General features: G+C 63.9%; 112 protein-coding genes, 1 other RNA gene and 2 riboswitches (1 of these 115 cut by a window edge). Of the genes, 66 read left to right on the top strand and 47 right to left on the bottom strand.

Annotated features, from left to right (window positions below; all coding sequences use genetic code 11):
* The 5 genes from CDE01S_RS02650 to gstA all read left to right on the top strand — a co-directional run.
* On the top strand, window positions 1–1,222 hold the 3' portion of the coding sequence (locus CDE01S_RS02650; RefSeq protein ID WP_066703337.1) for a formate dehydrogenase beta subunit. The gene continues 344 nt to the left of window position 1, outside the view; the window shows 1,222 of its 1,566 coding nt (coding positions 345–1,566); its start codon lies beyond the left edge, outside the window; its stop codon occupies window positions 1,220–1,222.
* Between the two features lie 26 nt (window positions 1,223–1,248).
* On the top strand, window positions 1,249–4,134 hold the full coding sequence (gene fdhF, locus CDE01S_RS02645) for a formate dehydrogenase subunit alpha (RefSeq protein ID WP_066703332.1): 2,886 nt from the start codon (window positions 1,249–1,251) through the stop codon (window positions 4,132–4,134).
* Window positions 4,135–4,144: 10 nt separating this feature from the next.
* On the top strand, window positions 4,145–4,990 hold the full coding sequence (fdhD, locus tag CDE01S_RS02640) for a formate dehydrogenase accessory sulfurtransferase FdhD (RefSeq protein WP_066703329.1): 846 nt from the start codon (window positions 4,145–4,147) through the stop codon (window positions 4,988–4,990).
* Between the two features lie 5 nt (window positions 4,991–4,995).
* On the top strand, window positions 4,996–5,217 hold the full coding sequence (locus tag CDE01S_RS02635) for a formate dehydrogenase subunit delta (RefSeq protein ID WP_066703325.1): 222 nt from the start codon (window positions 4,996–4,998) through the stop codon (window positions 5,215–5,217).
* A 120-nt stretch (window positions 5,218–5,337) separates the two neighbouring features.
* A complete protein-coding gene (gene gstA, locus CDE01S_RS02630) occupies window positions 5,338–5,943 on the top strand; it encodes a glutathione transferase GstA (protein WP_066703322.1) in 606 nt (201 codons plus the stop codon).
* 28 nt (window positions 5,944–5,971) lie between these two features.
* On the opposite strand, the gene CDE01S_RS02625 is transcribed toward gstA, so the two are convergent.
* Window positions 5,972–7,111: a helix-turn-helix domain-containing protein gene (locus CDE01S_RS02625; RefSeq protein WP_066703320.1), complete on the bottom strand. Its 1,140-nt coding sequence runs from the start codon at window positions 7,109–7,111 to the stop codon at window positions 5,972–5,974.
* A 202-nt stretch (window positions 7,112–7,313) separates the two neighbouring features.
* Here CDE01S_RS02625 and CDE01S_RS02620 point away from each other — a divergent pair, with 202 nt between their 5' ends.
* The 7 genes from CDE01S_RS02620 to CDE01S_RS02590 all read left to right on the top strand — a co-directional run bounded on the left by CDE01S_RS02620 (window position 7,314) and on the right by CDE01S_RS02590 (window position 13,768).
* The gene (locus CDE01S_RS02620; RefSeq protein ID WP_066703318.1) at window positions 7,314–7,790 is read left to right on the top strand and encodes a 4Fe-4S dicluster domain-containing protein; all 477 of its coding nucleotides are present in this window, start codon (window positions 7,314–7,316) and stop codon (window positions 7,788–7,790) included.
* Window positions 7,791–7,801: 11 nt separating this feature from the next.
* Complete coding sequence (locus tag CDE01S_RS02615) at window positions 7,802–9,649, top strand: aldehyde ferredoxin oxidoreductase family protein (RefSeq protein WP_066703312.1); 1,848 nt, start codon at window positions 7,802–7,804, stop codon at window positions 9,647–9,649.
* 3 nt (window positions 9,650–9,652) lie between these two features.
* Window positions 9,653–10,936, top strand: a complete 1,284-nt coding sequence (locus tag CDE01S_RS02610) for an NAD(P)/FAD-dependent oxidoreductase (protein ID WP_066703311.1) — start codon at window positions 9,653–9,655, stop codon at window positions 10,934–10,936.
* Window positions 10,937–10,975: 39 nt separating this feature from the next.
* Window positions 10,976–11,230 (top strand): sulfur carrier protein ThiS, encoded by a 255-nt coding sequence (gene thiS / locus CDE01S_RS02605; RefSeq protein WP_066703308.1) that lies wholly within the window; start codon window positions 10,976–10,978, stop codon window positions 11,228–11,230.
* Between the two features lie 75 nt (window positions 11,231–11,305).
* Window positions 11,306–11,605, top strand: coding sequence for a hypothetical protein (locus tag CDE01S_RS02600; RefSeq protein ID WP_066703305.1), 300 nt, complete (start codon window positions 11,306–11,308; stop codon window positions 11,603–11,605).
* 134 nt (window positions 11,606–11,739) lie between these two features.
* Entirely contained in the window at window positions 11,740–13,329 is a 1,590-nt protein-coding gene (locus CDE01S_RS19130; protein ID WP_066703302.1) for a methyl-accepting chemotaxis protein, read from the top strand.
* A gap of 16 nt (window positions 13,330–13,345) precedes the next feature.
* The gene (locus CDE01S_RS02590) at window positions 13,346–13,768 is read left to right on the top strand and encodes a bacteriohemerythrin (RefSeq protein ID WP_066703300.1); all 423 of its coding nucleotides are present in this window, start codon (window positions 13,346–13,348) and stop codon (window positions 13,766–13,768) included.
* Here the strand turns inward: CDE01S_RS02590 and crcB are convergent, their stop codons facing one another.
* Together crcB and CDE01S_RS02580 are read right to left on the bottom strand one after the other, a co-directional pair.
* Entirely contained in the window at window positions 13,769–14,158 is a 390-nt protein-coding gene (gene crcB, locus CDE01S_RS02585) for a fluoride efflux transporter CrcB (RefSeq protein WP_066703298.1), read from the bottom strand.
* Window positions 14,159–14,182: 24 nt separating this feature from the next.
* Window positions 14,183–14,473 carry a ComEA family DNA-binding protein gene (locus tag CDE01S_RS02580; protein ID WP_066703295.1) on the bottom strand — a complete coding sequence of 97 codons (291 nt, stop codon included), beginning with the start codon at window positions 14,471–14,473 and terminating at the stop codon, window positions 14,183–14,185.
* Window positions 14,474–14,687: 214 nt separating this feature from the next.
* Between CDE01S_RS02580 and CDE01S_RS02575 the strand changes: the two genes are divergently transcribed.
* Window positions 14,688–15,293, top strand: coding sequence for a hypothetical protein (locus tag CDE01S_RS02575; protein WP_066703291.1), 606 nt, complete (start codon window positions 14,688–14,690; stop codon window positions 15,291–15,293).
* A 160-nt stretch (window positions 15,294–15,453) separates the two neighbouring features.
* Window positions 15,454–15,756 (top strand): DUF4156 domain-containing protein, encoded by a 303-nt coding sequence (locus CDE01S_RS02570; RefSeq protein ID WP_169802229.1) that lies wholly within the window; start codon window positions 15,454–15,456, stop codon window positions 15,754–15,756.
* A 104-nt stretch (window positions 15,757–15,860) separates the two neighbouring features.
* On the opposite strand, the gene rfaD is transcribed toward CDE01S_RS02570, so the two are convergent.
* From rfaD to gyrA, 11 genes are all read right to left on the bottom strand, one after another.
* Window positions 15,861–16,868: an ADP-glyceromanno-heptose 6-epimerase gene (rfaD, locus tag CDE01S_RS02565; RefSeq protein WP_066703485.1), complete on the bottom strand. Its 1,008-nt coding sequence runs from the start codon at window positions 16,866–16,868 to the stop codon at window positions 15,861–15,863.
* A gap of 17 nt (window positions 16,869–16,885) precedes the next feature.
* Entirely contained in the window at window positions 16,886–17,821 is a 936-nt protein-coding gene (rfaE1, locus tag CDE01S_RS02560; RefSeq protein ID WP_084382650.1) for a D-glycero-beta-D-manno-heptose-7-phosphate kinase, read from the bottom strand.
* A gap of 153 nt (window positions 17,822–17,974) precedes the next feature.
* On the bottom strand, window positions 17,975–19,132 hold the full coding sequence (gene lapB, locus CDE01S_RS02555; protein ID WP_066703282.1) for a lipopolysaccharide assembly protein LapB: 1,158 nt from the start codon (window positions 19,130–19,132) through the stop codon (window positions 17,975–17,977).
* Window positions 19,122–19,409: a LapA family protein gene (locus tag CDE01S_RS02550; protein WP_439648662.1), complete on the bottom strand. Its 288-nt coding sequence runs from the start codon at window positions 19,407–19,409 to the stop codon at window positions 19,122–19,124. The genes lapB and CDE01S_RS02550 overlap by 11 nt, the downstream gene beginning before the upstream one ends.
* Window positions 19,410–19,466: 57 nt before the next feature.
* Window positions 19,467–19,778 carry an integration host factor subunit beta gene (locus tag CDE01S_RS02545; protein ID WP_066703278.1) on the bottom strand — a complete coding sequence of 104 codons (312 nt, stop codon included), beginning with the start codon at window positions 19,776–19,778 and terminating at the stop codon, window positions 19,467–19,469.
* Window positions 19,779–19,857: 79 nt separating this feature from the next.
* Window positions 19,858–21,540, bottom strand: a complete 1,683-nt coding sequence (gene rpsA, locus CDE01S_RS02540) for a 30S ribosomal protein S1 (protein ID WP_066703275.1) — start codon at window positions 21,538–21,540, stop codon at window positions 19,858–19,860.
* A 180-nt stretch (window positions 21,541–21,720) separates the two neighbouring features.
* Window positions 21,721–23,721, bottom strand: a complete 2,001-nt coding sequence (locus CDE01S_RS02535) for a bifunctional 3-phosphoshikimate 1-carboxyvinyltransferase/cytidylate kinase (RefSeq protein ID WP_066703271.1) — start codon at window positions 23,719–23,721, stop codon at window positions 21,721–21,723.
* Complete coding sequence (locus tag CDE01S_RS02530; RefSeq protein WP_066703263.1) at window positions 23,721–24,593, bottom strand: prephenate dehydrogenase; 873 nt, start codon at window positions 24,591–24,593, stop codon at window positions 23,721–23,723. The genes CDE01S_RS02535 and CDE01S_RS02530 overlap by 1 nt, the downstream gene beginning before the upstream one ends.
* Before the next feature lie 237 nt (window positions 24,594–24,830).
* On the bottom strand, window positions 24,831–25,913 hold the full coding sequence (pheA, locus tag CDE01S_RS02525; protein WP_066703253.1) for a prephenate dehydratase: 1,083 nt from the start codon (window positions 25,911–25,913) through the stop codon (window positions 24,831–24,833).
* Window positions 25,914–25,916: 3 nt separating this feature from the next.
* Window positions 25,917–27,008 (bottom strand): 3-phosphoserine/phosphohydroxythreonine transaminase, encoded by a 1,092-nt coding sequence (gene serC, locus CDE01S_RS02520; protein ID WP_066703250.1) that lies wholly within the window; start codon window positions 27,006–27,008, stop codon window positions 25,917–25,919.
* Entirely contained in the window at window positions 27,008–29,644 is a 2,637-nt protein-coding gene (gyrA, locus tag CDE01S_RS02515) for a DNA gyrase subunit A (protein WP_066703248.1), read from the bottom strand. The genes serC and gyrA overlap by 1 nt, the downstream gene beginning before the upstream one ends.
* Window positions 29,645–29,883: 239 nt before the next feature.
* On the opposite strand from gyrA, the gene ompA reads away from it, so the two are divergent.
* The 18 genes from ompA to CDE01S_RS02425 all read left to right on the top strand — a co-directional run bounded on the left by ompA (window position 29,884) and on the right by CDE01S_RS02425 (window position 50,178).
* A complete protein-coding gene (gene ompA, locus CDE01S_RS02510) occupies window positions 29,884–30,507 on the top strand; it encodes an outer membrane protein OmpA (protein WP_066703245.1) in 624 nt (207 codons plus the stop codon).
* A gap of 146 nt (window positions 30,508–30,653) precedes the next feature.
* Window positions 30,654–31,373, top strand: coding sequence for a bifunctional 2-polyprenyl-6-hydroxyphenol methylase/3-demethylubiquinol 3-O-methyltransferase UbiG (gene ubiG, locus CDE01S_RS02505; RefSeq protein WP_066703242.1), 720 nt, complete (start codon window positions 30,654–30,656; stop codon window positions 31,371–31,373).
* Window positions 31,373–32,044 carry an HAD-IA family hydrolase gene (locus CDE01S_RS02500; RefSeq protein ID WP_066703239.1) on the top strand — a complete coding sequence of 224 codons (672 nt, stop codon included), beginning with the start codon at window positions 31,373–31,375 and terminating at the stop codon, window positions 32,042–32,044. Before ubiG ends, CDE01S_RS02500 begins: the two co-directional genes overlap by 1 nt.
* A 13-nt stretch (window positions 32,045–32,057) precedes the next feature.
* Window positions 32,058–32,430, top strand: a transfer-messenger RNA (tmRNA) gene (gene ssrA, locus CDE01S_RS02495).
* A 110-nt stretch (window positions 32,431–32,540) separates the two neighbouring features.
* A complete protein-coding gene (locus CDE01S_RS02490; RefSeq protein ID WP_066703237.1) occupies window positions 32,541–36,833 on the top strand; it encodes a PAS domain S-box protein in 4,293 nt (1,430 codons plus the stop codon).
* Window positions 36,830–38,038 carry a DUF3369 domain-containing protein gene (locus tag CDE01S_RS02485; protein WP_084382649.1) on the top strand — a complete coding sequence of 403 codons (1,209 nt, stop codon included), beginning with the start codon at window positions 36,830–36,832 and terminating at the stop codon, window positions 38,036–38,038. The genes CDE01S_RS02490 and CDE01S_RS02485 overlap by 4 nt, the downstream gene beginning before the upstream one ends.
* Window positions 37,993–38,394 (top strand): HD-GYP domain-containing protein, encoded by a 402-nt coding sequence (locus tag CDE01S_RS02480; RefSeq protein WP_066703231.1) that lies wholly within the window; start codon window positions 37,993–37,995, stop codon window positions 38,392–38,394. The genes CDE01S_RS02485 and CDE01S_RS02480 overlap by 46 nt, the downstream gene beginning before the upstream one ends.
* 39 nt (window positions 38,395–38,433) lie before the next feature.
* On the top strand, window positions 38,434–39,177 hold the full coding sequence (locus CDE01S_RS02475; protein ID WP_066703228.1) for a 16S rRNA pseudouridine(516) synthase: 744 nt from the start codon (window positions 38,434–38,436) through the stop codon (window positions 39,175–39,177).
* A 63-nt stretch (window positions 39,178–39,240) separates the two neighbouring features.
* Complete coding sequence (locus CDE01S_RS02470; protein WP_084382647.1) at window positions 39,241–40,311, top strand: YVTN family beta-propeller repeat protein; 1,071 nt, start codon at window positions 39,241–39,243, stop codon at window positions 40,309–40,311.
* Complete coding sequence (locus CDE01S_RS02465) at window positions 40,295–41,125, top strand: polysaccharide deacetylase family protein (protein ID WP_084382646.1); 831 nt, start codon at window positions 40,295–40,297, stop codon at window positions 41,123–41,125. The genes CDE01S_RS02470 and CDE01S_RS02465 overlap by 17 nt, the downstream gene beginning before the upstream one ends.
* Before the next feature lie 2 nt (window positions 41,126–41,127).
* Window positions 41,128–42,081, top strand: a complete 954-nt coding sequence (locus CDE01S_RS02460; RefSeq protein WP_066703218.1) for a sterol desaturase family protein — start codon at window positions 41,128–41,130, stop codon at window positions 42,079–42,081.
* Window positions 42,082–42,119: 38 nt separating this feature from the next.
* Window positions 42,120–43,025, top strand: coding sequence for an EI24 domain-containing protein (locus CDE01S_RS02455; RefSeq protein ID WP_066703482.1), 906 nt, complete (start codon window positions 42,120–42,122; stop codon window positions 43,023–43,025).
* Window positions 43,000–43,836: a competence/damage-inducible protein A gene (locus CDE01S_RS02450; RefSeq protein WP_066703215.1), complete on the top strand. Its 837-nt coding sequence runs from the start codon at window positions 43,000–43,002 to the stop codon at window positions 43,834–43,836. The genes CDE01S_RS02455 and CDE01S_RS02450 overlap by 26 nt, the downstream gene beginning before the upstream one ends.
* 209 nt (window positions 43,837–44,045) lie before the next feature.
* Window positions 44,046–45,461: a type I glutamate--ammonia ligase gene (glnA, locus tag CDE01S_RS02445; RefSeq protein ID WP_066703212.1), complete on the top strand. Its 1,416-nt coding sequence runs from the start codon at window positions 44,046–44,048 to the stop codon at window positions 45,459–45,461.
* A gap of 160 nt (window positions 45,462–45,621) precedes the next feature.
* Window positions 45,622–46,107: a hypothetical protein gene (locus CDE01S_RS02440; RefSeq protein ID WP_066703210.1), complete on the top strand. Its 486-nt coding sequence runs from the start codon at window positions 45,622–45,624 to the stop codon at window positions 46,105–46,107.
* A gap of 5 nt (window positions 46,108–46,112) precedes the next feature.
* Complete coding sequence (gene glnL, locus CDE01S_RS02435; RefSeq protein WP_439648661.1) at window positions 46,113–47,180, top strand: nitrogen regulation protein NR(II); 1,068 nt, start codon at window positions 46,113–46,115, stop codon at window positions 47,178–47,180.
* Between the two features lie 37 nt (window positions 47,181–47,217).
* Window positions 47,218–48,708 (top strand): nitrogen regulation protein NR(I), encoded by a 1,491-nt coding sequence (ntrC, locus tag CDE01S_RS02430; protein WP_066703204.1) that lies wholly within the window; start codon window positions 47,218–47,220, stop codon window positions 48,706–48,708.
* 72 nt (window positions 48,709–48,780) lie between these two features.
* Complete coding sequence (locus tag CDE01S_RS02425; RefSeq protein WP_066703201.1) at window positions 48,781–50,178, top strand: sensor histidine kinase; 1,398 nt, start codon at window positions 48,781–48,783, stop codon at window positions 50,176–50,178.
* A gap of 20 nt (window positions 50,179–50,198) precedes the next feature.
* Here the strand turns inward: CDE01S_RS02425 and CDE01S_RS02420 are convergent, their stop codons facing one another.
* The 5 genes from CDE01S_RS02420 to CDE01S_RS02400 are packed head-to-tail and all read right to left on the bottom strand — an operon-like array spanning window position 50,199 to window position 53,220.
* The gene (locus tag CDE01S_RS02420) at window positions 50,199–50,969 is read right to left on the bottom strand and encodes an exodeoxyribonuclease III (RefSeq protein ID WP_066703199.1); all 771 of its coding nucleotides are present in this window, start codon (window positions 50,967–50,969) and stop codon (window positions 50,199–50,201) included.
* A 53-nt stretch (window positions 50,970–51,022) separates the two neighbouring features.
* Window positions 51,023–51,613: a DUF4337 domain-containing protein gene (locus CDE01S_RS02415; RefSeq protein ID WP_066703196.1), complete on the bottom strand. Its 591-nt coding sequence runs from the start codon at window positions 51,611–51,613 to the stop codon at window positions 51,023–51,025.
* Between the two features lies 1 nt (window position 51,614).
* A complete protein-coding gene (locus CDE01S_RS02410; protein ID WP_066703193.1) occupies window positions 51,615–52,109 on the bottom strand; it encodes a dihydrofolate reductase in 495 nt (164 codons plus the stop codon).
* A complete protein-coding gene (locus CDE01S_RS18940; RefSeq protein ID WP_066703190.1) occupies window positions 52,106–52,390 on the bottom strand; it encodes a hypothetical protein in 285 nt (94 codons plus the stop codon). Before CDE01S_RS18940 ends, CDE01S_RS02410 begins: the two co-directional genes overlap by 4 nt.
* A complete protein-coding gene (locus CDE01S_RS02400; RefSeq protein ID WP_066703188.1) occupies window positions 52,387–53,220 on the bottom strand; it encodes a thymidylate synthase in 834 nt (277 codons plus the stop codon). The genes CDE01S_RS18940 and CDE01S_RS02400 overlap by 4 nt, the downstream gene beginning before the upstream one ends.
* Here CDE01S_RS02400 and CDE01S_RS18055 point away from each other — a divergent pair.
* Window positions 53,180–53,710 carry a PilZ domain-containing protein gene (locus tag CDE01S_RS18055; protein ID WP_084382657.1) on the top strand — a complete coding sequence of 177 codons (531 nt, stop codon included), beginning with the start codon at window positions 53,180–53,182 and terminating at the stop codon, window positions 53,708–53,710. The genes CDE01S_RS02400 and CDE01S_RS18055 overlap by 41 nt on opposite strands.
* A gap of 16 nt (window positions 53,711–53,726) precedes the next feature.
* Here the strand turns inward: CDE01S_RS18055 and CDE01S_RS02390 are convergent, their stop codons facing one another.
* Together CDE01S_RS02390 and CDE01S_RS02385 are read right to left on the bottom strand one after the other, a co-directional pair.
* A complete protein-coding gene (locus CDE01S_RS02390; RefSeq protein WP_066703184.1) occupies window positions 53,727–55,148 on the bottom strand; it encodes an FAD-binding oxidoreductase in 1,422 nt (473 codons plus the stop codon).
* Window positions 55,145–55,549, bottom strand: a complete 405-nt coding sequence (locus CDE01S_RS02385; protein WP_066703181.1) for a DUF2069 domain-containing protein — start codon at window positions 55,547–55,549, stop codon at window positions 55,145–55,147. Before CDE01S_RS02385 ends, CDE01S_RS02390 begins: the two co-directional genes overlap by 4 nt.
* 20 nt (window positions 55,550–55,569) lie before the next feature.
* Between CDE01S_RS02385 and CDE01S_RS02380 the strand changes: the two genes are divergently transcribed.
* Window positions 55,570–56,772 carry a YihY family inner membrane protein gene (locus CDE01S_RS02380; RefSeq protein WP_066703178.1) on the top strand — a complete coding sequence of 401 codons (1,203 nt, stop codon included), beginning with the start codon at window positions 55,570–55,572 and terminating at the stop codon, window positions 56,770–56,772.
* Between the two features lie 45 nt (window positions 56,773–56,817).
* Here CDE01S_RS02380 and CDE01S_RS02375 read toward each other — a convergent pair whose 3' ends face one another.
* A complete protein-coding gene (locus CDE01S_RS02375; protein ID WP_066703176.1) occupies window positions 56,818–57,147 on the bottom strand; it encodes an Mpo1-like protein in 330 nt (109 codons plus the stop codon).
* Window positions 57,148–57,367: 220 nt separating this feature from the next.
* Here CDE01S_RS02375 and CDE01S_RS02370 point away from each other — a divergent pair, with 220 nt between their 5' ends.
* Window positions 57,368–57,751 (top strand): surface-adhesin E family protein, encoded by a 384-nt coding sequence (locus CDE01S_RS02370; RefSeq protein WP_157077017.1) that lies wholly within the window; start codon window positions 57,368–57,370, stop codon window positions 57,749–57,751.
* A gap of 66 nt (window positions 57,752–57,817) precedes the next feature.
* Complete coding sequence (locus tag CDE01S_RS02365) at window positions 57,818–58,477, top strand: hypothetical protein (RefSeq protein WP_066703171.1); 660 nt, start codon at window positions 57,818–57,820, stop codon at window positions 58,475–58,477.
* A gap of 3 nt (window positions 58,478–58,480) precedes the next feature.
* On the opposite strand, the gene CDE01S_RS02360 is transcribed toward CDE01S_RS02365, so the two are convergent.
* Window positions 58,481–59,299: an alpha/beta fold hydrolase gene (locus CDE01S_RS02360; RefSeq protein WP_066703169.1), complete on the bottom strand. Its 819-nt coding sequence runs from the start codon at window positions 59,297–59,299 to the stop codon at window positions 58,481–58,483.
* Window positions 59,299–60,600, bottom strand: coding sequence for an O-acetylhomoserine aminocarboxypropyltransferase (locus CDE01S_RS02355; protein WP_066703167.1), 1,302 nt, complete (start codon window positions 60,598–60,600; stop codon window positions 59,299–59,301). Before CDE01S_RS02355 ends, CDE01S_RS02360 begins: the two co-directional genes overlap by 1 nt.
* 128 nt (window positions 60,601–60,728) lie before the next feature.
* Between CDE01S_RS02355 and CDE01S_RS02350 the strand changes: the two genes are divergently transcribed.
* The 4 genes from CDE01S_RS02350 (at window position 60,729) to CDE01S_RS02335 (ending at window position 63,820) form a co-directional block, all read left to right on the top strand.
* Window positions 60,729–61,193, top strand: a complete 465-nt coding sequence (locus CDE01S_RS02350; protein WP_066703159.1) for a CBS domain-containing protein — start codon at window positions 60,729–60,731, stop codon at window positions 61,191–61,193.
* Between the two features lie 119 nt (window positions 61,194–61,312).
* Window positions 61,313–62,407: a chorismate synthase gene (gene aroC, locus CDE01S_RS02345; protein ID WP_066703157.1), complete on the top strand. Its 1,095-nt coding sequence runs from the start codon at window positions 61,313–61,315 to the stop codon at window positions 62,405–62,407.
* Between the two features lie 40 nt (window positions 62,408–62,447).
* Window positions 62,448–62,636, top strand: a complete 189-nt coding sequence (locus CDE01S_RS02340; RefSeq protein WP_066703154.1) for a 4-oxalocrotonate tautomerase — start codon at window positions 62,448–62,450, stop codon at window positions 62,634–62,636.
* Window positions 62,637–62,647: 11 nt separating this feature from the next.
* On the top strand, window positions 62,648–63,820 hold the full coding sequence (locus CDE01S_RS02335) for an MFS transporter (protein ID WP_066703151.1): 1,173 nt from the start codon (window positions 62,648–62,650) through the stop codon (window positions 63,818–63,820).
* Here CDE01S_RS02335 and CDE01S_RS02330 read toward each other — a convergent pair.
* Together CDE01S_RS02330 and CDE01S_RS02325 are read right to left on the bottom strand one after the other, a co-directional pair.
* Entirely contained in the window at window positions 63,817–64,416 is a 600-nt protein-coding gene (locus CDE01S_RS02330) for a nitroreductase family protein (RefSeq protein WP_066703148.1), read from the bottom strand. The genes CDE01S_RS02335 and CDE01S_RS02330 overlap by 4 nt on opposite strands.
* A 9-nt stretch (window positions 64,417–64,425) precedes the next feature.
* The gene (locus CDE01S_RS02325) at window positions 64,426–65,712 is read right to left on the bottom strand and encodes an amidase (protein WP_066703145.1); all 1,287 of its coding nucleotides are present in this window, start codon (window positions 65,710–65,712) and stop codon (window positions 64,426–64,428) included.
* A gap of 95 nt (window positions 65,713–65,807) precedes the next feature.
* Here CDE01S_RS02325 and aroQ point away from each other — a divergent pair, with 95 nt between their 5' ends.
* The 9 genes from aroQ to CDE01S_RS02280 all read left to right on the top strand — a co-directional run bounded on the left by aroQ (window position 65,808) and on the right by CDE01S_RS02280 (window position 73,919).
* Window positions 65,808–66,263 carry a type II 3-dehydroquinate dehydratase gene (gene aroQ, locus CDE01S_RS02320; RefSeq protein ID WP_066703143.1) on the top strand — a complete coding sequence of 152 codons (456 nt, stop codon included), beginning with the start codon at window positions 65,808–65,810 and terminating at the stop codon, window positions 66,261–66,263.
* Entirely contained in the window at window positions 66,260–67,636 is a 1,377-nt protein-coding gene (trhP, locus tag CDE01S_RS02315) for a prephenate-dependent tRNA uridine(34) hydroxylase TrhP (protein ID WP_066703140.1), read from the top strand. The genes aroQ and trhP overlap by 4 nt, the downstream gene beginning before the upstream one ends.
* Before the next feature lie 18 nt (window positions 67,637–67,654).
* Window positions 67,655–68,080 (top strand): alternative ribosome rescue aminoacyl-tRNA hydrolase ArfB, encoded by a 426-nt coding sequence (gene arfB, locus CDE01S_RS02310; RefSeq protein ID WP_066703138.1) that lies wholly within the window; start codon window positions 67,655–67,657, stop codon window positions 68,078–68,080.
* Between the two features lie 46 nt (window positions 68,081–68,126).
* Complete coding sequence (locus tag CDE01S_RS02305) at window positions 68,127–68,792, top strand: DsbA family oxidoreductase (protein ID WP_066703135.1); 666 nt, start codon at window positions 68,127–68,129, stop codon at window positions 68,790–68,792.
* A 35-nt stretch (window positions 68,793–68,827) separates the two neighbouring features.
* The gene (locus CDE01S_RS02300) at window positions 68,828–69,784 is read left to right on the top strand and encodes a hypothetical protein (RefSeq protein ID WP_157077016.1); all 957 of its coding nucleotides are present in this window, start codon (window positions 68,828–68,830) and stop codon (window positions 69,782–69,784) included.
* A gap of 98 nt (window positions 69,785–69,882) precedes the next feature.
* Window positions 69,883–71,307, top strand: a complete 1,425-nt coding sequence (locus CDE01S_RS02295; RefSeq protein WP_066703129.1) for a circularly permuted type 2 ATP-grasp protein — start codon at window positions 69,883–69,885, stop codon at window positions 71,305–71,307.
* 2 nt (window positions 71,308–71,309) lie between these two features.
* Window positions 71,310–72,251, top strand: a complete 942-nt coding sequence (locus tag CDE01S_RS02290; RefSeq protein ID WP_066703126.1) for an alpha-E domain-containing protein — start codon at window positions 71,310–71,312, stop codon at window positions 72,249–72,251.
* Window positions 72,252–72,265: 14 nt separating this feature from the next.
* Window positions 72,266–73,090, top strand: coding sequence for a transglutaminase family protein (locus tag CDE01S_RS02285; protein WP_066703124.1), 825 nt, complete (start codon window positions 72,266–72,268; stop codon window positions 73,088–73,090).
* A 94-nt stretch (window positions 73,091–73,184) separates the two neighbouring features.
* On the top strand, window positions 73,185–73,919 hold the full coding sequence (locus tag CDE01S_RS02280; RefSeq protein ID WP_066703120.1) for a proteasome-type protease: 735 nt from the start codon (window positions 73,185–73,187) through the stop codon (window positions 73,917–73,919).
* A 142-nt stretch (window positions 73,920–74,061) separates the two neighbouring features.
* On the opposite strand, the gene map is transcribed toward CDE01S_RS02280, so the two are convergent.
* Both map and CDE01S_RS02270 read right to left on the bottom strand, forming a co-directional pair.
* Window positions 74,062–74,853, bottom strand: coding sequence for a type I methionyl aminopeptidase (gene map, locus CDE01S_RS02275; protein WP_066703118.1), 792 nt, complete (start codon window positions 74,851–74,853; stop codon window positions 74,062–74,064).
* The gene (locus CDE01S_RS02270; RefSeq protein WP_066703115.1) at window positions 74,853–75,107 is read right to left on the bottom strand and encodes a ParD-like family protein; all 255 of its coding nucleotides are present in this window, start codon (window positions 75,105–75,107) and stop codon (window positions 74,853–74,855) included. The genes map and CDE01S_RS02270 overlap by 1 nt, the downstream gene beginning before the upstream one ends.
* A 237-nt stretch (window positions 75,108–75,344) precedes the next feature.
* On the opposite strand from CDE01S_RS02270, the gene CDE01S_RS02265 reads away from it, so the two are divergent.
* Window positions 75,345–76,367: a hypothetical protein gene (locus CDE01S_RS02265; RefSeq protein WP_066703112.1), complete on the top strand. Its 1,023-nt coding sequence runs from the start codon at window positions 75,345–75,347 to the stop codon at window positions 76,365–76,367.
* 49 nt (window positions 76,368–76,416) lie between these two features.
* On the opposite strand, the gene gcvP is transcribed toward CDE01S_RS02265, so the two are convergent.
* The 6 genes from gcvP to CDE01S_RS02235 form a co-directional block, all read right to left on the bottom strand.
* Window positions 76,417–79,305 carry an aminomethyl-transferring glycine dehydrogenase gene (gene gcvP, locus CDE01S_RS02260; protein ID WP_066703110.1) on the bottom strand — a complete coding sequence of 963 codons (2,889 nt, stop codon included), beginning with the start codon at window positions 79,303–79,305 and terminating at the stop codon, window positions 76,417–76,419.
* A 99-nt stretch (window positions 79,306–79,404) separates the two neighbouring features.
* Window positions 79,405–79,773 (bottom strand): glycine cleavage system protein GcvH, encoded by a 369-nt coding sequence (gene gcvH / locus CDE01S_RS02255; RefSeq protein ID WP_066703107.1) that lies wholly within the window; start codon window positions 79,771–79,773, stop codon window positions 79,405–79,407.
* A gap of 43 nt (window positions 79,774–79,816) precedes the next feature.
* On the bottom strand, window positions 79,817–80,959 hold the full coding sequence (gene gcvT, locus CDE01S_RS02250) for a glycine cleavage system aminomethyltransferase GcvT (protein ID WP_066703104.1): 1,143 nt from the start codon (window positions 80,957–80,959) through the stop codon (window positions 79,817–79,819).
* 55 nt (window positions 80,960–81,014) lie between these two features.
* Window positions 81,015–81,134: riboswitch (glycine riboswitch) on the bottom strand.
* A 21-nt stretch (window positions 81,135–81,155) separates the two neighbouring features.
* A riboswitch (glycine riboswitch) is annotated at window positions 81,156–81,258 on the bottom strand.
* 114 nt (window positions 81,259–81,372) lie between these two features.
* Entirely contained in the window at window positions 81,373–81,696 is a 324-nt protein-coding gene (gene rbp / locus CDE01S_RS02245) for an RNA-binding regulator (protein WP_066703101.1), read from the bottom strand.
* Window positions 81,697–81,793: 97 nt separating this feature from the next.
* Window positions 81,794–82,060 (bottom strand): translation initiation factor IF-1, encoded by a 267-nt coding sequence (gene infA, locus CDE01S_RS02240; RefSeq protein WP_066703099.1) that lies wholly within the window; start codon window positions 82,058–82,060, stop codon window positions 81,794–81,796.
* Window positions 82,061–82,096: 36 nt separating this feature from the next.
* On the bottom strand, window positions 82,097–82,342 hold the full coding sequence (locus CDE01S_RS02235) for a DUF6566 family protein (protein WP_439648660.1): 246 nt from the start codon (window positions 82,340–82,342) through the stop codon (window positions 82,097–82,099).
* A gap of 422 nt (window positions 82,343–82,764) precedes the next feature.
* Between CDE01S_RS02235 and CDE01S_RS02230 the strand changes: the two genes are divergently transcribed.
* Window positions 82,765–84,237: an RNB domain-containing ribonuclease gene (locus tag CDE01S_RS02230; RefSeq protein WP_066703086.1), complete on the top strand. Its 1,473-nt coding sequence runs from the start codon at window positions 82,765–82,767 to the stop codon at window positions 84,235–84,237.
* Window positions 84,238–84,279: 42 nt separating this feature from the next.
* Here CDE01S_RS02230 and CDE01S_RS02225 read toward each other — a convergent pair whose 3' ends face one another.
* Both CDE01S_RS02225 and CDE01S_RS19125 read right to left on the bottom strand, forming a co-directional pair.
* Window positions 84,280–85,950 carry a diguanylate cyclase gene (locus tag CDE01S_RS02225; RefSeq protein ID WP_084382644.1) on the bottom strand — a complete coding sequence of 557 codons (1,671 nt, stop codon included), beginning with the start codon at window positions 85,948–85,950 and terminating at the stop codon, window positions 84,280–84,282.
* Between the two features lie 372 nt (window positions 85,951–86,322).
* Window positions 86,323–88,299, bottom strand: a complete 1,977-nt coding sequence (locus tag CDE01S_RS19125) for a methyl-accepting chemotaxis protein (protein ID WP_066703080.1) — start codon at window positions 88,297–88,299, stop codon at window positions 86,323–86,325.
* A 327-nt stretch (window positions 88,300–88,626) separates the two neighbouring features.
* On the opposite strand from CDE01S_RS19125, the gene CDE01S_RS18050 reads away from it, so the two are divergent.
* The 8 genes from CDE01S_RS18050 (at window position 88,627) to CDE01S_RS02180 (ending at window position 91,934) form a co-directional block, all read left to right on the top strand.
* Window positions 88,627–89,034 (top strand): NHLP leader peptide family RiPP precursor, encoded by a 408-nt coding sequence (locus CDE01S_RS18050; protein ID WP_084382643.1) that lies wholly within the window; start codon window positions 88,627–88,629, stop codon window positions 89,032–89,034.
* A complete protein-coding gene (locus CDE01S_RS02210) occupies window positions 89,031–89,438 on the top strand; it encodes an NHLP leader peptide family RiPP precursor (RefSeq protein ID WP_281179331.1) in 408 nt (135 codons plus the stop codon). Before CDE01S_RS18050 ends, CDE01S_RS02210 begins: the two co-directional genes overlap by 4 nt.
* Before the next feature lie 46 nt (window positions 89,439–89,484).
* Complete coding sequence (locus CDE01S_RS02205) at window positions 89,485–89,778, top strand: NHLP leader peptide family RiPP precursor (RefSeq protein WP_066703070.1); 294 nt, start codon at window positions 89,485–89,487, stop codon at window positions 89,776–89,778.
* Window positions 89,779–89,833: 55 nt separating this feature from the next.
* Window positions 89,834–90,187, top strand: coding sequence for an NHLP leader peptide family RiPP precursor (locus tag CDE01S_RS02200; protein ID WP_084382642.1), 354 nt, complete (start codon window positions 89,834–89,836; stop codon window positions 90,185–90,187).
* 26 nt (window positions 90,188–90,213) lie between these two features.
* Window positions 90,214–90,606, top strand: a complete 393-nt coding sequence (locus tag CDE01S_RS02195) for an NHLP leader peptide family RiPP precursor (protein WP_066703058.1) — start codon at window positions 90,214–90,216, stop codon at window positions 90,604–90,606.
* A gap of 56 nt (window positions 90,607–90,662) precedes the next feature.
* Window positions 90,663–91,001 (top strand): NHLP leader peptide family RiPP precursor, encoded by a 339-nt coding sequence (locus tag CDE01S_RS18045; RefSeq protein WP_157077014.1) that lies wholly within the window; start codon window positions 90,663–90,665, stop codon window positions 90,999–91,001.
* A 158-nt stretch (window positions 91,002–91,159) separates the two neighbouring features.
* Window positions 91,160–91,501 carry an NHLP leader peptide family RiPP precursor gene (locus tag CDE01S_RS19230; protein WP_218016490.1) on the top strand — a complete coding sequence of 114 codons (342 nt, stop codon included), beginning with the start codon at window positions 91,160–91,162 and terminating at the stop codon, window positions 91,499–91,501.
* A 127-nt stretch (window positions 91,502–91,628) separates the two neighbouring features.
* The gene (locus CDE01S_RS02180; protein ID WP_245636088.1) at window positions 91,629–91,934 is read left to right on the top strand and encodes an NHLP leader peptide family RiPP precursor; all 306 of its coding nucleotides are present in this window, start codon (window positions 91,629–91,631) and stop codon (window positions 91,932–91,934) included.
* A gap of 165 nt (window positions 91,935–92,099) precedes the next feature.
* On the opposite strand, the gene CDE01S_RS02175 is transcribed toward CDE01S_RS02180, so the two are convergent.
* Window positions 92,100–93,791 carry an electron transfer flavoprotein-ubiquinone oxidoreductase gene (locus CDE01S_RS02175; protein WP_066703056.1) on the bottom strand — a complete coding sequence of 564 codons (1,692 nt, stop codon included), beginning with the start codon at window positions 93,789–93,791 and terminating at the stop codon, window positions 92,100–92,102.
* Between the two features lie 152 nt (window positions 93,792–93,943).
* On the opposite strand from CDE01S_RS02175, the gene CDE01S_RS02170 reads away from it, so the two are divergent.
* From CDE01S_RS02170 to CDE01S_RS02160, 3 genes are read left to right on the top strand one after another with little or no spacing between them, the layout of a single operon-like run.
* The gene (locus CDE01S_RS02170) at window positions 93,944–94,726 is read left to right on the top strand and encodes an SDR family oxidoreductase (RefSeq protein WP_066703054.1); all 783 of its coding nucleotides are present in this window, start codon (window positions 93,944–93,946) and stop codon (window positions 94,724–94,726) included.
* Entirely contained in the window at window positions 94,723–95,142 is a 420-nt protein-coding gene (locus CDE01S_RS02165; RefSeq protein ID WP_066703052.1) for an acyl-CoA thioesterase, read from the top strand. The genes CDE01S_RS02170 and CDE01S_RS02165 overlap by 4 nt, the downstream gene beginning before the upstream one ends.
* A 48-nt stretch (window positions 95,143–95,190) precedes the next feature.
* Window positions 95,191–97,617, top strand: a complete 2,427-nt coding sequence (locus CDE01S_RS02160; RefSeq protein ID WP_066703048.1) for a Lon protease family protein — start codon at window positions 95,191–95,193, stop codon at window positions 97,615–97,617.
* A gap of 15 nt (window positions 97,618–97,632) precedes the next feature.
* Here CDE01S_RS02160 and CDE01S_RS02155 read toward each other — a convergent pair whose 3' ends face one another.
* The 3 genes from CDE01S_RS02155 to CDE01S_RS02145 all read right to left on the bottom strand — a co-directional run bounded on the left by CDE01S_RS02155 (window position 97,633) and on the right by CDE01S_RS02145 (window position 99,647).
* The gene (locus tag CDE01S_RS02155) at window positions 97,633–98,091 is read right to left on the bottom strand and encodes a tetratricopeptide repeat protein (RefSeq protein ID WP_066703045.1); all 459 of its coding nucleotides are present in this window, start codon (window positions 98,089–98,091) and stop codon (window positions 97,633–97,635) included.
* Between the two features lie 125 nt (window positions 98,092–98,216).
* A complete protein-coding gene (locus CDE01S_RS02150; protein WP_066703042.1) occupies window positions 98,217–99,044 on the bottom strand; it encodes an alpha/beta fold hydrolase in 828 nt (275 codons plus the stop codon).
* 30 nt (window positions 99,045–99,074) lie between these two features.
* Window positions 99,075–99,647 carry a peroxidase-related enzyme gene (locus tag CDE01S_RS02145; protein WP_066703039.1) on the bottom strand — a complete coding sequence of 191 codons (573 nt, stop codon included), beginning with the start codon at window positions 99,645–99,647 and terminating at the stop codon, window positions 99,075–99,077.
* 80 nt (window positions 99,648–99,727) lie between these two features.
* On the opposite strand from CDE01S_RS02145, the gene CDE01S_RS02140 reads away from it, so the two are divergent.
* Window positions 99,728–100,099 (top strand): carboxymuconolactone decarboxylase family protein, encoded by a 372-nt coding sequence (locus CDE01S_RS02140; protein ID WP_066703036.1) that lies wholly within the window; start codon window positions 99,728–99,730, stop codon window positions 100,097–100,099.
* A gap of 73 nt (window positions 100,100–100,172) precedes the next feature.
* Here CDE01S_RS02140 and CDE01S_RS02135 read toward each other — a convergent pair whose 3' ends face one another.
* The 3 genes from CDE01S_RS02135 to CDE01S_RS02125 form a co-directional block, all read right to left on the bottom strand.
* Window positions 100,173–101,753: a methyl-accepting chemotaxis protein gene (locus CDE01S_RS02135; protein ID WP_066703029.1), complete on the bottom strand. Its 1,581-nt coding sequence runs from the start codon at window positions 101,751–101,753 to the stop codon at window positions 100,173–100,175.
* A 280-nt stretch (window positions 101,754–102,033) separates the two neighbouring features.
* Complete coding sequence (locus tag CDE01S_RS02130; RefSeq protein WP_066703026.1) at window positions 102,034–103,296, bottom strand: HD-GYP domain-containing protein; 1,263 nt, start codon at window positions 103,294–103,296, stop codon at window positions 102,034–102,036.
* Window positions 103,297–103,444: 148 nt separating this feature from the next.
* Complete coding sequence (locus CDE01S_RS02125) at window positions 103,445–103,999, bottom strand: PAS and helix-turn-helix domain-containing protein (protein ID WP_066703023.1); 555 nt, start codon at window positions 103,997–103,999, stop codon at window positions 103,445–103,447.
* A 112-nt stretch (window positions 104,000–104,111) separates the two neighbouring features.
* On the opposite strand from CDE01S_RS02125, the gene CDE01S_RS02120 reads away from it, so the two are divergent.
* From CDE01S_RS02120 to CDE01S_RS02110, 3 genes are all read left to right on the top strand, one after another.
* Window positions 104,112–104,816 carry a CoA transferase subunit A gene (locus tag CDE01S_RS02120; RefSeq protein WP_066703022.1) on the top strand — a complete coding sequence of 235 codons (705 nt, stop codon included), beginning with the start codon at window positions 104,112–104,114 and terminating at the stop codon, window positions 104,814–104,816.
* A gap of 11 nt (window positions 104,817–104,827) precedes the next feature.
* Window positions 104,828–105,466, top strand: a complete 639-nt coding sequence (locus tag CDE01S_RS02115; protein WP_066703021.1) for a CoA transferase subunit B — start codon at window positions 104,828–104,830, stop codon at window positions 105,464–105,466.
* 66 nt (window positions 105,467–105,532) lie between these two features.
* Window positions 105,533–107,317 carry a sensor histidine kinase gene (locus CDE01S_RS02110; RefSeq protein WP_066703019.1) on the top strand — a complete coding sequence of 595 codons (1,785 nt, stop codon included), beginning with the start codon at window positions 105,533–105,535 and terminating at the stop codon, window positions 107,315–107,317.
* Between the two features lie 249 nt (window positions 107,318–107,566).
* Here CDE01S_RS02110 and CDE01S_RS02105 read toward each other — a convergent pair whose 3' ends face one another.
* The 4 genes from CDE01S_RS02105 to psiE-GI form a co-directional block, all read right to left on the bottom strand.
* The gene (locus CDE01S_RS02105) at window positions 107,567–108,475 is read right to left on the bottom strand and encodes a LysR family transcriptional regulator (protein ID WP_059889550.1); all 909 of its coding nucleotides are present in this window, start codon (window positions 108,473–108,475) and stop codon (window positions 107,567–107,569) included.
* Between the two features lie 232 nt (window positions 108,476–108,707).
* Window positions 108,708–109,859: a S1C family serine protease gene (locus CDE01S_RS02100; RefSeq protein ID WP_004265443.1), complete on the bottom strand. Its 1,152-nt coding sequence runs from the start codon at window positions 109,857–109,859 to the stop codon at window positions 108,708–108,710.
* A 24-nt stretch (window positions 109,860–109,883) separates the two neighbouring features.
* Entirely contained in the window at window positions 109,884–110,849 is a 966-nt protein-coding gene (locus CDE01S_RS02095; RefSeq protein WP_016451627.1) for a zinc metalloprotease HtpX, read from the bottom strand.
* On the bottom strand, window positions 110,827–111,304 hold a 478-nt coding region (gene psiE-GI, locus CDE01S_RS02090; protein WP_245636087.1), incomplete at its 5' end, for a heat resistance protein PsiE-GI. The genes CDE01S_RS02095 and psiE-GI, both read right to left, overlap by 23 nt.

Raw genomic sequence — 111,304 nt, 5'->3', positions numbered from 1 at the left:
CCCCGTGTCGCTGGCCGACTACCAGGCGCATGAGGGCTACGCCGGCCTGCGCCGCGCGCTGGCGCTGCAGCCGGGTGAAGTGGTGCAGCAGGTGCTGGACGCGGGCCTGCGCGGCCGTGGCGGCGCAGCCTTTCCGGCCGGCATTAAGTGGAAGACGGTGGCTGCAGCGCAGGCCCAGCAGAAGTACGTGGTGTGCAATGCCGACGAGGGCGACTCCGGCACCTTCTCCGACCGCATGACCATGGAGGGCGACCCCTACATGCTGATCGAAGGCATGACGATTGCCGCCCTGGCCACCGGTGCCACGCAGGGGTACATCTATGTGCGCAGCGAATACCCGCGCGCGATTCAAACGCTGAACGAAGCGATAAGCAAGGCCACGGCCGCCGGTTTCCTGGGCAACAGTGTTCTGGGCTCGGGCCGCGCCTTCTATCTGGAGGTGCGCAAGGGCGCGGGCAGTTATGTGTGCGGCGAAGAGACCGCCATGCTGGAGAGCATCGAGGGCAAACGCGGCGTGGTGCGTGCCAAGCCGCCCATTCCAGCGCTCAAGGGCCTGTTCGGCCAGCCCACGGTGATCAACAACGTCATCACCTTCGCTTCGGTGCCCATCATCCTGGCGCGCGGCGCCGTCTTCTACGCCAACTACGGCGTGGGTCGATCCAAGGGCACGTTGCCCATTCAACTGGCCGGCAACATCAAGCACGGCGGCCTGGTGGAAAAAGCTTTTGGCGTCACGCTACGCGAGCTGATGTATGGCTACGGCGGCGGCACGGCCAGCGGCCGGCCGATCAAGGCGGTGCAGGTGGGCGGCCCGCTGGGCGCCTATGTGCCCGAAGCGCAGTGGGATCTGCCGATGGACTACGAGGGCTGGGCTTCGGTGGGCGCCACCGTGGGCCACGGCGGCATTGTGGTGCATGACGATACGGCCGATATGTCGAAATTGGCACGCTACGCCATGGACTTCTGCGCGGTGGAGAGCTGCGGCAAGTGCACACCCTGCCGCATCGGCTCCACCCGCGGCGTGGAGGTGATCGACCGCATCACCACGGGTGATGCGCAGCAGAGGCCGCAGCAGGTCAAGCTGCTGCGCGACCTGTGCGACACCATGGTCAACGGCTCGCTCTGCGCCATGGGCGGCATGACGCCGTTCCCGGTGCTGTCGGCCCTCAACCATTACCCGCAGGACTTCGGCCTGTCCAACCCGGACCGCAAAGCAGCCTGACGCTGCCGTTTAAGGGAGACAACACCATGCTCGAACATTTGAAAACGACCGACTACGGCACACCCAAACGCGAATCCACCAAGGAGGTGACGCTGGAGATTGATGGCCAGAGCGTCACCGTGCCGGAAGGCACCTCGCTCATGCGCGCGGCGGTGGACGCCGGCGTGAAGGTGCCCAAGCTCTGCGCCACCGACAGCCTGGAGCCTTTCGGCTCCTGCCGCCTGTGCTTGGTGGAAGTGGAGGGGCGCAAAGGTTTCCCGGCCAGTTGCACCACGCCGGCCGAAGCCGGCATGAAGGTGCGCACACAGACCAACAAGCTGCAGGCGCTGCGCAAGAACGTGATGGAGCTCTACATCTCCGACCACCCGCTGGACTGCCTGACCTGCTCCGCCAACGGCAACTGCGAGCTGCAGGACATGGCAGGTGTGACCGGCCTGCGCGAGGTTCGCTATGGTATTGATAGCGCCTCCCACTTCAGGGACGGCGCCAAAGCCCCGATTGATGCCTCCAACCCCTATTTCAGCTACGACGCCTCCAAGTGCATCGTCTGCAACCGCTGCGTGCGCGCCTGCGAGGAAACGCAGGGCACGTTTGCGCTCACCATCTCGGGCCGCGGCTTCGACAGCCGCGTGTCGCCGGGGCAGAGCCAGCCTTTCATGGAAAGCGAATGCGTGAGCTGCGGCGCCTGTGTGGAAGCCTGCCCCACGGCCACGCTGCAGGAAAAGAGCGTGATCTGGCTCGGCCAGCCCGAGCACAGTGCTATCACCACCTGCGCCTACTGCGGCGTGGGCTGCGGCTTCAAGGCCGAGATGAAGGGCAACGAGGTGGTGCGCATGGTGCCGTGGAAAGACGGCAAGGCCAACGAAGGCCACGCCTGCGTCAAGGGCCGTTTTGCCTGGGGTTACGCCACACACAAGGACCGCATCACCACGCCCATGATCCGCAAGAGCATTCACGACCCGTGGCAGGAAGTGAGCTGGGACGAGGCCATCAACTACGCCGCCAGCGAATTCAAGCGCATCCAGGCCAAGCACGGGCGCGACGCGGTGGGCGGCATCACCTCCAGTCGCTGCACCAATGAAGAAACCTACCTGGTGCAGAAGCTGGTGCGTGCCGCTTTCGGTAACAACAACGTGGACACTTGCGCCCGCGTCTGCCATTCGCCCACCGGTTACGGCCTGGGCCAGACCTACGGCACCTCGGCCGGCACGCAGACCTTCAAGTCGGTGGAGCAGGCGGACGTGATCATGGTGATCGGTGCCAACCCGACCGATGGCCACCCGGTGTTCGGCTCGCGCATGAAAAAGCGCCTGCGCGCCGGGGCCAAGCTGATCGTGGTGGACCCGCGCCGCATCGACCTGGTGAAGAGCCCGCACGTGAAGGCCGACTACCACCTGCAGCTCAAGCCCGGTACCAACGTGGCGCTGATCACCGCACTCGCCCACGTGGTGGTGACCGAAGGCCTGCTGGCGGCGGACTACATTGCCGAGCGTTGCGACGACAAGTCCTTCAATGAATGGCGCGAGTTCGTGGCGCGGCCGGCCAATTCGCCCGAGGCCATGGCCACCGTCACCGGTGTGCCGGCGGCGGACATCCGCGCGGCGGCACGACTCTATGCCACCGGTGGCAATGCGGCGATCTACTACGGCCTGGGTGTCACCGAGCACGCGCAGGGCTCCACCATGGTGATGGGCATTGCCAACCTGGCCATGGCCACCGGCAACGTGGGGCGCGAAGGCGTGGGCGTGAACCCGCTGCGCGGCCAGAACAATGTGCAGGGCGCCTGCGACATGGGCTCCTTCCCGCACGAGCTGCCGGGCTACCGCCATATTTCCGACAGCACGGTGCGCAGCGAGTTCGAAAGCGCCTGGGGCGTGTCGCTCAACCCCGAGCCGGGCCTGCGCATTCCCAACATGCTGGACGCGGCGCACGCCGGCAGCTTCATGGGTCTTTACTGCGAGGGCGAGGACATCGTGCAGTCCGACCCCGACACGCAGCACGTGGCTGCTGCGCTGGAGGCGATGGAGTGCATCGTGGTGCAGGACCTGTTCCTGAACGAGACCGCCAAGTACGCCCATGTGTTCCTGCCCGGTTCGTCCTTCCTGGAAAAGGACGGCACCTTCACCAACGCCGAGCGACGCATCTCGCGCGTGCGCAAGGTCATGCCGCCCCAGGCCGGTTATGCCGACTGGGAAATCACGCAGAAGCTGGCCAATGCCCTAGGCTACCCCATGGCCTACAGCCACCCGCGCGAGATCATGGCCGAGATCGCGGCGCTCACGCCCACCTTCCGCGGCGTGAGCTACGAGAAGATCGAGCAGCATGGCAGCGTGCAGTGGCCCTGCAACGAGACCACTGCCGAGTTGGGCACCGAGACCATGCACATCGACCAGTTTGTGCGCGGCAAGGGGCGCTTCATCATCACGCAGTATGTAGCGACCGACGAGAAGGTGACGCGCAAGTTCCCGCTCATCCTGACCACCGGGCGCATCCTGTCGCAGTACAACGTGGGCGCGCAGACCCGGCGCACCGACAACGTGGCCTGGCACAGCGAAGACCGGCTGGAGATTCACCCACATGATGCTGAGGAGCGCGGCGTGAAGGACGGCGACTGGGTCGGCATCCAGAGCCGGGCCGGCGAGACGGTGCTGCGCGCCACGGTGACCGAGCGCGTGCAGCCGGGCGTGGTCTACACCACCTTCCACTTCCCCGAGTCGGGTGCCAATGTCATCACCACCGACAACTCCGACTGGGCCACCAACTGCCCCGAGTACAAGGTGACGGCGGTGCAGGTGATGCCGGTGGCGCAGCCGAGCGAGTGGCAGAAGGGCTACCAGCGCTTCAACGACGAACAGCAGCACCTGCTGCAGGCGGCGCATCCTGCCGAATCCACGGCGGTGGTGGGCAAATAAGGAGCACACCATGCAGATGTATGAGTTGCCTTACCCGCCGGTGGCCGGTGCCCGCGCCACCGCGGTCAGCGGCCTGCGCGGCGGTGCTGTGTTCGAGACCACCGACTGGGTGGCCGAAGAGGTGCCGGTGGCGTTGGTTTACAACGGCGTCTCGCACGCGGTGATGCTGGCCTCGCCCTCCGACCTGGAAGACTTCGCGGTAGGTTTCAGTTGCAGCGAAGGCATTGTGGACAGTCCGGCACAGATCTACGACATCGAGTTGAGCGAAACGGCGCAGGGCATCACGCTGGCGCTGGATGTGGCATCGTCCTGCTTCGCGCGCCTGAAGGACCGGCGCCGCAGCCTGGCCGGGCGCACCGGCTGCGGCCTGTGCGGTACCGATAGCCTGGAACAGGCGGTACGTAGCCCGACACCGCTGACGACCATGCAGTGCTTCGAGGCGGCCGCCGTGTCGCGGGCACTGGCCCGTATGCGCGAGCGCCAGTTGCTGCTGGGCGTGACCGGTGCGTCGCACGCGGCGGCCTGGTGCACGGCGGACGGCGAGATAACGCTGCTACGCGAAGACGTGGGACGCCACAACGCACTCGACAAGCTGCTGGGCGCCGCGGCGCGTGCCCACCTGCCTGTGTGCGACGGCTTCATCGCCGTCACCAGCCGCGCCAGCTACGAGATGGTGCAGAAGGCGGCCAGCGCCGGCGTCAGCCTGCTGGCGGCGGTGTCGGGCGTGACGGGCCTGGCCATTGACATGGCGCAGGGCTGCGGCGTCACGTTGCTGGGTTTTGCGCGCGGGCAGGACCTGTCGGTCTACAGCCATGCCGACCGCATCCATCTTGAAGTCCGCAACCTCGAACACTGAATACCATGAACCGCGAACACCTGATCCGCATGGCCAACCAGATTGGCACCTTCTTCGAATCCATGCCCGACCGCACCGAGGCGCTGGAGGGCATTGCCACCCACCTCAAGAAGTTCTGGGACCCGCGCATGCGGCATGAGTTGCTGCAGTTGCTGGAGGAAGACGGTGAGGGTGTGCACCCCATCGTGCGCGAGGCATTGGACAAACACCGCGCGCTGATGGCCTGAGCGGGCGGGGGCATTGCCCGGCGCTCAGCAAGGCGGGCGCGGATTGCCTACACTGATGGGGCTCTGGAGCCGCGCGTTGGAATGCGCGCGCGAGCATCAACCCTCATCGATTGACACACCATGAAACTCTTCATCAAGCCCGGCGCCTGTTCCTTGTCTCCCCACATCGTGCTCGAAGAACTGGGCCTGCCCTACGAGACCGAGACCGTGGACTTCAAGAGCAAGAAGACCGCTTCGGGTGCCGACTACCTGGCCATCAATTCCAAGGGTTATGTGCCCGCGCTGCTGCTGGAAGACGGCACACTGCTGACCGAAGGCCCGGCCATCGTGCAGTACCTGGCCGACCTCAAGCCCGAGAAGAAACTGGCCCCGGCCAATGGCACGCCGGCGCGCTACCAGTTGCAAAGCTGGCTGACTTTCGTGGGCATGGAGCTGCACCGCAACTTCACCCCGCAGTTCAACCCCGCGGCTTCGCAGGACTGGAAAGACGCCGCGCGCGCCAACATCGAGCGCCGCCTGGCCTGGGTGAACGAGCAACTGGCCGGCCGCGACTACCTGATGGGTGCGGACTTCACCGTGGCCGATGCCTACCTGTTCACGGTGGTGGGCTGGACCAAGGTGGTGAAGATCGACATCAGCGCGCTGAGCAACCTCACGGCCTACCTCGGCCGCGTGGCCGCGCGCCCGGCGGTGCAGGCGGCACTCAAGGCCGAAGGTCTGGCGTAAAGAACGCTGAGGGGAAGAGCGGGGCGTTTCAGCCCCGCTTGCCGTTACCGAGCTTGCGGTAGACGGTGGCGCGGCTGATGCCCAAGGCGCGTGCAGCCTCTGCCACGTTGCCGCGAGCTTCTTCCACCGCCTTGCGGATCAGGTCGGACTCGACTTCCTTGAGCGGGCGCATGGTTGCGGTGGATGCGACCTGCATTGACATCCTGGGGGCGCGGGGCAGTGGCATGCCGCGTGCATTGAGGCTGGCCCGCACCTGCAGGCGCAGGCCGGACCACAGCGGCACCTCGATGGCACTGTTGCCGTGGCGGGCGGCGTCGAACAGCATTTCAAACGGCAGGGCAAACAGGTCGCGGCTGTGCAGGTCATCGTGGCCGGCCTGGCCGAGCTGGGGCAGCAACTGGCGTGCGGTACGGTTGGCCGCTGTCACACAGCCGTCGGCGTCGAGGGTGAGCAGGCCGTCGGCGTCGTCACCCAGCGGCAGGCCGGACCAGTTCAGCCGCAGCAGCAACTGGTGCGGACGTTGCAACACCAGCGCGTTTTCAATGGCATGCGCCGAGCGCAGCGCTAGGTGGCTGAGTTCCGGGCGCTCCGGCGCCTCGACGCCGGTGAGGTCCAGCATGCCGACGCAGCGGCCGTCCGGGCCGAACAGCGGTGTGCCGGCACAGCTGTAGACCGAGGTGTCGTTGTAGAAGTGTTCACCGCGATGCAGCCACACCGGCTGCAGTTCACGCAGGGCGGCACCAATGGCGGTGGTGCCCACGCTGCGCTCTGACAGGTCGACCCCGACACGTGTGATGACGGCGGCGCGCGGGTCGCTGCGGTCGATCGGGCCATCCACGTCCACCACCACGCCGTCCTGGTTGGTAAGGATGGCGAAGTAACGCGTGTCGGCCAGTGTGCGGCCCAGCTGCTTGAGGATGGGGCGAGCCGCCTGCACCAGTGTGTGGTTCGCTTCCGAGATCTGGCGCATGGTCTGGGCCGACACGGACTCGAAGGCCACGTGCGCAGCAGGGCGCTGGCCCTGTGCCAGGCAACGCTGCCACGAGCGCACGATCCATGGCTCCACCAGTCCGCTGGGTAAGGGGGCAGCGTCGTGCAGGGCCAGTTGCCGTGCCTGGGCAATGCGGCTCAGGCGCGAGGCGGGCAGTGTGGACGAAGACACGGACATGGAATGGAGCTGTGTGGTGTTCAGGCTGGCAATGATGCGGGCTGCCGCCTGGGCAGGTGTTGCATTTTGAGAATTTTGCCGGATTCGACCTATCCCGACTAGGGTTCTCCCTAGGGATTTGCCCGCAGTCTGCTTCAACAATTCCTATGCATTTCATTTCATAGGCAACGTGCTGCCGCACGACGACCCAGAGGAGACCTCCATGCAAAAGGTGTTGCACATCAACGCAGACAAGTGCACCGGCTGTCTGCAGTGCGAAATGGCCTGTTCCTTCGAGAACTACGGCACTTTCGCCACCGCCAAGTCGCGCATCAAGGTGTTCGACTTCCATCACACTGGCAAAAAAGTGCCGTACACCTGCACCCAGTGCGACGAAGCCTGGTGCCTGCACGCCTGCCCGGTGGAGGCCATCACCGTGGACAAGGCCACCGGTGCGAAGGTGGTGAACGACAGCACCTGCGTGGGTTGCAAGGTCTGCACCATCGCTTGCCCGTTCGGCACCATCAACTACGTGCAGGAGACCGGCAAGGTGCAGAAGTGCGATCTGTGCGGCGGCGATCCGGCCTGCGCCAGCGCTTGCCCGACCGGCGCCATCACTTTCATCGATGCCAACTGGACCGGCCTGGGCAAGATGGAGCAGTGGGCCAACAAGCTCGGCAACCAACCTTCCGCCGCTTAAGGAGAACGAACATGTCTTGGGCAGGAAAAATCCTCCGCGTCGATCTGAGCAAAGGCACCGTGAAGTCGGAGCCGCTGAACATGGATTGGGCGCACGCTTACCTGGGCTCGCGCGGCCTGGGCTCCAAATACCTGGTGGAAGAGGTTGACGCCAAGGTCGATCCGCTCTCACCAGACAACAAGATCATCTGGGCCACCGGCCCGCTGACCGGCACCATGGCCTCCACCGGCGGGCGTTACACCGTCATCACCAAAAGCCCGCTGACGGGCGCCATCGCCTGCTCCAACTCGGGCGGCTACTGGGGCGCCGAGTTCAAGATGGCCGGCTGGGACATGGTGATCTTTGAAGGCAAGAGCCCAAAGCCGGTGTACCTGTACGTGAATGACGACGTGGCAGAACTGCGCGACGCCAGCCACCTGTGGGGCCAGAGCGTGTGGCAGACCGAGGAGCTGCTGAAGAAGGGCCTGCAGGACCCGCTGCTGCGTGTGTCGAGTATCGGCAAGGCGGGTGAGAACGGTGTGCTGTTTGCGGCCGTGGTGAACGACCTGCACCGCGCTGCCGGCCGCTCGGGCGTGGGCACGGTGATGGGCAGCAAGAACCTGAAGGCGATTGCGGTGCGCGGCACCAAGGGCGTGGGCAACATCCGCGACCCGAAAGCATTCATGAAGGCCGTGGCCGAGAAGAAACAGATCCTGAAAGACAACGCGGTCACCGGCCAGGGCCTGCCGGCCTATGGCACCCAGGTGCTGATGAACGTCATCAACGAGGTGGGCGCGCTGCCCACGCGCAACCATCAGGACGTGCAGTTCGAAGGTGCCAAGGACATTTCGGCCGAGGCCATGGCCACGCCGCGCAAGACCGACGGCAAGAAGCAACTGGTGACCAACCAAGCCTGCTTCGGCTGTACCATCGCCTGCGGGCGCATCAGCAAGATGGACGAGGGCCACTTCACCGTGGCCAACAAGCCGCAGTACTGGGGCGCTTCCGGCGGCCTGGAGTACGAGGCGGCCTGGGCACTGGGTGCCGCCAATGGCGTGAACGACCTCGAATGCCTGCAGTACGCCACCATGATCTGCAACGAGGAAGGCATCGACCCGATCAGCTTCGGCGCCACCGTGGGCGCGGTGATGGAACTGTATGAAAAAGGTGTACTGACCAAGGAGCAGATCGGCATCGAGGCGCCGTTCGGTTCCGCCAAGGCGCTGGCCTTTCTGGTGGACGAAACGGTGCATGGCCGGGGCTTTGGCAAGGAGATCGGCCAGGGCTCCAAGCGCCTGACGGCCAAGTACGGCCACCCCGAGCTGTCCATGACCTCCAAGGGCCAGGAGTTCCCGGCCTACGACGGGCGGGGCATCCAGGGCATCGGCCTGGCCTATGCCACCAGCAACCGCGGCGGCTGCCACCTGCGCGGTTACACCATTGCCTCCGAGGTGCTGGGCATTCCGGTCAAGACCGACCCGCTGGAGAGTGAAGGCAAGCCGGAACTGGTGAAGGCCTTCCAGGACGCTACCGCTGCTTTTGATTCGTCCGGTCTGTGCATCTTCACCACCTTCGCCTGGGGCCTGGCCGATCTGGCGCCGCAGCTGCAGGGGGCCATTGGCGAGCAGTACACCACCGAGGAGCTGGAGAAGATCGGCGAGCGCATCTGGAACATGGAGCGTGAGTTCAACAACCGCGCCGGCCTGACGTCCAAGGACGACTCGTTGCCGAAGCGCTTGCTGACCGAAGCCGCCAAGACCGGTCCGGCCAAGGGCAAGGTCAACGAGCTGGCCAAAATGCTGCCCAAGTACTACGCGGTGCGCGGCTGGGACACCGAAGGCCGGCCCACCGCCGAGACCAAGAAGCGCCTGGGACTCTGAACCATGGCGCACCATGTGATCCTGGGCGCCGGCCCGGCCGGCGTGATCGCGGCTGAAACCTTGCGCAAGCATGCGCCGGGCGACCGCGTCACGCTGGTGGGCGAGGAGCGCGAGGCGCCGTATTCGCGCATGGCGATTCCCTACCTGCTGATGGGCAATATCGACGAGCGCGGCACCTGGCTGCGCAAGGGAGAGGCGCACTACCCGTCGCTGGGGATCAACTTGCGCCAGGCACGCGCCACCCAGGTGGACACGGCGGCACGCCGGGTGCAACTCGACAGCGGTGAGACGCTGACCTTCGACACGCTGCTGATTGCCACCGGCTCCAACCCCGCGCGCGCGCCGATCCCCGGCATCGACCTGCCGGGCGTGCACAGCTGCTGGACGCTGGCCGATGCACGCGCCATCCAGGCGCGCGCCACCCAGGGGGCGCGTGTGCTGCAGATGGGCGCCGGCTTCATCGGCTGCATCATCATGGAAGCACTGGCCATGCGTGGCGTGCACTTGAGTGTGGTGGAGATGGGCGACCGCATGGTGCCGCGCATGATGGGCCCGGTGGCTGGCGGCATGATCCGCCAGTGGTGCGAGGGCAAGGGCGTGCAGGTCTTCACCGGCACGCGCGTGGAGGCAATCACGCAGGGCAAGGACAACACGCTGGACGTCAGGCTGTCGAACGGCCAGACGCTCAACGTGGACCTGGTCATCAGCGCCACCGGCGTCAAGCCGTCGATCGGCTTTCTGGAAAACTCGGGCGTGCGCTGCCTGCAGGGTGTGCTGACCGATGAGCACATGCAGACCAATGTGCCCGGTATCTATGCCGCGGGCGATTGCGCCGAAGCGTTCGACAAGGTCAGCGGGACCACCGTGGTCAGCGCCATCCAGCCCAATGCGGCCGAGCAGGCCCGCGTGGCAGCGCTCAACATGGCGGGCCAGCGCACCGAACTGAAAGGTGTCACTCAGATCAATGTGCTCGACACGCTGGGCCTGATTTCGGCCAGTTTCGGCAACTGGCAGGGTGTGCCCGGCGGCGAGCATGCGGAACTGACCGATCTGGCCGAGGGTCGACACCTGAGCCTGCAGTTCAAGGGCGACGTGATGGTGGGCTGCAACAGCGTGGGCTGGACCGAGCACGTGGGGGTGATGCGTGGCCTGGTGGAAGGGCAGATCAGCCTGGGCGCCTGGAAAGATGTGCTGCTGAAGGACCCGACGCAGCTGGTGCCAGCCTACCTGGCCAGCGCACAGGCGCAAGGGCAGTGGAGCGGCGCGCTGGACGCGCGGCGGCGATGATGCGTGTGGCGTGGTGTGTGCCGGAGTGAGTGGGCGTTGATGAAGATTACTTTCAAGCTGTTTGCGTCGTTGACCGATTACCTGCCGCCTGCTGCGCGCGGCGACAACCGGATCGAACTGGAGGTGGCGCCGGACGCCAGCATCAGCCAGATCATTGAACCCTTTGGCCTGCCGCCCAAGCTGGTGCATCTGGTGCTGGTGAACGGTCACTACATCACGCCCGAGCAGCGCCTGAGCCGCACGCTGGCCGAAGGCGACGTGCTGGCGATCTGGCCGCCGATTGCCGGGGGATGAACGGGCGCTGCAGTTCGTCCCTGCCTTGCTGGCCCGTGCAGCCGGCGTCTGTTGAAGTCTTGGAACAACGCGGCGATGCAATCCTTCTACCCCGAGCGCTTCGAGCGTGACATGGCCTGCACCGAAGCGGAGTGGCTGCAGTGGCTGCCGCGTGCGGTGGGGCCGCATGCCTGCCAGGTCAGCGGCACGTCGGCCCAGGTGGCGATCGGCGAGGGTGAACTCCGCTTGACGTGGCAAGTGGTGCCGCCGCGTGTCATCGCGCTTCTGCGTCTGCCGCGCCTGCGGCTGGACTTTGCTTTCAGCCGCCTGGACGACGCGCAGCGCCATGCGTTCATGAAACGTTTTGACCTCTATACCCAACGCGGCGGTGGTTGATGGCGTGAGTTGCTGAGAGCTTGACGCATATCAGATTGGCCTCGTTTATGGGAGGGCCTCGCTTGGCGCCGGTCGGGGAAACCCCGAGAATGGCCACCACGTGTTCAGTGACCTGCCGCGGCAAGAGGAATCAAATGAAAATCGGCGATCTCAAAATCGGCACCCGCTTGGGTGCGGGCTTCGGCCTGCTCATCGTGACATTGCTGTGTGTCGTCACGGTGGGTGTTCAGCGCTTCACGGAAGTGGGCGAAGTCAACAACCGCATCATCGAGAAAGACTGGGTCAAGGCGGATGCGGCGCACACCATCAATGCCACCACCCGGGCCAATGCGCGCCGCACCATGGAGCTGCTGATTGCCAGCGATCCGGAGCAGGTCAAGCGCGTGAAGGCAGCGATCGAGACCAACAAGAAAACCATCGATGAGGCGCTGAAGACACTGGACCAGCTGATCTACCTGCCTGAGGGGCGGGCCTTGCTGGCGCGCCTGGGGGAAGCGCGGATCAAATATGTGAAGTCTTTCAGCCAGGTGGCCAGGCTGGTGGATGAAGGACAGAAGGAAGAGGCCACCCGCATCCTCAACAGCGAGACGCTGCCGGCGCTCGACGCGTTGCAGGAGCCGATCAATGCCCTGACCGAATTGCAGAAGAAGCTGGTGGAGCACAGCAGCGCCGAGATGCGCAACGACATCAACGCCGCGCGCAGCCTGATGCTGTTGCTGGGTGCGGTTGGCGTGGTGGCCGGCATTCTGTGTTCTGTCTTGATCACCCGTTCCATCACACGGCCCATGGGCGAGGCGGTGCAGATTGCCCGGACCGTGGCCGCCGGCGATCTCGGCAGCCATATCCAGGTGCGCACGCAAGATGAATGCGGCCAGTTGCTGCAGGCGTTGCAGGACATGAACGACAGCCTGGTCCGGATCGTGCAGCAGGTGCGGGGCGGTTCCGAGGCCATGGCCACGGCCACCAGCCAGATTGCTGCCGGCAACATCGACCTGTCGTCCCGCACCGAGGAGCAGGCCAGCGCGCTGGAGCAGACAGCAGCCTCCATGCAGGAGCTGGCTTCCACCGTCAAGCAGAACTACGAGAGCGGCAAGCATGCCAGCCAGCTGGCGGAGTCCGCCGCCAGCGTGGCCGTCAAAGGCGGCGATGTGGTGTCGCAGGTGGTGCACACCATGGATGCCATCAACACCTCGTCCGGCCGGATCGCCGACATCATTGGCGTGATTGACGGCATCGCCTTCCAGACCAACTTGCTGGCGCTCAATGCGGCGGTGGAAGCGGCACGCGCCGGTGAACAGGGACGTGGTTTTGCCGTGGTGGCGGCCGAGGTGCGCAACCTGGCCGGGCGCAGCGCCGAAGCGGCCAAGGAGATCAAGAACCTGATCGGGGCCTCGGTCAGCAATGTCAATGACGGGTGCAAGCTGGTGGAGCAGGCCGGCAGCACGATGGACGAGATCGTGGTCCATGTGCGACGCGTGGCCGACCTGATGCGCGAGATCACGACGGCCAGCCAGGACCAGGCGTCCGGCATCGACCAGATCAACCTGGCCGTTGGCCAGATGGACCAGGTGACGCAGCAGAACGCCGCGCTGGTGGAAGAGGCCGCTGCGGCGGCGCAATCGCTGGAGCACCAGGCCCAGGGGCTGGTGCATGCGGTAAGCGTGTTCCGGCTTGGCCGGCATGACGCACCCGGTGCCATGATGGCCCTGCCATCGCCCGCCTGACCCACCGGAGTTCCGCATGGCCTACTTTGAATGGGCAGAAGATCTGGCGATCGACCACGGTCCGATCGATGCGGACCACCGGCATCTGGTCGACCTGGTCAACGAGTTGCATACCGCCACCAGCGAGGGACGCGGCAGGGAAGTGGTCAACAAGGTCCTGAACGAGCTGATCGGCTACACCGCAGCGCATCTGCAGCGTGAGGAAGCGCGCATGGCGTCCGTGCATTTTCCGAATCTGGCGCGGCACAAGATCGGCCACCAGCATTTTGTGGCGAGCCTGAACGACCTGCGCCAGAAATACGAGGCGGGCAGCATCACGGTGGCGGCCCAGTTGTCGACTGTGCTGCGCGACTGGCTTTCGCTGCACATCCGCCGTTCTGACAAGGAGTTGCTTGAGTTTCTTCAGAAAACGCAAGCCAAATTGGCCTCCAAGCCTTGATCAGAATGCGCGGGCAGCTATCAAAACAGTAGCGAATTTGATGCCGGCCACGGTCAGCAACAAGGAGCCGAACAGGTGCACCGAGGCAGTGCCCAAGGCCAGCATGTAACGTTGCTGCTGCAGCATGGTCACCACCTCGGCCGAGAAGCTGGAGAAGGTGGTCAAGGCCCCCAGGAAACCCGTGACCAGCGCCAGACGCCAGATTGGATCAAGCTGCGGCAGCTGCTGGAACACGGCAACGCAAACGCCGACCAGGTAGCCACCAATCAGGTTGGCCGTCAGCGTGCCCCAGGGCAGCAGCGCACCCGGGGTGCTCAACCAGAGGCCGAGCCGCCAGCGCAACAGGGCACCGACGCTGGCACCGAGGCAAATTGCAAGGACGGAAATCATGCCCCGATGATAGCGGGCAAGGGCTTATTTTGGCGCAGTGGGCTGCTCGGCGCTGTAGCCGGCACCGTTAACGCTCAGCCCCGCGTCTGACAGCCGGGCGGCGCTGTGGCTGCGAATGCCTTTGACGCGCCGCATCAGGTCCTGCCAGTCGCGAAACGGCGCCTTCTGACGCTCGGCCAGGATCTTGCCCGAGAGCGCCGGCCCGATGCCACGGATGCTGTCAAGGTCGGCTTCGCTGGCCTGGTTGACCTCTACGGTGGCAAAGCAACTGGCCGAGACCAGCAGGGCTGAAAAGCTTGCAAGCAGTTTGCGCATGGTGTGTCAGCCTCCATGAAATCAGGAACCAGCTTGGGTATAACGTCAGGCCGGCGTTTTCGGCGCTCGGGATTTCCCGGAGCGTTCCCATGTGTTTCGCTTCTCTTGTTCAGCGCATGCGGCAGGGGATACGGCTTTGTACCGCAGAAAATGGCCAGGTTGGGAGGGGCACTGCCACTACACTTGCCCTTTTAACGCTGCGTCTGTTTCTTGCATGGAGTTCCTTCTTCCCCTGTTGCTGCTTGTGATCGCGCTGCAGTTCCTCAAAACCCGCGACCAGCGCCAGCGCATCGCCCTTTTGGGGGCGTATCTCAGCCGCTTCCAGATCGAGAAACTGATGGAGAACTTGACCGAGGGTTATTTGCGCGCCCTGGACGAGAAGGATCCGGAGCGCCGTGCGCAAATCTGGAGCATGTTGGGCACGGCGGAGCTTGAGTTGAGCGAGCAGTTCAAGCGGTTCTGCGCTGACTTTTCGACGGTCTGGGGTGACAAGACACTGGTCAGCACCCTGCCTGTGGCGATTCCCTATGCCAGCAAGCTGTTCCCGCAGGCCAGCTTCGACCTGCGCCAGGCATTGGCCATTCATGCGCAGGGGATCGCTGAAGTGGCCGAGAACCGGCGCAACCTGTCGCTGCGCGACAAGGCCTACATGTTGTCTGCCGAGCTGTTCCTGATGCAGCACAGCTGCCACTGGTTTTGCCGTTCCAAATCCGTGGCCTCGGCGCGCATGCTGGCGCGCCACCAGACGAGTCATGCACAGCTGCTTGAGTCTGTTTCGCAGCAAACGCGTGAAGCCTACCTCCGGCTGATCGGCGGCTAGCCAGGCGCCGGCTCACGCCGCGGCCAGGTCACCACGACGACGTCTCTGATCGGTGTGGGCGTGGGAGAGGATGGGGGGCACAGGTGTGTGCTGCCGGTTCGTGTCACCTGTGCTGGAACTCATGTTTAATATCCAGGCTTCAATCACTCGGGAGGTGGCGATGCGTCGCATTCTTTTCATCATGTCCGTGGCACTGGCTGGGTGCGCTACGTCGTTGACGGATGGGGCGGCCCGCATCCGTGTCATCCAGAATGACAGCCCTGCAGCGAAGGCTTGTACTCAGCTCGGCTCTGTTGCCGGCAGGTCCAAGGGCTTGCTGTTCGAGTCTGCTGCGAAGTCCAAAGCCATGGCAGATTTGCTTGATGCCGCAGCCAACATGGGAGCGGACACTGTGGCCATCGTGAAAACGACGGAGGCAGAAGAGGTGATCACCTTGTATGGGGTGGCCTTGAAGTGCCTCTGAGACAGGGGCCAAAACAAAGGCCGGTGAGCGACTGCTCAACCGGCCTTTGTTTTGTGGCATGAGAAACAACGCGTGTGTTGTCAGTTGGCTCCTGATGAGCGCATTCAGGCCTGGCTGGCCAGCCACTGCACGTACTTCGCCACACCGGTTTGCACATCGGCAAAGGCATGGTTGCAGCCCGTGGCGCGCAGCTTGGCCAGGTCGGCCTGGGTGTAACACTGGTACTTGCCGCGCAACGCATCGGGGAAGGGGATGTACTCGATCAGGCCTTGGGCCACGATGTCGGCGAGCGACAGGGCCGACTCACCCTGCAGGCTGCGCAGCGTGTTGACCACGCCCACGGCCACGTCGTTGAAGGGCTGGGCGCGGCCGGAGCCGAGGTTGAACACGCCGTTTTGGCCCGGGTTGTCGTAGAACCAGAGATTCACGGCCACCACGTCGTCCACAAACACGAAGTCGCGCATCTGCTCACCTTGGGCGTAACCGCCGTACGCGCCGAACAGTTTGACCTTGCCCTCGGCCCGGAACTGGTTGAACTGGTGGAAGGCCACACTGGCCATGCGGCCCTTGTGCTGCTCACGTGGGCCGTAGACGTTGAAGTAGCGGAAGCCCACCACCTGGGTCTTGGCTTTTTCGAACTGGGGGCCGAGTTCGCGGCGCATGCGCTGGTCGAACAGCAGCTTGGAGTAGCCGTAGACATTGAGCGGGCGCTCGAACTCCGGCACTTCGCGGAAGGTGTCGGAGCCGCCGTAGGTGGCCGCCGAGGAGGCATAGAGCAGGCGCGTGCCCTGCTGCTGGCAGGCCTGGAACAGCTCGGTGGACAGCGTGTAGTTGTTGTCCATCATGTACTTGCCGTCCTGCTCCATGGTGTCGCTGCAGGCGCCCTCATGGAACACGGCCTCGACCTGGCCATAGTGCCGCTCGTCGAACAGTGGGTAGAAATCGTCAAGGTCGACGTAGTCGGCAATCTTCAGGTCGGCCAAGTTGCGGAACTTGTCGCCCTGACTCAGGTCGTCAACGGCGATGATGTCGTCGATGCCGCGGGCATTGAGCCCCTTGATGATGTTGCTGCCGATAAAACCCGCAGCCCCCGTAACTACAACGCGTGTCATGGTGTGGTCCTTCAAATTCAGTTTGTGGCAAACAGCTCGTCATAGCTGACGGTGGCGGTGCCGAACTTGCCGACCACGATGCCGCCGGCACGGTTGGCCAGCGGCATGGCCTGGCGCAGGCTCAGGCCCGCGGCCACCAGTGCGGCCATGGTGGCAATCACGGTGTCGCCGGCACCGGTGACGTCGAACACCTCACGTGCCTGCGCGGCGACACTGAGTTCGCCTTCATCGTCATAAAGCGTCATGCCTTCTTCGCTGCGCGTGAGCAGCAGGGCCTGCAGGCCAAGTTGCCGGCGCAGGTTCTGGGCCTTGCCGCGCAGCTCGTCTTCGTCGCGCCAGCCGCCCACCACCTGCTGCAGTTCAGCGCGGTTGGGTGTGATGACAGTGGCGCCGCTGTAACGCGAGTAGTCGGAGCCCTTGGGATCGATCAGGACCGGCTTGCCGGCCGCCTTGGCATGCTCGATCATGTCGTGCACATGGTCCAGGCCACCCTTGCCGTAGTCGGAAAACAGCACGGCGTCATGGCTGGACAGCAGGTTGCGGAAGGTGGCCGTCTGCGACGCCAGCACTTCGCTCTTGGGGGTGTTCTCGAAGTCGAGCCGGATCAGCTGCTGCTGGCGGCCAATGATGCGCAGCTTGACGGTGGTCTGCAGCTGGGCGTCACGGTCGAAGTAGGGGGTGATGCCGGTCTTGGCCACCAGCTGTTCCAGCTTGTGGCTGGCATCATCCTCGCCCACGACCGTCAACAACGAAGCCCGGGCACCCAGCGCCACCACGTTGCTGGCCACATTGGCGGCACCGCCAATGCGTTCTTCCTCGCGCGTGATGCGCACCACCGGCACCGGCGCCTCCGGGCTGATGCGGTCCACCGCACCGTACCAGTAGCGGTCGATCATGGCGTCGCCGACCACGAGCACGCGCGCCTTGGACAGTTGTTCTTGAGTTATTTTCATTGGCATGTCAGAGATGCTGGTTGCCGAATTACAGCAGGCACAAAGAAGCATAGTCGGGGACACCCGCAGAACCGGCTTTGCCGGGCTGCTGGGTGTGCCCCCTTGAGGGGGGATGCGAACTACACGCAGTGAGCGAGAGTCGGGGGTGCCTCATTACAGCTCTTCTACCCGCCGCGCCGGATAGCTGTCCCAGGTCTGGCAACCCGGGCATTGCCAGAAATGCTGTTTGGCCTCGAAGCCGCAGGCGGCGCAGCGGTAGCGCGTCAAGGGTTTGACGGCGTGGTCCAGCGCGCGTTGCACCTGCGGATGGAATTGTTCATGCTCCAGCTTTTCGCCCGCAATCCATTTGGCAGCGGCTACCAATGACGGCTCGTTTTCGAGATGGCGCACGTACCAGTCGCGTGCTGTGTGGCCATTGCTGCCCTGGGTTGCTTCCAGGGCAACGATGGCTTCCAGCACATCCAGCGAGGGGGCCTGTTCATAGCTGGCCTTGAGTTGTGGCAGCACGGTCGGGACACGGCCGCTGGCGATGGCTACATTGGCGAGCGGCGCTGCGACCAAGGGCGTGGCCGCCGGGGCCGCCTGAAGTGTCGTTTCCAGCGTGGTGCAGGCTGCGGCGTGGTCCCCCTGGCTGCTGAGCAGGCTGGCCAGCTCAATGCGTGGGCGCGGCGCAGCGGGGGCTGTTGTCATGGCCTGTTCCAGCAGGCTGCGGGCCTGAGCGGTTTCTCCGGCGGTCAGATGGGCCGCCGCCTGCTCGCACAAATAGTGGGCGAGACGGCTGCTGAAGCTGCCGCTGTCCGAATTGTCCAGCTTGCTGGCAATGCTGGCCGCTTGCGGCCAGTCGCGTGAGCGTTCGTAGTTGGCCAGCAGGGCCAGACGGGCCTGCGCTTCAAACGGCGTACCTTCGAGCTTGAGCAGGGCGTCTTCTGCCCGGTCGAGCAAGCCGGCTTTCAGGAAGTCGAGGGCCAGCGCATGCTGGGCGCGCTGGCGGTCCGCCTCGGAGAGGTCACCGCGTGACAACAGGTGTTCATGCACGCGCACGGCGCGTTCGTACTCGCCACGGCGACGGAACAGGTTGCCCAGGGCAAAGTGCAGTTCCGAGGTGTCGGGGTCGTGCTGCACGGCTTCGATGAAGGCATCGATGGCCTGGTCCTGCTGCTCGTTGAGCAGGAAGTTCAGGCCGCGGAAATAGGCCTTGGGCGTCTGCCGGTTCTCGATGCGCAGCTGGCGCAAGTCGAATCGCGAAGCCAGCCAGCCCAGGCCGAAGGCCAGGGGCAGGCCCAGCAGGATCCAGCTCAGATCAAAGTCCATGGGGTGGTACGGGCGGTTGAGGTGGCGCGCTGGGGGTGACGGCGGCTGCGGTGTGCACACGGCTGGCGGCACTGCGGTGCTTCCACCAGCGCGGCACCATGGCCAGAACGCCGGCGACCAGTCCGGCGGCAAATGCGGCCAGTACCACCAGCACCAGCGGGGTTCGCCACGCGGTGCCAAAGAAGAAATGCACCGTCGCATCCTGCTGGTTGTTCAGGGCGAAGGCAAAAAGGGTGAAAAAAATGGCTGCTTTCAGTATCCACCTGAGCAGCCACATGAGGTGTTTCATTGATCTCCTCTGTGACGAGGGGATTCTAACGTTGCGTTGGGTCCGTCAGCTTTTGCTCTGGACCTGCATTTCGCTGGTGCGCTGGTCCACGGCTTCACGCAAGGCCTTGCCTGGCTTGAAGTGGGGAACGCGCTTTTCGGGGATGGCCACACTCTCGCCACTGCGCGGGTTGCGTCCCATGCGGGGCGGTCGGCGGTTGATGGAGAAACTGCCAAAGCCGCGGATTTCGATCCGGTGACCACGTACCAGGGCGTCGTTCATGGCATCCAGAATGGCCTTGACCGCGAATTCGGCATCGCGGTGGGTCAGTTGGCTGAAACGGTTGGCCAGTTCTTCAACGAGGTCGGAGCGGGTCATGGCAATTCAGGGTATGGCGAAGAAAAAACGACCGGCGCCTGCAGGCAACCGGCCGTTTGTTCAGGTCAGCAACAGCAGATCAGTTGTTGTTGTCCAGTTTGGCACGCAGCAGGGCGCCCAGGCTGGTCGTGCCAGCGTTTTCGCGGGCAGACTGCTGGCTCAGGGACTGCATGGCTTCATTCTGGTCTGCCATGTCCTTGGCCTTGATGGACAGCTGGATGTTGCGGGTCTTACGATCCACGTTCACCACCACAGCGGTCACTTCATCGCCTTCCTTCAGCACATTGCGGGCATCTTCCACGCGGTCGCGGGAGATTTCGCTGGCGCGCAGGTAACCGATGATGTCGTCGCCGAGGTCGATTTCAGCGCCCTTGGCATCCACGGTCTTGACCTTGCCGGTCACGGTCTGGCCCTTGTCGTTGATCGACACGAAGGTCGTGAACGGGTCGGAGTCCAGCTGCTTGATGCCCAGGGAGATGCGCTCGCGGTCCACATCCACGGCCAGCACGATGGCTTCGACTTCCTGACCCTTCTTGTAGTTGCGCACGGCGGCTTCGCCGGGCTCGTTCCAGGACAGGTCGGACAGGTGCACCAGGCCGTCGATGCCGGCAGCCAGGCCAACGAACACGCCGAAGTCGGTGATCGACTTGATCGGGCCCTTGACGCGGTCGCCGCGCTTGGTGTTCTGCGCGAATTCCTGCCACGGGTTGGCCTTGCACTGCTTCATGCCCAAGCTGATGCGGCGCTTGTCTTCGTCGATCTCGAGGACCATGACTTCGACTTCGTCACCCAGGGAGACGATCTTGGAAGGGGCCACATTCTTGTTGGTCCAGTCCATTTCGGACACGTGCACCAGACCTTCGATGCCGGGCTCGAGTTCCACAAACGCGCCGTAGTCGGCGATGTTGGTGATCTTGCCGAACATGCGGGTGCCTTGCGGGTAGCGGCGGTTCACGCCCATCCACGGGTCGTCGCCCATCTGCTTGAGACCCAGGGACACACGGTTCTTCTCGGTGTCGAACTTGAGGATCTTGGCGGAGATTTCCTGGCCAGCCTGAACGACTTCGCTCGGGTGGCGGACGCGGCGCCATGCCATGTCGGTGATGTGCAGCAGACCGTCAATGCCGCCCAGGTCCACGAAGGCACCGTATTCGGTGATGTTCTTGACCACGCCTTGCACCACAGAGCCTTCTTTCAGGGTCTGCATCAGCTTGGCGCGCTCTTCGCCCATGGAGGCTTCCACCACGGCGCGGCGGCTCAGCACCACGTTGTTGCGCTTGCGGTCGAGCTTGATGACCTTGAACTCCATGGTCTTGTTCTCGTACGGAGACAGATCCTTGGTCGGACGGGTGTCAACCAGCGAGCCGGGCAGGAAGGCGCGGATGCCGTTGACCAGCACGGTCAGGCCACCCTTGACCTTGCCGCTGGTGGTACCGGTGACGAATTCGCCGGATTCCAGGGCCTTTTCCAGGCTCATCCAGGAAGCCAGGCGCTTGGCGGTGTCGCGCGACAGGATAGTGTCGCCGTAGCCGTTTTCGATGGAGCCAATGGCCACGGAAACGAAGTCGCCCACTTGGACTTCGAGCACGCCCTGGTCGTTCTTGAATTCCTCGATCGGCACGTAGGCTTCGGACTTCAGGCCGGCGTTCACGACGACGAAGCCGTGCTCGATGCGCACGACTTCGGCGGTGATCACTTCGCCCGGACGCATTTCGGTGCGTTGCAGGGATTCTTCAAACAGGGCGGCAAAAGATTCAGACATTTAATTTCCTAGACCGTCTGGGCGTCCATGGCATGGAACCATGGCGTTACAGCAGCACCATTGCTGCTGGGGGATAGCTTTCGACGGCGGTTTGTGCGGATGACCCGCGGGTTACGTTGTTGAGCCACACGGCCGTGCGCAATGCATGCGCGAGGGGAGCCGTGTGGGCCGTTCAGCCGCTCAGACTTTGCTGAAAGGCTGTTTGTCCTGCCACCAGTCCAGCACCAGATCAAGCGACTTTTCAATCGAGAGATCCGAGTTGTCCAGCAACCGGGCATCTTGTGCCGGCTTGAGTGGCGCGACCGCGCGGGAGGTGTCCCGGGCATCGCGCGCCTCCAGATCGGCGCGAAGATCTGACAATATAGCCGAAATTCCCTTTGAAATCAACTGCTTATGACGTCGCTCAGCGCGTTTTTCGGCGCTCGCGGTCAAAAACACCTTGAGCGGGGCGTCGGGGAAGATCACGGTGCCCATGTCGCGGCCGTCGGCCACCAGGCCCGGCAGCCGACGGAAACTGTGCTGCAGGGCGACCAGCGCGGTACGCACGGCGGGCAGGGCCGAGACCTTGGAGGCATTCATGCCACCTTGCTCACTGCGGATGGCGTTGCTGACGTCCTCGCCGGCCAACAGGACCTGCTCGCCCACGAAACGCACCGGCAAATGCTTGGCCAGGGCCGCAATGGCCGCTTCGTTGGCAGGTTCCAGCGTCAGGCCGGCGCGCAGGGCGGCCAGCGCGGTCACGCGGTAGAGCGCGCCGGAGTCCAGGTAGTGGTAGCCCAGTGCCTGCGCCAGACGGGCGGCCAGCGTACCCTTGCCGGAAGCGGTGGGACCGTCGACGCAAAGCACCGGCACGCTACTGGGCACGGGGGTCGTGACCGAGAACAGTGCTTCAAAGTAGTCGGGAAAGGTCTTGCCGACGCACTTGGGGTCGAGGATGCGTACCGGGAGCTGGGCCTGGTTGAAGGCAGCCAGCGAGAAGCACATGGCGATCCGATGGTCGTCGTAGGTGTGAATGCTGGCGGCTTTCCAGCCGGTGGCCTGCGGCAGGGGCTGGATGCGGATGAAGTCCGGGCCTTCCTCCACCGTGGCGCCGAGCTTGCGCAACTCGGTGGCCATGGCGGCAATGCGGTCGGTTTCCTTGACACGCCAGCTGGCAATGTTGCGCAGTGTCGTGGGGCCGTCGGCATACAGCGCCATCACGGCCAGGGTCATGGCAGCGTCGGGAATGTGGTTGCAGTCAAGGTCCAGCGCCTTGAGCGGCCAACTGCCTTTCGAAATTTCCAGCCAGTTCGGGCCGCTGGTGACGTGGGCCCCCATCAGACGCGCCGCATCGATGAATCTGATGTCGCCCTGGATCGAGCTTTCGCCGACGCCCTCGATGCGCACAGGGGCAGACTGATTGGCGGCGATGGCGCCCAGGGCGATGAAGTAGCTGGCCGAGGAGGCGTCGGCCTCCACATGCAGCACACCGGGCGTCTGGTAGCGGCTGCCAGCGGGAATGGTGAAACGCTGCCAACCTTCGCGCCGCACGGCAATGCCGAAGCGTGCCAGCAGATTGAGGGTGATCTCGATGTAAGGCTTGGAGATCAGTTCGCCAACAACCTCGATGGTGATGTCCTTGCTCGCGACCAGAGGCAGTGCCATCAGCAGGGCCGTGAGGAACTGGCTGGAGACGTCGCCGCGCACCCGGATGGGCGCGTCGAGCTTCAGGGTCGGGCGACCGATGCGCAGCGGCGGGTAGCCGTCGTTGCCGAGATAGTCAATCTGGCAGCCGAGTTGGCGCAGCGCATCAACGAGGTCGCCGATCGGACGCTCGTGCATGCGCGGGATGCCGGACAGCTCGAAGTCGCCTCCCAACACGGCCAGGGCCGCGGTCAGTGGCCGCATGGCCGTGCCGGCATTGCCCATGAAGAACTTCAGGGCGGTGGCGGGGAGTTTGCCGTCGAGGCCATCGATGACGACGGTGGTGCCATCCTGCTGCACGCCACAGCCCAGTTGGCGCAGCGCCGCCAGCATGACGCGCGTGTCGTCGGAGTCCAGCAGGTCGTGCAGGGTGGTGCGGCCGCAGCACAAGGCGGCCAGCAGCAGCACGCGGTTGGAAATGCTCTTGGAGCCGGGCAGCACGACGCAGCCTTGGGCGCCGGCCAGCGGCGGCAGATCTAGAAACTCGGTGGCAAACATTATTTTTGGAACTTGTTCATGCTCCAGCCGGCGCGCGCGCGGCTGGCCTGGTCGATCAGACCTTCAAGCGCCTCGCCGTTGCCGTTGGAGATCATGAGCTCCAAGGCCTGCAGCTGTCGCTGGAAGATCTGGGACTGGGCCAGCAATTCTTCCCGGTTGGAGATCAGGATGTCGCGCCAGACATGGGGATCGCTGGCGGCGATGCGGGTGAAGTCGCGGAAACCAGGCCCGGCCAGCGACAGGAAGTCCTTGCCTTGCGGTTGACTGGTGATCGAATTCATCAGGGCAAAGGCCAGCAGGTGCGGCAGGTGGCTGACCGAGGCAAAGGCCGCATCGTGCGCTTCGGGGGACATCTGCTGCACACGGCAGCCCAGCGCAGTCCAGACATCGACGGCTTGCTGCAGCTGGGTAGGCTGGGTGCGCTCAATCGGCGTCAGGATGACCTGTTTGCCGGCGTAGAGATCGGGGTCGGCATGGTCAACCCCGGAGACTTCCTTGCCGGCAATCGGGTGGGCTGGCACGAAGGAGCCGATGTGATCGCGCAGGGCACGACGGCCGGCGTCGATGACATCGCGTTTGGTCGAGCCGACGTCCATGATCAGCATCTGCGGCGAGACGAGATGACGGATGGCCTTGAAGGTGGCCTCGGTGGCGGCCACCGGCACCGCGATCAGCACGATGTCGGCACCTGAGACGGCCAGCAGTGCGGAGGGGGCCTCGACGTCGATCACACCCAGTTGCCGGGCCCGTTCCGTGGTGGAGGGGGACTTGCTGTAGCCGACGACACGCTTGACCAGGCCGGCGCGCTTGAGGGCCAGCGCAAAGGAGCCGCCCATCAGACCGCAGCCAATAAGTCCGAGTTGTTCAAACATCTTGAGCCGCCGGACCGCTCCAAGGCGAGAAGCGCCCCCTCAGGGGGCAGCGAGTGACACGAAGTGCGCGAGTGTGGGGGAACTCGATTTTTGCCGCCGGGCCACCCCAAGGTGCTCTGAACCGCTTGGCGGTCAGCCCCGCCGGGGAAATGCGACCCCGAGACCAAGCAGAGCGCAGGGCAGGCCTGCGCTTGGGGGCAGCGAATGACACGAAGTGCATGAGCGTGGGGGCCTTCATTACTCAGACACCGGGTAAGTGCCCAGCACCTTGTAAAAGGCGCACAGGCCCTGCAGTTCCTGCAGGGCCGCGGCAACATGGGGTTGCGAGAGGTGGCCCTGGATGTCGATGTAGAAGTAGTACTCCCACTGGCCGGAACGTGCCGGACGCGACTCGAAGCGTGTCATGGAGACACCATGCCTCTTCAGTGGCACCAGCAGGTCGTGCACGGCGCCGGGACGGTTGGGGACCGAGACGATCAGGCTCACGCAGTCCTTGCCCGACGCCTCGGGGGCCGGCATGGTCTGCGGCAGGCAGACCACGGCGAAGCGGGTGCGGTTGTAGGCGTCGTCCTGGATGGCATGCGCCACCACATGCAGGCCGAATTCGCTGCCGGCGCGCTCGCTGGCGATGCCGGCCCAGGCCGGATTGCTGGCGGCCAGGCGTGCGCCTTCGGCATTGCTGGCGGCCGCATGGCGCTCGGCGTGCGGCAGATGGGTGTTGAGCCAGTTCTGGCACTGGGCCAAGGCCTGCGGATGAGCGTAGACTGCCTCGATGCCTTCGAGCGAGTCGGACCGGCGCAGCAGGTTGTGGCGTACCAGCAGGCTGGTCTCGCCGATGACGTGCAGCGGCGAGGTCAGGAACAGGTCGAGCGAACGCGACACCATGCCCTCGGTGGAGTTCTCCATCGGGACCACGCCGTACTGGGCGCTGCCGGCAGCGGTGGCGCGGAACACCTCGTCGATGCTGCCGCAGGGCATGCGTTCAATGCTGGAGCCGAAGAACTGTTCTGCCGCCTGTTCGCTGAAGGTACCGGCGGGACCGAGGTAGGCCACGCGTTGCGGCGCTTCCAGGGCGCGGCAGGCAGACATGATCTCGCGCCAGATGGTGGCTACGCTGTCGCGCTTGAGCGGTCCGGGATTGGCGGTCTGCAGGCTGGCAATGACCTGGGCCTCGCGTTCGGGGCGGAACACCGGTGAACCATCAATTTTCTTGATCTCGCCCACATCATGGGCCAAGGCGGCACGGCGGTTGAGCAGGGCCAGCAGCTCCTGGTCCAGGGCGTCAATCTGTACGCGCAGTTCTGAAAGGGTCTTGGCCATGACTCAGCTTTGCGTACGTTCGAATTCTTGCATGTAGGACACGAGCGTCTGCACGCCCTCGATCGGCATGGCGTTGTAGAGGCTGGCACGCATGCCGCCGACCGACTTGTGGCCCTTGAGTTGCAACAGGCCCGCCGTCTTGGCTCCTGCCAGGAAAGCTTCGTTGCGGGATTCGTCGCGCAGGAAAAAAGGCACATTCATGCGCGAGCGACAGACTGGATCAACCTTGTTGAGGTAGAGCTGTGAGCTGTCGATGTAGCTGTAGAGCAGCTCGGCTTTGGCGATGTTGCGCGCCTCGATGGCCGGCACGCCGCCCAGTTTCTTGAGCCACTGGAAGATCAGGCCGGCCATGTAGATGGCGAAGGTCGGCGGCGTGTTGAACATGGACTGGTTGTCGGCCACGGTTTTGTAGTCGAAGGCGCTGGGGCAGGCTGGCAGGGCATGGCCCAGCAGATCTTCGCGCACGATCACCAGGGTCAGGCCGGCCGGGCCGATGTTCTTCTGCGCGCCGCCGAAGGCCAGGCCGACGCGCGACCAGTCCACCGGGCGCGACGCCACCTGGGATGAGAAGTCGACCACCAGCGGAGCACTGGAGCCGAGTGCCTTCAGGTCGGGCAACTCGTGGAATTCGACGCCATGAATGGTTTCATTCGAGCAGATGTGCACGTAGCTCGCATCTGCGCTGAGCTGCCAGTCGGCCGATGCAGGCAGTTGGGTGAATCCATGGGCTTCGTCCGTGGCTGCAACATGCGCTTGGCAGTACTTGCGCGCTTCCTTGAGTGACTTCTGGCTCCAGCTGCCGGTGAGCACGAAGTCCGCCTTGCCGCCACGCGACAGATTGAGCGGAACGATGGCGTTCTCCGCCAAGCCACCGCCCTGCATGAACAGGATCTGGAAGTTCTTCGGTACCGCCAGCAGTTCGCGCAGATCGGCCTGGGCCTGTTCGTAGATGCTGATGAACTCCTTGCCGCGATGGCTCATCTCCATGACACCCATGCCGCTGCCATGCCAGTCCAGCATCTCGCTGGCGGCCTGCTGCAGCACTTCGGGGGCGATGGTGGCCGGGCCGGCCGAGAAGTTGAAAGGGCGCGACATCAGGCCTCGTCTCCCTCGGCGGCATCAGCCTCGCCCTCACCTTCGCCGGTGTTGGCGTCGTTTTCGACAATGCGTTGCAGGCCGCTCAGTTTGGAGCCTTCGTCCAAGCCGATCAGGGTGACGCCCTGGGTGGCGCGGCCAAGTTCACGGATTTCACTGACCCGGGTGCGTACCAGCACACCGCGGTCGGTGATCAACATGATCTCGTCGTCGGTATGGACCAGTGTCGCGGCGACGACCTTGCCGTTGCGCTCGGATTGCTGGATGGCAATCATGCCCTTGGTACCACGGCCATGGCGCGTGTACTCGGTGATGGATGTTCGTTTGCCATAGCCGTTTTCCGTGGCCGTCAGCACGCTTTGCTGCTCGTCTTCGGCCACCAGCATGGCAATCACGCTTTGTCCTTCTTCGAGCATCATGCCGCGCACGCCGCGCGCATTGCGGCCCATGGGGCGCACGTCGTTCTCGTCGAAGCGCACGGCTTTGCCGCCGTCGGAGAACAGCATGACATCATGCTTGCCGTCCGTCAGCGCGGCGCCAATCAGGAAGTCGCCGGCGTCGAGGTCCACAGCAATGATGCCGGCTTTGCGCGGGTTGCTGAACTCATCGAGCGTGGTTTTCTTGACCGTGCCCATGGAGGTCGCCATGAACACGTAGTGGTCGGCCGGAAAGCTGCGGGATTCACCAGTCAGCGGCAGCACCACGGTGATCTTCTCGCCCTCTTGCAGCGGGAACATGTTGACGATCGGGCGGCCACGCGAACCACGCGAACCGGCGGGAACCTCCCAGACCTTGAGCCAATACAGGCGGCCGCGGTTGGAGAAGCACAGGATGTAGTCGTGCGTGTTGGCAATGAAGAGCTGGTCGATCCAGTCATCTTCCTTGGTGGCGGTGGCCTGCTTGCCACGGCCGCCGCGCTTTTGCGCGCGGTACTCGCCCAAGGGTTGGCTCTTGATGTAGCCGCTGTGGCTCAGTGTCACCACCATGTCGGTCGGCGTGATCAGATCTTCGGTCGCCAGATCCTGGGCGTTGTGCTCGACCTCGCTGCGACGCATGCCAACCTTGGCCTGGCCGAACTCCTGCTTGATGGCGCCGAGCTCCTCGCTGATGATGACCGAGACGCGCTCCGGCTTGGCCAGGATGTCGAGCAGATCTTCAATCTCGGCCATGACGTCCTTGTACTCGGCCACGATCTTGTCCTGTTCCAGGCCGGTCAGGCGCTGCAGGCGCATCTGCAGGATTTCCTGGGCCTGGGTGTCGGACAGGCGGTACAGGCCATCGCTGCCCATGCCATAGTTCTTTTCCAGGCTTTCCGGGCGGTAGTCGTCTGCATTGACCACGCCGCCATCGGCGCGGGTGCGGGTGAGCATCTCGCGCACCAGTTTGCTGTCCCAGGGTTTGCTCATCAACTCGGCCTTGGCCACCGGCGGGGTGGGGGCGTTGCGGATGATGGCGATGAAATCGTCGATGTTGGCCAGGGCCACTGCCAGGCCTTCGAGCACATGACCGCGCTCGCGGGCCTTGCGCAGGTTGAACACCGTGCGGCGTGTTACCACTTCGCGGCGGTGGTCGAGGAAGACCTCGATCAGGTCCTTCAGGTTACACAGCTTGGGTTGGCCGTTGATCAGGGCCACCATGTTCATGCCGAAGGTGTCCTGCAGCTGGGTCTGTTTGTACAGGTTGTTGAGCACCACCTCGGGTACTTCGCCGCGTTTGAGTTCGATCACCACGCGCATGCCCGACTTGTCGGACTCGTCTTGGATGTGACTGATGCCTTCGATCTTCTTCTCGTGCACCAGTTCGGCGATGCGCTCCAGCAAGGTCTTCTTGTTGACTTGGTAGGGCAACTCGTCCACGATGATGGACTGGCGCTGACCCTTGTCGATGTCCTCAAAGTGGCAACGGGCGCGCATCACGATGCGGCCGCGGCCCGTGCGGTAGCCTTCCTTGACGCCGCTGATGCCGTAGATGATGCCGGCGGTAGGAAAGTCAGGCGCTGGGATGATCTCCATCAGCTCGTCGATGGAGGCCTCGGGGTTGCGCAACAGGTGCAGGCAGGCGTCCACCACCTCGTTCAGATTGTGTGGTGGGATGTTGGTGGCCATGCCCACCGCAATGCCGCCAGAGCCGTTGACCAGCAGGTTGGGCAGACGGCTGGGCAGCACCAGCGGCTCTTTCTCCGAACCGTCATAGTTGGGGCCGAAATCCACCGTTTCCTTGTCGATGTCCGCCAACATCTCATGGGCGATCTTGGCCAAGCGGATTTCGGTGTAACGCATGGCGGCGGCGCTGTCGCCGTCGACCGAGCCGAAGTTGCCCTGGCCGTCCACCAGCATGTGGCGCATGGAGAAATCCTGTGCCATGCGCACGATGGTGTCGTAAACCGACTGATCTCCGTGCGGGTGGTATTTACCAATGACGTCACCGACGATACGGGCCGACTTCTTGTAGGCCCGGTTCCAATCGTTGTTGAGCTCATGCATTGCATACAGCACGCGCCGGTGAACAGGCTTCAAGCCATCCCGTGCATCGGGCAGGGCGCGGCCCACGATCACGCTCATGGCGTAATCAAGGTAGCTGCGCCGCATTTCCTCTTCAAGGCTGATGGGCAGGGTTTCTTTGGCGAACTGGGTCATGGAGCGCTCTGGTCAAGGACGTGGGCAATCTGCCATTTTAAGGTGCCGCCCTTGTTGCTTCATGGCAACAGAGAGGCGGCTTGTTGGTTTGTAACGGGCTGTGTCGCTGTTTTGACAATTGAAGCCCCTGCCATATGTGGCACAATGGCAAAGACCGTTCGGGTGGTAGTCACATGTGCATGCCATCTTTTCTTCATTAATCGCAGCCTTGCTGCAGCTTTTTCCGCTAAAGGAGAACCATGAAAAAACTGAATAAAGTGGCAATGTTGATTGCAACCGCAGCCCTCGCTACCGCTGCAGGTGCCCAGTCTGTCGACAACTGGGTTAGCGGTTCTGGCATCGCTGTGAAGAATGGCACCAACGAACTGTGCTGGCGCGATGCCAACTGGACCCCGGCTACTGCTGCCAAGGGTTGCGATGGCGCTATCGTCGAGGCTCCCAAGGCTGCTCCTGCCGCTCCGGCTGCTGCTGCCGCTCCGGCTGCTGCCGCTCCGGCTGTTGCTGCCAGCAAGGTGACCTATGCTGCTGACGCTTTCTTCGACTTCGACAAGGCTGTGCTCAAGCCCGAAGGCAAGGCCAAGCTGGATGACCTGGCCCAGAAGGTCAAGGGCATCAACCTCGAAGTGATCATCGCTGTCGGCCACACCGACTCTGTTGGTACTGACGCTTACAACCAGAAGCTGTCGATCCGCCGTTCTGAAGCTGTCAAGGCTTATCTGGTGTCCAAGGGCATCGAAAAGAACCGTATCTACACCGAAGGCAAGGGCGAGAAGCAGCCTGTGGCTGACAACAAGACCAAGGAAGGCCGCGCCAAGAACCGTCGCGTAGAAATCGAAGTGGTCGGTACCCGTCCCAACAAGTAATCCCTCGGATTGCTGTGAAAACCCCGCTTCGGCGGGGTTTTTGTTTTGGGCGGCTGCACATTGCTGCGCGGAGTTTGCCAACAGCGCAACCGTGTCAACAGCATGTGTACTTTCGTTCACCAAATCGCTTGCCCGATAATCAGGCCATGACTTCTACATTGAACGCCGATCCGGCCGAGCTGGCCAAGTTTTCCGAGCTGGCCCATCGCTGGTGGGACCCTGAGAGCGAATTTCGTCCTCTGCACCAGATCAATCCGCTGCGGCTGGACTGGATCCATGGCCAAGTGTCCCTGTCAGAGCGCCAGGTGCTTGATGTCGGTTGCGGTGGCGGCATTCTGGCCGACGCCATGGCGCGCAAGGGCGCCCGTGTCACGGGCATTGACTTGTCGACCAAGGCGCTGAAAGTGGCCCAACTGCATGCACTTGAAGCCCAGACGCCAAATGTGCAGTACCGTGAGGTCAGCGCCGAGACGCTGGCGGCCGAACAGCCGGCCAGCTTCGATGTGGTGACCTGCATGGAAATGCTGGAGCATGTGCCGGATCCCGCCTCCGTTGTGCAGGCTTGTTACACGCTGGTCAAACCGGGTGGCTGGGTGTTCTTCTCCACCCTCAACCGCAATCCCAAATCATTCCTGTTCGCGATCGTCGGGGCTGAATACCTGCTCAAGCTGCTGCCGCGCGGTACCCACGAGTACGCGAAGATGATTCGCCCCAGCGAACTGGCGCGCTACTGCCGGCAGGCGGGGCTGGAGTTGGGGCAGACCCGTGGCATGGAATACAACCCGCTCACCCGGCGTTATTGGTTGAGTGCCGATACCAGCGTCAACTACCTGTTGGCGACACGTCGACCGGTGGCGGGGACGTGATGAAGGGCTTTTCCGGGATTGAGGCCGTCCTGTTTGACCTGGACGGGACACTGATCGACAGTGCCCCCGACTTGGGGGCCGCCGTAGACAAAATGCGGACCGATCGCGGCTTGCCGTCCCTGGCACCCGAGGTCTACCGGCCCATGGCCGGTGCTGGCGCGCGCGGCATGCTAGAGGTGGCCTTCAGCCTGACGCCGGAACATCCAGAATTCGCTTTGATGCGCGAGGAATTTTTTGTCAACTACGAAAACTGCATGACGCAACGCACCTACGCCTTTGCCGGTGTGGCGGAGCTGATCGAGCGGCTGCAACAGCGCCTGTTGGCGTGGGGTGTGGTCACCAACAAGTCGCGGCGTTTCACCGAACCATTGACGCGGGCGATGCCGCTGTTTGCCAGTGCCAGCGCTATTGTGAGCGGGGACACCACCCCCCATGCCAAACCGCATCCCGAGCCACTGTTCGAGGCGGCGCGGCGTCTACGGCTGCGTCCCGAGCGTTGTCTCTATGTGGGCGACGACGAGCGCGACATCGTGGCCGGCCGTGCTGCTGGCATGGGCACGGTGGCGGCCACCTACGGTTATCTCGGTCAAAAAACCGACGTGGCCAGTTGGGGCGCACACGCCACGATAAATTCTCCGGCCGAGCTCTTGCAATTGCTGGAGCAGGCCTAAAATAGCTATTTCAGGGGCTGCACTGGTTTCGACGTGGGTTCGGACACGCAGCAGGGCATGTCGAGGTTCTGTCACCTCGTAAAACCGCAGAAAAAAACTAACTGCAAACGACGAACGTTTCGCACTCGCCGCTTAATCCGGTGAGCCTTGCAACAGTTGGCCGATAGGCTGGGCAAGGGGGCGTAAGCCTCCAGGCTGCAAGGGAATTCATATTGGCTGGTCTGTCTCCGGGTGCCTTGGGGATGGACGAGAAAATAGGGCACTGGTCTGATGCGTAGCGTGTCGCTGCGCGGCGCATCGGGCGAGATCCAAATCAGATGACTACACATGTAGAACTGCGCGAAGAAGGCTTGCGGACGGGGGTTCAAATCCCCCCAGCTCCACCAATCTCCAAAACCCGGCCGGTAACGGTCGGGTTTTCCCTTTTCGGACGGGTCTTTCTTGCTTGTATAGTGGATCGAGCAAGATAAAAAGAACGCTGATCTTGGAAAACGTCATGACCTTTACCTACCAGTGGCCCCTGGTTGCGTTCTCGGTCTTCATTGCCATCTTTGCCGCCTACACCACCTTGCGTGTGGCCTTCCGGCTGGCATGGGCCAGCCAGGCGACGCGACGGTACTGGATTGCGGGTGGTGCATGCGCCATGGGCATCGGCATCTGGACCATGCACTTTGTGGGCATGCTGGCGCTGCATCTGCCGATACCGGTGGCCTACGACCCACTGGTGACAGCCCTGTCCTTGTTGCCGGCCATCCTTGCTTCCGCCATTGCATTGGCGATGCTGGGGCAGCAGCAGGCCCGTGCTGCGAGCCGTTTCGTGGCTTCGGTGTTGATGGGCCTGGGCATCGTGGCAATGCACTACAGCGGCATGGCGGCCATGAAGATGGCTCCCCCCATCGTCTATGACAGGACATTGCTGGTCCTGTCACTGCTGGTTGCCGTCGGGGCCAGCTGGGTTGCCTTGTATCTGTTTTCACGCGAGCGCAGGGAGGCGAGTCCATCCCTGGGCCGAAGGCTGGTCAGCGCCGTGCTCATGGGGCTGGCGATTGCCGGTATGCACTACACCGGCATGGCAGCGGCCGAGTTCGCCCCCGAGGCAATCTGTACCGTGGCGGCCACCGGCTGGGGAGGCGACACCATTGGCGTATTCGTCGGTCTGGTGGCGGTGCTGGTGCTGGCGGCTTCGCTGGCGCTGACTTTCTATGACGAAGTGCTCGGCGAGAACAATTTCTACAAGGCCTTGCTGGCCGCCCAGTCGAATGCCGGCGAAGGCGTGCTGCTGATCGAGGGCGACCGTGTGATTTATGCCAATCAGGCGATGGAAAGCCTGAGCGGTTACACGGCAGTTGAGCTCGCTGCTTTGCCAAGCTGGACGGCGTTGCTGGAGGATGCCGGAGCCGCATTGTTGCCGTCAGGTGCGGTCTCCGATCTGTCGCCGGAACCGGGGGCCGGCCGCCAGGAGGTGATGCTGCGCGTGCGTGGCGGCCAGCGCCTGGCCTGCGAAGCCGTGCTGAGCAGTTTCAGGCATGGCGATGTCCGCCGGCAGTTGCTGGTCTGCATTGACATATCCGGGCGCAAGGCGGCACAAGAGGCGCTGCAGGCGCGTGATGCCCAGGCGCGTGAGCTGGCCCTGGTGGCAGCGCGTACCGACAACGCCGTGATCATCACCGATGCCCAAGGCCTGATCCTGTGGGTGAACGAAGGTTTTGAGCGGATATCCGGGTTCAGCCTGGACGAGGCCATGGGCAAGAACCCGGGCCGCTTGCTGCAGGGGCCGGACACGGATCCGGTGGTGCGCCGCATGATGCGCGAACAACTGGCGCGTGGCGAGGGTTTCGAAACCGAAATCGTCAATTACGACAAGGCCGGGCGCAAATACTGGGTCGCGCTCAATGTCAAGCCGGTGCATGACGAAGCGGGTGGCCTGGTCAAGTTCATTGCGATCGAGCGCGACGTCACGAAGCGCAAGCAGGCGGATGCCGCGTTGCGCCTGAGCGAGGTGCGGCTGAAGGAAGCGCAACAACTGGCCCGTGTCGGCAGCTGGGAGCTCGATCTGGCGCGCAATGAATACATCATGTCCGACGAATCGCTGCGCATCCATGAGCTGGATCCGTCCTGTCAGCGGGTGTCACGCGAAACCGTGGTCGCGCTCATGCACCCGGATGACCAGCTGATGCACCGGCAGAGCCGGGCGCAGGCCCTGGCCAGTCTGGGGAGCTATGCGCTGCAGATCCGGTTGCGATTTGCCGATGGACGCATCAAGCATGTACAGCTGCGCGCGGCGGTGCAGGCCGATGCGCAGGGCAATCCACTGCGCGTGATCGGCACCATACAGGACATTACCGAGCAGACCCTGGCGGAACAGGCCTTGCGCGAACGCGAGGCACAGGCGCGGGAGTTGGCGCTTGTGGCTTCCGGGACCGATAACGGCGTCATCATCATGGATGCGGATACCCGGATCACCTGGGTCAATGACGGTTTCACGCGCATGAGCGGGTACACGCTGGTCGAAGTGCGCGGCAAGAGTCCGAGTGACGTTCTCAACGGACCCGAAACGGACGTAGGCACTTACGCGTTCGTCCAGGAGCGCATTTCCAAGGGCGAGCGATTTGAGGCCGAGATCGTCCACTACCACAAGAGTGGCCGCAGATACTGGGCCATCATTGATGTGCAGGCGGTGTACGACGAACGCGGGCAACTGGTCAAATACATCTCAATTGAACGCGACATCACGCAAAACAAGCTGGCCGAAGAGGCGTTGCGCAAGAGCGAGGCGTTGTTGCAGGAGGCTCAGCACCTGGCGCACATCGGCAGTTGGGAACTTGATCTGGTGACCAACGAGTACCGCCTGTCGAAGGAAGCGCTGCGTATTCATGAACTGGATGTGCCCGATGGACGCGTGTCGCGCGAGGCCATGGCGGCAACTCTCCCTCCGGAAGATGGCGTCGAACTGCGCCGTGCCCGCTTGGATGCCATGCATCCGGGCGGTACCTACTCGGCGCGGGTGCGGTTGGTATTCGCTGATGGCCGCACGAAGTACGTGCAAGTGCGTGGTGTCGTGCACTGTGACGAGCAGGGCCAGCCGGTGCGTGTGCTGGGCACGGTGCAGGATCAGACCGAATATGCCCTGGCGGAATTGGCCTTGCGTGACAGCGAGCTGCGCTTGAAAGAGGCGCAGCAGCTGGCAAAGATCGGCCACTGGGAGTTCGACTTTGCCCAGGACGACTACCTGATGTCGGAGGAGGCGCTGCGCATCCATGAGCTGGAGAGCGCAGACGGGCGTGTGTCACGCACTCGGGTGGCGGAAATGCTCCATCCCGAGGACCGGCATACCCTGCGCGAGAGGCGTACGGCGGCGATGGCCAACTGTTCCGATTTCGAGGTGGTGCTAAGGCTGCTGCTTCCAGGGGGGCGGATGAAATACGTGCATCTGCGCGGCGCGGTGCAAGGGGACGATCGGGGACGCCCGGCGCGGGTCAATGGGACGCTGCAGGACATTACTGAGCAGAAGCAGGCTGAGTTGGCGTTGCGTGAACTCAACGAAACGCTGGAGCAGCGCGTGCTGGAGCGCACCAACGAACTCGAACAGCAGCGCGCTTTCATTGAAACCATTCTGAACACGGCCGAGACGCTGATTTTTGTGATCGATACGCGTGGCTGTTTTGTGCGCTTCAACGAGGCGTGCGAGCGGCTCACGGGCTACCGATTCGAGGAATTGCGCGACCGGCCGATCTGGGAGTCCGTGATTCCGCCAGAGCGCAGGGCCGCGGTGCGCGCCAAATACGAGAACCAGACATCGCCGGCTGCCTTGCCACGCAATCTGGAGGTCGAGTGGCTGACACGCGACGGCCAGCGGCGATTGGTTTCCTGGAGCAATGCCATGCTGACCGACGAAGCCGGGCGACTTCAGTACATGATCGGAACCGGCATCGACATCACCGAGCGCAAGCGCGCCGAGCTGGCTCTGATCGAGGCCAACGACAACCTGAGCCGCACCATTGGCACGCTGCGCGAAGCGCAGTCGCAGCTGGTGCAGTCTGAAAAGATGGCCTCGCTCGGCGCCCTGGTGGCCGGTATTTCACACGAGATCAACACACCCATCGGTATCGGCGTTACCTCCGCCACCACCTTGCAGGAGGAGTTTAAGCTGCTGAGCCGTGCGTTCGCTGAGGGCACGCTCAAACGCTCCGCCTTGGAGCGTTTCATCACGCATGGGCTCAATGGATGCGATATCCTGGTCAACAACCTGCTGCGTGCGGCCGAACTGATTCGCAGCTTCAAGCAGGTGGCGGTGGATCAGTCCAGCAACGAGTGGCGCCACCTCAATCTGCATGACTACATCGACGAGATCGTTCTCAGTCTCAAGCCGCAGTTCAAGGGGACTGGGGTTGAGGTGGTCAATGACAGCGACCGCCAGCTGGTCATCCGTACCCATCCCGGGGCGATCTACCAGATCCTGAGCAATCTGCTGCTCAACGCCTTGATCCATGCCTACGAGGCGGGGCAGCCTGGCCGGATCCGCATGACGGCCGAGCAGGTGGGCGACGAGATCCAGCTGGAGTTTTCCGATGACGGCAAAGGCATTGCGGCTGACATCGAAGGCCGGATTTTCGACCCTTTCTTCACCACGCGGCGCGGTGCCGGTGGCAGCGGTCTGGGCCTGCACATCGTCTACAACCTGGTGGCCGGCACGCTGGGCGGTGTGATTCACTTGGTCAAGAAGGACGGGGGGACAGGAACGGCATTCCGTATCCGCTTCCCGTTGCAGCCGGGCAAGGAGGGCGAATGAAAGACGAGGAACTCCCGGAAGGGGTGATGGTTTTTGCGCAGGAGCTGGAGGAGGCCCCCGCCGGGCAGCCGGCCCGGCCCGGCTGGAAAGTCATGATCATCGATGACGATGCCGGTGTGCACGAGGTGACCCGGCTGGCCTTGAGCGGCTTCGAGTTCGATGGCCGTGGGCTGGAATTTCTCAGCGCTTACTCGGCGGCCGAGGGCGAGCTGCTGTTGCGGGCCCACCCCGACACGGCGGTGGCGCTGGTGGACGTGGTGATGGAGCGCGAGCACGCCGGGCTGGATCTGGTGCGCACCATTCGCGAGGTGCACCACAACCGCCTGATCCGGCTGATCCTGCGCACCGGCCAGCCCGGTCAGGCGCCGGAGCGTGCGGTGATTCGCCAGTACGACATCAACGACTACAAGGAAAAGTCGGAGCTGTCGGCGCAGAAGCTCTACAGCACAATTCTCACCAGCCTGCGTTCCTGGCGCGACCTGATGGCGCTGAATGCCAACCGCGCCGGTCTGCGGCGCGTCATCCATGCCACCGGCGAGATCTTCCGTACGCGCGACCTGAGCCGCTTCGTGCAAGGCGTGCTGGAACAGCTGGTGGCCTTGCTGTACCTGGAGCGCGATGCCTTGTTCATCAAGTGCGACAGCCTGGCCTTGCGCGACGACGGCGGCCAGGTGGTGGTGGCGGCGGCCACCGGCCGTTTTATCGAGCTGATCGGCACTCCGGCGGGCACCAGCTTGCCGGCGCAGATGCTGGAGGATGTGGCCACCGTGCTGCGCACGCGCCAGCCGTTGCTGCGCGAGGGCGAGTACTGGGGCTACTTCCAGGCCGATGGTGGCAAGGAAAACGTCATCTACCTCAAGAGCCTGCACCCGCTGTCGCGGGACGATTCCCACCTGATCGAGCTGTTTCTGCAGAACGTTTCGATCGCCTATGAAAACACGCTGCTGCACGAGGAGATCGAGGGCACGCAGCGCGACATCGTCTACATGCTGGGCGAGGCGATTGAAACCCGCTCCAGGGAAACCGGCCAGCACGTGCGGCGTGTGGCGGAGTACTGCCACCTGATCGCCCGCGGCCTGGGGCTGTCGGACCGCGAGGCCGACAGCCCCAGGCCGCCGCCCCTTTGCACGACTTCGGCAAGATCGGCATCCCCGATGCCGTGCTGCACAAGCCGAGCAAGCTCGACGAGGAAGAATGGGCCGTGATGCGCCAGCATGCCGAGATCGGCCAGGACCTGCTGAGCCAGTCCAAGCGCGAAATCCTGCAGGCGGCCGCGGTGCTGGCAGGCCAGCACCACGAGAAATGGGACGGCAGCGGCTACCCGCTTGGTCTGCAGGGCGAGCAGATCCACATCTACGGCCGCATCGGTGCCGTGGCCGACGTGTTCGATGCCCTGGCCAGCCTGCGCAGCTACAAGGCGCCCTGGCCGCTGGAGGCCATCCTGGATTACCTGCGCCAGCAGCGCGGCCGGCATTTCGATCCCGCCATCGTCGACTGGGTGCTGGACAACGTCGACACCATGGGAACGGTTGCCCGGGAATTTCCGGACACCAGGGCGTGAGCGCCGGCGCATGGCGGCAGGTTTGCGATACTTGGCGCCATGCAATTGCAAGACATTCTTTATTCCCAGGGCTTTGGCACGCGGCGCGTGTGCGCCGGCCTGATCCAGCAGGGTCATGTGCAGGTTTGCGAGGGAAATGATGCATCTGAGCCCGTCGAATGTACGCAGGCTGCTATGGATTTCGAAGCAGATGGCCTGCGCTTCCGGGTGCAGGGTGAGGACTGGGCCTACCACGAGAAAGCCTACCTGATGCTGCACAAGCCGGCCGGCACCGAGTGTTCGCAAAAGCCCTCCACCTGGCCCAGCATCTACACCCTGCTGCCGTCGCCGCTGCGCCTGCGGCCCAACAAGGGCGCCGTGCAGGGCGTGCAGGCGATCGGCCGGCTCGACCAGGACACCACCGGTCTGCTGCTGCTGAGCGACGACGGCAAGTTCATCCACCGCATGAGTTCACCGCGCCACCACGTGCCCAAGGTGTACGAGGTGACGCTCAAGCACGCGCTGGATGACCAGCAGGTACAACGCCTGCTGGCGGGCGTGGTGCTGGACGACGACCCGAAACCGGTGCGCGCCGCCGCCTGCGAGGCGGTTGACAGCCACCATCTGCGCCTGACCCTGACGGAAGGCAAGTACCACCAGGTCAAGCGCATGCTGGCGGCGGTGGGCAACCGGGTGGAGGGGCTGCACCGCTCGCAGATCGGCGGCCTCACCCTGCCGGCCGACCTGGCGCCGGGACAGTGGCGCTGGCTGACCGAAGCCGATCTGGGGTTGATCACCGGCTGACGCTCCGCACCGGCCGAGCGGTGCTGCTGCGAGACAACAGCCGGCCTTGAGGCGGGTCAAACAATGGGTGCGTCGGGCTCTCCCGGTCGGATCCGGCACAGGCCGGCCGCTACACTTGCAGATTGTCTGAACTCGTCACCCGCTGTGCGTCTACCCATTCCATTTTCTTGCGTGCTGCTGGCCCTCGTGGCAGCAAGCACCTTCACCTCCGGGGCCTGGGCGCAGCTGCGGCCGATCTTCGTGCTCAATTCGCTGGATGCCGACGTCAGCGTCATCGACCCGGCCAGCTGGAAGGTGGTCAAGCGCATTGCCACCGGCAAGGAGCCGCACCATCTGTACCTGACGCCGGACGAGAAGTCGCTCATCATCGCCAACGCGCTGAGCGACTCGCTGACCTTTGTCGATCCGAAGACGGCCGAGGTGCAGCGCACCGTGCGCGGCATCATCGATCCTTACCAGTTGCGCTTCTCGCCCGACATGAAGTGGTTTGTCACCGCCGGCAACCGGCTCAACCACGTTGACATCTACCGCTGGGACGGCCGTGACCTGACGCTGGCCAAGCGCATTGCCACCGGCAAGACACCCAGCCACGTCTGGATCGACAGCAAGAGCAGCACCGCTTACGCCACCATGCAGGACAGCGATGAGCTGGTGGCGATTGACCTGCCCAGCCAGACGCTCAAATGGCGCCGCAAGACCGGCCCCTTGCCGGCCGACGTGTTCGGGACGCCGGATGACCGCTTCCTGCTGATCGGCCTGACCGGCGGCGAAGGCGTGGAGGTTTATGACGTTTCCGGGCCTGCACCGCGCCTGGCGCATTACATCCCCACCGGCAAGGGCGCACACGCCTTCCGTGCCGTCGGCGACCGGCGCCATGTCTTCGTCAGCAACCGCGTGGCTGACACCATCAGCAAGATCGACTTCCAGACCATGACCGTGGTGGACCAGTACCCGGGCCCCAGCGGCCCGGACTGCATGGACCTGACGGCCGACGGTCGTTACATCTTTGTTGCCTCGCGCTGGGCCAAGAAACTCAGCGTGATCGACACCACCACGCGCGAGGTGGTGCGGCAGGTTCGGGTCGGCAAATCGCCGCACGGCGTCTGGACACTGGATCATGCGCCGCGCCAGTAAGCTGCTGCCGGGCTTTCTGATTGCTATCGTTTCGATAGCTGTTGGCGCAAATACGGCAAGGCCTGAGGCTCCAAAAGACTGCAAAAAACCGGTCTACCTGACTTTTGACACCGGCCACATGGGCGTGGCCGAACTGGTGGCCGAGGTGCTGCAGCGTCAGCAGGTGCAGGTGACTTTTTTCGCCGCCCAGGAGCGCAGCCGCGTCGGCGACGGCAGTCTGGGCGAGCACTGGGCGCCCTGGTGGCGCGCCCGAGCCGCCGAAGGGCATGAGTTCGCTTCGCACACGTTCGACCATGTTTACTGGCGCGCCGATGTCGCTACGGAAGGCGGGGCGATGCGCTTTCGCGTGAAACCTTCTGCCGGCTCCGACGAAGGGCGCGAGATGGTCTGGGATGCACGGCAGTACTGCGCACAGATCAAGGCCGCGTCCGACCGGCTGGCGCAGCTCACAGGCAAGCCGGCACTGCCCCTGTTTCGTGCGCCCGGCGGCAAGACCTCGCCGGCGCTGCTGACGGCCGCCAAGGGTTGCGGTTACGCCCACGTGGGCTGGGCTGCAGCCGGTTTCCTTGGCGATGAGTTGCCGAGCGAGACCTACAGCAACGCCGCACTGCTGAAGAAGGCCCTGCGCGACATCCGCGCTGGCGACATCCTGATGGCGCATCTGGGCATCTGGTCACGCAAGGACCCGTGGGCGCCCACCGTGCTGGAGCCGCTCATCATGGGCCTGAAAGACCGTGGTTTCTGCTTCCGCACCCTGCGCGAGCATCCTGCCTACCGGGGCTGGATCGACGGCCGGCGTTCACGCGAGAATTGAGCATGGATGCACTGGCCAATGCCTTCGCCGACCTGCAGGAGTGGCTGTTCGAGGCACTGGTGCAGCCGCTGGCTTTCGGGCTCGGGCTGGGCAACCGGCTGGAGGACGCTTACGACGCCACCGGCTGGCTGCTGATCGGGCTGCTGCAGCTGGTCGTGCTGCTGGCCGTCATCGGGCCGCTGCAGCGCTGGCGCCCGGTTGAGGCCGTGACCGACCGCGCCACCGTGCGCGTCGATGTGTTCTACACCCTGATCCACCGCCTCGGCCTGTTCCGCCTGGTGCTGTTCTTCACGCTGACACCGCTGCTTGATGACCTGTTCGGCGAACTGCGCGTGGCCGGGCTGGCCACCTTCCATCTGGACGATCTCTGGCCCGGCGTCACCGACCAGCCCGTGGTCAGCCTGCTGCTGTACCTGGTGGTGTTTGATTTTCTCGACTACTGGATCCACCGCGGCCAGCACCGCTTCGAATGGTGGTGGCGTCTGCATGCGCTGCACCACGCACAGCGCCAGATGACGATGTGGAGCGACAACCGCAACCACCTGCTCGACGACTTGCTGCGCGACGTGATCGTGGTCGCCGTGGCCCAGCTGATCGGTGTGGCGCCTGGGCAGTTCGTCGCCATCGTCGCCTTCACCCAGCTCAGCGAAAGCTTCCAGCACGCCAACCTGCGCCTGTCTTTTGGCAGTTGGGGCGAGCGGCTGTGGATCAGCCCGCGTTTTCACCGTGTGCACCATGCCATCGGCATCGGGCACGAGTCCCCAGGAAAAGTGCTCGGTGGGCATAACTTTGGGGTGCTGCTGCCCTGGTGGGACATGTTGTTCGGCACCGCCAATTTCGAGCAGCGTTACGACCCTACCGGCGTGCGCGACCAGGTGGAACAGGGGCGGGACTACGGGCGCGGCTTCTGGGCCCAGCAGTGGCTGGGCTTCAAGCGCTTGGTGGGACGCGCCTGACATTCCCCTGTCATGCCAACCCGGGTATGCTCCGCGCCATGAATCTGTTTCTGGACTCCTTCTGGCGCGCCCTGGTCTATTCGCTGCGGCCGCGTGTGATCGCGCTGTCCTTCCTGCCGCTGGTGCTGATGGTGGCCCTGTCCGGCGGTCTGGTCTATTTCTTCTGGGAGCCGGCGGTGCAGGCCGTGCAGGCCTGGCTGGACGAGCTGGCACTGCTGGAAAGCCTGATGCGCTGGCTGGAGAGCGTGGGGGCCGGCAACCTGCGCAGCGTGGTGGCGCCGCTGGTGCTGCTCATGCTCACCTTGCCGGTCATCATCATCCTGTCGCTGCTGGCAGTGGCCTCGTTCATGACGCCGTCGCTGGTGGCGCTGGTGGCGGAGCGGCGTTTCCCCCGCCTGGAGCGCCGCCATGGCGGCTCCTTCTGGCGTGGCCTGCTGTTTGCCGTGGGCACCTCCCTGCTGGCGGCGCTGGCGCTGGTGGTGTCCGTGCCTCTGTGGCTGATTCCGCCCCTGGTGGTGGTCCTGCCGCCGTTGGTCTGGGGCTGGCTGACCTACCGCGTGATGGCCTACGACACGCTGGCCGAGCACGCCAGCCGCGAGGAGCGCGCCGAGCTGCTGCGCCGCCACCGGCTCTGGCTGCTGGCCATCGGCATCCTGACCGGCTACCTGGGGGCGGCGCCTGGCCTGATCTGGGCGGTGGGTGCCATGGCCATCGTGTTTGCGCCGCTGCTGGTGCCGCTGGCGATCTGGATCTACACCTTCGTTTTTGCCTTTTCCTCGCTGTGGTTCGCGCATTTCTGCCTGGCTGCACTGACGGCCCTGCGGGCCGAAGCCGCAGCGGTCCCGGCTGCGGCCGTTCCGCTGACAAGCAGCCCGGCGCCTGCCACCAGCGACACCCCTACCTTGCCCGATGCACCCCATGCCGACGACCAGCCACACGCCTGAATTCAGCCTCATCATCATCGGCGACGAAATCCTCTCCGGCAAACGGGCCGACAAACACCTGCCCAAGGTGATCGAGCTGTTGCACGCGCGCGGCCTGCAGCTGGCGCATGCCGACTACGTGGGCGACTCGCCGGAACGCATCACCGCCACGCTGGCACGCGCCTTCGCCTCGGGCGAGATTGTGTTCTCCTGCGGCGGCATTGGTGCCACACCCGATGACCATACGCGCCAATGCGCGGCGCGTGCCCTGGGTGTCGAGCTGGCCTTGCACCCGCAAGCCGAAAGCCTGATCCGCGAGCGCATGCAGGACGTGGCGCGGGAGCAGGGCGTGCCTTACGAGCCGGACCGGGCCGACAACATCCACCGCCTGAACATGGGTGTGTTCCCGCTGGGGGCTGACATCATCCCCAACCCGTACAACAAGATTCCGGGCTTTAGTTGCGCCTCGCCCGGTGACAGGGGCGCAATTCATTTCGTGCCGGGTTTCCCGGTCATGGCCTGGCCCATGATCGAGTGGGTGCTGGACACCCATTACCGGCATCTGTTCCGCCAGGCCGCCTGGGTTGAGCAGTCGGTCATCGTCTACGGCTCCATGGAAGCCGCCTTGACGCCGCTGATGGAAGACATCGAGCGCCGCTTTGACGGCATCAAGGTGTTCAGCCTGCCCAGCGTGGATCACCCGCAGCATGGCCGCCATATTGAACTCGGCGTCAAAGGATCACCCGACCAGGTGGCATTGGCCTATCCGGAACTGTTGACTGGCCTGCACCTGCAGGGCGTCAAAACAGGCCCTGAATTGGTGCGCAAATAAAGGCGCACGAAATTGGTGCAATATGTATTGCACCTAAATGGTGCGATTAAGGGGCCGAATTCGGAAATTGATCTTGATGCTCGTGTCGAACAGGGTCAAACTGAGGGCAAAATGCGGGGTTCGGCGCAGCCATGCAGAAACCAGATTGGCACAGAAACTGCATTCATGCCCATGAAATTTTCAACAAACCATTCAACCAGGAGTATCTGATGGCCAAGACCGTCGCAGACGTGATGAAGATGGTGAAGGAAAACGAAGTCAAGTTTGTTGACTTCCGCTTCACCGACACCCGTGGCAAACAGCAGCACACCACGGTGCCCGTCTCTCACTTTGATGAAGACAAGTTCACGTCGGGCCATGCGTTCGACGGTTCGTCCATCGCCGGCTGGAAGGGCATTGAAGCATCGGACATGTTGTTGATGCCCGATCCCAACACCGCCAACATCGACCCCTTCTACGAAGAAACGACGCTGTTCCTGAACTGCGACGTGGTCGAACCCGCTGACGGCAAGGCCTATGACCGCGACCCGCGTTCCATCGCCAAGCGCGCCGAAGCCTACCTGAAGGCCTCCGGCATTGGCGACACCGCCTACTTCGGTCCCGAGCCCGAATTCTTCATTTTTGACGGCGTGCGCTGGAGCACCGACGCCAACAACCCCTTCTACGAAATCGAAGAGTACGAAGCACCCTGGAACACCGGTGCCAAGCTCGAAGGCGGCAACCGCGGCCACCGCCCCTCCGTCAAGGGCGGCTATTTTCCGGTGCCCCCGGTCGACAGCACGCAAGACATGCGCGCTGAAATGTCCCTGATCCTCGAATCCCTGGGCATCCCGGTCGAAGTGTTCCACCACGAAGTCGCTGGCGCCGGCCAGAACGAAATCGGCACCAAGTTCAGCACCCTGGTTGAGCGCGCCGACTGGACCATGCTGCAGAAGTATGTGGTGCACAACGTGGCCAATGCCTATGGCAAGACCGCCACCTTCATGCCCAAGCCCTACCACGGTGACAACGGTTCCGGCATGCACGTGCACCAGTCGGTCTGGAAAGACGGCAAGAACCTGTTTGCCGGTGACGGCTACGCCGGCCTGAGCGATTTCGCTCTGTACTACATCGGCGGCATCATCAAGCACGCCCGTGCCCTGAACGCCATCACCAACCCCGGTACCAACAGCTACAAGCGCCTGGTGCCGCACTTCGAAGCACCGGTGAAGCTGGCTTACTCGGCCAAGAACCGTTCTGCTTCCATCCGTATCCCCTTCGTGGCCAACCCCAAGGGCCGTCGCGTGGAAGCCCGCTTCCCCGATCCGCTGATGAACCCCTACCTGGGCTTTGCCGCCCTGCTGATGGCCGGTCTGGACGGCGTGGAAAACAAGATCCATCCGGGCGAAGCTGCCACCAAGGACCTGTACCACCTGCCCCCGGAAGAGGACAAGCTGGTGCCGACCGTGTGCCACAGCCTGGACCAGGCGCTGGAGCACCTGGACAAGGACCGCGCCTTCCTGACCAAGGGCGGCGTGTTCACCGACAGCATGATCGATGCCTACATCGAGCTCAAGATGCAGGAAGTCACCCGCTTCCGCATGGCGGTGCACCCGGTCGAGTACGACATGTACTACTCCCTGTAATCGGGGCATCGAACACTGTGGATACCCACAGTGTGTCGCCAAAAAAGGACGGCTCCGGCCGTCCTTTTTGTTTGCAGAGTGTTACCGGCGTTGGACTTTCCCGGGCTTTGAGGGATACTGGCAGACCGTCCCTGCATCTGTCGATGCGTGGAGAGAAAGCATGAAATACGCATTAGTCATCCCGCTGCTTGCTGCATTTTTTGTAGCAAATGGTCACGCTCAAGGTCGCATCTACCGCTGTGGCAATGAGTACACCAACACGATTTCCGAGTCGCAAAAGAGCCGCTGCAAGCTGCTTGACGGCGGTAACGTCACGGTGGTGCAGAACCAGCGCCCGGCACCGTTGCGCGTGGCGTCCGCCACCCAGGCCGGCTCACGCATCGACACCCCTGAGCAGCGTTCGCGCGATTCCGATGCACGCCTGATCCTCGAGTCCGAGTTGCGCAAGGCCGAACTCCGGCGCGAGGAATTGCAGAAGGAATACAACAACGGTGAGCCGGAAAAACTCGGTCCCGAGACCCGCAACCACCAGAAGTACCTGGACCGCGTGGCTGAACTCAAGGCCAACATCGAACGCAACGACAGCGATATTGCCGGCATTCGACGCGAATTGGGCCGCGTGGGCACGTCAACTGCGTCAAAATAGGCGGCTTGAAAAAGTCCACCTCATCCTCCTCCCGTTTCCAGACTTTCGATCTGCTCGCCACCCTGGTGGCGGTGGTGCACAGCGACGGTGCCGTGCTGTTTGCCAATGCCGCGCTGGAAGATGCGCTGGGAACGTCGCGCCGCCTGATTGTCGACACCGACTTCGGCGCCAGCTTCACCGAGCCGCAGGTGCTGCGCAATGCCCTCGCCGGCGTCAAGAGCAATGACTTTGCGGCCCTGCGTTACGACGCCTGGCTCAAGCGCCCCAACCGCGATCTGCTGCCTGTCCACGTGATCGTGACGCAGACTGACCACCCCGACGAAATTGTGGTTGAACTGCTGCCACTGGAGCAGCAGGCACGCCAGGAGCGCGAGGAACGCCTGCTGGACCAGGCTCAGGCCACCAAGGAACTGATCCGCAACCTGGCACACGAGATCAAGAACCCGCTGGGCGGCATCCGTGGTGCAGCGCAGTTGCTGGAGATGGAGATCGACAGCCAGATGACCGAATACACGCGCGTCATCATCCACGAGGCGGATCGGCTGCAGACCCTGGTGGACCGTCTGCTGGCCCCGCACCGCCGTCCGCATGTGGTGGGTGACGTCAACATCCATGAGGTGTGCGAGCGCGTGCGCTCGCTGATCCTGGCCGAATTTCCCAAGGGGCTGCGCGTGGTGCGCGATTACGACACCTCGATTCCCGAATTCCGGGGCGACCGCGAGCAACTGATCCAGGCGGTGCTCAACATCGCCCACAACGCCTGCCATGCCCTGGCGGAGCGCGTGGCGGCTGGCGATGCACAACTGACCTTCCGCACCCGGGTGGCGCGTCAAACCACTTTTGGCAAACAGCGCTACAAACTGGCACTGGAATTGCATGTGATCGACAACGGGCCTGGCGTGCCAGACTCGATCAAGGACCGCATCTTCTATCCGCTGGTATCGGGACGGGAGGGCGGCTCTGGCCTGGGGCTGACGTTGGCACAGACGTTTGTGCAGCAGCACCATGGCCTGATCGAGTGTGACAGTGAGCCGGGCCGGACCGATTTCAAGATTTTGATCCCGCTGCCCTGAACCGTTCACGGCAGCATGACCTGAGGTAAGCCACGACATGAAGCCGATTTGGATCGTTGATGATGACCAGTCCATCCGCTTCGTGCTGGAAAAAGCACTGTTGCGCGAGCAGTTGCCCACACGCAGTTTCACCAACCCCCGCGATGTGCTGGCTGCGCTCGATGACGAAGATGGCCCCCAGGTCCTGGTGAGCGACATTCGCATGCCGGGCGGCTCCGGCCTCGAACTGCTGGAGAAGGTCAAGGCGCGTTACCCCGGCCTGCCGGTCATCATCATGACCGCCTTCTCCGACCTGGACAGCGCCGTCTCGGCCTTCCAGGGTGGCGCCTTCGAATACCTGCCCAAACCGTTTGACCTGCCCAAGGCGGTCGAGCTGATTCACCGCGCGGTGGAAGAGAGTCAGCGTGAGGAAGTGGCACAGGAAAGCATCAGTGCCGCCCCCGAGATGCTGGGCCAGGCACCGGCCATGCAGGATGTGTTTCGCGCCATCGGCCGCCTGAGCCAGAGCAATGTGACGGTGCTGATCACCGGCGAGTCCGGTTCCGGCAAGGAACTGGTGGCGCGCGCACTGCACAAGCATTCGCCGCGCGCTGACGGCCCGTTTGTGGCCATCAACACCGCCGCCATCCCGAAGGATCTGCTGGAAAGCGAACTGTTCGGCCACGAGCGTGGCGCCTTCACCGGCGCGCAGACCATGCGCCGCGGCCGCTTCGAGCAGGCCGAGGGTGGCACGCTGTTCCTTGACGAAATCGGCGACATGCCCTTCGACCTGCAGACCCGCTTGTTGCGGGTGCTGTCCGACGGTCATTTCTACCGCGTGGGCGGCCACAGTGCGGTCAAGGCCAATGTGCGCGTCATTGCTGCCACGCACCAGGACCTGGAGCAGCGCGTCAAGGAAGGCGTGTTCCGGGAGGACCTGTTCCACCGCCTCAACGTCATCCGTCTGCGCCTGCCGGCCTTGCGCGAGCGGCGCGAGGATGTGCCGATGCTGGCACGCCACTTCCTGCAGCAGAGTGCGCGCCAGCTCGGTGTGGAGCCCAAGCGCATTTCCGATGCAGCGCTGGAACGGCTAAGCCGCTTCGGTTTTCCCGGCAATGTGCGCCAGCTGGAAAACATCTGCCACTGGCTCACCGTCATGGCGCCTGCGCAAGTGATCGAGCCCAAGGACCTGCCACCCGAGGTCATGGTGGACGAGAGCGGCCATGCCGCAGTGGCTGCGCCGGTGCAGCCGGCCGTGGCCGCAGCGCTCCCGACGGCCGCTCCAGCCACAGCGGGCAACACTGCCGCGCCTGTGCCGACCGTTGCGCTGACGGGCGACGGCTGGGAGGAGGGGCTGGAGGCGGAGGCGCTGGCCTTGCTGAGCAGCGGCCGGGAAAATGTGTGGGATGAACTGAGCCGCCGCTTCGAGCGCAAGCTCATCCTGACGGCCCTGTTCAATACCAAGGGGCGTCGCATCGAAGCGGCGCACAAGCTCGGCATCGGCCGCAACACCATCACACGCAAGATCCAGGAATTGGGGCTCGAATAGGCTCGCTGGCGAGTGTCATGAGGTCCATCCATAATGCCGTGCAGGACGCATGGCATCGATGGAGTCAATTCAATGGGGACGTTAGGCATTGCACTGGCCTTGCTGGCCGCAGGGCTGGGGCTGGGTTTTTTCCTGGGCCGGCGCCGTGGTGTGTCCACCGTGGTGCCGGAGGTGCCGATGGAGGCCGTGTTCAGTGTCGAAGCGGAAGAATCGCTGCGCAAACGCGACGCCATTTTTGCCAAGGTGTTCAACCTGGTGCCCGACACCCTGACCATCACGCGCATGGCGGATGGCCGGTATATTGAAGTCAATCACAACTGGGAAGCCTTGAGTGGCTTCACGCGGGAAGAGGCCATTGGCCATACCTCGGCCGAGTTGGACATCTGGGCGGTCCTTGAGCAACGTACCCAGCTGATTGGCATCCTGCAGCGCGAAGGCGAGGTGCGCGACTTCGATGTGACTTTCAAGCGCAAGCAGGGGCAGCAGTTCTATACCAAGGTATCCGCCAGCACCTTTGAGTCCGACGGGGAAAAGTACCTGATGCTGGCTGTGAAGGACATCACAGCCCAGCGCACGGCAGAGCAGGCCATTCGCGACATCAACCAGCAACTGGAAGAGCGGGTGCGGCAGCGCACACTCAAGTTGGAGCAGGCCAACGCCGAGCTGGCCCAGGCTTTGGACAACTTGCACCGGGCCCAGGATGAACTGGTCCGGTCGGAAAAAATGGCGGCCCTGGGATCGCTGGTGGCCGGCGTTGCCCATGAGCTCAATACGCCGATCGGCAACAGCCTGACTGTGGCCACCACGCTGGAGCACCGCTTGCAGGCGTTTGAAGGACAGATCAAGGCGGGCCTGCGCCGCTCGGAACTGGATCAATGCATGGCTGATGCCCGGTTTGCCACCGAGGTGCTGGTGCGCAACCTGATGCGAGCCGGCGATCTGGTGCGCAGCTTCAAGCAGGTGGCGGTGGATCGGGCCAGTTCACAGCGCCGGCAATTCAACCTGCAGGACATCGTCTCGGAAATCGTCATCACCCTCAGCCCGGTGATCAGCCGCTCCGGCTGCGAGGTACAGGCGGACATCGCCAGCGGGCTGGAACTGGACAGCTATCCGGGCCCGCTCGGGCAGGTTCTGGACAACCTGATCAACAACGCGATGACCCATGCCTTTGTGGATGGAAAGCGTGGCCGCATCGAGGTGCATGCCCATGACATCAACGCCGACGAGGTGCAGATCGAGGTGCGCGACAACGGTGTGGGCATTCCCGCCGACAACCTGAAGCGGGTGTTCGATCCCTTTTTCACCACCCGGCTTGGCCAGGGCGGCTCCGGCCTGGGGCTGCACATCGTGCACAACATCGTGACCGAGGTGCTCGGCGGGCAGGTCGACGTGAGCAGCCAGCCCGGTGCCGGCACCATCTTTACCCTGCGGGTGCCACTGCGGGCTCCGGCGTCAGCGCAGCCGGCCTGAGCGCCGTCTGCCGCAGGGGACTAGGCGGCTTGAAGCTCGACAATGACCGGCGCGTGGTCGCTCGGCCGTTCGTTCTTGCGCGGTGCCTTGTCGATGGTGCAGGCCGTTACCAGCGGCTTCAGCACATCGCTGACCAGGATGTGGTCGATGCGCAGGCCGCGGTTGCGGCGGAAGGCGAAGTCGCGGTAGTCCCACCACGAATAGCTTTTCTCGGGCTGCCCGAACAGCCGGAACGCGTCATGCAGGCCCAGCGCGATCAAGGCGCGCAGCTGGTAGCGCTCCTCTTCGGTGCAGTGGATGGTGTCCTTCAGGCCCACCGGGTCCCAGACATCGGCGTCGTCGAAGGTGATGTTGTAGTCACCCATCAGCACCAGCTTCGGGTGCGCAACCAGTTCCTGGCGCAGCCAGTCGCGCAAGCCCTTGAGCCAGGCCATCTTGTACTCAAACTTGTCCGAGCCCGGTTCCTGCCCATTGGGGAAATAGGCCCCCACCACCCGCAGTTCACCCACGTCAGCGCTGATGACGCGCGCCATGTCGTCGTCAAACCCCGGGATGTTGCGCACCACGTGGGTGGCGGGCGTGCGCGTCAGCAGGGCCACGCCGTTGTAGGTCTTCTGGCCGAAACACTGCGCTGAATAGCCGGCTTGCGTGAAGGCGTCGAACGGGAACTTGTCGTCGGTGAGCTTGAGTTCCTGCAGCGCCAGCACGTCCACCGGGTTGGCGGCCAGCCAGTCCAGCACCTGCGGCAGCCGCACGTTGAGCGAGTTGATGTTCCAGGTGGCGAGCTTCATGGGTTCTGTATGTTTTCAGGTCTCAGCGCTTGTCGGGTATGCGCGGACAGCTATCAAATGTGTAGCGCCGCCAAGGCGCCGACAACGATGCCGAGCCCGCCGGTGCCGAACATGGCGTACTCCAGCCACTTCTTGCGCGTCAGCAGGGCAATGGCGGCCAGGGCGATGCAGACCTGCAGCACGGTGGTGGCCTGGGCCCAGCGGTGGTGCTGGTGCATCTGCTCGTCACTCTTCTTGTCCCACTCGGTGGCGTCGGCTTCGAGCTTCTCGGCCACGGCCTTGATCTCGTTCTTTTCTTTCTCGTAGCGGTCGATCTTGGCCTGGTATTTGTCCTTCTCGCCCTCGCGCGAAGTCAGGTCGCGCGAGACCTCGGCCAACGACTGCTTGGTGCTCTTGGACTGGAAGTAGTTCCACTGGTTGGAGGCTTCCGTCTTCTTGATGGCGGCGTTGTTCTTGTACAGGCCGGCATTGGCCTGGGTGGCACCGCCCATGTAGGCGAAGATGGCGCCCACGGTGGCGATGATGGCGGTGAACATCGCGATCTGGTTGGTCATGCCGCTGCCATGATCGCCGTGGCCACCCTGCTGGGCGTGTTCCAGTTCGTGGTCGTGCGGGCCGTGGACGTGAAAACCGTGTCCGGACATATCAATTTCCTTCTGTGCGCTGGTAGGTGACAAAACTGAAGTGCAAACCGTTGGTGGCCGTGTGGCGCTCGCGTGCCACTTCCTTCCACTCGGGGCCGAATTGTGGCGCAAAGGCGTCCCCATCGAAGTCGGCCTCGATCTCGGTGATGACGGCCGTGCTGGCCAAGGGCAGCGACTGGGCGTAGATCTCGGCGCCGCCGATGATCCAGGCATCCGGTGCTTTACCGCACAGGGCTAGCGCTTCCGGCAGCGAATGGGCCACGCTGGCGCCCGTGTCCTGCCAGTCGTGCTGGCGGGTCACCACCACATTGACGCGGCCGGGCAGGGGGCGGAAGCGGGCGGGGAGCGATTCCCAGGTCTTGCGCCCCATGATCACCGGACAGCCCAGCGTGGTGCGCTTGAAGTGGGCCAGATCCTCTGGCAGGTGCCAGGGCATGGTGCCGTCCTTGCCGATCACACCATTGGCGGCGCGGGCGAAGATGATGTGAATTTTCATGCGGGTTTTCCTTGGAGACGTGGCGCACGCGGGGGCAGCAAGACGGCGGCAATGGCGGCCATGACGAACGCAATGGCCACGAAATCCTGCCAGTGCGGCCATTCGCCCACGATGACGGAGGCGCTCAGGGTGCCTACCAGGGGAATGGCCATCACGCTCATGGTGCAGGCACGGAAGTACATGGGCGACAGCTCTCGCAGCGAGAGTTTCATCATCGGCCAGTTGATGCCCCACATCAGCGTGAGGGCCACCAGGGCCAGCAACTGTTTTTTGCTGATCACACGGCCACCGGCGCCTTGATGGCCGGATGGCACTGGTAGTCCAGCACCTCGAAGTCCTCGTAGTCGTACTCGAAGATCGAGGCCGGCCGGCGCTTGATGTTGAGTGTCGGGTAGGCAAAGGGCGTGCGGCTCAACTGGAGTTCCACCTGCTCGTGGTGGTTGCTGTAGATGTGGCAGTCGCCGCCAGTCCAGATGAAGTCGCCCACAGCCAGGTCGCACTGTTGCGCCACCATGTGGGTCAGCAGGGCGTAGCTGGCGATGTTGAAGGGCACACCGAGGAAGATGTCGGCGCTGCGCTGGTAGAGCTGGCAGCTCAGCTTGCCGGGCTCGCCGGCCACCTGCGAGGGCGCGACGTAGAACTGGAAAAAGGCATGGCAGGGCATGAGCGCCATCTTGTTCAGCTCGGCCACGTTCCAGGCGCTGACGATGATGCGGCGCGAGTCCGGGTTGGACTTGAGGGTCTTGATCACGTCGGCGATCTGGTCGATGTGGCCGCCGTCCGGCGTTGGCCAGCTGCGCCACTGCACGCCGTAGACCGGTCCCAGATCGCCATCGGGTTTGGCCCACTCGTCCCAGATGGTGACGCCTCGCTCCTTCAGCCAGTTGTTGTTGCTGGAACCGGTGAGGAACCACAGCAGCTCCTGGATGATGGACTTGAGGTGCACCTTCTTGGTGGTCACCAGCGGAAAGCCTTCATTCAGGTCGAAGCGCATCTGGTGGCCGAACACGCTGCGCGTGCCGGTGCCGGTGCGGTCGGTCTTGGTGACGCCCGTGGTGTACACGTGGCGCATGAAGTCTTCGTACTGGGAGCGGATGGGGCGGGTGGTCATAAGAAAGGCATTTTCCTACAAGTCGGACCGCCTCTGCACGGCCCTGGCGAAGACCGTCATGATGCTGCTTTATAGTGGTATCAAACAAAAAAGCAGTGATGTGAACTGCAACGTATCAGGTGAGGAATTCATGTCATCGATTCTTACGTCCGCCTCGTCAGGCGATGAACGCCGGCAGGTTGAGCGCAAACCTTTGAGGGTGCGCGTCCGCGTGGCGCTGGCCGGCAAGCCGGAGATGGAGGTCCGCTCCGTCGATGTCAGTACCGGCGGCATGAGCCTTGTCGTCGACGTGAATCTGGCGCCGGCCACCCCGTGCAACCTGTCTTTCACGCTGCTGCTGCCGGACGGCAGCATGCACAAGGTCCAGGTTGCAGCCACCGTCGCCCACTGCACCTACAGTGGCCAACGCAGTGGGTTCGTCATCGGGCTGCAGTTCAAAGGCGCTTCAGAGGAGCTGAAGGCACTGCTGCAGCGCTACATGAAAGGCTGAAGGGCTCGACAGGGGCTCAGGCCTTGATGACCCGGTTCGGGTTCATCAGGTTCTGCGGGTCCAGCGCCTGCTTGATCGAACGCATGAGCCCCAAGGCCACTGGCGACTTGTGGTGCGCCAGCTTGTCAGCCTTCAGGCTGCCGATGCCGTGCTCGGCCGAGATCGAACCGTTGTAGCGATCCACTACCTCGTACACCAGTTCGTTCATCGGCGCTTCTTCCTCGTTCAGAAAGCGGGCCTGGTCGTCACCCTCCGGCGCCTGCACGTTGTAGTGCAGGTTGCCGTCACCCAGGTGGCCGTAGGTCACCAGGCGTGCGCCGGGGAAGCGTTCCAGCAGCAGGGCATTGGTTTCGTTCACGAATTCGGGGATGCGCGAGACGTTGATCGAGATGTCGTGCTTGATGTTCAGGCCCTCTTCGGCCTGCGCCAGCGGAATGCTCTCGCGGATGTGCCACAGCGCATGGGCCTGGGCCATGCTCTCGGCCACCACGGCGTCCGTCACGTGGCCGGCTTCCATGGCAGCTTCCAGCAGACGCTCGAAGCAGTCGCGCGCATGGGCTTCCGATTCGTTGTCGGAGTTCTCCAGCACCACGCACCAGGGCGACTCCTGCCAGAAGGGCACGCGCTGCTGTGGGAAGTGTTTGGCCACCAGGCTGAGCGCGAACTGGCCCATGACCTCGAAGCCGGTCAGGCCTGAGCTCAGGTGCTGGTGCGCCAGGCCCAGCAGTTTCACGGCATCTTCCAGCGAAGGCACGGCGGCAAAGGCGGTCAGCTGCGCTTTGGGCATCGGGTACAGCTTCATGGTGGCGCCGGTGATCACGCCCAGCGTGCCTTCGGAGCCGATGAAGAGGTGGCGCAGGTCGTAGCCGGTGTTGTCCTTGCGCAGCCCGGTCAGGCCGTTCCAGATTTCGCCTTGTGCCGTCACCACTTCCAGCCCCAGGCACAGCTCGCGTGTGTTGCCATAGCGCACCACCTGGGTACCACCGGCGTTCGTCCCGAGATTGCCGCCGATGGTACAGCTGCCTTCTGAGGCCAGGCTGAGCGGGAACAGGAAACCTGCCTTCTCGCATTCATCCTGCAGGCTTTGCAGCACGCAACCGGCGTCCACTGTGATGGTCAGGTTGCCGGCATCGAGCGCGCGCACCCTGTTCATGCGGGTGAGGCTCAGCACCACCTGGGTGCCGCTGGCATCGGGTGTGGAGCCCACCACCATGCCGGTGTTGCCGCCTTGCGGCACCATGCTCACGCCGGCCGCCGCACAGGCTTTCACCACGGCGGCCACCTCCTCGGTGGTGCCGGGGCGCACCACGGCCAGGGCACGGCCGCGTTCGCGGCGGCGCCAGTCCAGTTCCCAGGCGGTGAGGTCGCCGTCGGTCAATACATTGGCAGCGCCGACGATCTGGCGCAGTTGATCAAGCAGTTGGGCAGGGGATGTCATGGTGTTTGAGCTTCGGTCATTGGATGGGCCTTGGCGGCCTTCAGGCGCAGGCGCACATGCAGGGTGCAGCCCGTGAACAGTGTGAGGCACAGCAGCACCTCGAGTGCGGCCAGCCAGGCGCCGGGGGCCGGTTCACTGGTGGCGCGCACCACGCCTTCGATGAAATATAGCCAGACCACCAGGCTGACCCAGCGGTAGGTGTACATGCGGTTCTTCAGCAGGCCGACCAGCGGCATGCACAAGGGCAGCACTTTCAGCGCCAGCCAGGAGCCGCCGGGACGCAGCGGCGCCAGCCACAACTCCCAGGCCAGGCCCAGCAGGATCAGGCCGAGCAGGCTGCCGACGGCCAGCAGGCGACTCAGGCGGACGCTGGGGGGCACAGGGTGGTCGATTGCATTCATGGAGGTGGCATCATAGCGGGATGAGCGAGCCCTTCCGACTGCACGTCTTTCTCCAAAACCTGTCGCACTTCCCTTGGCGGAACACGATGCTGACCTTGCGGGAGCGCTTTCGCGAAGACCGCCTGGGCCTGACCGCCAGCAGCCTGACCTTCACCACCATCATCGCCCTGGTGCCGCTGGTCACGGTGGCGCTGGCGGTGTTCACCGCCTTCCCCATGTTCGGCAAGCTGCAGGAGGTGCTGCAGAAGTGGCTCGTTGAAAGCCTGATTCCCGACAACATCGCCCGCCAGGTGCTGGGTTACCTGACGCAGTTCGCCGGCAAGGCCAGCCGGCTCGGGGCGGTCGGTCTGGCGGCGCTGTTCGCCACCGCACTGAGTCTGGTGTTCACCATCGACCGCACGCTCAACAGCATCTGGCGCGTGCGCCGGCCACGCCCGCTGGGGCAGCGTCTGCTGATCTACTGGGCGGCCCTCACGCTCGGCCCTGTGCTGCTGGCGGGCAGCCTGACCATCACGTCCTACCTGCTCTCGGCATCGCGCGGTCTGGTGGGGGAGATGCCGGGGGGGGTGCGTTTCCTGCTGGATCTGCTGGAGTTTTTCATGGTGGCCGGTGGCATGGCGGCCACCTACTACTACGTCCCGAACACCCCGGTGAAGTGGGGCCACGCCTGGGCCGGCGGCATCTTTGCTGCGGCCGGTATCGAGGTGGCCAAGAAGCTGCTGGCACTGTATGTGAAGGCGGTGCCTACCTATTCGGCGGTCTATGGCGCCTTTGCCACAGTGCCGATCCTGCTGGTCTGGATCTACGTGGTCTGGGTCATCGTGCTGCTGGGCGCCGTCATCACTGCCTACCTGCCCAGCCTGCTGATGGGCGTGGCTCGCCGCGGCGGCACGCCGGGCTGGGAATTCACGCTGGCGCTGGACACCGTGGCGCGGCTGCTGGAGAGTGGGCAGGCCGGGCATCGCGGGCTGGATGCCGGGCGTCTGGCTGAGGCGCTGCGCGTTGATCCGGTGCTGCTCGAAGCGGTGCTGGGCACCCTGGTGGCGCTGGACTGGGTGGGGCGGCTCGACGAAGACGGTGGCCGCTACGTCTTGCTGGTGGATCCCGAATCCACCTCCATCGGACCGTTGGTCGACAGGCTGCTGCTGGCACCGTCGCCGCGCACGGCGTTCATGACCATCAATGGCATGAAGTCCTCATCCCTGTTGCGCGACGCGCTATGAAAACAATAGCGTTTCCGCGGTGCTGGCGATGACCCGGCACCCCGGTCAGAGCTTGATCTTGCCGGTCCAGATGTCCTTGTACATCACCCAGTCACCCATGAAGCTGTAGAGCGGGCGCTTGAAGCTGGCCGGCTTGTTTTTCTCGAAACCGAAGTGGCCCAGCCAGGCAAAACCATAACCACACAGCAGGCCGTACAGAAAGTACTGCGGCTTGCCGGTGACGATCAGCATGGCCAGGCAGGCGAGGGCCAGCGAGCTGCCGACAAAGTGCAGACGGCGGCAGGTACGGTTGCTGTGCTCGCCCAGGTAGAAGGGGTAGAACTCGGCAAAGCTGCTGAAGGCCTTGGGGTCGGTGGATGCGGTGGTGGTGTTCATGGCGGGTCTCCTTGGTTTTATGGCCGCAGTGTAGGCGCTGGCCCCGGTTGTGCGCAACCTGCCGCTGCAAAACGCCAGCCTTCTGCGGTCAAGGTTATAGTGCCCGGCAAACTGGCAACAGACTGGCCATGACAGCCAGCAGGCTGACGGGCCGGTTACCGCAGCCTCACCGGCCTGGGCCCGCAGGCATGGTTTGACGCGCCACACACCTCTCAAAGTTATGCTGAAAACAATCTTGATGTCCGTGCTCCTGATGGCGGGAAGCAGTCAGGTGATGGCTGAGTGGGTGAAGATCTCCCGCAACGAACAATCAGTCTTCTACATCAACACGCCGATCCAGAAAAAAGCTGGCAGCAATGTGATGATCTGGATCCTGCGCGACCATACCGAGTTGCGCCATGGCCCTGCCGGGCCCTACCTGTCGTCCAACGACCAGATCGAGGTCGACTGCGCCGGCCGACGGATTCGCCGGATGTATTCTTCGGACCATCCGCAAGCCATGGGTGCCGGCAAGCTGGTGCACTATGAGCACGGCCCGATGAGCTGGAATTTCGCCACACCCCATACCATCGCCAGCCGTATGGTGGATATCGCCTGCGGGTGATGCCCTGCGGCCCCCGTCTGCGGGATGGCAACAACGGGGTGCGCTTTTTCGCAAAAGGGAGTTTTCATGTTCATCGGTCACTTCGCCCTTGGTTTTGGCGCCAAAGTGGTTGCCCCGCGTGTGTCACTCGGCGCGCTGTTTCTCGCGGCCCAGTTCATTGACCTGTTGTGGCCGACTTTCCTGCTGTTCGGCATCGAGCGCGTGCGCATCGAGCCGGGTGCCACGGCGGTGACACCTCTGGTGTTCGAGCATTACCCCTATTCCCACAGCCTGTTGGCGGTGCTGTGCTGGGCGGTGGTGCTGGGGGTGGTCTACGGACTGCGTCGGCGCGATCGCATCGGTTCCGTGGTGTTGGGCGCACTGGTGCTGAGCCACTGGCTGCTGGACCTCATGGTGCATCGGCCGGATCTGCCGCTGTCGCCTTGGGGTGATACCGTGGCCGGCCTGCATCTCTGGTCCTCCTTGCCGCTGACCTTGGCGCTGGAGGTTCCGATGTTTGCTCTTGGCGTCTGGATCTACGTACGCAACACCGTGGCCCTGGACGGAGCCGGCCGCTGGGGCCTGCTGGGCCTGGTGTTCTTCCTGTTTGTGATTTACGCCGCCAATGTGCTGGGTGCTCCGCCGCCGAGCACACAGGCCCTTGCCTGGGTCGGGCAACTGCAATGGCTGCTGGTACTGTGGGGCTACTGGGTGGACCGGCACCGTCGCCCTTTGGTGCCGGCCTGAGCGTCAACGGGCCAGGAAATCGCGGATCGCGAACAGCGTCTCCTCCGGCGTCTCGCTCATCTGGTGGTGGCCCACCGGCAGATTGACCACTTGCACAGATTTGCCTGCTTCGCGCGCCTTGGCAATCAGTCCTTGCGCGGCTTTGGGCATGGTCATCTGGTCTTGCGCGCCGAGCAGGAACAGCACCGGGCAGCTGATCTGGACCACCGCGTTCTCGCCATTGGCATAGCTGTCGCAGGCCTTGAAGCCGCGGTGGAACACGTTGACCTTGGGGTTGCTGGCCAGCACGCGCCGGCCCAGCGCCATGCCGGCACCATAGACCCAGGTGCCGGGGCCCAGCACCGAGGGCGGCGCAGCCAGCGTGCTGCGCGAGAACACGTTGATCATGGTCAGCGCCTTCATCGGCTCGTTCAGTGAGGTGTCGAGCAGGGCCGGCGACACTTTCATCGGGAAGGCCGTGCCCACCAGCACCAGGTGGCTGATGCGGTCCTTCAGCTTGGAAGCTGCCTCCAGCGCAATCAGCGAACCCCAGCTGTGGCCCACCAGCGCGGCGCGTGGCACCTTGGCGGCATCGAGCAGGGCGGCGATGAAGTCCGCGGCCTGCTCCACCGTTTCCGGCGCCTCGCCGGCGCTGCGGCAGTGGCCCGGCAGGTCCACCGCCAGCACGTTCCAGCCATGGTTGGCCAGGTAGCGGCTTTGCAGGATCCAGACGCTGTGGTCGTTGAGCACGCCGTGGATGAAAACGACGGTGGGTTTGGCCGGGTCGAAGGCTTTGCCGCCGGTGTAGCAATAGGTGTTGGCGCCGTTGACGATGAGTTCCATCACGCACCTGCCTTTTCTGCTGCTTTTAATGCACGTTTCAGGTCGTCGATCAGGTCATCCGGATCTTCCAGCCCGATCGACAGGCGGATGGTGCCCTGGCTGATGCCGGCACCGGCCAGCGCCTCGTCGCTCATGCGGAAGTGGGTGGTGCTGGCCGGGTGGATCACCAAGCTGCGGCAGTCGCCCACGTTGGCCAGATGGCTGAAAACCTTGAGCGTCTCGATAAAGGCCTTGCCCTGCTCGCGGTTGCCCTTGATGTCGAAGCTGAACACCGAGCCGGCGCCACGTGGCAACAGTTTTTTTGCCAACGCGTGACTGGGGTGGCTCTCCAGCAGCGGGTGGCCGACGCGCGAGACAAAAGGCTGGCTGGCCAGGAACTGCACCACGCGCTCGGTGTTGCTCATGTGGCGCGCCATGCGCAGCGGCAATGTTTCGATGCCCTGCAGGATCAGCCAGGCGGTGTGCGGGCTCATGCAGGCGCCGAAATCGCGCAGGCCTTCGCGCCGCGCGCGCAGCAGGAAGGCGCCCACGGTCGATTCTTCGGTGAACACCATGTTGTGGAAGCCGTCGTAGGCCTGGCTCAGTTCGGCAAACTTGCCCGAGGCATCCCAGTCGAAGCTGCCGCCATCCACCACCACACCGCCAATCACGGTGCCGTGGCCGCTCAGGAACTTGGTGGCCGAGTGGTAGACCAGGTCGGCACCGTGCTCGAAAGGCTTGATCAGCCAGGGCGAGGTGAGGGTGGAGTCCACCAGCAGCGGCACGCCGGCTTCGTGGGCGATCGCGCTCACCGTCGGAATGTCCAGCACGTCCAGCCCGGGGTTGCCCACGGTTTCGCCGAAGAAAAGCTTGGTGTTGGGCCGCACCGCGGCGCGCCAGCCGTCGATGTCGCCCGGTTTGACGAAGGTGGTCTCGATGCCGAAGCGGCGCAGGGTGTAGTGCAGCAGGTTCTGCGAGCCGCCATAGAGCGCGGTGCTGGCCACGATGTGCGCGCCGGTGCCCATCAGCGTGGCAATGCTCAGGTGCAGTGCCGCCTGGCCGCTGGCGACGGCAATGGCGCCGATGCCGCCTTCCAGCGCTGCCATGCGCTGCTCGAACACCGCATTGGTCGGGTTGCTGATGCGGCTGTAGACGTGGCCGGCACGTTCCAGGTTGAACAGGGCGGCGGCGTGGTCGCTCGATTCGAAGACGAAGGAGGTGGTCAGGTGGATTGGCACGGCGCGCGCGCCGGTGGCTGGGTCGGGGGCGGCACCGGCGTGCAACGCCAGGGTGTCGAAGCCGGGATCGGAATAACCGGGCATGAATAACTCCGCAGATGTTTCGATGGGTGCTGCCGGTGTCGCGGGGTGGCTTGACCAGCAGCCTCGTTATGGTTCCAATCATGCCATGGGCTATATTTCATGCCCTTGAGAGTCACGAGGAGCACACCATGAAAGTCAGCGACATCCTGCGCGTCAAGGGCAACACCCTGTACACCGTCACCCCCGACGAGCCGCTGGCCCGCGCGACCGAGGTCATGGCGGAAAAAGACATCGGCTCGCTGGTGGTCATGGACCATGGCGACCTGGTGGGCATGCTGACCTTCCGTGAGGTCATCAAACAGGCCGTGAAGAACGGCGGCAGCATCGGCACGACGCTGGTGCGCACTGCCATGGACGACGCGCCGCTGACCTGCACCATGGAAACCGACATGGACGAGGTGCGCCGCATGATGCTGGACCGCCATGCCCGCTACATGCCGGTGATGGACAAGAAGATGCTCATGGGCGTGATCAGCTTCTACGACGTGGCCAAGGCCGTGGTGGACGCCCAGAACTTCGAGAACAAGATGCTCAAGGCCTACATCCGCGACTGGCCGGAAGAAGAAGGGCAGCCGGCAGCCAAAGACGCCTGAGCACGAGCACCCTGGCCGGCCCAAGGCCAGGGCGACCACAGCCCGCGGCCAGAAGCTGCGCGCTGCAGTCGAAGCGTGGCAGCGCAGAGGAGTGAATACTCTCTGGGATAATCCCTCCCATGAGCGGCAATACCTTCGGAAACCTCTTCGCGGTCACCAACTTCGGTGAATCCCACGGCCCGGCCATCGGCTGCGTGATCGACGGCTGTCCGCCGGGTTTGGACCTGAGCGAGGCCGACATCCAGCCCGACCTGGACCGCCGTCGCCCCGGCACCTCCAAGTTCGTCACCCAGCGCAACGAACCCGATGCGGTGGAAATCCTCTCCGGCGTCTATGAAGGCAAGACCACCGGCACGCCGATCTGCCTGCTCGTCAGGAACACCGACCAGCGCAGCAAGGACTACGGCAACATCCTGCAGACCTTCCGTCCCGGTCATGCCGACTACACCTACTGGCACAAGTACGGCGTCCGTGACCCGCGCGGCGGTGGCCGCTCTTCGGCCCGTCTGACCGCGCCCATGGTGGCGGCCGGCGCCGTGGCCAAGAAATGGCTCAAGGAACACTACGGTACCGAGTTCCGCGGCTGCATGACGCAGATCGGCGAGATCGCCATTCCCTTCGAGTCCTGGGACCACGTGTCCGCCAACCCCTTCTTCGCCCCGGTGGCCGATGTGTCGGCACTGGAGACCTACATGGAAGCCCTGCGCAAGGCCGGCGATTCCTGCGGCGCACGCCTGCGCGTCACGGCCAGCAAGATGCCGGTCGGCCTGGGTGAGCCGCTGTTCGACAAGCTCGACGCCGACATTGCCTTTGCCATGATGGGCATCAATGCCGTCAAGGGCGTGGAGATTGGTGCCGGTTTTGCGGCCGTGGCCGACAAGGGCAGCACCCACGGCGATGCGCTCAGTCCGCAAGGCTTCAAGGCCAACAAGGCCGGTGGCGTGCTGGGGGGCATCAGCACCGGGCAGGACCTGGAGGTGTCGATCGCCATCAAGCCGACCAGTTCCATCCTGACGCCGCGCGAGTCGATCGACGTCGAAGGCCACAGCACCGAGGTGGTGACCAAGGGCCGGCACGACCCCTGCGTCGGCATCCGCGCCACCCCGATCGCCGAGGCCATGCTGGCCTTGGTGGTGATGGAGCATGCACTGCGCCAGCGCGCCCAGTGCGGCGATGTCAAGCTGGCGGTCGGCCCCATCCCAGGTTCGGTCTGAGCCGGGCATCACGTTCACTTTCGATTTCGGGAATCTCACCATGCCTACCATCCGCGTTGAAATGTTCGAGGGCCGCACGCCCGAGCAGAAGAGGGAATTCGTCAAGGCCGTCACCGAGGCCGCCGTCAAGACCCTGGGCACCTCGCCCGAGGCGGTGGACGTGATCCTGTTCGACATCAAGAAGTCCGACTGGGCCAGCGCCGGCGTGCTCTGGAGCGAGAAGAAATAGCCGGGGCGATAGTGCCCAACACCCCGCGCCATCTCGCGCCGTTTGCGGCCCTGTCGGCCACCTACTTCGCGCACATCGGTTTTTTCAACCCCTACCTGCCGCTCTGGCTCAAGGATCTGGGGCTGGGCATTGTTGCGATCAGCCTGCTGACCGCCGTGCAGTCGGCCACGCGCCTGGTGGCGCCCTATGCCTGGGGCTGGCTGAGCGACCACACGGGTGAGCGCGTCAAGCTGCTGCGTCTGGGTGCCACGGTGGCGCTGCTGGTGTCGTGCGGCTTGTGGGTCCAAGGCGGCTTCTGGTGGCTGGCTGCGGTGCTGGGGTTGATGTTCCTGCACACCAGCGCCATGATGCCGATGAGCGAGGCCGCCATGGCCCATCTGGTCAGCAGTGGCGGTGCATTCGACGCCAAACGTTATGGTCGCGTGCGTCTGTGGGGCTCGCTTGGTTTTCTGGTCACGGTGTTTGCTGCCGGTGCCTGGTTCGAGCATTTCGGCATGGGGCATTTTCCGGCCTGGACCGTGCTCTCACTGCTGGCGGTGGTGGCCAGTGTCTGGTGGCTGCCCGACCTGAAGGAGGCGGTGCCGGCACACGAGAAAAAGCAGCCGGTGCTGCCCATTCTGAAGAAGCGTTCCGTGCAGTGGTTTTTTGCCACGGCGTTTTTCCATGTACTGTCACACATGGGGATCTACATCTTTTTCTCGCTCTACCTCGACGCCCTGGGCTACAGCAAGACCGTGATCGGCCTGCTGTGGGCGGTTTCAGTCATCGTGGAAATTGCCTGGTTCTTCACGCAAAGCCGCTGGTTGCCGCGCTTCAGCCTCACGGCCTGGCTGGTGGTGTGTGCCGCAGTCGCAGTGCTGCGCATGGGGGTCACCGCTTCCAGTGCCGCCATCTGGCCCTTGCTGCTGCTGGCACAGGCGCTGCATGGGCTGACCTTTGCCGCGCACCATTCGGTGTGCATCGCGCTGCTGTCGCATCATTTCCCCGGTACCTTGCGCGGCCGTGGCCAGGCCTTGTACGCCGTGCTGGGTTATGGGCTGCCAGGGGTGCTGACCGGGTTGGCGGGTGGCGTCTTGAGTGCGCGCTTTGGGCTGGTCAGTGTGTTCTGGGCAGCGCTGGCCAGCAGTGTGCTGGCCACGCTGTGTGCCTGGCAGGTCTGGCGCCTGCGTCACCGGCCGGTTTAGCGCACGGACCAGGCCGATAGCAGCGGGCGCGGGTCGTCCGGCTCCCGGGGTTCCAGTTCGCGTGTGGGGCTGCCGATGCAGACAAAGCCCACCAGCTGCTCGCCGGCTTGGCAGAAGGCCTGCACCAGCGCCGGGTGCTGGCATTTGCGGCCGCTCAGGATCTTGGCGCCAAAGCCCATGAAGTGCAGCGCGCTCATGAAATTGCTCAAGGCGCCACCGACGCAGATCCACTGTTCGTGCGGCGGCACCTTGGCCACGCCACTGTCAATGCGCGCCACCCAGGCCACCAGCACCGGCCCGTTGTAGGCGCGCTCACGTTCGATCGCCACGTCCTCTGCACTCTTGCCGGAGTCGCGGGCGAACTGCTCGAACAGATCGGCCAAGGCAGGGCGCTGCGCCTCGCTCACCGTGACCACCCGCCAGGGCTTCATGCGCCCATGGTTGGGGGCCCGCAAGGCGGCTTGCACCGCCTGGGTTAGTTGCGCGTCATTCGGGCCAGGGGCCACCATCCAGCGCGGGCCGATCGAGTGGCGGCCGAGCAGGGCAGTCAGGGCAGTGTCTGGTGCGGCGTTTTCTGTGTTCTGTTGCTCAGTCATGTTGTGTCTTCAGCGTGTCAGCCTCTCGTGCACCCAATGCGCGGCGGCCAGCAGCTTGTGGTCTTCCCCAAAGCGGCCCACCAGCTGCAGGCCAACCGGCAGGTCCATGGCGCCGGTGGCAAAGGGCAGGTGCACGCAGGGCAGGCCCAGCAGCGACCAGCTGCGGCAGAACAGCGGGTCGCCGGTGGCTTCCAGGCCTTTGGGCGCTTCACCGATGGCACTGGGGGTCAGCAGCACGTCATGCCGTTCGAACAGCGAGTCGATGCGCAGGCGCCAGTCGGCAGTGCGCTGCAGGTTGGCGTCGTGGGTGGCGCCATCGATGGCCATGCCGGCATCCAACAGCGCCACCAGTTGGGCGCTCAGGGCTTCACGGTGGCGCAGCCGCTCGTGGCTGAGCGAGCGGGCCATCTCGAAGGTCATCACATCTTTCTGCAGCTGGATCAGGTCGCCGAAGTTCTGCGGCATGGCCACGTCCTGGCAGGCATCGGTGTGGGTGGCCAGCGCCTGCGTGGCCAGCGACCAGACGTTTTGCGTGTCGACGTCGGCCTGCGGCCAGGCTGGCGTCTGGAACAGGCCGATGCGCGGTGCGCCGTGCTCACCCCATTCAAACAGGCGCCGGTCACCGGTGAGCACGGCACCCAGCAGGGCGACGTCGCGCACGCTGCGGCCGAAGCCACCGATCACGTCCAGCGTGGGTGACAGGCTTTTCACGCCGGCCCCGACCACGCGGCCATGGCTGGGTTTGTAGCCCACCACACCACAGAAGGCGGCCGGGCGGATGATGGAGCCCGCTGTCTGCGTGCCCAGTGCCAGCGGCACCATGCGGTCGGCCACGGCCGCAGCCGAGCCGCTGGACGAACCGCCCGGGGTGAACTGCGTGTTGTGCGGGTTGCAGGTGGGGCCGGGCTGGAAGTAGGCGAACTCGGTGGTGACGGTCTTGCCCAGCACCACGGCGCCGGCCTCGCGGCACAGGGCCACGGTGGCAGCATCGGCCACCGGGCGGTGGTGGGCGTAGAGCGCCGAGCCGTAGCCGGTGGGCAGGTCGGTGGTGTCGAACAGGTCTTTCACGCCGAGGGGCAGGCCGTGCAGCAGGCCGCGTACCGGCCCGGCGTCAAGCGCCCGGGCCTGCGCCAGGGCATTGACGGCGTCGAGGTGGGCAAAGGCGTGGACGTCGTCCTCGCGCTCGGCCACGCGCTCCAGGCAGGCAATGGCCAGGTCTTCGGCCTTGATCTCGCGCCGTGCCAGTCGCACCGCCAGCTCGGAGGCGTCGAGTTCATTGAGTCGGGGCGTCGTCATACGTGTCTTCCTTATCCCTCGTGATGGGCCGATGGTAGCCCAGTGGCACAATTGGCCATCTGCTGATCTGCACCCCTTTGGCTAGGGAATTCCCCATGAAAACCGTTCTCGTCCTCAATGGCCCCAACCTCAACCTGCTCGGTACGCGTGAGCCGGCGGTTTATGGCTCGCAAACACTGGCCGATGTGCAGGCGCTGTGCGAGCGCACCTGCGCCGCCAACGGCCTGGCGCTCGACTTCCGCCAGAGCAACCACGAGGGCGAACTGGTGGACTGGCTCCACGAGGCCGGTCGTCTGCAGGCCGCGGGCCAGTTGGCGGGCGTCATCCTGAACGCCGGCGCTTTCACGCACACCAGCATTGCGTTGCACGACGCCATCAAGGGCACCGGCGTGACGCTGATCGAACTGCACATCAGCAACGTGCATGCGCGCGAGGAATTCCGCCACCACTCCTTCATCTCGCCGGTTGCCAAGGCCGTGATGGCCGGTTTCGGCGTCAACGGTTATGCGCTGGCGATTGCCGGCCTGGCCCAATTGGCGGAAACGAAATGAAGCGCAAGGCGCCCGAACTGCTGGCCCCGGCCGGCTCGCTGGCCATGCTGGAGACGGCCTTTGCCTTCGGGGCGGACGCCATCTACGCTGGCCAGCCGCGTTATTCGCTGCGTGTGCGCAACAACGACTTCGGCGACCTGGCGGTGCTCAAGCGCGGCATCGACCGCGCGCACGAACTCGGCCGCAAGTTCTTTCTCGTCTCCAACATCTTTCCGCACGGCAACAAGATCAAGAACTACGTGCCCAACATGGCGCCGGTCATCGCCTTGAAGCCGGACGCCATGATCATGTCCGACCCCGGGCTGATCATGATGGTGCGCGAAACCTGGCCCGAGATGGAGATCCATCTCTCGGTGCAGGCCAACACCGTCAATGCCGCTGCCGTGCGTTTCTGGAACAAGGCCGGCGTCAAGCGCGTCATCCTGTCGCGCGAGTTGTCGCTCGACCAGGTGGAGCAGATCCGCCAGGACTGCCCGGACAGCGAGATCGAGGTGTTCGTGCACGGCGCGTTGTGCATTGCCTACTCGGGCCGCTGCCTGCTGTCGGGTTACTTCAACCACCGTGACGCCAACCAGGGTACCTGTACCAATGCCTGCCGCTGGGACTACAAGACCCACACCGCGCAGGTCGACGCCAGTGGTGATGTGCTGTCACCCGAGCGGGCTGAAGGCCACGGCTGTGGCGGCGGCGGGCAGACGCTGCCGAAGGAGGCGCGCGATTCGATCTCCTACCTGCTGGAAGAAAGCAACCGCCCCGGCGAGTTCATGCCGATCGAGGAAGACGAGCACGGCACCTATGTCATGAACTCCAAGGACCTGCGCGCCATCGAACACGTGCAGCGCCTGGTGGAGATCGGTGTCGACTCGCTCAAGATCGAAGGCCGCACCAAGAGCGCCTACTACGTGGCGCGCACGGTGCAGAGCTACCGCCAGGCGATCGACGATGCCGTGGCCGGCCGCAGCCTGGACCCGGCGCTGATCGGCCAGCTCGAAGGCCTGGCCAACCGCGGCTACACCTCGGGCTTCTACCAGCGCCACACGCCGCAGGAGACGCAGAACTACCTGCGTGGTTATTCCGAGTCGGGCCGCAGCCAGTATGTGGGCGACGTGGTGGCGTTTGACGCGACGCGCGGCCTGGCCCAGGTGAGCGTCAAGAACAAGTTCTCGGTCGGCGACCGGCTGGAACTGATCCAGCCCGGTGGCAATGTGGACTACGACATCACCCGCATGGAAAACGCCGAAGGGCAGGCCATCGAGGTGGCGCCTGGCTCGGGCCACACCGTCTGGCTGCCCTTGCCGGCCAGTAGCGTGGGTGCCTTCGTGGCACGTTATGTGAATCTCGCCGTCACGACACCGGAGCCGGTGGCCGGTTGACCCGGCAGTCGTGCGCTCATGACCCTGCCTGCGCTGCTCGAAATCGACGAGTCCGAAGTCGAGATCAGCGCCATCCGCGCGCAGGGTGCCGGTGGCCAGAACGTCAACAAGGTCTCGAGCGCAGTGCACCTGCGCTTCGACATCCGGGCCTCGTCACTGCCGGAGGGCGTGAAGGAACGCCTGCTGGCCCTGCGCGATAGCCGCATCACGCAGGATGGCGTGCTGGTGCTCAAGGCGCAGCAGCACCGCAGCCAGGACCTGAACCGGCTCGATGCATTTTCCCGTCTGCACGAACTGGTCAACAGCGTGGCGCGGCCACCCAAGACACGCCGCGCCACCCAGCCCACCTACGGCTCGCGTCAGCGACGCCTGGAAGGCAAGAGCCAGCGTGCCCAGACCAAGGCCTTGCGCGGCCGCGTCAGAAACGGTGCCGACGCGCACTGAAGATGCGACGCCTGCAAGGTTGCTCAAGATGACCTAGGATTGCCGCATGACTACCTCTCTTCAAATCGATTTCGTCTCCGACGTGGCCTGCCCTTGGTGTGCCGTCGGCCTGGGGGCGCTGGAACAGGCGCTGACCAATGTGCAGGGCGACATCAGTGCCGAGCTGCACTTCCAGCCCTTCGAACTCAACCCGCACATGGGCCCCGAGGGGCAGGACGTCGGCGAACACCTGAGCGAGAAATACGGCTCCACCCCCGAACAGCAGGCGCAGATCCGCGAGACCATTCGCCAGCGCGGCGCCGAGGTTGGTTTCACCTTCAAGCCTGAAGGTCGCGGCCGCATCTGGAACACCTTTGACGCGCATCGCCTGTTGCACTGGGCTGGGCTGCAGGGCGCTGACAAGCAGCATGCGCTGAAGAAGGAACTGCTCAATGCCTACCATGGCCGGGCCGAGAATGTGTCGGACGCTGAGGTGCTGGCCCAGGCCTGTGCCAGCGTGGGGCTGGACGCTGCGCAGGCGCGCGCCATCCTGGCCGGTGACGACTACGCCGACGCCGTGCGTTCCAACGAAATGCAATGGCAGCAGGCCGGTATTCGCTCGGTGCCAGCTATCGTCATCAATCGCCAATACCTGATCTCCGGCGGCCAGCCGGCGGCTGTTTTCGAGGAAGCTCTGCGCAAGATTGCGGCGGACGCTGCAGGCCAAGCCTGAGCTGCTTGACGGTTGTACTGTTTGCTTCTGATCGCATGAAACGTTGGCTGTCTTTCTGTGTCCTGAGCGTATTGACCGGTGCGTTGGCTGCGCAGCCGGTGTCGTTTGGCCTGTTTGGTGATCTGCCCTACAGCCGCTGGGAACGCGAGCAACTGCCCGGCCTGATGAATGAAATGAACCGCGAGCCGCTGGCCTTTGTGGTGCACGATGGCGATTTCAAGAGTGGGGGTTCGGTCTGCAGTGACGAGGTGTTTGCCGACATGCTCGGTGTGTTCCAGAGCTCGTTGCATCCGCTGGTCTTTGTGCCCGGCGACAACGAGTGGACCGACTGCCACCGCAAGAACAACGGCAGCTACGACCCGCTGGAGCGCCTGGCCAAATTGCGCGAGCTGTTCTTCGCCGGCGACCTGGCACTGGGGCAGCGTCCCCTGAAGTTGACGCGCCAGAGCAGCGATCCGGCCTTTGCCGCCTACCGTGAGAACGTGCGCTGGGAAGCGGGCGGCGCGCTGTTCGTCGGCCTGAACGTCACCGGCAGCGACAACAACTACCACGGTCTGCACCGCAGCGGCGGCCCGGTGCCCGAATTCATCGAACGCAGCGCCGCCAACCGGGCCTGGCTGGCGCAGGCGTTCGAGGTGGCGCGTACCCGCAAGCTGGCCGGCGTGCTGATCGTGATCCAGGCCAATCCCGAATTCGAAGCCGCCAGCGCCGGCCACCCCAAACCCGGCTACCGCGACTTCCTCACCCAGCTGCGGGAAGAAACGCAGGCCTTTGCCGGCCAGGTGGTGTTGGTGCACGGCGATTCGCACCACCAGCAGATCAACCAGCCATTGCTCGATGCCGCGGCGCGCGAGGTGGTGCCGAATTTCACCCGCGTCGAAACCTATGGCTCACCCTTCCTGGGCTGGGTCAAGGGCACGGTCGATGCGGCCGACCCCAAGGTGTTCCGCTTCGAGCCGCGACGCTGGAATCCGCAGCCAGCGACGAACTGAGCCTTGACGCGGCACCGTGCCGCAGTCACCAATTTCAATTTCTTCATTTCTGGGCATGGCCCTTGCTCTTGTCTCTGCACAAGACAGGCCCATGCACCATGAAGAACATCTTTGACGAAATGCATGCCCCAAGCGGGGGCACGCGCCTGCATTACGCCCCATACCAGGACTGGCTGTCGCTGATGCCAGCCGCCCACATCGCCCAAAAGCGTGCCGAGGCCGATTCGGCCTTTCACCGCTCCGGCATCACTTTCGCCGTTTATGGTGAAGACACGGGCAAGGAGCGGCTGATTCCCTTCGACATCATTCCGCGCATCATCCCGGCGGCCGAATGGGAGCTGCTGGAGCGCGGCCTGCGCCAGCGCGTCAACGCGCTCAACACCTTCCTCCATGACATCTACCACGACCAGCGCATCGTCAAGGCGGGGCTGATCCCGGCCGAACAGGTGTTCTGCAATGCCCAGTACCGGCCCGAGATGCAGGACGTGGCGGTGCGCAACGACATCTACGCCCACATTGCCGGCATCGACATCGTGCGCGCCTCGCTGCCGGGTGATGACGCCGCCTACTACGTACTGGAAGACAACCTGCGCGTACCCTCGGGCGTCTCGTACATGCTGGAAAACCGGCGCATGATGATGCGCCTGTTTCCCGAACTGTTCGGTCGCTACAAACTGCGCCCGGTCGACCATTACCCCGATCTGCTGCTCGACACCTTGCGCCAGGCCGCCCCGGCCGGCGTGGACGACCCCACGGTGGTGGTGCTCACGCCCGGCGCCTTCAACAGCGCCTACTTTGAGCACGCCTTCCTGGCGCAGCAGATGGGCGTGGAGCTGGTGGAGGGCAAGGACCTGTTCGTGCACGATGAAACCCTGTTCATGCGCACCACCCAGGGCCCGCGCCGGGTAGACGTGATCTACCGCCGCATCGACGACGACTTCCTTGACCCGCTGGCCTTCCGCGCCGACTCAGGCCTGGGCGTGGCTGGCTTGCTGTCGGTCTACCGTGCCGGCCGTGTCACGCTGGCCAATGCCATCGGCACCGGCGTGGCGGACGACAAGTCGATCTACCCCTACGTGCCCGACATGATCCGCTTCTACCTGTCGGAAGAACCCATCATCGCCAACGTGCCCACTTACCAGTGTCGCAAGCCGGACGAGCTGAGCTACGTGCTGGCCAACATGGAGCAGCTGGTGGTGAAGGAAACCCACGGTGCCGGCGGCTACGGCATGCTGGTGGGCCCCGCTTCGACAAAAGCCGAAGTCGAAGCCTTCCGCGCTCGCGTCAAGGCCGCGCCTGACAAGTACATCGCCCAGCCCACGCTGGCGCTGTCGGCCTGCCCGACCTTTGTCGAGGCTGGCATCGCGCCGCGCCACATCGACTTGCGGCCCTTTGTGCTGTCCGGGCGCGAGGTGCGCATGGCACCCGGCGGCCTGACGCGCGTGGCGCTCAAGGCCGGCTCGCTGGTGGTGAACTCATCCCAAGGCGGCGGCACCAAGGACACCTGGGTGCTGGAGGACTGATCATGTTGTCTCGTACCGCTGACCATCTCTACTGGATGTCCCGCTACACCGAGCGGGCCGAAAACATCGCCCGCATGCTGGAGGTGAGCTACCGCATGTCGCTGCAGACGCCCGCAGCCCAGGGCGGTTACTGGGGGGCGGCGCTGGGCATCAACGGCCTGGAAGAGGCCTACCGCAGCAAGTACGGCGCCATTACCCCCAGCAACGTGCTGCGCTTCATGAGCGTAGACCAGGACAATCCCTCGTCCATCCTGTCCTGCCTGCGCGCCGCGCGGGAGAACTGCCATGCTGTGCGGGGCACCGTGACCTCCGAGGTGTGGGAAACGCTCAACACCACCTGGCTGGAGGCGCGTGATTCGGTGCAGGGGCTGCCGCAGGGCAGCATCCAGGGCAGCGAACTGACCAAGTACTTCGAGTGGGTCAAGTTCCGCTCGCATCTCTCGCGCGGCGTGACGGTGGGCACCATGCTGCAGGACGAGGCCTTCCACTTCACCCGCCTGGGCACCTTCCTGGAGCGGGCCGACAACACCGCGCGCCTGCTGGACGTGAAGTTCGACGAGCTGGCGCCGCAAAGTTCGGCCAGCGGCGAGTACTACGAATGGAGTGCGCTCTTGCGTTCGGTTTCGGCCTTCGAGATCTACCGCAAGGTCTACCGCGACATGATCACGCCGCAGCGTGTGGCCGAGCTGCTGATCCTGCGCGAGGACATGCCGCGTTCGCTGCACGCCTGCATGAAGGAGGTGCACCAGATCCTCGGCCAGGTGGCCAACACCCGTTCGCAGGAAACCATGCGCCGTGCCGGCGCCTTGTACTCGCGCCTGCGCTACAGCCGCATCGAGGACATTGCTGCGCGCGGCCTGCACGAAGTGCTGACCGATTTTCTCGACGGCACGGCCGACCTGGGCAACCGGATCGCGCAGGACTTCCTCTTACCGATAGGCTGATCCAGGAGAACACCATGCTGCTCGACATCCGCCACGAAACCCTGTACCGCTATGCCGTGCCGGCCAGCTACAGCCTGCAGTACATGCGGCTGTGGCCGCGCGCCGATGGTGGCCAGCGCGTGCTCAACTGGCGCATCGACGCGCCGGGCCGGCGCTGGGGTCAGACCGACGCCTACGGCAATGCCGTCTTCGTCACCTCGCTGACCGAACAGCACCACGAAATCCGTGTGGTGGCGCAGGGCCAGGTGGAGACGTCGGACGAGCGCGGTCTGCTGCTGCCGCACGACTCGGCCGTGCCGCCGCAGGCCTTTGCCCTGGCCACGCCGCTGACCGAGGCCGACGCCGCCATCCACGCACTGGCAGCTGAAGCCCTGGGCAGCACGCCGTGCAGCGAGCTGGATGGGCCAGCGCCCCTGCAAACCCTGACCGACGCCATCTTCAAGCGTGTGGCCTATGTGCAAGGGGTGACGGATGTCTTTCACACCGCGGCCGAGGTGCTGCAACAGGGGCAGGGTGTGTGCCAGGACATGGCGCACGTGTTCCTGGCCTGCTGTCGTGCGCGTGGCATTCCGGCGCGTTACGTCAGCGGTTACCTGCTGACCGACGCAACGCATGCCGCTTCCCATGCCTGGGCCGAAGCCTGGTTGCCCAAGGCGAGGGGGGGCGCCGGTGCCTGGATCGGTTTTGATGTCACGCACCAGCGCATGGCTGGGCCCGAGCTGTGCCGCCTGGCCGTGGGGCGTGACTATGCGGACGCCAGCCCCCTGCGCGGCATCCATGTCGGCGGCGGTGGCGAAGCACTGGCTGTGCACGTGGCGGTGCAGGGGGCAGACCAGTAAGCCCGGAATGAAGCCCGCATACGGCAGCAGCCGCGGCGTAAGATGCGACCGGCGCCGAACACCGGCCCCGCAGAAGATTGAAGGAGACTCCGAAGTGACCTATTGCGTTGCCGTCCGCAGCGATGCCGGGCTGGTATTCCTGTCCGATTCCCGCACCAATGCCGGGGTGGACCAGATCAACACCTTCCGCAAGATGCACGTGTACGAGGTGCCGGGCGAACGCGTCATGGTACTGCTGACCGCGGGCAACCTGTCCATCAGCCAGTCGGTGGCCAGCGGGCTGCGCGTGGCCATGGAACAGCAGGGCGAGAAAAGCCTGGCCAGTGCGCCCAACATGTTTTCTGCCGCCAAGCTGGTGGGCGACGCGGTGCGCAAGGTGCACGAGCGCGACGCTGAAGCGCTGAAGGAATTCGGCATCGAGTTCAACGTCAGCCTGATCTTCGGCGGCCAGATCAAGGGTGAGGTGCCGCGCCTCTTCAACATCTACTCGGCTGGCAACTTTGTCGAAGCCACGCACGAGACGCCCTACTTCCAGGTCGGCGAATCGAAATACGGCAAACCCATCCTGGACCGCGTGATCGGCAGCAAGCTCAGCCTCGACGAAGTGGCCAAGTGCTGCCTGATCTCCATGGACTCCACCATGAAGTCCAACCTCTCGGTGGGCCTGCCGCTGGACTTGCTGTGCTACGAGCGCGACAGCCTGCACGTGCGCCACCACACCCTCATCGACGCCAAGGACCCGTACTTCACCTCGCTGCGCGAGCGCTGGGGTGAGCAGTTGCGCAAGGTGTTCAACGAGTTGCCGGATCCGGGGTATTGGCAGAAGTAGCCTCGTGGGGCCGGTGACCGAGATCGGCCAGGTGCAGACCTTCGACAGACAATCCCACATGACCACTGCAGTAATCTGAAACCACAAGCGACCTGTCCGCATTGGTCCATCGCCTACAGCCAAACCTCACCCAACCTGAATGTCAAACCGGCGCGTAGGCACCTGTGCCTCCAGGCCAAGCCGTGAGCACCTCATATCCCTCTGGCGTTACAGCCACCATGTGCTCCCACTGGGCGGACAAAGACCGGTCCTTTGTCACAACAGTCCACCCGTCTGGCAGCTGCCTAGTTTCGCGTTTGCCTGCGTTGAGCATCGGCTCGATGGTGAAGACCATCCCCGGTTCCAGCTTGATGCCTTCCCCGCGCCGCCCATAGTGCAGCACTTGCGGTTCATCGTGGTAAACCTGTCCGATACCATGCCCACAGTATTCGCGCACCACGCTGAATTGCTCTCGCTGAGCGACTGACTGGATGGCATGACCAATATCGCCAAGGGTCGCCCCAGGCCTGACTTGCCGGATTCCGGCCAGCAATGCCTCATACGTCGTCTCTACCAGCCGCCGAGCCAACACACTGGTGGCTCCGACGAGAAACATGCGGCTGGTGTCGCCGAACCAGCCATCCTTGATGACGGCAACATCGATATTGATGATGTCGCCTTTCTTCAGGATCTTGTCGGCCGAGGGGATGCCGTGACAAACCACCTGGTTGACGGAAGTGAGGATGGTTTTGGGATAGCCCTGATATCCCACGTTGGCTGGAATGGCGCCTTGGACGTTCACGATGTGGTCGTGGCAGATCCGATCGAGTGTCTCCGTGCTCACACCTGGCACCACGTGGGGCTCAACAATGCTGAGAACCTCTGCAGCAAGCCTGGCGGCCCGCCGTGCCATCTTAAGTTCCTCGGCGGAGTGAATAGGTATGCCGTGAGCCATTAGTGTTTTCCGGGCGAGGATGCACGGGGCTTGCCAAGCGGGGCAGCGACAACTCCAGCGATATCCAGTCCTCCCGCAAGTTCAGCCCGGATCAACTGTTGGCTGATTTCTCGGTGGTCCAACTCTGGATGCATCTCGGTCAACATGCCGACCCGCATCCAGTGCTCTGCCTGCGCATTGATAGACCTACTGAGGGCGTTCGCCGCCACGCGTAGGTTCTCGTGCATCTGGTCCGAAATTTTGACAATACCCATCAGTAGTCTCTATATGAAACGAATACGAATTATATAAGTTTCGTATATATCCGCATGGTTCGAATAAATTAGATCGATGGGGCCCTTGAAGACCGTTTGGGGTCGTTCTCCATCATTGCTCGCGGGCTTGCAGCATTGCCCGGCAAGGCGCAACTAAGCCCTCGATCCTGATCCGCTTGTGTCGCCCACCGGCGGGCAAGGCGAGTAGCATGGCGCTTCAAGCCCCATGCCCACCCCATGCAAGACCTCACCCGACTCACCACGCAGCAGCTGCAACAGGTCATCAACGCCTCGCAGTTCGACCGCGGGTCCGACCGCGGTTTTTACGAGAGTTATTTCCTGCGGGCCAACCACCCGAGCAGGCCGCTGGCATTCTGGATCCGTTACACGCTGTTCAGTCCGAAGGGGAACCCGGCTGCGACCGAGGGGCAGTTGTGGTCGATCTTTTTCGACGGTGAGACGTCAGAAATCACGGCGATCAAGCAGTGCGTGCCTCTGGCGCAGTGTGCCTTCTCGGGCGCCGGGCTGGCGGTGCGTCTGGGCGATGCGGTGCTGGACGAAACCACACTGCGCGGTGCGGCGCACAGCACGGACCGTCAGATCGCCTGGGACCTGCGCTACGACGGGCAGCGCAAGCCGGCCTTCCTGCTGCCGCTGTCGCTGTACCACCGCGGTTTGCCCAAGGCCAAGGCCTTGAGCGGGGTGCCGCTGGCGGACTTTGCCGGCACCCTGCAGGTGAACGGCCGCCGCATCGAGATCGATGGCTGGCGCGGCAGCCAGAACCACAACTGGGGCCTGAAACACACCGACCGCTACGCCTGGGGCCAGGTGGCCGGCTTCGACACCGACCCGCTGGCCTTTCTGGAGTGTTCCACCGCGCGCCTGAAGTTCGGCCCGCTGTGGACGCCGCCGCTGACCAGCGTGGTCTTGCGGCTGGGCGAGCGGGACATCCGGCTGAACGGTGTCTGGCAGTCACTGCGCAACCGCGGCCGTTACTGTGATTTCCACTGGGCCATCGAAGGCGAGCTGGGGCCGTTGCAGCTGTCGGTACACATGGAGGCTCCGGCAGAGCGTTTCGTCGGGCTGGCCTACGACGATCCGCCCGGCGGGCAGAAGACCTGCCTCAACTCCAAACTGGCGTCTTGCACCGTGCACCTCTCGGAGCGCGGCTGCCCCACGCTGACGCTGGCCACGCAGCACCGCGCCGCGTTCGAGATCCTGACGGACCGCCACGACCACGGCATACCGCTATCTGCCTGAGGCCAGCCCGGCCGCAGCGTTGCCGGACCGGGCGGGCGTGGTCTGAAACTCAGGGCGTCTCTTGCGCCAGCTCGTTCACCGGCACACAACTGCAGAACAGGTTGCGGTCACCCCAGACGTTGTCGATGCGGCCTACCGGCGGCCAGTACTTGGTCTGCTGTTCTTCGCCGCGCGGGAAGGCGGCCAGCTCGCGCGGGTAGGCGTGGGGCCATTCGGCCTTCAGCAGGCTGGCCGCCGTGTGCGGCGCGTTCTTCAGCGGGTTGTCGTCCTGCGGCCACTCGCCACGCTCCACACGGGCGATCTCGCGGCGGATGGCGATCATGGCGTCGATAAAACGGTCCAGCTCGTCCAGCGTTTCGCTCTCGGTGGGCTCCACCATCAGCGTGCCGGGCACCGGGAAGCTCAGCGTCGGCGCGTGGAAGCCGTAGTCCATCAGACGCTTGGCCACGTCCTCGGCGCTGACACCACTGCTCTCTTTCAGCGGGCGCAGGTCCAGGATGCACTCGTGCGCCACATGGCCGTTCTCACTCGCGTACAGCGTGGGGTAGAAGTCCTTCAGGCGGGCGCTGATGTAGTTGGCGCTCAGGATGGCGGCTTCGGTGGCGGCGGTCAGGCCGTCGGCACCCATCATGCGCACGTACATCCACGAAATCGGCAGCACCGCGGCATTGCCCAACGGTGCGGCTGATACAGCCCTCACACCCTGCGACGCTACGCCGCCGGTGGTGTGGCCGGGCAGGTAGGGCACCAGGTCTTCCACCACACACACCGGGCCGACACCGGGGCCGCCGCCGCCGTGCGGGATGCAGAAGGTCTTGTGCAGGTTGAGGTGGCTGACGTCGCCACCGAACTCGCCCGGCGCCGCCACGCCTACCAGCGCGTTCATGTTGGCGCCGTCCACATAAACGCGGCCGCCGTGCTGGTGCACCAGGGCGCACAGCTCTTTTACGCTGGTTTCGAACACGCCGTGCGTGCTGGGGTAGGTGATCATCACGCAGGCCAGCTGCGCGCTGTACTGCTCGCATTTGGCTTTCAGGTCGGCCAGGTCCACATTGCCCTGCGCATCGCAGGCGGTCACTACCACCTGCAGGCCTGCCATCTGGGCGCTGGCCGGGTTGGTGCCGTGGGCGGAAGACGGGATGAGGCAGATGTTGCGCTGGCCTTGCCCCTGCGCCTGGTGCCAGGCGCGGATGGCCAGCAGGCCGGCGTACTCGCCTTGCGAGCCGGCATTGGGCTGCAGGCTGATGCCGGCGTAACCGGTGGCCTGGCACAGCCAGGCGCGCAGCTGCGCGTCCAGCTCGGCATAACCCTGGCGCTGGGATGCGGGGGCGAAGGGGTGGATGTGCGCAAACTCGGGCCAGGTTATGGGAATCATCTCGCTGGTGGCGTTGAGTTTCATGGTGCAGCTGCCCAGCGGGATCATGCTGCGGTCCAGCGCCAGGTCCAGGTCGCTCAGGCGGCGGATGTAGCGCAGCATGCCGGTCTCGCTGTGGTGGGTGTTGAACACCGGGTGCGAGAGGAAGGCGCTGCGGCGGCGCAGGGCGGCCGGGATCAGGGCCTCGGTGTTCTGTTCCAAGGCTTCCACCGTCGGCACGACCTGGCCGTCCCGGGCGAAGACGGACCAGAGCAGCGCGATGTCGTCGCGCGTGGTGGTCTCATCGAGCGAGATGCCCAGCGACGTTTCGGAAACAAAACGCAGGTTGGCGCCCGCCGTGACGGCGCGGCCAGCTATCAAATTAGTAGCATCTCCAGTCTGTACGGTGACGGTGTCGAACGCCGTGGCATGCGTCAGTGTGTAGCCCAGCGCCTGCAGCCCGCGCGCCAGGATGGCGGTGAAGGTGGCCACGCGCTCGGCAATGCGCGTCAGACCCTGCGGGCCGTGGTAGACGGCGTACATGCTGGCCATCACGGCCGGCAGCACCTGCGCGGTGCAGATGTTGGAGGTGGCCTTCTCGCGCCGGATGTGCTGCTCGCGCGTCTGCAGCGCCAGGCGGTAGGCCGGGCGGCCGTGCACGTCCACGCTCACGCCCACCAGACGGCCGGGCAGGGAGCGCTTGTAGTCGTCGCGGCAAGCCAGGTAGGCGGCGTGCGGGCCGCCGTTGCCCATGGGCATGCCGAAGCGCTGCGTGCTGCCGAGCACGATGTCGGCACCGAATTCACCCGGCGGCAGCAGGAGCGTGAGCGCCAGCAGGTCGGCCGCCACGCACAGGGCGGCCTGCTGCGCGTGCACCTGCTCGGCCAGGCCGCGCAGATTGGGTACGGCGCCACTGCTGCCGGGGTATTGGGCCAGCACGGCGAAGTAGTCGTCCGCGGCCATCAGCTCGGCCAGCGCGCCCACGCGCACCTCAATGCCCAGCGGTTCGGCGCGGGTGCGGATGACTTCGATCGTTTGTGGGTGGCAGTCGGCATCCACCAGGAACACATGGCTCTTGCTTTTCACGCTGCGCTTGGCGAGTGTCATGGCTTCGGCGGCGGCGGTGGCTTCGTCCAGCATGGAGGCGTTGGCAATCGGCATGCCGGTGAGGTCGCACACCATGGTCTGGAAGTTCACCAGCGCTTCCATGCGGCCCTGGCTGATCTCGGCCTGGTAGGGCGTGTAGGCGGTGTACCAGGCCGGGTTCTCCAGGATGTTGCGCAGGATGACGCCCGGCGTGTGCGTGCCGTAATAACCCTGGCCGATGAAGCTCTTGGCCACCTGGTTCTTCGCTGCAATCGCCTTCAGTTCGGCCAGCGCGGCGGCTTCCGTCACCGGTGCTGGCAGGTCCATGGCGCTGGCGCGCGCAATCGAACGCGGCACGATGCCGTCGATCAACTCACGGCGCGAGGCCGAGCCCACGGCCTGCAGCATGCGGGCCTCGTCCTCGGACGAAATGCCGATGTGGCGGGCCAGGAATTCGGTGGCGTTTTCGAGTTCGCGCAAGGGGCGGGCTGCGGACATGGTCGTGGTTCTTCCTCGTCAGAGACGATCTGGTTTCAAAAAACAAAGAGGCGTTGTGAGCGGGCTGCTGGGCGTTGCGTCACAGCCGCGCATCAGCGGTCAGGCGTTCTTGGTGAGCTCGGTGTAGGCCGTCTCATCCAGCAGCGCATCAAGTTGCGAGGCGTCGGACAGCTTGACCTTGAAGAACCAGCCGGCGCCCAGCGGGTCGCTGTTGGCCAGCGACGGGTCAGCGCGCAGGGCTTCGTTCACCTCAGTCACTTCACCCGAGACCGGCATGTACACGTCGGCCGCGGCCTTGACGGACTCCACCACGCCGGCCACGTCTTTCTGCGCCAGCGTCTTGCCCACTTCGGGCAGGTCGACGAACACCACGTCGCCCAGTGCGTCCTGCGCATGGACCGTGATGCCCACCACGGCGGTGTTGCCCTCGACCTTGAGCCACTCGTGGTCTTCGGTGTACTTGATCATGCTGTCATCTCCAAAAAATCAGTTGGCGCGTGAGTAAAGGTGCTCAGCCACGGTAATAGCGGTTCGGTACAAAGGGCATGACCGACACTTCCATCGCCACCGGCTTGCCGCGCACGATGGCGTTCAGCCGGGTGCCCACCGCCGCACATTGTGCCGTCACATAGGCCATGGCCACCGGCTTGTCCAGGGTGGGCGACAGCAGGCCACTGCTGACTTCTCCCACGCGCTGGCCAGCCAGGTCTTGCAGTTCCACGTGTTCACGCACCGGCACACGCTCCAGCCCGATCAGGCCGACACGCTGGCGTGTGAGAGAGGCCGGGGTATCCAGCTGCGCGAGCACCTTGTCGGCGCCGGGGAAGCCGCCAGCACGGGCGCCACCGCTGCGGCGCACTTTCTGGATGGCCCAGTTCAGGCCGGCTTCGATGGGCGTGGTGCTGGTGTCGATGTCGTTGCCATAGAGGCACAGGCCAGCTTCCAGACGCAGGGAGTTGCGCGCGCCGAGTCCCGCAGGTTTTACCTCCGGCTGCGCCAGCAGCAGGTGGGCCAGCGCCTCGGCCTGCATCTCGTGCACGGAAATCTCGAAGCCATCTTCGCCGGTGTAGCCGCTGCGGGTGATGAAACACTCGATGTCCTGCGCCGAGTGCCTGACGTGAAAGTGCCCGCCGCTCATGAAGACCAGCTTTTCCACACCAGGGCACAGGCGCTGCAGCGCGGCCACCGCCTGCGGCCCCTGCAGCGCCAGCAGGGCACGCTCCGGCATGGGAATGACCTGGCAGCGTTGGCCGATGCGGGCCTGGATGTGGGTGATGTCACCCACTTTGCAGGCGCCATTGACGATGACGAAGATGTCAGCACCCCGGTTGACGAACATCAGGTCGTCGAGGATGCCGCCAGTCTCATTCAGCAGCATGCCGTAGCGTTGCTTGCCCACGGCCAGGCCTTGCACGTCGACCGGGATCAGGGTTTCAAAGGCGGCCGCTGAATCAGGCCCCACCAGGCGCAACTGGCCCATATGCGAGACGTCGAACAGGCTGGCAGCGGTGCGGGTGTGGTGGTGCTCGGCCATCAGTCCGGCCGGGTACTGCACCGGCATGGCGTAGCCGGCAAAGGGCACCATGCGGGCGCCCAAGGACAGGTGCAGGTCGTACAGCGGGGTGTGAAGCAGGTTCTGGTCAGGGCTCGACAAAGCAAAACTCCAGGGGCATTGGAAACCACGACCAGAACCAATGTCCGGGCCATGGGCTGCCCCCGCTGTCCGCTTTACCTGAGAGATTCACCGGGCCGCGTCAGGGGTGGCACGTGCTGCGGTTTGCTCCTTCGGTGGACTGCATTGCATGCAGCCTCTCTCCAGTGGGGAGACGCCGGTCGGCATCGCTGCCAGTGGGCGTTCGTCAGTCCTTTTGCCTGAGCGTTCAGACCGCTGCAATCAGCCATCCTGCGCCTTCGGCGGTTCTCGATGTGAAAACTCTCTCCTGACGGGGCGGGATTGTACGCCAGCCTATGCAATGCCATGGCGACGTTGGGCTCATGCAACCCGTTGCCATGTTTTGGGCATAAAAAAACCGACCCGAAGGCCGGTTTTCAGCTGAAGTTCAGACTTCAGTAACGGTTGCCACCACCATAGCCGCCACCGCCGCCTTCGCGACGGCCACCGCCGAAGCCGCCAGTGCGCGGCTCCATCGGACGGGCTTCATTGACCACCATGTCGCGGCCGTCAACGTTCTGGCCGTGCATGCCGGTGATGGCTGCCTTGGCTTCTGCGTCGGAAGACATCTCCACGAAGCCGAAGCCCTTGGAGCGGCCGCTGTCGCGGTCCATCATCACCTTGGCCGACTGCACGTCGCCGTAGGCACCGAAGTGTTGTTGCAGGTCGTTGTCGCGCACCGAATAGGAGAGGTTGCCGACGTAAAGTTTGTTGCCCATTTTTGGGACCTTTCAAGTAAAGCGTTCACGGTTTCAAGGAAACTCGCAACGCGGGGGAATGACGGTCTTGGTTTAAAAAACCATCAAAGAATCAGGTTCAGCGGAAGGTGCGTCGCGCTTGCGATGGTGCACCGCCGGAGCGGGGCTCCAGGTGGCGGAAGGTAATGCGGCCTTTGCCCAGGTCGTAGGGCGAAAGCTCCAGCGACACCTTGTCGCCCGCCAGGATACGGATGTGGTGCTTGCGCATCTTGCCGCCGGTATAGGCAATCAGGCTGTGCCCGTTGTCCAGCGTGACACGAAAGCGCGAATCGGGCAGCACCTCATCGACCTTGCCTTGCATTTCAATCAGTTCTTCCTTGGCCATGGCGGGCTCCTTGTGATGTATGAAAGTGAATGGGGCTCAGGCAATGGCGCCGCCGTGGCGCTGCTGCAGCCAGCTGTGGCCTTCGGCGATGGCGTATTGCAGTGCGCCTTCCTCGGTGGGGAAGTGCGGCACGAAGCGGAACACGCGGTCATGCGTGCCGCTGCCGCGGCCGCTGCGAATGGAGACGGATGCTGCGTAGTGGCCCGATTCGGTGCGTCGGGTCAGGGGGGAGACAAGGTACTTGCCTACCGAAAATGCTTTTTCTAATGTGGTCGTAATCAATTGCTTGCATGGGCCCTGTTGGCGCATGTCGGTAAATTCAGGAAACCGTCCACTGGTTTGGTTTTCTGGTGGTGGACGTCGCGGTACAAAGCCGCTGCCGGGGTGTCCGGTCGAAAAGGGAAATGGAGACCGGGGATGAGCTCGCCGCTGGGGGGAGTTTGACGCCGTGAGGGCCGGATGTATCGGCCAGAAGGGGTGCGGTGTGCGGCTTTGGGAAGGGCCGTGGACCGTGTGTCAGACAACAGTGCTGCAAAGGTAAGCAAATCGCAGCAACGGACAGAGTGTACGCTGGTTTTGCATGTCGTGCCGATTATTTTTATGCAGGGTCGGCATGGACGTTGTGTGGGCGGTGTGATGTGAACCGGCACAGGCCGTGTTTCGCCGGTGCACAATCCAGCCAGGTTGCAACCAACAGGGAACCCATGAGCCGAGCCTTGATTCATCACCGCACCGACCTGACCACCCTTGCCACCTGGGCCATGTTCAGTCGCGGCCTGCAGCCCGAGTTTCCGCCCGCGGTGCAGCAGCAGCTGGCGCAGATCAAAGGCCCGGCCCATGAAGAAGACAGCCGTATCCGCGACCTGAGCGCGCTGCCCTGGTGCTCCATCGACAACGACGACTCGCGTGATCTCGACCAGCTCACCGTGGGCGAAGCGCTGCCCCATGGTCGGGCACGCATCTTCGTGGCCGTGGCCGATGTGGATGCCCTCGTGAAGAAAGGTTCGCCGATTGACCAGCACGCGCACATCAACACCACCACGGTCTACACCTCGGCGCGCATTTTCCCCATGCTGCCCGAGCGCCTGTGTACCGACCTGACCTCGCTCAACCCTGACCAGGACCGCCTGGCCGTGGTGTGTGAGATGGAGTTCAGCAACGACGGTCTGCTGACCAGTTTCAGCATCTACCGAGCCCGGGTGCGCAACAAGGCACAACTGGCCTACGACGCGGTATCGGACTGGATTGAAGCCAAGGGCGAGCTGCCCGCTGCGGCACACCGCATCAAGGGCATGGACATGCAGCTGCGCCTGCAGGACGACCTGGCGCAGAAGCTGCGCGTGCTGCGGCGCGCCGAAGGCTCGCTGGAGTTCGAGACCTTCCAGCCACGCGCCCAGTTCGACGGCGAGCGCATCACCGACATCCGGCTGCAGCCGCAGAACCGCGCGCGCCAGCTGATCGAGGAACTGATGATTGCCACCAACGGCTGCACGGCGCGTTTTCTGGTGGCGCAGGGCCAGGTCTCGCTGCGGCGCGTGGTGCGTTCACCCGAGCGTTGGCTGCGCATCGTGGAGGTGGCCAAGAACTACGGCGCAACGCTGCCGACCGAACCCGATGCCAAGGCGTTGGAAGACTTTCTGGCCAAGCAGCACAAGCGCGACCCGCTGCGCTTTCCTGACCTGTCGCTGGTCATCGTCAAGCTCATGGGCTCGGGCGAGTATGTGGTGGAGCGGCCGCAGGGGGAACCGATCGGCCACTTCGGTCTGGCGGTGCAGGACTACATGCATTCCACGGCGCCGAACCGCCGCTACCCCGACCTCATCACGCAGCGCCTGATCAAGGCCGCACTGGCCGGTGAGAAGCCGCCGTACACCAACGCCGAGTTGATTGAACTGGCGGCCCACTGCACCGCACAGGAAGACGCGGCACAGAAGGTGGAGCGGCAGTTGCGCAAGTCGGAAGCGGCGCTGCTGCTGCACTCGCATATCGGCCAGCGCTTCGAGGCGCTGGTGACGGGCATCAACCCCAGCGGCACCTGGGTGCGCATTTTCGAGCCGCCAGCCGAGGGCCGGCTCCGGGGCGATCTGCCGGAACTCCATGTGGGGCAGCCCTTGCGCGTGAAGCTGGTTTCCACTTCTGTGGAGCGCGGTTTCATCGACTTCGAAATCGCCCACTGAGAAACCAAGCGCCACCGGGCTGGCCGGCACGGCCCCGGGGCATCAGTCGGCGTGCGCCACCCGATTGCGGCCCGATTGCTTCACGCTGTACAGCGCATCGTCCGCGGCGGTGATCAGTTTCTCCAGGGACTGATCCGGCTTCAGCTGGGCGACACCGAAACTGGCCGTGATCTGCACGCGCACTTCATCCTTGGCAATGACCACCATCTCCTCCAGTGCACAGCGAATCCGCTCTGCAAACTGGGTGGCGGTTGTCAGGTCGGTTTCTGGCAGCAGCATGATGAATTCTTCGCCACCCCAGCGCGCCACGCAGTCACCGTTGCGCGTCAGGCGGGTCAGGGTCTGGCCGACTTTGACCAGCACCGCGTCGCCGATGGCGTGGCCATGCCCGTCGTTGATGGCCTTGAAGAGATCAATGTCCAGAATGACCGCAGCCAGGGGCCGCTGGTGTCGCACGGCCAGGCCATAGGCCGTTTCGGCCTGTTCCAGAAAACCGCGCCGGTTGGCCAGTTGGGTCAAGGCGTCCACGCGTGCATCGCGCTCGGCATCGAGGCGTTTGAGCATCTGCGCCCGAATGAACTGCACCAGTGCCAGCTGCAGCAACAGGGCTTCGGCCATGGTGCCCATCTCCACGCCGCGGTAGGTCCAGGGGGTGAAGGGCAAGAGGCCCCAGACGGAAAAGGTGGTGGCACACAGCCCGATGGCTGAGGCGATGCCCGAGGCCAGGAAATACCCGGCGGCGGCCTGACCGCGCCGCTGAGCCAGGATGCCGATCGGGACCAAGGCCACCGAAAAAATGCCGCTCGCCAGAAACGCCGTGTAGACGGCGGTGGCGTGCCAGTTGAAGAGGACCGTCACCAGTATCCACGCGATGATGCCGCGGCATGCCCATTGGATGCCGCGCCCGAGTGCCGGGACTGACTGGTCCAACGCCAGAAACTCGCGGGCGAATTTCAGGCCCGCGGTTGCCGAGAGCACCATGAGGACCAGGATGACATAACGCTGGAAGTAGGGGGCCTCGGGCCACAGCCAGGCCATGCCACGGCCGGTGTAGGACAGGTTCATGGCGACGAAACTCAGCAGGTACAGGGCGTAATACAGGCTGTTGCTCCGACCCAGGCCAAAGTACATGATCAGGTTCAGGACCGACAGCGCGGCCAGAAAACCGTACAGGACGCCGTAGCTGGAGTGCTCAAACTTGGCCTGCTGCGCCAGGGTGAGGGGCGTGAGCAGCTGCACGTTCACGATCATCGGGTCCGGCGTGGCAAAACGCAGCAGCACTTCGCTGCGCCCGGGCGGGAAACTGTGCTCAAAAAGATAACCCAGTGCATCGTCCAGATACGGCGCATTGGCCAAGGCATCGCCCGTGTGCCAATGGGTGGTGTCGCCCGTCGGGTGGACCACGTGCACATCGAGTGTGTCGGTCCAGCTCGGGCTCACGGCAAGCTGCCGCTTCAGAGGCTGGTCAGTGGGGTTGTCAACCACCAGATGCGCCCACACCGGGCGATGCCCGATGCCCAAGCCGAGGACCGGCGAGTGGATGGGCGGGTCTTGTGCCGCGGCGAAGGCCTGTCGGGCGGCCGCCAGGTCCAGGGGGTGTCGGTTTCGGTCAGCAGACGCATGTGCTGCCCCAGGGGGCGCGACGGCGGCGCCAGTGCATCCACTGCACCGGGTACATCCGCCGCCTGGGCTGGGGCGGTCAGCCCCAGCCACAAGGCCAGGATGAGGTACCGAAAAAAGATCGGTGCAGACAGGGCTTGCGCCCAGCCTTTTGCACGCGTGGTTCGCGTACCTGTCGTGCTCCGTGTCATCAGTACCTCTTGCTTTTGCTTTTGTTCAGATGGGCCGGAGCTGAAGCTATGGGCCGTTGGTGGGCCTATTTTAGGGGGTACAAAAGGCGCTCATTTACCTCGGGGAGACTTGGTCCGTGGCGGTCTGTTGATGACATCAAGCAATATGGTTCCTGTTGAATCTCCTTCCAGAATCATCCGATCCGCCAGCCTCCATCGCCACCGGCCGCGTGTTTTGCGCTTGGCACCGATGGGGACTTGGGCTGGCAACCGACGGATGGTGGCTTTTGTACTTTCAAAGCGCGAGTGCCGCATGCCTTGCGGGAGAGGGCAGGCGCACGGCGCCGGTATTGAACTTGAAAACACTCACTGCGTGCATCAGGTCCTGGGTCTGAGACCTGAGGCTGGCCGCAGCGGCAGAGCTTTCTTCCACCAGGGCGGCGTTCTGCTGCGTGGCCTGATCCATCTGCGACACGGCCTGGTCCACCTGCGCCATGCCGGCGCTTTGCTCGGCGCTGGCCGCACTGATCTCTCCCATGATGTCGGCCACACGGCGGATGCTGGTGACCACCTCGGTCATGGTGTTGCCGGCCTGGTCGACCAGGGTGCTGCCTTGCTCCACCCGGTTGACGCTGGCGGTGATGAGGTTCTTGATCTCTTTGGCCGCCTCGGCGCTGCGGCTGGCCAATGAGCGGACTTCGCTGGCCACCACGGCAAAACCACGGCCTTGCTCCCCGGCGCGGGCGGCTTCCACCGCAGCATTCAGCGCCAGGATGTTGGTCTGGAAAGCGATGCCGTCGATCACGTTGATGATGTCCGCGATCTGATGGCTCGAGTCATTGATGCCTTTCATGGTGCCGACCACCTGGGCCACGACCTCGCCGCCTTTCATGGCCACGGTGCTGGCCGCATGTGCCAGCTGATTGGCCTGTTGGGCGCTATCGGCGTTGTGTTTCACGGTGGCGCTGAGTTGTTCCATCGAGGCGGCGGTTTGCTGCAGGGCGCTGGCCTGGCTTTCAGTGCGTGCGCTCAGGTCCTGGTTGCCCTGGGCGATTTCCGCGCTGGCGGTGGCCACCGACTCCGAGCCTTGCCGGACGGTGGCGACCACTTGCACCAGGCTTTGCTGCATGCTGTGCAGCGCCGCCATCAGCTGCGCGATTTCGTTGTTGCCGACCACCTGCACCGGCATGCCGAGGTCGCCTTCCGCCACGGAACGGGCCACGGCAATGGCTTCGTCGATGGGCCGGGTGATGCTGCGTACAAACGCCGTGGCCAGGGCAATGGCCGCGGCCATGCCGAACAGCAGCAGGCCCAGTGTCAGAGCCATGTCCTGACGTTCCGCAGCGGCGCGCGTTTCCAACTGATCCACCAGTTGTTGCATGGCGACCGCGTTGAATTCGAAAAGACTGTCGATGGTGTGGGTGAATTCGTCGAAATACGCCGGGGCGGGCAACGTCAGTTGGCTGGCCGAAATGAGTTCCTTGTCGGCGAGTGCCATTGTCTTGCCGACGCGCGCCTTCATGTCATCGACACGCGAACCCAGGGCGGTTTTCAGGCCAGAATTGATGCGGGTGGCCTTGTCCAGGGCGCGGGTGGTGTCGCCATACAGCTCGTGGATGCGCTGCTGCAGCGCCACCAGCGTGGCACGGCCTTCCGGGGACAGGTTGCCCTGAGTCAGCACGCCTGCGCCTTGCGCACGCATGACGCCCAGTTTCTCGGCCAGGTGGGGCACATGCACCAGCGTGCCCTGGATCAAGGCACTGGTGTCTTCCCCCGCGTCTTGGGCCAGGTTGTAGTCGTCCAGCAGGGTTTCGCTGAGCAGCATCAACGATGCAATCAGCCGGGTGTGCTGCTGGGTGCTTTCTGCCGTCTTAAGTTGCCGGTTGGCAACGAGCTGCTCCAGATCAGCCCAGCGCTTCTTGAGATCGCCCCAAGCCGCAGTCGTGGACGCGGAGGCACCGCGCGATGTCAGGCGCGCGTCCACCGCCTGCATGGCTTTGGCCAGCGCAGCCGCCAAACCGGGGCGGCGTGCGGCCAGGGCTTCGTTGCCGCTGAGCATGCCGGCCGACAGTCCTCGGTGCTGTTGCATGAGCTGAACCACTTTCTGCAGAGCGATGACCGGTGCCGTTCCATCGATTTCCCGCCGGGTCTTGGCGATGTCATCCAGTACGCCATGAACGTACAGCGTGGTGGGTATAGCCGCCATGAACAGGGCCAGGAGACCCAGGATCAGGAACTTGTGCGAAAGGTGAAGGCGCTGTATGTGTGACATGGAGGGTTCCAGCAGGTTGGTAGCCTGACCGCAGGCGCCGCGACATGCGGTGCATGGGCCAGCTGACGACGGTTTGTTGTGTCTGGATAAATGCAAGCGTCGTGCCACCTTTGGTGCAGGCGCGCATCGACTTGGGCGGTCCTGCTGCACTGCGGCGGTGCCATCTGGCGTTGGATGCACCTGTGTGCAACATGGGTCTGGGCGAATGGTTCAAATGTGTGCATATCAATTGCGCGTCTGGGGGCGGTCCTGGCCCAAGGCTTCTCTGCGCGAACTTTTCCCGCGGATCGGTTACTCATGCGGTAACAGTCAAGCGAAGGATGCTCTATGAACCAGGAAGCCCAGAGTCAGAAGATGGCCCAGATCATTGCCAAATGCTGGTCTGATTCCGCTTTCAAGGCCAAATTGCGGGCCGACCCGGCGGCCGTGCTGCAGGCCGAAGGCCTGGCGGTGCCGGCCGGCCTGCGGCTCGAGGTGGTGGAAGACACGCCGCAGTGTGTGCACTGGGTGCTTCCCGCCCGGCCGATGGATCTGTCCGATGACGAGCTCGATCAAGTCGCTGGTGGCATGACGATTTCCGTTTCCCCCCATCCAGTCGTGTCGGGTTCTTATTTCCTGGTTGCGTCCAAGCCTGTCGGGACCCGCAACCAGGCGTCAGTGGTATGGACCTCCTTCAATCCTTTTAACCGGACGGCGATCGACTGGACCGAGACGTATGAGGTGTATGCCCGTTGAGGCAGATCCGTTTCCCGCAATACCGAAACCAGACCAGGAAAACCATGCAGCAAGACACACATGAACAGACACTGGGCCAGATCATTGCCAAGTGCTGGTCCGATGCCTCATTCAAGGCGCGTTTGATGTCGGACCCGGTGGCGGCACTGCAATCGTTGGGCGTCGAGGTGCCGGGCGGGCTGCAGTTGCAGGTCCTGGCCGACACCGAGCAGGTGCGGCACTTGGTGATTCCCATATCGCCTGCTGGTTTGTCTGATGTGCAACTGGACGCGTTGGCCGGTGGGCAGCGTCTGAACGCGCAGATTGTTGACAGCGTGGCACAGACCAACGTGAAACAGACGGGGGATTCGGCTGCGCAATTGGCGAACCCCATCTATCGGATGCCATACCCATGGCAGCGGTGAACCGCGGCATCCCGGGAACCCTGAAAACCTTTGAAAAGAAAAGACGATGAAGCAGGAAATACAAATTCAGAAGTTGAACCAGATCATTGCCAAGTGCTGGTCGGACACGGCGTTCAAGACCAAGCTGTTGGCCGATCCGGTCGAGGTGTTCAAGGCCGAGGGCCTGTCGATGCCGCAGGGCGTGGAACTCTGTGTACTGGAAAACTCCGCCGCGCTGTCGTACCTGGTCATCCCTGCCCGCCCGGCCGAGTTGACTGACGAAGCGCTGGATGCCGCTGCCGGTGGCGCAAGCTTGCGTGATCAGTTGCTGGCGTCGACCAAACACAAACCGCGCCTCTGACCCTGTAGCCCGGTGCGTCGGGTGAGGCACAGGCATTCTTTTGAAGGCAGGAACCATGAATATCGAGACACAAAACCAAAAAATGAGCCAGATCCTGACCCGCTGCTGGGCCGATGCAGCTTTCAAAGTCCAACTGCTGGCCGACCCGGTGGCCGTTCTCAACGCACAAGGGTTGGAAGTGCCCGCCGGTGTGCAGGTGCGTGTGGTGGAAGACACTGATCAGGTCGTGCACTGGGTCATCCCGGCCCGTCCGAATGAGGTGTCAGATGATGCCTTGGAAGCGGTGGCCGGTGGTGGGCGTCTGGGTAGCTTGCTGCCCGATGTGACGGCGCCGCAACTCTCCAGCGGATGGCTCGGTTTCCTGGAGCGCTACATCGCGAAGCCGGTCAAACCGGTGGTGAATCTGTAACACCCATTGCATTAAAAGGACGCTTCATGGATCAGGACAACATGAATCAAAAAATGCATCAGATTTTGGCTCGGTGCTGGACCGATGCTGCCTTCAAAGCCCAGTTGCTGGCCGACCCGGTGGCAGTGCTCACGGCGCAGGGGTTTGACTTGCCCGAAGGTCTGCAAATCAGAGTGCTTGAAGACAGTCCTGAACTGATGCATTGGGTCATCCCGACCCGGCCGAGCGAGCTGTCGGATGCAGCGTTGGATGCCGTCGCGGGTGGGCAGTTCGAGGGGCTCATCCCTGCCATGCCCAGTTTGACGTCGCCCGGTGTTCCCGGCCTTCCTCCCATCCGTGATCGCTTGGAAAACCTGGTGGCTGCAGAGGTTCGAAAGCAGAATGCACAGTTGCTGTCCAGTCTGCGCCGCATTTCGTAGCCTGCTTCGCGAGTTCTTGGCAGGCCTTGTCCATTGGAAAGTCTGAGGAAACCTGAATGCCCTCACATGAACAGCCGCAGCCCATGGACCAGATCATGGCCCGGTGCTGGTCTGATGCAAGCTACAAGGCCAAGCTGCTGACCGACCCCGTGACCGTCTTGCATGCTGCAGGCGTGTCGGTGCCAGAGGGCGTGCAGCTACGCGTGTTGGAGAACACGACCCAAGTGATGCATCTGGTGATCCCGGCACGGCCAGCCGGCCTGTCGGACCAGATGCTGGATAAGGTCGTGGGCGCCGGCACAGCGCCATCGGCACCCGGCACGGGCCGGGATGTCATGAAAGATCACCTGGCCGCCATCTGGATGGCCAAGTACTTCCCACATCCGAAGGCCTGAGCCGGTACGCCGGTGTTGCGCCAGCAGGGGCAGAACTTTCTGCGCCATGCGGTTACTCATGAAATGAAAACCCGGTGGTCTGGGGGCGCGACTTGGACCCAGATGGCAGGTTGCAAGACCAGCCGCTGCCACCTGACAACCTCAACTTAGAAGGAGAAATGATGACCAAAAATCAGAATGCACATGAGCAGGCACTGGGCCGTATCATCGCCCGCTGCTGGACGGATGCCGCTTTCAAGACCCGCCTGCTGGCCGATCCAGTTGCTGTGCTCCAGGCCGAGGGGCTGCCCGTGCCGCAGGGTGTTGCGCTGCGTGCCGTAGAAGACACGGCGCAAACCGTGCACCTGGTCATTCCAGCGCGCCCGGCTGAGCTGTCGGACGAGATGCTGGACGGTCTGGCTGGAGGCGGAATATTCGACCAGTTGCTTCGGGGGGCTTTGCCGCCGCAGCAGCAACCTTTCCCTTTCCCGGTCCCTGGTTTTCCCTTTTTCCTCCGCTAAAGCAGCTGTGATCTGCTGATGTGTTGCGCTGTCTGACATTCGATAGGCGGCGTTCACATGACACTGGCTCGTATGGATAGACAACGACGAAAGGAACATGATGAGCGAGATGACACTGGAGTCCGTCTTGTCCCAGATCATTGCCAAGTGCTGGATGGATGCCAACTACAAGGCCCAACTGCTCGCGGATCCTGCCAAGGTGCTGAAGGCCGAGGGGTTGAACGTACCCACGGGGCTGCAGCTGGTGGTGCTGGAAGACAGCCCGTCACAGGCGCATTGGGTCATTCCCGTGCGGCCCAGTCAGTTGTCCGATGACGAGCTGGAGGACGTGGCGGCCGGCGCTGGCGGTTTCTATGAGTTTCTCAAGAAGGCGCAGCCCATTGCCGCATCCATTGCACGCACGCCGGCTCCGCGGCTGCTCCCATGGTTATGAAGCCGGTAGCGGCGTTGCGGTGATCGCTCGCCGGTCGGGGCTGTTCAGCGAAGGTTGGCGCGGCGGGTTTTGCCTGCTGTGATGCGATGTGGAACGATCACGCTGTCGCGCTTGCACATGGACAACGGGGCCTGAAGGCCCCGTTGTGATCCGTGCATCTCTTGCTTACATGCTGGTGTAGTTTGGCCCGCCGCCGCCTTCCGGCGTGACCCAGACGATGTTCTGCGTCGGGTCCTTGATGTCGCAGGTCTTGCAGTGCACGCAGTTCTGGGCGTTGATCTGCAGACGGTCGGTGTTGTCGTCGTTCTTCACGAACTCGTACACGCCGGCCGGACAGTAGCGGGCCTCGGGGCCGGCGTACTTGGCCAGGTTCACGTTGACCGGCACCGAGGCGTCTTTCAGCGTCAGGTGGGCCGGCTGGTTTTCCTCGTGGTTGGTGTTGCTGATGAACACGCTGCTCAAGCGGTCGAAGGTGAGCTTGCCGTCCGGCTTCGGATAGACGATGGGTTTGCACTCGACCGCCGGCTTGAGATAGACGTGGTCGGGTTTGTCGCGGCGCAGCGTCCACGGGATGTGGCCGCGCAGCACGAACTGCTCGAAGCCGTTCATCAGCGTGGCCACGGTCAGGCCCTTCTTGAACCAGCTCTTGAAGTTGCGCGATTTGTTGAGTTCGGTGTAGAGCCAGCTCTTTTCGAAGGCTTCCGGGTAGGCGCTCAGTTCGTCGTGTTGGCGGCCGGCCACCACGGCGTCATACGCGGCTTCGGCAGCCAGCATGCCGGTCTTGATGGCGGCGTGGCTGCCTTTGATGCGGCTCACGTTCAGGTAGCCGGCGTCGCAACCCACCAGGGCGCCGCCCGGGAACACGGTCTTGGGCAGGCTCATCAGGCCGCCGGCGGTGATGGCGCGTGCGCCGTAGGCCAGGCGTTTGGCGTTGACTTCGCCTTTGTCGTTCTCAAAGTACCAGCGGATGTTGGGGTGGGTCTTCCAGCGCTGGAACTCTTCGAACGGGCTGAGGTAGGGGTTGCTGTAGTCCAGACCGACCACGTAGCCGATGGCGACCTTGTTGTCTTCCAGGTGGTACATGAAGGCGCCGCCGTAGGTGTTGTTGTCCATCGGCCAGCCGGCGGTGTGCATCACGAAACCGGGAGTGTGTCGCGAGGGATCGATCTCCCACAGCTCCTTGATGCCGATGCCGTAGGTCTGCGGGTCGCGGCCTTCGTCAAGTTTGTACTTGGCGATCAGTTGCTTGCCCAAGTGGCCACGCGCGCCTTCGGCGAACACGGTGTACTTGGCGTGCAGTTCCATGCCGAGCTGGAAGTTCTCGGTCGGCTCACCGTCCTTGCCCACGCCCATGTTGCCGGTGGCCACACCTTTGACGGAGCCGTCTTCGTTGTAGAGCACTTCGGCGGCAGTGAAGCCGGGGAAGATCTCCACGCCCAGCGCTTCGGCCTGGGTGCCCAGCCAGCGCGTGAGGTTGCCCAGGCTGATGATGTAGTTGCCGTGGTTCTGTGCGCACTCGGGCAGGAACATGTTGGGGGTGCGGGTGGCACCGGTTTCGCTCAGGAAGCTCCATGCGTCGTCGGTCACGGGTTGGTTGAGCGGGGCGCCGAGTTCTTTCCAGTTCGGGAACAGTTCGGTCAGGGCCTTCGGGTCCATGATGGCGCCCGAGAGAATGTGCGCGCCGGGTTCGCCGCCTTTTTCCAGCACCACCACCGAGACGTCCTGGCCTTTTTCTGCAGCCAGTTGCTTGAGGCGGATGGCCGTGGCCAAGCCGCCGGGGCCGCCGCCGACCACCACCACGTCGTATTCCATCGATTCGCGGGGGCCGTACTGGGCCAGGATTTCTTCGTTCGTCATGGTGGCTTCTTTCTTCTGAAGTCGCTTGATAATGAGGCCGGGATGTTAGGGGTAAACGCGCCCCCGGCCTGTCGAATGCGTGACTGATTTTAATTCGGTTCGGCAGCAAAATCGAACGGTCGTTCTATTTTTGTTTTTGAAAGGCGAGTTTCATGGCTTACAGCATCGACCTCTCCGGCCGCGTGGCCTTCATCACCGGCGCCTCGGGCGGCCTGGGGGCGCAGTTTGCCCGCACCCTGTCCCAGGCCGGTGCCGCCGTGGTGCTGGCCAGCCGCCGGGTGGAAAAGCTCAAGGACCTGCGCGCCGAGATCGAAGGCGCGGGTGGCGACGCCCACGTGGTGGAACTCGACGTGACCGACGTGGACTCCATCCGGGCCGCCGTGGCGCGGGCCGAGACCGAAGTCGGCTCGATCGACATCCTGATCAACAACTCGGGGGTGAGCACCACACAGCGGATTGTGGACGTGACCGAGGCTGACTACAACTACGTGCTGGACACCAACACCAAGGGCGCCTTTTTTGTGGCGCAGGAGGTGGGCAAGCGCATGCTGGCGCGCGCCAAAGGCGCGGCGCCCGGCACCTTCACCGGCGGGCGCATCGTCAACATTGCCTCCATGGCCGGGCTCAAGGTGCTGCCGCAGATTGGCATCTATTGCATGAGCAAGGCGGCCGTGGTGCACATGACGAAAGCGATGGCGGTGGAGTGGGGCAAGTTCGGCATCAATGTCAATGCCATCTGCCCGGGTTACATCGACACCGAGATCAACCACCACCACTGGCAGACCGAGCAGGGGCAGAAGCTCATCAACATGCTGCCGCGCAAGCGCGTGGGCCAGCCGCAGGACCTGGATGCCGTGCTGGTGATGCTCTGCTCCAACGAAAGCCATTTCATCAACGGTGCGGTGATTGCCGCTGACGACGGGTTCGGCACATGAAAATTGAATTGCCTGACAACAAGAAGCTGGTGGCCGAGATGACGATGCCCATCCGCTGGGGCGACATGGACGCCATGGGGCACGTCAACAACACGGTCTATTTCCGCTACCTGGAGACGGCGCGCATCGAGTGGTTCCGAACCATCCACTGTGAACCCGACCCGCAGGGGCAGGGGCCGGTGATCGTCAACGCCTTCTGCAATTTCTACAAGCAGCTCGAATATCCGGGTGACGTGCTGGTGAAAACCTATGTCAGCGACCCCGGGCGCACCACTTTCGAGAGCTGGCACACCATCGAGCGGGTGGACCAGCCGGGTCTGATCAGCGCCGCCGGCGGTGCCACCGTGATCTGGGTGGATTTCCCGCAGCAGAAGGCGGTGACGCTGCCGGACCGGATGCGCCAGCTCGTCAGTTGACCGAGCCTGGGGCGGGCGCAAAATAGGCGGTTCATCCAGTCTGTTGCCATGTCCATCATCCAAGTCCCTCCTGCCGAGCTGCGTCTGGCCATCGAGCCCCAGACGCTGGGTTTTGCCGACACGTCCGAGCTGCTGCACCACCCGCTGCCCTGGATCGGGCAGGAGCGCGCCGAGCAGGCGGCGCGCTTCGGCCTGCAGATGGACCAGCCGGATTACAACCTCTTTGTGCTGGGCGAGGTGGGGAGCGGGCGCACCACGCTGCTGTGCGAGATGATGCGGGCGGTGGCGGCCAGCCGGCCGGTGCCGCCCGACCTGTGCTACCTGCACAACTTCGATGTGCCGGAGCACCCGCGCGCGCTGCGCATGCCTGCCGGGCAAGGGCGGCAGCTGCGCCAGCTCATGACGCAGTTCATCAAGACGCTGCAAAGCGAGATTCCCAAACGCCTGGCCGGCCCCGACTTCAAGGACGAGCGCGACCGTCTTGCCAAGACCTACAAGGCAGAGGAAGACCACGCTTACGCTGAGTTGGACGCCTATGCCGAGGCGCGTAACTTCGCGCTGATCCGCGAGTCGGGCCACATGGTCTTCACCCTGCGCGACGACAAGGGCGAGCCGCTGACCGAGGGCAAGGCGCTGTCATTGCCGAAAGAACGGCGCGTGGAGATCGACCGCATGGAGGAGGAGTTGCGTGGTGAGATCACGCGTTTCCTGGACAAGACCCGCGCCATGGAACGTGTGATGAACGAGGGGCTGGCAGCCCTGCGCCGGCAGATGATCAAGCCGCTGCTGGAGCATGAGCTGCAGGAGATCCGCAACGAACTGCGCAAGCAGATTAAGGACACGGTCAAGCTCGGCCACTACCTGGAGCAGGTGCAGCACGACGTGCTGGAAAACCTGGAACTGTTCCAGTCCGGCGATGAGGCCGAGAGCGAGGAGATCCGCTTGCAGGCGCTGGCCGAGGTGCTGGCGCGCTACCACGTGAACCTGGTGGTGGACAACCAGGGCCGAGAAGGCGCGCCGGTGATCGTGGAAGACAACCCGCTGTACCGCACGCTGTTCGGCAGCGTGGAGTACCAGACCGAGAACGACGTGCTGGTGACAGACTTCTCGCGCATCCGCGCTGGCAGTCTGCTCAAGGCGAACGGCGGTTTCCTGTTGCTGCACCTGCGAGACCTGCTGGCCGACGAGCCGGTGTGGGAGAAGCTGCGCCGTTTCCTGCGCAGCGGCCGGCTGCAGATCGAGGAGCCGGGCATGATGTACGCGCCGATTGCAGCCGTCTCGCTGCAGCCCGAGCCGGTGGACGTGGACGTGAAGCTGATCCTGATTGCCTCGGTAGAGGAGTACTACGCGGTGCAGGAGGGCGACCCCGAATTCGCGCGCCGCTTCCGCTGTAAGGTGGACTTTGCCGAGAGTTTTACTGCCAACAACGAATCACGCCTGGCCACAGCGATCTTCGTGGCGCACACCTGCCGCAAGATGGGCCTGCCGCACTTCAGCGCCGGCGCCGTGGCGGCCATGTTGGAGGAGGCACACCGCGAGGCCGAAGACCAGACGCGCCAGAGCGCCATCTTTGCCCATACCGAGGCGCTGGTGATGGAAGCCGCCGCCATGGCGCGCGCCCGCGGCGGCGCCCTGGTGGAGGCGCAGGACGTCGAGGCCGCGCGTCTGGCACGGATCCACCGCCACGACTATCCGGAGCAGCGCCTGCAGGAAACCATCCTCGATGGCGAGCGTCTGTTGGACTTGCAGGGCGAGAAGGTGGCGCAGGTCAATGGCCTGACGGTGGTGGACCTGGGTGACTACCGCTTCGGTTTCCCGGTACGGGTGACGGCGCGCACCCATGCCGGCGACGAAGGGCTGCTGAACATCGAGCGTGAGGTGGAGCTGTCCGGCCCCATCCACGACAAGGGCGTGCTGATCCTGCACAGCTACCTGGCTTCGCTGTTTGCCCATATCGCGCCGCTGGCGCTCAATGCAGCGGTGGTGTTCGAGCAGGAGTACAGCGGGGTGGAGGGCGATTCGGCCTCGTGTGCCGAGTTCTATGCGCTGCTGTCAGCGCTGGCCAATACGCCGCTCCAGCAGGGCATTGCCGTGACGGGCGCGGTGAACCAGCGCGGCGAGATGCTGCCGGTGGGCGGCATCAACGAGAAGATCGAAGGTTATTTCCGCAGCTGCGAGCTGATGGGACTGACGGGCCAGCAGGGGGTGTTGATCCCGCGCCGTAACCGCCGCCACCTGATGCTGGACCGCCGGGTGGTAGAGGCGGTGGCACAGGGGCGCTTTCACATCTACACCGCCGAGCTGGCCAGCGAAGGCATGGAACTGCTCACCGGCTTACCTTTCGGTGAGTTGGGCGCGGGCGGTTACCCGCCGGATACGGTGCTGGGTCGGGCGCAAAAAACGCTGCAAGACTACCGCAAGGCCTGTCAGGCGTCGGGTGCCAAGCCGGAGCGCCGGCCGCGCACGCTCAAGTAGCCGGTCTCAGTTGCTTCAGTTGTTTTTGGCCTTGCTGGCCATCTCATAAGCCTTCTTCAGGTCGCGGTATTCCTCGCAGGAGAAGGTGCAGATCTTGTCCAGTGCATCGAGGTGCTGCTTGGCCTTGTCGAGCTGGCCCAGCTCGATGTAGGCCTCGCCGATGTACTCATGGGCGCCGCGGTGCTTGGGGTCCAGCGTCAGGGCTTTCTTGTAGGCGGCCAGCGCATCGTCATAGCGCTTGAGGTGGCGCAAGCTGTAACCCAGCAGGTTGAAGCCGTCGGCATTGGACGGGTTGCTGCGGGTGAAACTGCCCAGTACGTCGGCAGCGCCGGCCCAGTCCTTTTTCTCGATCAGCGCACGCGCCTGCTTCAGTTCGCTGGGCGGCGGCGGTGTGCTGGGCGTGGTGTCAGCGGCCCAGGTGGCCTGGCTGCACAGGATGAGGAACAGGGAGGTGAGAAACTTGAATCGACTCATGGATGCTCCTGCCCGGCGGCGGCGGGAGTGCCGCGTGACAGGGCCGGGGAGCGAAGCATAGTGGCCACAGGCCGGCATGACAAGCGTGGCCGTCTGGCCAGTGCTGGCCCGGAGCCGGTCAGCGCCTAGTGGGTGCCGGCGACGGCCTGGATCCAGCGGATGATTTCGGGTGCGGCGACCGCAGGGGCTTCCAGGTGGGAAGCGTCCGGCTCATACAGCCGGGTCTGCGGATGGCGGGGCAGGGCGGCGGCCGTCGCCTGCTTGAGCCGCAGCAGGGCCGGATAGTCCCGCGTGGGTACAACGAGCAGGATGGGGGTCGCCGGATCGAGGTGTTCCAGCGCCGCCGTCTGGTTCAGGGCGCCCGCCGGGTCGAACCAGTCCACGTAGGCGGCCGGCGGCGTGACGATCGGGTAGGTGCCACGGGAGCCTTCATAGTCCAGTAGCCGAACCTTGTCGGTGCCCTTGCCTTCTGTGACCAGGCGGCGGGCCTCCTGCAGGGTGTCTCCGAGCTTGTCCCCGTACACCATGCTGGCCGGGCTGCCGCCTGGCGCGATGGCGATGAGTCCGTCCTCCTTGAGCTGGCTGCCGAGGTAGAAGGTGAACAGGCCACCCAGGCTGTGGCCGGCGATGAACAGCTTGCGCGCACCCTGCGCACGCATTGCCTGCAGTGCCGCATCCACCTCGGCCACGGCTTGGCGGACGGGGACATCGTAGTTGCGCCGCCCGGACCAGGGCATTTCCAGATTGGCGACCTGCCAGCCCTGCTCCTTGAGCGCGGAGGCCAGCGGGGGGACAAATTTGTTGGGGTCCCCTCCCTTGCCGTGCATGACAACAACACCGATGCCGCCCTCGTGTGGTGTGGGCGTCTGTGCTGTGACAGGACCAGCCGCCAGTGCAGCCAGCAGTAGGCTGAGGGCCCATGCCAGGGCAGGTCGGCGATGCGGTATGTTCATGTCGGTTTCCTGTGGGCGGCGGCGCCCGGACTACTTCTGCTTCGGTACCCGCCCCATCAGATAGAACTCGGGGTTCGGCATCATGTTGCTGAAAGAGGCCATGCGGTTGGACAGGCCGAAGAAGGCGGTGATGGCCGCAATGTCCCAGATGTCTTCATCGCTGAAACCATGGGCATGCAGGGCGGTGAAGTCGGCCTCTTCGACTTCATGCGAGCGCAGGCAGACCTTCATGGCGAAGTCGAGCATGGCGCGCTGGCGCGGCGTGATGTCGGCCTTGCGGTAGTTCACCGCCACCTGATCGGCCACCAGCGGCTTTTTCTCGTAGATGCGCAGGATGGCGCCGTGCGCCACCACGCAGTACAGGCATTGATTGGCCGCGCTGGTGGTAGTGACGATCATCTCGCGGTCGCCCTTGGTCAGGCCCGAGTCCTCTTTGAGCATGAGGGCATCGTGGTAGGCGAAGAAGGCGCGCCACTCGGCTGGGCGGCGTGCCAATGCCAGGAAGACGTTGGGCACGAAACCGGCCTTCTCCTGCACTTCCAGTATCTTGGTGCGGATGTCTTCGGGCAGGTCTTTGATCTCGGGGTGGGGGTAGCGGCTCATGGGTGTCTCCTCGTTGTTCTGCCGCAGATTATGCTTGGCGCTTTACACGCAACTTGCAGCTCATCTCAGGAGAACCATTCATGGACGCCGAGTACGAAAAAGGCCTGGCCACGCGCAAACAGGTGATGGGTGAGGACTTTGTGGCCAATGCCTTTGCCAACGCCACCGAGTTCACGCTGCCGATGCAGCACTACATCACCCGCAACGCCTGGGGTGATGTGTGGCAGCGCGAGGGGCTGGACCGCAAGACGCGCAGCCTCATTACCGTGGCCATGCTGACCGCCCTGGGCAAGCAACACGAACTCAAGGGCCATGTGCGCGGCGCACTCAACAACGGCGCCACGGTCACCGAGATTCAGGAAGTGCTGCTGCACGCCAGCATCTACTGCGGCGTACCCACCGCCGTGGATGCCTTCCGCTCGGCAGCGGAAGTGATCGACGCCAAAAAATAAGGGCCGGATTGACATCCGGTCCTCATCGAATCAGCGCGCAATGCTACTGATTCAGTAGCATTCCAAGCCTGACTCAGCGCAGCTGCAGCAGGCTGCTGTTGCCGGCCACATTGAGCTTGAAGGCGCTCACGGCCTCAGCCAGCAGGCGGGCCTGCTCCTGCAGGCTTTCAGCGGCAGCGGTGGATTCTTCCACCAAGGCGGCATTCTGCTGTGTCATCTGGTCGAGCTGGTTGACGGCGACATTGACCTGGCTGATGCCCTGGCTCTGCTCGGAGGCGGCGGCGCTGATCTCGCCGATGATGTCGGTCACGCGGCTGACGCTGGCCACGATCTCGTTCATCGTGCTGCCGGCTTCCTGCACTTGCTGGGAGCCCGATGCCACGCTGCTGACGCTGGCGTCGATCAGCGACTTGATTTCCTTGGCAGCCTCGGCGCTGCGGCCGGCCAGACTGCGCACCTCGCTGGCCACCACGGCAAAACCGCGACCCTGTTCACCGGCGCGGGCGGCTTCCACGGCCGCGTTCAGGGCCAGGATGTTGGTTTGGAAGGCGATGCCGTCGATCACGCTGATGATGTCGGCAATCTTCCGCGAGCTGGCGTTGATCTCGTCCATGGTGGACACCACTTGCGAGACCACCTGGCCGCCGCGCTGGGCCACTTCGGCCGCGGAGGAGGCGAGCTGGTTGGCCTGCCGTGCCGAGTCGGCGCTCTGGCGCACGGTGCTGGTGAGTTCTTCCATCGAGCTGGCGGTTTCTTCCAGGTTGCTGGCGGTCTGCTCGGTGCGGGCGCTGAGGTCCTTGTTGCCGGTGGCGATCTGCACGCTGGCGGTGGAGACGTTGTCCACCACACGGCGCACCTGGCTCAGCGAGTTCTGCAGTGCTGCACGCATCCGGTCCAGGGCGCGTAACAGATGGCCGGTCTCGTCGTTGGCATAGCTGCTTTGCGGGGCGCCGGTCAGGTCCATGTCGGCAATCGCCTGGGCCATGGTTTCCGCATGGCGCAGCGGCTGGATGATGCTGCGTGCCAGCAGCACAGCCAGCACAATGCCCAGCACCAGGCTGAGCACGCTGCTGACCAGCAGCAGCGTGCTGCTTTGCGAGCGCAGGCCCTCAGCCCGCTTGGCGGCTTCGTCAAGCTGGGCACGCTGGGCATCCACCATCTTCTGCACGCTGGCCAGATAGTCGCGTGACGTCGGCTCGAAGCGTTCGTTGAAGACCTTGTTGGCACCTTCCAGGTCGCCGGCCTGCTTGAGTTTGTTCACTTCTTCGCGTGCAGCCAGGTAGCCTTTGCGCAGCTCGCCGGCCTTGTCGAACAGCTGGCGCTCCTCGGGCGTGTCCATTTTTTCTTCGATGAACTTCTGCAACACATTGGTCTGCTTGATCGACTCGGCCGTCGCCGGTGCGAAGTAGGCGATCAGACTGGGGTCGCTGCTCTTGGCGATGGCGGCGGCGCGCTGCACACCGGCCGTGGTGTGGCGCAGCCAGTCGGCGCCGGCACGCTCGGCCTTGACGTTGTCCTGCACCATGGTGTCGATTTCATGGCCAAGCTGGCTCAGCTTCAGGATGGTGAAGATGCTGCTGGCCATGAACAGGGCCAGAATGGCGCCCAGTACCAGCGCCAGGCGCTTGCTGATCGAGAGGTTGTTCAGAAACATGGTCGTGCTTTTTGAAGAGGATGTTCAGATACCGCGGAAGAAAGAGGTCTTTGGACGGATATCTTGCAACTGTGACAGATGAGGCGAAGTTCAGTGCGCTGATTCGAGACTGCTTTCTGCGGCAGTTTGCGCTTTAGATGTCGGACGACTGGCAACGAACGGCCATGCGTGATGGCTTGGCGGGTCCGAACCAGTGCCGGAATTATAGGTTTGCCCGCCTTGGCGCTGTGTGTCGTTTTGGTGACTTCGCACGTCGCTGGCGTCGGCAGCCAGATGCAGCCTAGGCTGATCCGGCGTTTTCCACAAAGTAGCTGATGTGCTTGCGCGGGCTCAGGTAGTCGAACACCGGCTTGGGCAGTGCCGCGGGACGCAGGGTGCGGTCCACGGAGTCGTCCAGGTCGCGGCGCAGGTTGACGATGGCCGCCTGGTTCTTGGGGATGGCCGCGTCGTACAGCATCAGATTGGGATGCAGCAGGTCGGAGGAGTCGATCGACATCACGATGCCGACCTTGCCGCTCTTGAGCATGACGATGGTGCCAGGCGGGTAGATGCCCATGGACTTGATGAAGGCCGACAGCAGGGTCTTGTCGTATTTGGCGCCCTCCGTCTTGTACATGAAGGACAGGGCTTCCGACGGCGTCTTGCAGCGTGCACTGACACGCTGGTTGCACAGGTTGTCGTAGGTGTTGGCGATGGTGACGATGCGCACGGCCTGGTCGATTTCGTCACCCTTCAGGCCTTTGGGATAGCCGCTGCCATCGGCCATCTCGTGATGGAACAGGATGATTTCCCTGACCCGGCGTGGCAGTGCCTCCACCGGTTGCATGAGCTTGATACCGTAGCCCGGGTGCATTTCCAGCAGCTTGGTTTCGGATGGGGTCAGCTCCTCGTCCTTGAGCAGGACCTGGCTGGGGACCATGACCTTGCCGATGTCGTGCAGCATGGCGCCTTGCGCGATGTCGCGCAGGGTCTGCGCATCCTCGATGCCGACGGCATGGGCCAGGATCAGCGCCAGCATCGTCACGTTGAGGCTGTGGAAGTGTGAGCTGCTGTCGGACGCGTTGTCGCCCATCAGGTGGATGAAGGGGTTCTGTCGGGCAAGAAAAATCTCGCTCAGCTGGGCCGCAATTTCGTTGGCCTGCTCGGCGGCCTGGGCCGGGTTGTTGTTGGCCAGGCGCATGACGTTCTTGACGGCATTGGCAGTCTTGACATATTTGCGCTCGGCAGCCTGGATTTGTGCCATCTCCTGGCGCAAGGACTCGATGCGTTCCTTCTTCTGCTTCATCAGCTCGTCCATCGCGGTGGCCTCGACGGCGGGCGCGGCCGGCGCAGCGGGCTGGACCGGTATCGGGAGCGGCTTGGCATCGCTCTTTTGGGGCAGGTATTCGATCTCCTTCAGCCCCAGGGAGCGCAGGGTGTCGAGCTGCTTTTGGTCCTTGATCTTGAAACTGCTGAAGAGGAAAGGGTGCCCGACCCAACCGTCGAGCTTGACGTGCATGCCGATGCAAAGCTGGTCAATGCCAACCTTCGTTCGTGTGTTCATGGGAGCGAATGCGTAGAAGAAGATGGATGGACGGATTGTCGAGGATGCCGGCGCTTGCAGGAGCGCACCATGGGATTCAAGAGGTCGCCAAGCAGCATGCGTGACGTTGGTTCATCGGCTGCCGTTGGGGCCATCGTGCTGCTGCGACCTAACCGCCCACGAGCTTGTGCACCAGGTCGGCCGTGGTGCTGGCCTTGTACTTGCGCATCAGGCGGGCGCGGTAGATCTCCACCGTGCGGTGGCTGATGGTCAGGGCCTTGCCGATTTCCTTGGAGGTCAGGCCGTCCAGCAGGTGGGCCGCCACCTCGCGCTCGCGTGCCGTCAGCTCGGCCTTCACCGGGCGGTGCGAACTCAGGTCCTGGAAGGTCCAGATGCCGGCGCCGTGCGGCTCGGCCGGGTCGAAAGCGCGGCCGGTGACGTGACACCAGAAGGTTTCCCCCTTGAAACGGCCGTCCATCCGCTTCATGATGCGGTCGTCGGCGTAGGTGCCTTGGCGACTCATGATGGGGACGATGCGCGCGCCAATGCGTTCGAACTCGTCGGCACTGGGGTAGAGCACCAGAAAGGATTGGCCCACCAGGTCGTCACGAGTGGTGCCGAACATTTCGCAGACGTGGCGGTTGCAGTCCACAATCACACGGTTGCGCGATAGCACCAAGCCAATGGGGGCCAGTTCGAAGGCCAGGCGGTAATCGATTTCCATGGGCGCGCAGATCAAGGGGTATCAGGGTTGCAATTTACGCGGAACTACGTAGCTCAGTAGGTAGTATCGTACGCGCATTGTCGCTTCAATCGTTTCTTCCGAGGAGAACAGCGTGAACAAGATTTATCCGAGTGCGGCCAAGGCGCTCGAAGGCGTCATCCAGGACGGCCAGCTCATCGCCGTCGGCGGCTTCGGCCTGTGCGGCATTCCCGAGGCCCTGATCGACGCCGTGCGCGACAGCGGCGTCAAGAACCTGACCGCCATTTCCAACAATGCCGGCGTCGATGATTTCGGCCTGGGCAAGCTGTTGCAGACCCGCCAGATCAGGAAAATGATCTCCAGCTATGTGGGCGAGAACAAGGAGTTCGAGCGCCAGTACCTGGCGGGCGAACTGGAGCTGGAATTCACGCCGCAGGGCACGCTGGCCGAGAAGCTGCGTGCTGGCGGTGCTGGCATCCCGGCCTTTTTCACCAAGACCGGCGTCGGCACCATCGTGGCCGAGGGCAAGGAGCTGCGCGAGTTTGACGGCGAGACCTATGTGATGGAACGTTCCCTGCTGCCCGATGTGGCGCTGGTGAAGGCTGACATCGCCGATCGTTCGGGCAACCTGCGCTTCAACCTGACGGCGCGCAACTTCAACCCGGCCGCCGCCATGGCCGGCAAGATCTGCATCGTGGAAGTGGAGCGCATCGTCGCCACCGGCGAACTGGCGCCCGACGACATCCACCTGCCGGGCATCTACGTGCACCGCATCGTGCACAACCCGACGCCCGAGAAGCGCATCGAGAAGCGCACCACCCGCGACCGCAAAGTTTGAGGAGCAAGACCATGGCTTGGACCCAAGACCAAATGGCCGCACGCGCGGCGCAGGAACTGCAGGACGGTTTCTATGTGAACCTCGGCATCGGCATCCCGACGCTGGTGGCCAACTTCGTGCCCGACCACATCGAGGTCTGGCTGCAGAGCGAGAACGGCATGCTGGGCATCGGCCCCTTCCCGTATGAAGACGAGGTCGATCCCGATCTGATCAACGCCGGCAAGCAGACCGTCACCACCATCAAGGGCTCGGCCATCTTCGGCAGCCACGAGAGTTTTGCCATGATCCGCGGCGGCAAGATCAACCTGTCCATCCTCGGCGCCATGCAGGTGAGCGAGCAGGGCGACTTGGCCAACTGGATGATCCCGGGCAAGATGGTCAAGGGCATGGGCGGCGCCATGGACCTGGTGGCCGGCGTGCCGCGTGTCATCGTGCTGATGGAACACGTGGCGAAGAAGAAGGACGGCACCGAAGACCTGAAGATCCTGCCGCAGTGCACGCTGCCGCTGACCGGCAAGGGCGTGGTGGACCGCATCATCACCGACCTGGGGGTGATGGACGTCACGCCGCAGGGGCTGAAACTGGTGGAGCTGGCCCCGGAGGTGACGCGCGAGCAGATCCAGGCCAAGACGGGTGTGCCGCTTCTTTGAGGTGGCCTGAGGGGGATTGGAGGGTCGTTGCTGTGCTAAGGTTCAGTGCACTTGCGCGCTGACCCCATGTCCTCCGCTCCCACACCATCTACCTCGTCTGAGATCCCGCCCGCGCCGGCCGTTGCGGGGCATGAGGTCTCTTGGCTGACACACTGGCTGACGGGTGAGCGCCTGCGCTGGGTGGTGATCATTTCCAGCGTGCTGGCGCTGGCGCTGGCCTGGGGTGTGATCTTCGTCGAGCTGGGCGGCAAACGGCAGGACGCGATCAAGGCCGAGGTGAGGCAGAACGCCAACCTCGCGCTGGTCTTGCAGGAGCAGACCATGCGTGTGCTGGCCGCAGTGGATCAGGCCACACTGCGTCTACGTGATAGTGTGCGCAATGGCAGTTTCCGGCCGGAGGACTATGCCCGTTTCGCCAATGAGACTGGCCTCGTACCCGACATCCTGACTCAACTGTCCTACGTCGGTGCGGACGGGCGTTTCATCGGCAGCAACATCGATCCCGGGGGTGACAAGACCGGCCATGTGGACCTGTCCGAACGTGAGCACATTCGCGCCCACCTGCAGCCGGAACTCGCACAGGCTGCGGCCGGGCAAATGTCGACCAATGGGCTTTTCATCGGCAAGCCGGTGCTGGGCAAGGTGTCCGGCAAGTGGACCATCCAGCTCACACGCAAGATCACAGCGCCTGACGGCCAGACCCGTGGCGTGGTCGTGGCGTCGCTGAATCCCAGCTATTTCGAACAGGTCTACCGCCAGGTCCGACTCGGTGAGCAGGGCGTGGTGTCGTTGATCGGTGACGATCGCAGTGTGCGGGCCCGCGTTGTCGGTGGCGAAAGCAAGGGGCTGGGGGTCGTGCTGGCGCCCAACTCCTACATCGGAACGAGTGCCGTGCCTGACGAGGGCTTCAACATTCGGGCCAGCGCGGTCGACGGCGTGGAGCGTATCGTGGCACATCGTCGGGTGGGCAGCTACCCCCTCCTGGTTCTGGTGGCCACCACGACCGAGGCGGCCCTGAGCGAATGGCGCAGCACGCGGACAGTGGCATTGGTGCTGACCACGCTTTTCAGCATGGCCGTGATCGGGGCCGCCGTGCTCTTCCTGGCCGGTGTGCGGCAGCTGGAAGCGAAAAACCGGTCCTTGCAGATCAGTGAGGCCCAAGCCCAGGCCGCCAACCAGGCCAAGAGTGAATTCCTGGCAGCCATCTCGCACGAGCTGCGCACGCCGTTGACCAGCATCCGGGGTTTCTCGGAACTGATGGAGCGCAGGCTGGAAGAACCGAAGTACCGCGAGCAGGCGGGCATGATCCGCAAGGCCGCCGAGCACCTGAATACCTTGCTGACCGAGATTCTCGATTTGAGCAAGGTCGAGGCCGGTGCCATGCCTCTGCATCCCGAGCCGCAGGTGCTGGCCGAATTGCTGCAGTCCTCGGCCGACTTCTTTGCTGTCAGCGCGGCGGAAAAGGGGCTGACCTTGTCGGTTCGCATTGCGCCGGATGCGCCACCTACCTTGGTCTGCGACGGCCTGCGATTCAAGCAGATACTGAACAATCTGCTGTCGAACGCGATGAAATTCACCTCTGAAGGATGCGTCACGATCGAACTCGGCGCCACGGCCGATCAGGTGCGCGTGCATGTGGTGGATACCGGCCCCGGCATCCCGGCCGAGCTGCATGAGACGATCTTCGAGAAATTCCGCCAGGGCAACGCGCGCGTCAGCTATGAGCACGGTGGCACGGGTCTGGGCTTGGCATTGTCCCGCGCGCTGGCCCAGCGGATGGGTGGCACGCTCACGGTCACGTCCGAAGTCGGTAAGGGCGCACGGTTCACGCTGAGCTTGCCGCGACGCTGAGATGCGCCAGTCTCTTCACGTTGCAGAATGAAAAACGGCCCATGAGGGGCCGTTTTTCATTCTGGAGCGGGTGATGGGAACATCATCGTGTTCCCAACTCGTTGATTGATAACGAGTTTTCCGCACTCGGCGAACCGAGATGGACATAATTATGGACTGAAAAACCACGCTTGGTCAACGCGCGCTCCGAGCAAGTCCAGTGCGAGCCATGGACAGCCAGCAGTAGCCAATGTACCCGAGCGCTCAACGTCACGAGGCCGGTTCATCTCCCTTTGGCAGGAACTCCTCGCGGGCGCGCTGCAGAAACCGCTTCATGGGCTCAGAGGGTTCGGCGCTGCGGCGCAGCAGGTAGGTGGACAGCATGGGCGGCGTGCCGGCCAAGGGGCGAACGGTTATGTCGGGGCGGTTCAGGGTCTGCACCTGCGAGGCAATGGCGAAACCTAGGCCATAACCGGCACCGACCAGAGTCAGCATCACGCCTAGGCTCGTCACCTGATCTACCAGCTTGAGCGGCTTGGACGCACCTTGAAGCACCGCCTGGATCTGGTGGTGGCAGCCCGATCCCGCGTCCGGATGGCACAGTACCAACGGAAACTTCAAGGCTTCATCCAATGGCACTTCCGCGTGCGCCAACAAGGGGTGGCGCACGGGCACGATCACCGACAGAGGATCGGTCCACACGGGCTCGGCGACAAGGCCTTCGCTCACCGCGTCCGACAGCGCAAAACCGATGTCCAGCAGATCGTTGTGCAGGCCCTTGAGCTGCTGCGCGAAAGGCAGCTCGAAGACGCGAATCTCCAGTTCGGGCTCTTCCTCGCGGCTGCGCGCCAGCAAGGTGGCAATGTGGGGCTGCGCCAAGCTGTCGCAGATGGCGATGCGCAGATAACCCTGATAGCCCTGCGCCGCCGCCTTTGCGGCACTCACCGCCTGCTCCACGGTGGCCAGCACGCGCCGGCACTCACCGAGGAACACTTGACCGGCCCAGGTCAGTCGCGTCTGGTGCGCGCTGCGGTCGAACAACTGCACGCCGAGCGTGGCTTCGAGATTTCGCATTGCGCGCGACACAGGCGATTGTTCTAGGCCAAGGCGCTCGGCCGCTCGCGCGAAATGCAGTTCTTCCGCGACCGCAACGAAATAGCGCAGTAGTCTGAGTTCCAATGCGGCCTCCTGTTTGCCTCGTTCCTGGCCTGCGTCCACCTCATGCGGATTGCGCCTCGCTTTCTCCTTCGATGATTGGCAAGAGGTTCCGGCGTTGCATGCTTGCCTATTCGGATAGGCAGATCGCATCCGAAAATTACGGAGGTTGAGGCGGAACGCTACCTGGCCGAAGACCTGAGAACCTCAATCGCCGCGACGCTGCACTACCGCCTGATCCACAGGTTCAGTTCAATCAATTCCCGGGTTGCAGCTCCACACGCACCTCGCGCGATTTGCCGGCCCGCTCCACTGACAAGACCACCACATCGCCGACCTTCCTGTCGTCTAGCCGCGCGAGCAGCTTGGCCACATCGTCCGTCGCCTGGCCATCAACATCGATGATGCGGTCGCCCGGCACGATGCCTTGCGGCGTGACTTCGACACCCGCGAGGCCGGCCTTGTGCGCTGCCGAACCAGGGGTAACACGCAACACGAACACGCCCTTGCTTCCAGTCAGCGCCAGCAGGCGCTGATTGAGCTGTTCGTCCACCTCAATGCCCAGCGCCGGACGGATGTACTTACCGGTCTTGATGAGTTGCGGGACTACGCGCATGACGGTGTCCACCGGCACGGCGAAACCAATCCCGGCCGAGGCGCCGGAGGGGCTATAGATCGCCGTGTTGATGCCGATGAGCCTTCCTGCCGAATCGAGCAGCGGCCCACCGGAGTTGCCAGGGTTGATGGCGGCGTCGGTCTGGATCAGGTGATCGATGGCCGGGCCGCCCGCTTCTCCGGGTAACGAGCGGTCGAGCGCGGAGACGATGCCGGTGGTGAGCGTCCAGTCCAGGCCGAAGGGGTTGCCGATAGCGAACACCTTCTGACCCACCTTGAGGTCGGCACTGGTGCCGACCGGCACGGCCGGCGGGCGCTTGAAACCGACGCCGATCTTGAGCACAGCGATGTCGTGCGCGGGGCTCGTCCCCACCAGTGCGGCCTGGTAGTCGCGGCCGTCGGCCAGTTTGACGGTGGCTTCGGACGCGCCCTGGATGACGTGGAAGTTAGTGACGACGTGGCCGGCGTCGTCCCAGATGAAGCCCGAGCCAGTGCCGCGCGGCACGGAGAAGACGTTGCGCGTCCAGACATCGCGTACCAATTGTGCGGTAGTGATGTAGACCACCGAGGCGCGCGATTTCTCGAACAGTTCGATGGTGGCTTTCTCGTCCGCCGCCAGATCGCCACGCGCCGTCACAGTGCGTTCTGCCGCCTCGCGCGGACTGAACCAGGCCTCGATGGCGGGCAGGAACTGCCACAGCAGCATGAGCGCGGCAATACAGGCGGTGATGAAGAGCCAGCGCCGGACGAAGTGGTCCGGCGCGGGACGTTGGTACGGGTCGGGGTAGGCCATGAGAAGTCTCCTGTTGATAGGCAATCAGCGCCACAGCCCGCTCGGGCGCCAGCGCGGTGGGCGCGGCGTCAAAGCGGATTCCGGCAAGAAATGGGGCGCGTGGAGTGGCAACGCTGATGCTGGCCCAGGCGCCAACGTCAGTAGGCGTGAGATGCGTTCTTGCGTGGCCGGATGCGTGCGCAACCAGGAGGGTTCGGGATTGCCCCATCCCGGCCACAACCAGGCGCGCCAGGAGCGGCTGACCCGCTCGATTTTCGCCAGCGCGGACGCAAGCCCCTGCGGGTCGCCAGTCAGTTCCGCAGCGAGGCGGTCAGCGTCGAACTCACGCACGCGAGACAAGCCGAGCTGTGCGAGCAGGGCCAGCTGGGGCGATGCGGCCAATAACAATAAACCAGGCCAATAGACCTCCGCCGCGCCAACCAGCAGCGCGGGCAGGCTCAGCAGGATCGCGATCTGTCCCATAAGGGCCAGTAGGCTCGTGAAGCGACTGACGGAATCCGCCAGCCCCATGACGCGCAGATCCTCACTGGCGATGTGCGCGATCTCGTGCGCGAGCACACCCGCCAGCTCGCGTGGGCTCAGGCGGCGCAGCAGGCCATCGGTGAGGGCGATCGATGCCTCCTGCTTCGATCCGGTGGCGAAGGCGTTGACGACGGCACTGGGCACGTAGTGCGGCACCGGCGTTGCGGGCAAACCGGCACGGACGGACAGCTCGTGCAACAGGGCCCAAATTTCCGGGGCTTCGTGTGGGTGCAGCGCCCGGGCGCGGTATAGGCGCAAGGTCAAGGCGGATGCGGCTGCCGGTTCCAGCAGCAGCGTGCCTGCAACGGCAAACAGCGCGAGCCACAGGTCGCTTTCCCCGAACAGCAGGCTTCCTGCGGCGGCTGCGATCCCGACCAGGGTCAGGACCAACAGCCCGGTCTGCAGGCGGTTGAGCCAGCGGTGTTGCAACAACGCCGCGCGCGGGTCACTGGGATGATGACGGGTCATGCTCAGATGTCTCGGCGGCGCGGTCGTCGCGCTCGCGCAGCAGCCAGTAAGTGGCACCAAGCGCCAGCGTGGCGCCTGCAAGCGCGGCGATCTTGCCAGGGCTCGCCTCGGGGTCGAGGATCACGAACTTGCGCGCCAGCGCGATCAGGCCGATGAGGATCACGGTCTTGACCTGGATGATGCTGTCCCGACGCAGCGCCACGCGCACGATGGAATGCTTGAACTCCATCGCGATCAAGAGCGTCATGATCATGCCGAACACACTCTGGAATACCTTGTGATCCAGGGGATTGAAGGCATCGAGAACCAGCAGCGTGAAGACGATGGAGATGAGCTGGAACAGCGACACCACGATGATGACGGCAATCACCGCCGACAGCACGAGCGCGACGACCTGCTCGAAGCGCTCGTAAAAACTCATGATGGCCAATTGGTCGCGCAAGACCTGAAATGGG

Source organism: Curvibacter delicatus NBRC 14919, assembly GCF_001592265.1.
GTDB lineage: Bacteria > Pseudomonadota > Gammaproteobacteria > Burkholderiales > Burkholderiaceae_C > Hylemonella > Hylemonella delicata.
Note: the sequence above shows the minus strand (reverse complement) of the source record. Positions and strands in the feature narration are given on the sequence as shown.

Bases quoted from the DNA above. Each gene is read 5' to 3' on its own strand.
- fdhF (WP_066703332.1), top strand. From the start codon at position 1,249: ATGCTCGAACATTTGAAAACGACCGACTACGGCACACCCAAACGCGAA.
- fdhD (WP_066703329.1), top strand. From the start codon at position 4,145: ATGCAGATGTATGAGTTGCCTTACCCGCCGGTGGCCGGTGCCCGCGCC.
- CDE01S_RS02635 (WP_066703325.1), top strand. From the start codon at position 4,996: ATGAACCGCGAACACCTGATCCGCATGGCCAACCAGATTGGCACCTTC.
- gstA (WP_066703322.1), top strand. From the start codon at position 5,338: ATGAAACTCTTCATCAAGCCCGGCGCCTGTTCCTTGTCTCCCCACATC.
- CDE01S_RS02625 (WP_066703320.1), bottom strand. From the start codon at position 7,111: ATGTCCGTGTCTTCGTCCACACTGCCCGCCTCGCGCCTGAGCCGCATT.
- CDE01S_RS02620 (WP_066703318.1), top strand. From the start codon at position 7,314: ATGCAAAAGGTGTTGCACATCAACGCAGACAAGTGCACCGGCTGTCTG.
- CDE01S_RS02615 (WP_066703312.1), top strand. From the start codon at position 7,802: ATGTCTTGGGCAGGAAAAATCCTCCGCGTCGATCTGAGCAAAGGCACC.
- CDE01S_RS02610 (WP_066703311.1), top strand. From the start codon at position 9,653: ATGGCGCACCATGTGATCCTGGGCGCCGGCCCGGCCGGCGTGATCGCG.
- thiS (WP_066703308.1), top strand. From the start codon at position 10,976: ATGAAGATTACTTTCAAGCTGTTTGCGTCGTTGACCGATTACCTGCCG.
- CDE01S_RS02600 (WP_066703305.1), top strand. From the start codon at position 11,306: ATGCAATCCTTCTACCCCGAGCGCTTCGAGCGTGACATGGCCTGCACC.
- CDE01S_RS19130 (WP_066703302.1), top strand. From the start codon at position 11,740: ATGAAAATCGGCGATCTCAAAATCGGCACCCGCTTGGGTGCGGGCTTC.
- CDE01S_RS02590 (WP_066703300.1), top strand. From the start codon at position 13,346: ATGGCCTACTTTGAATGGGCAGAAGATCTGGCGATCGACCACGGTCCG.
- crcB (WP_066703298.1), bottom strand. From the start codon at position 14,158: ATGATTTCCGTCCTTGCAATTTGCCTCGGTGCCAGCGTCGGTGCCCTG.
- CDE01S_RS02580 (WP_066703295.1), bottom strand. From the start codon at position 14,473: ATGCGCAAACTGCTTGCAAGCTTTTCAGCCCTGCTGGTCTCGGCCAGT.
- CDE01S_RS02575 (WP_066703291.1), top strand. From the start codon at position 14,688: ATGGAGTTCCTTCTTCCCCTGTTGCTGCTTGTGATCGCGCTGCAGTTC.
- CDE01S_RS02570 (WP_169802229.1), top strand. From the start codon at position 15,454: ATGCGTCGCATTCTTTTCATCATGTCCGTGGCACTGGCTGGGTGCGCT.
- rfaD (WP_066703485.1), bottom strand. From the start codon at position 16,868: ATGACACGCGTTGTAGTTACGGGGGCTGCGGGTTTTATCGGCAGCAAC.
- rfaE1 (WP_084382650.1), bottom strand. From the start codon at position 17,821: ATGAAAATAACTCAAGAACAACTGTCCAAGGCGCGCGTGCTCGTGGTC.
- lapB (WP_066703282.1), bottom strand. From the start codon at position 19,132: ATGGACTTTGATCTGAGCTGGATCCTGCTGGGCCTGCCCCTGGCCTTC.
- CDE01S_RS02550 (WP_439648662.1), bottom strand. From the start codon at position 19,409: ATGTGGCTGCTCAGGTGGATACTGAAAGCAGCCATTTTTTTCACCCTT.
- CDE01S_RS02545 (WP_066703278.1), bottom strand. From the start codon at position 19,778: ATGACCCGCTCCGACCTCGTTGAAGAACTGGCCAACCGTTTCAGCCAA.
- rpsA (WP_066703275.1), bottom strand. From the start codon at position 21,540: ATGTCTGAATCTTTTGCCGCCCTGTTTGAAGAATCCCTGCAACGCACC.
- CDE01S_RS02535 (WP_066703271.1), bottom strand. From the start codon at position 23,721: ATGTTTGCCACCGAGTTTCTAGATCTGCCGCCGCTGGCCGGCGCCCAA.
- CDE01S_RS02530 (WP_066703263.1), bottom strand. From the start codon at position 24,593: ATGTTTGAACAACTCGGACTTATTGGCTGCGGTCTGATGGGCGGCTCC.
- pheA (WP_066703253.1), bottom strand. From the start codon at position 25,913: ATGGCCAAGACCCTTTCAGAACTGCGCGTACAGATTGACGCCCTGGAC.
- serC (WP_066703250.1), bottom strand. From the start codon at position 27,008: ATGTCGCGCCCTTTCAACTTCTCGGCCGGCCCGGCCACCATCGCCCCC.
- gyrA (WP_066703248.1), bottom strand. From the start codon at position 29,644: ATGACCCAGTTCGCCAAAGAAACCCTGCCCATCAGCCTTGAAGAGGAA.
- ompA (WP_066703245.1), top strand. From the start codon at position 29,884: ATGAAAAAACTGAATAAAGTGGCAATGTTGATTGCAACCGCAGCCCTC.
- ubiG (WP_066703242.1), top strand. From the start codon at position 30,654: ATGACTTCTACATTGAACGCCGATCCGGCCGAGCTGGCCAAGTTTTCC.
- CDE01S_RS02500 (WP_066703239.1), top strand. From the start codon at position 31,373: ATGAAGGGCTTTTCCGGGATTGAGGCCGTCCTGTTTGACCTGGACGGG.
- CDE01S_RS02490 (WP_066703237.1), top strand. From the start codon at position 32,541: ATGACCTTTACCTACCAGTGGCCCCTGGTTGCGTTCTCGGTCTTCATT.
- CDE01S_RS02485 (WP_084382649.1), top strand. From the start codon at position 36,830: ATGAAAGACGAGGAACTCCCGGAAGGGGTGATGGTTTTTGCGCAGGAG.
- CDE01S_RS02475 (WP_066703228.1), top strand. From the start codon at position 38,434: ATGCAATTGCAAGACATTCTTTATTCCCAGGGCTTTGGCACGCGGCGC.
- CDE01S_RS02470 (WP_084382647.1), top strand. From the start codon at position 39,241: ATGGGTGCGTCGGGCTCTCCCGGTCGGATCCGGCACAGGCCGGCCGCT.
- CDE01S_RS02465 (WP_084382646.1), top strand. From the start codon at position 40,295: ATGCGCCGCGCCAGTAAGCTGCTGCCGGGCTTTCTGATTGCTATCGTT.
- CDE01S_RS02460 (WP_066703218.1), top strand. From the start codon at position 41,128: ATGGATGCACTGGCCAATGCCTTCGCCGACCTGCAGGAGTGGCTGTTC.
- CDE01S_RS02455 (WP_066703482.1), top strand. From the start codon at position 42,120: ATGAATCTGTTTCTGGACTCCTTCTGGCGCGCCCTGGTCTATTCGCTG.
- CDE01S_RS02450 (WP_066703215.1), top strand. From the start codon at position 43,000: ATGCCGACGACCAGCCACACGCCTGAATTCAGCCTCATCATCATCGGC.
- glnA (WP_066703212.1), top strand. From the start codon at position 44,046: ATGGCCAAGACCGTCGCAGACGTGATGAAGATGGTGAAGGAAAACGAA.
- CDE01S_RS02440 (WP_066703210.1), top strand. From the start codon at position 45,622: ATGAAATACGCATTAGTCATCCCGCTGCTTGCTGCATTTTTTGTAGCA.
- ntrC (WP_066703204.1), top strand. From the start codon at position 47,218: ATGAAGCCGATTTGGATCGTTGATGATGACCAGTCCATCCGCTTCGTG.
- CDE01S_RS02425 (WP_066703201.1), top strand. From the start codon at position 48,781: ATGGGGACGTTAGGCATTGCACTGGCCTTGCTGGCCGCAGGGCTGGGG.
- CDE01S_RS02420 (WP_066703199.1), bottom strand. From the start codon at position 50,969: ATGAAGCTCGCCACCTGGAACATCAACTCGCTCAACGTGCGGCTGCCG.
- CDE01S_RS02415 (WP_066703196.1), bottom strand. From the start codon at position 51,613: ATGTCCGGACACGGTTTTCACGTCCACGGCCCGCACGACCACGAACTG.
- CDE01S_RS02410 (WP_066703193.1), bottom strand. From the start codon at position 52,109: ATGAAAATTCACATCATCTTCGCCCGCGCCGCCAATGGTGTGATCGGC.
- CDE01S_RS18055 (WP_084382657.1), top strand. From the start codon at position 53,180: ATGAAGTCTTCGTACTGGGAGCGGATGGGGCGGGTGGTCATAAGAAAG.
- CDE01S_RS02400 (WP_066703188.1), bottom strand. From the start codon at position 53,220: ATGACCACCCGCCCCATCCGCTCCCAGTACGAAGACTTCATGCGCCAC.
- CDE01S_RS02390 (WP_066703184.1), bottom strand. From the start codon at position 55,148: ATGACATCCCCTGCCCAACTGCTTGATCAACTGCGCCAGATCGTCGGC.
- CDE01S_RS02385 (WP_066703181.1), bottom strand. From the start codon at position 55,549: ATGAATGCAATCGACCACCCTGTGCCCCCCAGCGTCCGCCTGAGTCGC.
- CDE01S_RS02380 (WP_066703178.1), top strand. From the start codon at position 55,570: ATGAGCGAGCCCTTCCGACTGCACGTCTTTCTCCAAAACCTGTCGCAC.
- CDE01S_RS02375 (WP_066703176.1), bottom strand. From the start codon at position 57,147: ATGAACACCACCACCGCATCCACCGACCCCAAGGCCTTCAGCAGCTTT.
- CDE01S_RS02370 (WP_157077017.1), top strand. From the start codon at position 57,368: ATGCTGAAAACAATCTTGATGTCCGTGCTCCTGATGGCGGGAAGCAGT.
- CDE01S_RS02365 (WP_066703171.1), top strand. From the start codon at position 57,818: ATGTTCATCGGTCACTTCGCCCTTGGTTTTGGCGCCAAAGTGGTTGCC.
- CDE01S_RS02360 (WP_066703169.1), bottom strand. From the start codon at position 59,299: ATGGAACTCATCGTCAACGGCGCCAACACCTATTGCTACACCGGCGGC.
- CDE01S_RS02355 (WP_066703167.1), bottom strand. From the start codon at position 60,600: ATGCCCGGTTATTCCGATCCCGGCTTCGACACCCTGGCGTTGCACGCC.
- CDE01S_RS02350 (WP_066703159.1), top strand. From the start codon at position 60,729: ATGAAAGTCAGCGACATCCTGCGCGTCAAGGGCAACACCCTGTACACC.
- aroC (WP_066703157.1), top strand. From the start codon at position 61,313: ATGAGCGGCAATACCTTCGGAAACCTCTTCGCGGTCACCAACTTCGGT.
- CDE01S_RS02340 (WP_066703154.1), top strand. From the start codon at position 62,448: ATGCCTACCATCCGCGTTGAAATGTTCGAGGGCCGCACGCCCGAGCAG.
- CDE01S_RS02330 (WP_066703148.1), bottom strand. From the start codon at position 64,416: ATGACTGAGCAACAGAACACAGAAAACGCCGCACCAGACACTGCCCTG.
- CDE01S_RS02325 (WP_066703145.1), bottom strand. From the start codon at position 65,712: ATGACGACGCCCCGACTCAATGAACTCGACGCCTCCGAGCTGGCGGTG.
- aroQ (WP_066703143.1), top strand. From the start codon at position 65,808: ATGAAAACCGTTCTCGTCCTCAATGGCCCCAACCTCAACCTGCTCGGT.
- trhP (WP_066703140.1), top strand. From the start codon at position 66,260: ATGAAGCGCAAGGCGCCCGAACTGCTGGCCCCGGCCGGCTCGCTGGCC.
- arfB (WP_066703138.1), top strand. From the start codon at position 67,655: ATGACCCTGCCTGCGCTGCTCGAAATCGACGAGTCCGAAGTCGAGATC.
- CDE01S_RS02305 (WP_066703135.1), top strand. From the start codon at position 68,127: ATGACTACCTCTCTTCAAATCGATTTCGTCTCCGACGTGGCCTGCCCT.
- CDE01S_RS02300 (WP_157077016.1), top strand. From the start codon at position 68,828: ATGAAACGTTGGCTGTCTTTCTGTGTCCTGAGCGTATTGACCGGTGCG.
- CDE01S_RS02295 (WP_066703129.1), top strand. From the start codon at position 69,883: ATGAAGAACATCTTTGACGAAATGCATGCCCCAAGCGGGGGCACGCGC.
- CDE01S_RS02290 (WP_066703126.1), top strand. From the start codon at position 71,310: ATGTTGTCTCGTACCGCTGACCATCTCTACTGGATGTCCCGCTACACC.
- CDE01S_RS02285 (WP_066703124.1), top strand. From the start codon at position 72,266: ATGCTGCTCGACATCCGCCACGAAACCCTGTACCGCTATGCCGTGCCG.
- map (WP_066703118.1), bottom strand. From the start codon at position 74,853: ATGGCTCACGGCATACCTATTCACTCCGCCGAGGAACTTAAGATGGCA.
- CDE01S_RS02270 (WP_066703115.1), bottom strand. From the start codon at position 75,107: ATGGGTATTGTCAAAATTTCGGACCAGATGCACGAGAACCTACGCGTG.
- CDE01S_RS02265 (WP_066703112.1), top strand. From the start codon at position 75,345: ATGCAAGACCTCACCCGACTCACCACGCAGCAGCTGCAACAGGTCATC.
- gcvP (WP_066703110.1), bottom strand. From the start codon at position 79,305: ATGTCCGCAGCCCGCCCCTTGCGCGAACTCGAAAACGCCACCGAATTC.
- gcvH (WP_066703107.1), bottom strand. From the start codon at position 79,773: ATGATCAAGTACACCGAAGACCACGAGTGGCTCAAGGTCGAGGGCAAC.
- rbp (WP_066703101.1), bottom strand. From the start codon at position 81,696: ATGGGCAACAAACTTTACGTCGGCAACCTCTCCTATTCGGTGCGCGAC.
- infA (WP_066703099.1), bottom strand. From the start codon at position 82,060: ATGGCCAAGGAAGAACTGATTGAAATGCAAGGCAAGGTCGATGAGGTG.
- CDE01S_RS02230 (WP_066703086.1), top strand. From the start codon at position 82,765: ATGAGCCGAGCCTTGATTCATCACCGCACCGACCTGACCACCCTTGCC.
- CDE01S_RS19125 (WP_066703080.1), bottom strand. From the start codon at position 88,299: ATGTCACACATACAGCGCCTTCACCTTTCGCACAAGTTCCTGATCCTG.
- CDE01S_RS18050 (WP_084382643.1), top strand. From the start codon at position 88,627: ATGAACCAGGAAGCCCAGAGTCAGAAGATGGCCCAGATCATTGCCAAA.
- CDE01S_RS02205 (WP_066703070.1), top strand. From the start codon at position 89,485: ATGAAGCAGGAAATACAAATTCAGAAGTTGAACCAGATCATTGCCAAG.
- CDE01S_RS02200 (WP_084382642.1), top strand. From the start codon at position 89,834: ATGAATATCGAGACACAAAACCAAAAAATGAGCCAGATCCTGACCCGC.
- CDE01S_RS02195 (WP_066703058.1), top strand. From the start codon at position 90,214: ATGGATCAGGACAACATGAATCAAAAAATGCATCAGATTTTGGCTCGG.
- CDE01S_RS18045 (WP_157077014.1), top strand. From the start codon at position 90,663: ATGCCCTCACATGAACAGCCGCAGCCCATGGACCAGATCATGGCCCGG.
- CDE01S_RS19230 (WP_218016490.1), top strand. From the start codon at position 91,160: ATGATGACCAAAAATCAGAATGCACATGAGCAGGCACTGGGCCGTATC.
- CDE01S_RS02175 (WP_066703056.1), bottom strand. From the start codon at position 93,791: ATGACGAACGAAGAAATCCTGGCCCAGTACGGCCCCCGCGAATCGATG.
- CDE01S_RS02170 (WP_066703054.1), top strand. From the start codon at position 93,944: ATGGCTTACAGCATCGACCTCTCCGGCCGCGTGGCCTTCATCACCGGC.
- CDE01S_RS02165 (WP_066703052.1), top strand. From the start codon at position 94,723: ATGAAAATTGAATTGCCTGACAACAAGAAGCTGGTGGCCGAGATGACG.
- CDE01S_RS02160 (WP_066703048.1), top strand. From the start codon at position 95,191: ATGTCCATCATCCAAGTCCCTCCTGCCGAGCTGCGTCTGGCCATCGAG.
- CDE01S_RS02155 (WP_066703045.1), bottom strand. From the start codon at position 98,091: ATGAGTCGATTCAAGTTTCTCACCTCCCTGTTCCTCATCCTGTGCAGC.
- CDE01S_RS02150 (WP_066703042.1), bottom strand. From the start codon at position 99,044: ATGAACATACCGCATCGCCGACCTGCCCTGGCATGGGCCCTCAGCCTA.
- CDE01S_RS02145 (WP_066703039.1), bottom strand. From the start codon at position 99,647: ATGAGCCGCTACCCCCACCCCGAGATCAAAGACCTGCCCGAAGACATC.
- CDE01S_RS02140 (WP_066703036.1), top strand. From the start codon at position 99,728: ATGGACGCCGAGTACGAAAAAGGCCTGGCCACGCGCAAACAGGTGATG.
- CDE01S_RS02135 (WP_066703029.1), bottom strand. From the start codon at position 101,753: ATGTTTCTGAACAACCTCTCGATCAGCAAGCGCCTGGCGCTGGTACTG.
- CDE01S_RS02130 (WP_066703026.1), bottom strand. From the start codon at position 103,296: ATGAACACACGAACGAAGGTTGGCATTGACCAGCTTTGCATCGGCATG.
- CDE01S_RS02125 (WP_066703023.1), bottom strand. From the start codon at position 103,999: ATGGAAATCGATTACCGCCTGGCCTTCGAACTGGCCCCCATTGGCTTG.
- CDE01S_RS02115 (WP_066703021.1), top strand. From the start codon at position 104,828: ATGGCTTGGACCCAAGACCAAATGGCCGCACGCGCGGCGCAGGAACTG.
- CDE01S_RS02110 (WP_066703019.1), top strand. From the start codon at position 105,533: ATGTCCTCCGCTCCCACACCATCTACCTCGTCTGAGATCCCGCCCGCG.
- CDE01S_RS02100 (WP_004265443.1), bottom strand. From the start codon at position 109,859: ATGGCCTACCCCGACCCGTACCAACGTCCCGCGCCGGACCACTTCGTC.
- CDE01S_RS02095 (WP_016451627.1), bottom strand. From the start codon at position 110,849: ATGACCCGTCATCATCCCAGTGACCCGCGCGCGGCGTTGTTGCAACAC.